Origin of the sequence: Glaciecola punicea ACAM 611, assembly GCF_000252165.1 — a bacterium.
Taxonomy (GTDB): Bacteria; Pseudomonadota; Gammaproteobacteria; order Enterobacterales; family Alteromonadaceae; genus Glaciecola; species Glaciecola punicea.
Genome location: NZ_BAET01000019.1, coordinates 57,672 through 145,231, shown reverse-complemented (window position 1 = coordinate 145,231; position 87,560 = coordinate 57,672). Strand labels below are relative to the sequence as shown.

Sequence of the window (87,560 nt, the reverse complement as noted above, 5' to 3'; positions counted from 1 at the left end):
AAACGGGATAAAAAACCGGAATAATGCTTTGTTTGTTATATATAGTGGATGCGATTTGAAATATTTTCGAACCAATACAGTAAGATTTTTTTCTGCTTGGATCTAGCGCTACCATTTGGTGTTCAAGTAAAGCATTAATAATACGATGACCACTGGCAGGAGGAATATTTACCTGTAAACAAATCTCAGATAAGGTTAAGGGATAGGCTGATTTAGCTAACAGATCTAGCATCAGTACAGAACTATCAACTGCTGGGGCTTTGGATTTTTCTTTGAGAGACGTCATATGCAATTAATTTTTATTTTATATATGGAATTTAATTCTATCCTATATTCTTATTAAAAAATACTCACTTAAGTAAATAAGAAGCTGAATAATATAGTTAAAAAACAAAAAAAAATAGGCCAAGCCAATCTTCTTAAAGTTTTCCCGCCTCATTTTTTAACTTAATTAAATTAAAATCACACCATTACCTATCATATATAAAATAGATAAATTCTATATATAGAATTTATATTTTAAATATAGAAAGGCATTGACAATTTTTTTTAACAAGACATAGAATGAAGAGATCTAAACTACCTAGGGCAATCACAATGAGAATTGAACAAAATTTCATTAATAATGAATTCGTAGGAACAACAGCCAACGATTTGATACAAGTTTATAATCCAGCGAACGGGGAAATTGTTGCACAGGTTCCGCTCGCAAGTTCAGAAGAAACCATACACGCTGTTACTTGCGCTGCGGAAGCTCAGCGGAAATGGCGTAAACTAACGAGTATCGAACGTGGTAACTATCTGCAACGTTTGGCGGATGCTTTATTGGTACGTCAAGCTGAAATAGGTGCAATATTAGCAAAAGAATCAGGTAAAAGCCTCGAAGATGCCACCAATGAAACGGTCTATGCTTCTGAGATTACCCGTTATCATGCTGAGTGGGCACGCCGTATTGAAGGTGAAATTATTCCTAGTGATACGCCGAATGAAAATTTGCTATTACAGCGCGAACCCATTGGTGTTGTGGCCGCATTGATCCCGTTTAATTTCCCTGTTTATACTTTGTTACGGAAAATAGCGCCAGCGCTCATCACCGGCAATACCGTGATTGTTCGTCCTAGTAATAACACTCCTTGTTCGGCCTTTGCCATTGCCAAAGCTATACAAGATGCAGGAATTCCTAAAGGTGTTGTTAATATTTTAGCCATGACACATGCCACTGCAGAGCTTTTATGTACTCACCCTAAAGTAGGCATGATTACCCTTACCGGCAGTGTTGGTGCGGGACGTAAAGTGTTGGAATACTCCCAAGTAAATATTGCTAAATCTTCCTTGGAGCTTGGTGGAAAGACACCAGCTATAGTCGAGGCTGATGCCGATTTAGAAAAAGCTGCAAAGGAGATAGTAGCATCCAGAACTAGCAATTGTGGTCAGCTTTGTACAGCCGTAGAGCGTGTTTATGTGCACGAAGATATTTACGATGAATTTGTCGGATTGCTGCGCCAAAACATGATCAACAGATCATTCGGAAATCGTATTGAAAATCCCGATTTTATGGGACCACTGATCAACGAAAATGCCCGTTTGAATATTCATCAAATGGTAGAAAGAGCAATTGATGATGGGGCCTCATTAGAAGTAGGTGGTTTTATTCCAGAAGGCCCTGGCCACTTCTACCCACCTACCTTGCTGACAAACTGTAGACAGGATATGGAAATTGTACAAGAAGAAATTTTCGGCCCAGTATTGCCCGTATTAAAATACAGCACAGCGGAAGAAGCATTAGCATTAGCTAACGATCATCAGTTTGGTCTATCTTCGGTGATTTATACAGAAAATTATCGTACGGCAATGAAAGTTGCCAATGAGATTGAAGCGGGTGAAGTTTATATTAATCGTACACCATCAGATCCTTACCAAGGCTATCATGCTGGATGGAAGCGCTCAGGTCTAGGTGGTGATGACGGCAAACATGGAATGCTTGAATTTACACAGACTCGATTGGTGGTATTGAAATATTAACGCTTAACTCTGTTATTCATTCCATAATCATATCACTCGGTCGGAGGTAATACATAATGGCCAATGCAACTTGCAGCAAGACTAAGATGATAGGAAGGAGAATAACAGCGCACAGCCAAGCGCGTATGCAATCAAATGTTAAACGTTATTTCCAACTTTTGTTACTTGTCTTGCTCATTGGCTTAATGACCTACGCGATACGCGGTATATATTGTGAAATTATTGGTGATTGTCATGTGCCAATTCATCTTACCGGTTTAGCTGTTGGAGTCATCTCTTTACTCGCTTATACCCCAGACATATTTCTTCCACAAATCAATAGTTATATCGCTACATACTATGAAGGTGTGACGGTATATCAACTTTATTTCGGCTATATCGCTGCTATGGGTTTCTTGGACGTTTTGGCGACCTTGAGGCTTAAGCGTATGTTAGTTATCAAAAAAGGGTAATATTATGAAAGTAGTTTCTTGTGAATCTCATGTTGTAGCAACCCCTCCCCCGCACCTTGGTGGGATGTACTGGATTTTTGTCTCAATAAGAACTGATTGTGGCATTGAAGGTATTGGTGAAATTTACGCCTCAACATTTCATCCTAATGTCATGCTTTTAGCGATTGACGATGTTTTTGACCGATATCTTAAGGGCTATGATCCCCATCATATTGAACGATTTTTTCGCGAAGCTTATTCTAGTGGTTTTACCCAGCGACCAGATCTTAGCATGATGGGAGTAGTTAGCGCATTAGAAATGGCTTGCTGGGACATTGTTGGTAAGGCCGCTAATAAACCAGTATATGAATTAATAGGAGGAAGAGTTCATGACAAACTCCGGACTTACACCTATTTATATCCTAAAAACAATGCAGGTGAATATGATTATGACAATATCGAGTTAGCTGTCGAATGTGCTCAAAAAAATATGGAGCAAGGATTCACCGCCCTAAAATTTGATCCCGTTGGTCCTTACACTGCATATAGTGGTCATCAACTGTCACTTGAAGCCCTTGATAAAGCTGCTACATTTTGCCAACGTATTCGTGAAACCGTTGGTAATAAATGCGATTTGTTGATCGGAACTCACGGACAAATGACCCCAGCCTCCGCCATTCGATTAGCAAAACGTTTAGAGCCTTTCGATCCATTATGGTTTGAAGAGCCTGTGCCTCCGGGCCAGTCAGAAGCAATGGCACAAGTGGCAGCAAAAACGAGCATTCCTGTTGCCACCGGTGAACGCCTGACCACCAAATATGAGTTTTTTGACTTACTCAAAAATGGCTCCGCCTCGATTATACAGATGAACTTAGGGCGTGTTGGTGGCATTTTAGAAGCGAAAAAAATTGCCAGCATTGCTGAAGTCTATTACGCACAAATTGCGCCTCATCTTTATAACGGTCCTGTTGGTGCTGCAGCAAGTATTCAACTCGCTACTGCAACACCTAATTTTCTTATTCAAGAAAGTATCATGACTTGGGATGGGTTTCATGCAGAAGTACTGCAAGAAAAAATTGATTGGCAAGACGGTTACATTATTCCATCTAAAAAGCCAGGTCTTGGTATTGAGTTAAATATGGATGTAGTAAGAGCTAATTCACCTTATACCGGAAAAGCATTACACCTATCAATGGCTTCAAAACCTTACGACTTCAAAGAACAGTCTAACGAAGATTGGAAGTTATCTACCAAAGAGAATAGCTAAAATGACTTATGATTTTATTATTGTTGGTGCAGGCTCCGCTGGCTGTGTTCTTGCTGATAGGCTCAGTGAGTCAGGACAACATAAAGTGCTGTTATTAGAGGCGGGTGGCAAAGACCGTCTACCGTGGATTAAATTACCAGTAGGGTTTGCTAAAACTTATTATCACCCTACCTATAATTATATGTACTACAGCGAAAAACAAGAAAATATGGATGGGCGTAAGATGTACGCTCCTCGTGGTAAAGGGCAAGGAGGGTCTGGTTCTATTAATGCAATGATCTATGTACGCGGACAGGCATCTGATTTTGACGATTGGGCGGCAGCGGGTAATAAAGGATGGTCCTATCAAGATGTATTACCTTACTTTAAGAAAATGGAAAAACATCCTCTTGGCGATACCGAATTTCATTCTGCTAAGGGAAAAATGGGTATTACACAAATGTCCCAGAGTGCCCATCCTCTTTGTGCGCATTATCTTAAAGCCAGCAAAGAACTAGGTTTTAAAATCAATGATGATTTTAATGGTGCTGAGTTTGAAGGTGCGGGCATTTACGAAGCTAATATACACAAGGGCTTTCGCGATTCTAGCAACACCGCTTATCTTAAACCCGCATTAAAACGGTCTAATTTGACTATATGGCATCACACTGTTACCGAAAAAGTTCTCTTTGATGTAAACAAACGTGCTTATGCATTGGAAATAAATAAAAATGGCGTAAATCAAACTTTAACTGTTAATAAAGAGATTATTTTAGCTGCTGGTGCTGTCGACTCGCCCAAGTTACTACAACTTTCCGGGGTGGCAGATGAAAAGCTATTAGATAAGCATAATATATCTGTAGTGCTGCACTCCCCTGCGGTAGGGAAAAACTTGCAAGACCACCTGTGTGTTAGCTATTACTACCGAGCCAATGTTAAAACGCTCAACGATGATTTAGGCTCGTTATGGGGGCAAACTAAAGCTGGTTTGCAATACGCTTTTAACCGTAGCGGCCCTTTAGCGATTAGCGTTAACCAGGGAGGAGGATTTTTTAAAGGCGGCGAAATGGAAGATTCACCAAATATTCAATTATATTTTAATCCAATGTCGTATGAAATACCGACGGATCCTAAGGCAACATTAGCCCCCGATCCTTATTCTGGTTTTTTGCTTGCTTTCAACTCTTGTCGCCCGAGTAGTAAAGGTACAATTGAACTGACGTCGAGTAACCCACTAGATGCACCATTAATTAACCCTAATTACTTATCGACTCAAAAAGACATCGAAGAAGTGTTGCAGGGGCACAAACTCATTCGTAAATTTATGCAAGCTCCTGCGCTTAAAGCGGTAACTGAAGAAGAAGTTAAACCGGGCGAAGAGGTTACTGATGAGGCAAGTTTGTTGAAGTATGTTCGTGAACAAGCAAGCTCTATTTATCATCTTTGTGGTACTTGTGCTATGGGGAATGAGCCAAAAAATTCGGTTGTTGATCATCGTCTACGTGTGCATGGTATTAAAGGCCTTCGCGTCGTAGATGCATCGATTTTCCCCAATATAACCTCTGGCAATATCAATGCACCTGTAATGATGGTTGCGGAAAAGGGAGCCGACATGATCCTAGAAGACAACCGTTCATGATTTTTTATAAGTAAGAAATATTAATCAATACACCAAAAAATATCAATTGTGCTGAAGTGATGTTTAACACTAATCTACCTATCTAGATAAATCTCAATATTCAAAATTTCGTTATGCATTGTGAATGAGCAATGCCGATAAAATATCACATAAACGAGTATATATATGTTAACTGAAACTATGACTAACGTAGCCCCAGAAAACTTATCACATGATGATTGGGTTAACTTGGCGGACAACCTGAAAATAGAAACTGAACTGTTTATCGATGGTTCTTGTGTTGCGGCTGCAAGTGGCGCAAGGTTTGAAACAATTAACCCTGCGACAGGAAAAGTGCTTGCATCTGTTGCTTGTGGGGGTGTTGAGGATATTAACCTTGCAGTGGCTGCAGCTAAAAGAGCTTGGGAAGACGGACGTTGGAAGAATCTGCCGACAAGAGAACGGATAACAATACTGCTACGTTTTGCTGATTTGGTTGAAACGCATGCTGCTGAACTTGCACTGTTGGAAAGTTTGGATATGGGTAAACCAATAACCGATGCGCTAACAATTGATTTGCCTGAAGTAGTGGTTTCTTTACGTTATTTTGCCGAGTGTATCGATAAGATTAACGGCGCAGTAACGAATACTGACAACAATGCCTTACATATGATACTCAGGGAACCTTTAGGTGTTGTCGGTGCTATTTCTGCTTGGAACTACCCTTTATTAATGGCTGTTTGGAAAGTAGCTCCAGCATTGGCTGCTGGTAACTGCGTTGTTTTAAAACCTTCTGAAAATGCTCCTTTAAGTTGTATCAAATTGGCTCAGTTATTTGTCAAAGCAGGCGGACCAGCAGGCGTTTTTAATGTAGTGAATGGTTATGGTCAAGAGGCTGGTAAAGCCTTGGCTTTGCATATGGATGTTGCAAAAATCAGTTTTACAGGTTCTACGGCAGTTGGTAAACAATTGATGATTTATGCTGCTCAGTCGAACTTGAAACGAGTGGCTTTAGAAACAGGTGGCAAAAGCCCACAAATTTTCATGTCTGATCTTGAAGACATAGACCGAGCTGTTGATTATGCTTTTGCAGGTATATTCGACAATGCAGGCCAAGTATGCAATGCCGGCTCGCGCTTGTTAGTGCATCGCGATATTTATGATGTCTTTATTGAAAAATTTACTCAAAGAAGCCAAGCAGTTTATCAACATGGTGAGCCTTTAAATCCAGCAACAACCTTGGGTCCTGTGGTTACACATTTACATCAAAAAAATGTTTTAGCAAAAATAGAGCAAGGTATTAAAGAAGGCGCAAAACTAGTTTTTGGTGGAAGAGCATCCTCTGCTTTTGAACAAGGTGCCTATGTTCAACCAACGCTACTAAGCAACGTTGAATCACACATGACTATTGCTCAGGACGAAATTTTTGGCCCTGTTGCTGTAGCTATTCGTTTTGATGATGAACAACATGCCCTTGCTATTGCTAATGATTCTATCTTTGGCCTAGCGGCGAGTGTTTGGACAGCTGATTTAAAAACGGCCCATCGAATGATTAAAGGGATTGAAGCGGGTGTTGTTTGGGTTAATTGTTTTGGGGACGGTGATATGACACAGCCCTTTGGTGGTTATAAACAATCTGGTAATACTCGTGATAAATCAATTGAATGCTTTATCGGCTATACACAAAGTAAATCGGCATGGATTAACTTAGATTAGAAGCAAAGCGTTTTGAAATCTTTCATGAGACACCTCATGATAAAAATGGACACAAAAAGAGCATTGAAGTGAAGGAGAGCTTTTCGCAAATAACACTGCGAATAGCTCAAAAATTAAAATAATGAAAAAAAAATAATAAAAATTAGAGGTATGATCGTGTTTAATAAAACCAAACTAGGCTGTGCAATTGGTGTTGCCATGGCTACAATTGTCAATTCACCGTTTGCTTTTGCAGACATTGAAACAGTGATGGTAACGGCTTCAAAGCGTATGGAAAGTGTGCAAGATGTGCCAATATCTGTTCAAGCTTTAAGTCAAGAGGCCTTAGAGCAATTGCGCGTATCAAAATTTGAAGATTACATTGAATTTCTACCTAGCGTAAGTGCCGGTGGGCGTGGACCGGGTCAATCTGAAGTTTATATCCGAGGCGTTGCCTTAGATGCAAATGGTATTATCGGAGCCGAGTTTTCACCTGCACCTAATGTTGGGTTTTATCTAGATGAACAAGCAATCAGCCTGGGTGGACGCAATCTTGATGTGTATATTACCGATGTTGAACGTTTAGAAGTATTAGCTGGTCCACAAGGCACACTATTTGGTGCGAGTGCTCAGGCTGGTGCGGTTAGAATTATTACCAATAAACCAGATACATCTGAATTTACAGCGGGTTTTGATCTTGATTATTCACAAACAAAAGGGGGAGATGACAGTGGCGCTGTGGAAGGTTTTGTCAATATCCCAATTATTGATGATGAATTAGCAGTTCGCTTCACCTATTTTAATGATCGCCAAGGCGGGTTTATTGATAATGTGCTAAATACATTTACAGTCAATCCTTCTGTCAATCCTAACCCTAATCCAGATTTTTTTAACAATGGTGATATTTCACAAGGTTTGGAAGATCAGTGGTTAGACGCAACCTTTACCGAGGTTGATAATAGTAAATTTGTTGAAGATGATTTTAATGATAGTAAATATGTTGGTGGACGTGTCGGCATTCAATGGGAAGTGAACGATGATTTGAGTGTATTAGTACAACATACTCATCAAAACTTAGATGTTGATGGTGTTTTTGATTATGACCCTACTTTGGGTGAACGTAACGTATCTCGATTCTCTAAAGACAGATTGGATGATGATTTTGATTTAACATCATGGTCAATAGAAGCGCGTATTGCAGAGCTAGACTTTGTATATACCGGTGGTTATTTGGACCGAGAAGTTCAGCAATCTATAGATTATATTGGTTATAATAACAGTGGTGGTTTTGCTTCTGATTATTATACTTGTACCTACGGGGTTGTTAGAAATTGTCTTGATCCTAATAAACGTTTTCTTGCAAATGTTACTAATACCCGTGAAACTCACGAATTTCGTGTAGTCACGTCATCTGAAAATCGTTTGAGTGCAGTCGTTGGCGTATTTTATGATGATCAAGAGATCACCCATGTTGGTGATTTTGATTATGCTGCAGCACCTGAACTTGGTTTTTTCCCAAACCGAGCGTTTCCTGATGCTACCGCAAATGATTCAGATTTTAAGGATGCTACCGTTACGTTTATCAATGATTTAACACGTAATGAAAAGCAGATTGCTATTTTCGGTGAAGTATATTTTGATATTACAGATGATTTAACATTAACGCTTGGAGCTCGATATTATGAGCTTGAAGCAACCTTTAAGGGATCATCTAGTTTTGCAACGACTAGCGCTTTTGGTGCGACAGAAGATGCCCCTAGCTATGGAAGAAACTATGATACTAGCTTAGCTGAGATTAGTCCTTTAAAGCAGGATGGTAGTATTGGTAAAGTGACACTAGATTATCATTTAAATAAAGATGTTTTATTTTACGGTACGTTTTCTCAAGGCTATCGCCCTGGTGGGTTTAATAGACTGTCTGGCCCAGCGACGAATACCAATAACTTACCTCAATTTGAAGGTTTTGTTGTACCTGCAACCTATGAAAGTGACGATTTAACCAACATGGAATTTGGTTGGAAAACAACCTTAGCTGATGGTAATTTACGATTTAATGGTGCTATTTATAAAATTGATTGGTCTGATATTCAAATCGCTGTTCTTGATAATACCAATATTAGCGGCCTAACGTTTACTAGTAATGTAGCTGATGCAGAAATTACTGGTGTAGAATTTGATTTAACTTGGGCAGCAAGTAATAACCTAACACTGTTTGGTGCTGTATCTTTTAATAATTCTGAAGTCACAAGCCTTAATAACGGTATTGATTTCACTCTTGCGCCTGTTGGTAGCCAACTGCCTTTAGCACCAGAGTTACAATATAGCTTACGTGCCCGATACGATATGACCGTGATGGGTGACATTGATGCTTACGGGCAATTAAGTGCACAATATTCTGACGAAAGTTTCAGTTCATTACAGTCAGATGTACGCGAATTACAATCGAGTTACGCTGTTGCACATGCATCAATTGGAGCTAATTATGAAGAATTTGGTGTTGAATTATATGTTGAAAATTTAACCGATGAACTGGTTGAAAAACATATAAATACCCAAGATGATATTAGACGAATAACGGTTAATCGTCCTCGTACTATTGGCCTACGTTTCTCTTACGACTTTTATTAATATTTAGAAAAAGTTACGTTGTTATGAGGCGATTTATTTTTAAATCGCCTTTTTGTTTGCCTAGCGAAGCTGGTAAATCCGTCAGGTTGAAAGAAACCTGAGTCCATGGCGCAATAGCACCAGTCCTCTGACAAGTTATGCCATGCCAAACAGCTGGTTCGACGAAATAGGATTATATCCCGTAGGCGAAGTGAAAACAGGTGTTCTTGCTTCTAATTACTAGAAATAGTAGATTGCATGAGCCTTATCGAGGTACGTATGTTCGGTTCTGCGAGAGGAATTAGGCATAAGCCTTACCCTACTCGATTATAATAATATGCAATGATATTGATATACAGAAATTGGAGCAAAATGTATGAGTGCCTACTTACCCTCAGACAATATAAGATCAGAAAAGATTATTGAACAAGCAAAGAATTTATTACAAAAGCAACAATACATTGAATCTATTGATTTGCTTAATGGCTTGCTAACGCAAGCGCCCGATAATGTAGACGCTTTATATATTGTTGCTGTTTGTCAACGATACTTAAATCAAAAAGATAAAGCGTTATCAGTATTAAAACAGCTTAAATCTTACCATCCAAATTATGCACGGGCTTTTCAAGAAGAAGGCCATAACTACCGTTCTACTGATTATTTTGCTGCTATAAGATCGTTTGAACAAGCGATATTACTCAACCCTACATTGATAGCAAGCTGGAAATCGTTAGCTGAATTACACAAGATTCAGGATAACAAGGTGGCATCGAATGAAGCTTATACACAATATGCATATTGGTCTAACATGCCAAAAGAGTTACTTAGTGTTAATAGCTTTTTGTGTGACGACAAGCTAGCTAAAGCAGAAGATCTCTGTCGATTCTTTTTGAAAAAACATCCCAAAAATGTAGAAGCTATGCGTTTGCTCGCTAGCATTGGTGTAAAACATAAAGTGCTCGATGATGCTGAGTTTTTGTTAGAGAGTTGCTTAACGTTTGAACCCAATTTTCATCAGGCACGCAGTGACTATGTTAATGTTTTACATAGAAGACAAAAGTATCAAAAAGCACTTGAACAAGCTGACATTTTGCGTAGGAGCGCTCCAAGTAATCTTCGCTATCAAATGATCTTTGCTAATGAAAATCAAGCGGTAGGTAATTTCGATAAAGCACTAGATGTTTATAAAACCTTATTAAATAAGATACCTGATGATTCGGGCGTGCTCATTATGCAAGGTCATGCTTATAAAACAATAGGCCAAACAGAAAATGCTATCATTGCTTATCGACAAGCTTGTATATCCAAAGAAAATTTTGGTGATGCATTTTGGAGTTTAGCAAACCTAAAAACTTATCATTTTACTGATGAAGAAATCGTTAAAATGCAAGCGCGTGAACAGGCAGAAGAAACACTATTTGAAGACCGATTTCATCTCTGTTTTGCTTTAGGTAAAGCGTTTGAGGATAGAGGATCTTATACGGATGCTTTTAGCTATTACGAACGTGGTAATGCGTTAAAGAAGAAACAACTAAATTATAGTGCGCAGCAAATAGCGTCGCAGTGCCAAGCGCAAATAGAGGTGTGTAAACCAGCGTTATTTAGAAATAAAGTGGCGCACAGTTGTCAAGCAGCCGATCCAATATTTATTGTCGGATTGCCACGTTCGGGATCGACCTTACTTGAGCAAATATTATCATCACATTCTCAAGTTGACGGCACGATGGAATTACCCAATATTATGGCTTTATCACATAGACTCAGTGGTCGACGTAGTATTAATGATACGAAGCGATACCCTAAAGTGCTAGAAGAACTTTCTGCTGAGCAATTGAAAAAATTTGGTGACGCTTTTATTAAAGATACACAGGTTCACCGTAAAGAAGCGCCTTACTTCATCGACAAAATGCCTAATAACTTCAGACATATAGGCCTTATTCATTTGATACTTCCTAATGCAAAAATTATTGATGCACGTCGTCATCCTCTAGCTTGCTGCTTTAGTGGTTTTAAGCAGTTATTTGCAGAAGGTCAAGAATTTAGTTATAGCCTGGAAGATATAGGTCACTATTATAATGATTATGTTCAATTGATGGACCACTGGGATTCGGTTTTACCAGGCAAAATACTCCGTGTGCAGTATGAAGACGTTGTTGCTGACTTAGAAATGCAAGTACGCAGACTTCTTGAGTTCTGTGGGTTGCCATTTGAGGAAAATTGTTTGAATTTTCATAAAACAAAACGTTCAGTGCGAACGGCAAGTTCAGAACAGGTGAGACAACCTATTTACAATAAAGGATTGGAACACTGGCAAAAATTTGAAGAATACCTAGAACCACTTAAGAATGTACTTAGAGTATAAGTTTAGTTCACATTTTAATGTTTAGAGCGTAAGCGTCCGACCAATTACATCTAGTCTAGCGTAACATTCCATGGCCTTAGACTTTTTGCGTTGCAATCCGGCTCGATAGATTTTTCTAGCACATGCATAAGATAATCGAAGGAAATAAGCCCATTTTCTTTCGCGGTTTATACCGAATATAAAACTATCCCAAATGCCCTAGCTCGACATGAATAAAACGTTGATGCAGCTTCTGCTTGGCCACGTTAGACCCTCTAAAGATATGATACAAAAATTAGTTCGTGTTTAAATTAAGCAGACGAGTCAGTAGTCATATCAATTACATTTACAAGTACTTGACCAAATTAGTAGGTTAAATACTTGACCATTTTGGTCGGGTATGGCAATATCACTGTTTTAAAAGCTAGGAAAATTATGAAGCTTACTTCAAAAGGTCGCTATGCGGTAACTGCTATGCTTGACGTAGCGCTACATTCAAAACATGGTCCTGTTTCACTAGCCGATATTTCTCAACGCCAAGACATATCTTTGTCTTATTTAGAACAGTTGTTTGCAAAGTTAAGGCGTTCTCAATTAGTCGGCAGTGTGCGTGGCCCCGGTGGCGGCTATGTGTTGACTAAAGAGCCAAGCCTTTTATCAGTTGGTGAAATTATAGGTGCGGTCAATGAAAATATCGATGCAACTAAATGCAGTGGTAAAGCGAACTGTTCAGGCGGCCAGCGTTGCTTAACGCATCACTTATGGGAGAGCCTAAGTGATCGTATTAGTGATTTTTTAAATGGTATTTCGCTCCACGAACTAATGCAACAACGTGATGTAAAAGAAGTAGTCGGGCGTCAAAACTGCTTTAAAACAACATCTAAAGAAACAAATATTGATGTGATTAACTCAGTATAATACTGGCGAATTACATTTATCGTAAATAATCAATAACAGCTAAAATCATCACTATTCGTGAGCGTATGAATCTTACAACTCAGTTACCGTAACAAACAGTAAAATGAAAGTGAAAAATAGGCAGTAATAGATAGCATATAATTTTAATCTAAGTAAAAGTGGGATCAAAATATGAGTGAACAGATCGAACAAGCATTGGACCGAAAGTACGAAGCCGGTTTTTATTCTCAAATTGAATCAGATACCTTCGAAACTGGTTTAGACGAGTCCGTTATTCGCCGCATCTCCGAAATGAAAAAAGAGCCGCAGTGGATGCTCGATTGGCGCTTAAAAGCTTATAAAACGTGGCTTAAAATGGATGAGCCTGACTGGGCTCACGTAAAGTATCCTAAAATAGATTTTCAAGCAATATCGTATTATTCTGCACCTAAAAGCATGGCTGATAAGCCTCAATCGCTTGACGAAGTTGACCCAGAGTTATTGCGTACCTATGAAAAATTAGGCATTCCCTTACACGAGCAAGAAATGTTAGCAGGCGTGGCAGTAGACATTGTTTTTGATTCGGTATCGGTAATTACTACGTTTAGAGCAAAGCTAGAAGAGTCTGGGGTTATTTTTTGTTCTATTTCAGAAGCGTTGCATAGGTTTCCTGACTTAGTGAAAAAATATCTTGGCTCAGTAGTGCCGCGCGCCGACAATTATTTTGCCGCATTAAACAGTGCAGTATTTACGGACGGCTCTTTTGTTTACATTCCTAAAGGGGTCAGATGCCCGATGGAATTGTCTACGTATTTTCGAATTAATGAAATGAACACGGGACAATTTGAGCGCACACTTATCATTGCTGAAGAGGGAAGCCACGTAAGCTATCTTGAAGGTTGTACTGCGCCTCAGCGTGATGAAAATCAGTTGCATGCTGCTGTTGTTGAATTAGTGGCACTTGATGATGCAGTCATTAAGTACTCTACGGTCCAAAACTGGTATCCAGGCGATGAAAATGGCAAAGGGGGTATATTTAATTTTGTGACCAAGCGCGGTATTTGTCATACCAATGCAAAAATATCATGGACGCAGGTTGAAACTGGCTCAGCGGTTACCTGGAAATACCCTAGTTGTATATTAAAAGGTGATAACAGTGTAGGGGAGTTTTATTCAGTAGCGCTTACCCGAGGTTATCAACAGGCTGACACCGGCACAAAAATGATACATTTAGGCAAGAACACACGTTCAACCATCATCGCAAAAGGGATATCAGCCGGAAACAGCAACAATACCTATCGCGGCTTGGTTAAAATGGGGCCAAAAGCAGACGGTGCGCGCAATTTCACCGAGTGTGATTCTTTGTTGATTGGAAACAAATGCGGTGCGCATACCTTTCCTTACATAGAAAGCCGCAATCCTAGCGCCATTGTCGAACACGAGGCAACGACCTCGAAAGTCAGTGACGAGCAATTGTTTTTATGCCGCCAGCGTGGATTAAATCCCGAAAAGGCCGTGTCGATGATTGTGAACGGATTTTGTAAAGAAGTATTCAAAGAGCTGCCGATGGAGTTTGCTGTCGAGGCAGGTAAATTGCTTGAAATTAGCTTAGAAGGGTCAGTTGGGTAATATGTTAAAAATTAATAATTTGCATGCAAGTGTAGAAGATAAAGTCATTTTGACGGGTTTGAATCTAGAAGTGAAGCCTGGTGAAGTTCATGCGATTATGGGACCAAACGGTGCTGGCAAAAGCACCTTAGGTTATGTATTGTCTGGACGCGATGGATACGAAGTTCAACAGGGTGATGTTAGCTTTAAAGGCGAAGATCTTTTTGAAATGGACATTGAAGAGCGTGCCAGTAATGGTTTGTTTTTAGCTTTTCAGTATCCGGTAGAAATTCCTGGCGTAAGCAATATGGAGTTTATGAAAGAGTCTGTTAATGCAACTCGCGAGCAACGTGGTGAAGAGCGGCTGTCGGCGACTGAATTTTTGAAGAAAGCCAAAGAAGCCTGCAACCAGGTCCAACTTCCTTTAGATTTCCTAAAGCGCGGCGTAAATGAAGGCTTTTCAGGCGGCGAAAAGAAGCGTAATGAAATCATGCAGATGATTTTGCTGCAACCTTCACTTTGTATTTTAGATGAATCTGATTCTGGTTTAGACGTCGATGCATTGCAAGTTGTCGCAAATGGCGTAAATAGCCAGCGCGATAGCACGCGTAGCTTTATTATTATCACGCACTATCAACGCCTACTAGACTACATCAAGCCTGATTTTGTGCATATTTTAGCAGACGGCAAAATTGTTAAAACTGGTGATGCATCACTTGCCCTTAGGATCGAAAAAGAAGGTTATGCTTTCTTAGGTAAAGAATATGAAGGAGCAAGCGCATGAGTCAATGGCTAACTCAGGTCATTGATGATGCAAAACGTGTCGACGATTTTTTGGCTCCTATGCGTCAGCAAGCCCTGTCTAAACTCCAAACGCAAGGTTGGCCGCATGCGCGCAGCGAAGAGTGGCGTCTTACACCACTAACTTCAATAAAAGAGCGTACGGTTGAGGCGAGTTCCGTTGCTGTCAATTACATTGTGCCGCAAATTAAAGGCCTAAACCCTATCGACTTGGTGTTTGTTGATGGTGTACTTGTGACTAATTTAAACGATATAAGGTTGCCCACTGGTTTAAGTGTTCATGCACTTAGTGATGCGCCAAGCGCCGCACAAACAAAAATCACGGCGCTATTTGGTCATGTTAAGCCTACTCGTCATGTATTCGGGTTAGTTAACGACGCCATTTGCCAGCAGGGTATTTATATTGAAGTTGACGAAAACTGCAGTATTGATACCCCACTACGTATCGTGAACCTTGCGACTAAAGACTGTGATGCACACACTCGTGCTTTAGTTAATTTGGGTAAAAACAGTCAGCTTAAAGTCATTGAGCATGGCAGCGGAAGCGCCGCTAGTTTTACGACCGCATTTGCTGAATATGCGATTGGTCAAGAAGCAAGACTTGAGCACTATCGCTTTGCTTTTTTTACTGGCGCAGCAAAACAGGTGGGCGGCAGTCATTTTAGTTTGCAAGACAAGGCTAATTTGAACAGCACACTTGTAGCTTATGGCAGTGAGCTGTCGCGATTAGACGTTGATATTATTCACGCTGGTGAGCACGCTAATGCCAAGATGAATGCTATTTATTTATTGGCTGAAGGTGAGTTCTTTGATTTGCATTCGACCATTGAGCACGCAATGCCAAATGGTACGACTGAAGAAAATGCAAGAGGTATTATTGGGGATCGCGCGCGTGCAGTGTTTAGTGGCCGCATTCATATTCACCGAGATGCTCAAAAGACCTTAGCTGAACTCAATAACCGGAATTTGCTGCTGTCGCGAAGAGCAATGATTAACACTAAACCAGAACTTGAGATTTATGCTGATGACGTTAAGTGCGCGCATGGCGCTACCGTTGCAGAAATAGAAGAACAGGCGCTGTACTATTTATTAAGTCGCGGAATTAAGCGCTCAAAAGCTTTGGTTATGCTGAATTTTGGCTTTATCCAAGAGTTGGTAAACGACATAGATAATGAGAATATTCGCACGTGGCTTTCACCAATGCTAAGTGAGCGTTTTGCCAGTATGGAGGTTAAATGAGTTTTGATGTAGCTGCTATTCGAGCGCAATTTCCACTATTACAGCGTGATGTTGGTGGTAAGCCTCTGGCTTATTTAGACAACGCTGCTACCACACAAAAGCCGCAGGCGGTGATTGATGCGCTTATTGATTTTTATACACAATGCAACGCAAACGTGCATCGTGGTGCGCACCATCTGTCTGATGAAGCGACGCGTCGGTATGAAAAATCGCGCGATATCATGGCACAGTTCCTTAATGCCCAGCATCGTGAAGAGGTCATTTGGACCAGTGGAACAACCGAGGCAATCAATTTGGTTGCCAATGGCGTTGGGCAATTATTCAAAGCAGGTGACGAGATTATTGTTACCGAACTTGAACACCACGCCAATTTAGTCACATGGCAGCAGGCGTGTAAACGCAGTGGCGCCACTTTAAAAATATGCCCTATTTTTGATACTGGCGAGTTAGATATAGATGCCTTTGATGCCTTATTGAGCGAAAATACACGATTAGTGGCGCTTCCTCACGTCTCAAATGCATTGGGTACAATTAATCCTATCGCGCATATATCGAAAAAAGCGAAGCAAAAAGGTGCATGGGTGCTGGTCGATGGCGCACAAGGCATAGCTCACGGTGACGTGGACGTGCAGGAAATTGGCTGTGATTTTTATGTGTTTTCAGGGCATAAATTGTTTGGCCCCACAGGAATAGGGGTGCTTTGGGGACGAAAAGAATTACTCGAAATATGGCCGGTGTGGCAAACCGGCGGCGAAATGATTAGTGATGTTAACTACCAAAATGCAACGTGGGGTGATTTACCTAATAGGCTTGAAGCAGGAACTCCTAACATTGCAGGCGTGATTGGTTTAGGCGCAGCGGTCACTTGGTTCTCAGCCCTCGATATGAAAGCAATGCAAGCTCATGAACAAGATTTATTAGAGTATGCAACAAATTGCGCCCATAAACTTGAAGGGATGCGTATAGTAGGAACCGCGCCTAATAAAATAGGCGTAATGAGCTTCCAATTAGATAATGCCCATCCAGCGGATATCGGGTTTATACTAGATAAACAAGGTGTGGCAATACGCACTGGCGACAACTGTGCACAACCTTTAATGAAAAGATTGGGTTTGCCGGGAACCGCACGCGCGTCTTTTTCTATTTATAATACTCGCAAAGATATTGACCAATTATTTGAGGCTTTAAAAAAAGCCAAACAAATGTTGGCTTAGGAGACACCATGACCGTTGAAACTTTTATACCTACTAAAAAAGTCATTTCGCTTACCGATAGCGCCATCCGCCATTTTGAAGGTAAGCAAAAAGCACAGCCACAGAAAATCATTCGGTTTTCTACCAAGCAAAGTGGCTGTAATGGCTACGCTTATGTTCTTGATCATGTTGATAAGGCACAAGAGAGCGACGAGCTGCTCAGATTTAGTGACTCTTTAGAAATAGCTATTGATGAAAAAGCCATAAAGTTGCTGCAAAACACCGAGATTGATTATGTGAAAGAAGGTGTAAATGGCATTATAAAATACAATAACCCGAATGCATTAAACGAATGCGGCTGCGGCGAAAGTTTTAACGTGGAGTAGCAAAGCATGTTTGGGAACAAAAAATAATGACCCAGAAAATGGTTGTCACAGAAAGTGACTGCAAAGCGCGCCTAGTGCCGGTAGGCACACCGGCGATTATTCCTGAGGGTGAGTTTGTGACTATTACGCAAGACCTTGGGGGTAACTACACGATTACATGGCGCGGTAATATGTATCGAATAGATGGTACCGACGCACATGCGATAGGCCGAAAGACCTTAGCGCTATCTTTTGACCCACGAAGTGATGGCAATATAGATAAAGACCAAGTTTGGGAGGCCCTTCAATCAGTATATGATCCAGAAATCCCTATTGATTTAGTGTCTCTGGGCCTTATTTATGATGTGAATATTGATAACGAAAACAGTTGCGTTAATATCGAGATGACATTAACAGCGCCTGCTTGTGGCATGGGCCCTGTGCTAGTGGGTGATGTTGAGTATCGCGTAGCAATGGTACCAAATGTGGATAGCGTAGCCGTCAATTTAGTGTTTGATCCGCCGTGGTCTCGGGAAATGATGAGTGAAGAAGCCCAATTAGAAGCGGGCGTATTTTTTTAAAACGATTTCAAAGATTTTGTATAGACCCAAGGAATATAAATGCAGTTACCAACTAGCACCGAAATCGTCGAAGACTTAGCGTTTTTTGATGATTGGGAGCAGCGCTATCAATACATTATCGATTTAGGTAAGCAAATTCCCGGCTTGAGCGCAGAGGCAAAAACATCTGAAAAGCTCGTTAAAGGCTGCCAAAGCAACGTATGGTTAGACTACCATCTGCATGATGCAAAGTTCCAGTTTGATGTTGACAGCGATGCAGTGATTGTACAAGGCTTACTAGTGCTAGTACTTAGTGCATACCATGATAAATCGGCCCACGAGATCCTAGACTTTGATATGGACGCATATTTTAAAGCCTTAGACTTAGAGAGACATATTACGCCAACCAGAGGTAATGGCTTACGCGCGATAGTAGGTAAAATTCGACAAATAGCGAGTGTGGTATAAACAAGACTGGTATCTAAACTTTTCTAGAATAACTTATCCTGCTCATTTTGATTATGCCGTTACCATTATTGGCCATAAACAAGATTATTATCAAAACTTGAATGGGGTAAACGCCAAACTGCTTACCCCTTCTTCAAGCAACCGTTATGTGCAGTGCAAAGACTCTTTTTTATGTGGCACTAAGCTTATTCAAATAAAGTACTAAGTGGGAAGCTTTTGTTAAACGCTAACACGTCACAAAGCGTTGTTTCGTTTGTAATATGATTACTTTCAATTTTTAGTATGGAAATAAAAGGTAGTCTAATTTTATGACTACCTTCATCTCCATCTAGAAACCACTTAATTGCAACATGTTGGCCATCTATTGCAATGTCCTCTAGCTGAGCAAAGGTCCTGGTAAGTTTGCTTGTTTTTGATAATACATATTCAAATAATAGGTCTCTATTTAGGTGGGTCTTGTGACCGGACAAATTAATAATGGCATTCTCACTATAAATTTTGTCTATATTACTCAATTGGTTTTGACCCCAAAGTGCCCACCAAGCGTCGAGTATTTCAGCCTTTTCAATATGCTTACCAACTAACATTGACGGCCATGCAATATCGTTTTGCAAGTGGTCTTGCTGATCGTAATCAGATATCATTAGGGGGTCTGATGCGGGCAAGCTAGCGCTGACTTGTTTGCGTTCATGTTGACTAGCAGTAGCCAATTGAACAGTATCAACGATTGCCTTTACTGATTTAATCATTAGATGATTGGTTTCTAGCCAAAACACGTAATTGATGGTGACTTTGTTATTTATTGGCTCGAAGGTCAGATGAATAATACAGTGATTGCCTTGCTCAATTGTATGATGATCTACTACAGTGCACTTTCCGGCAAAGCTTAACCAATGTGATAGAACAGTGTTTAGTTTTTCTGAACCGTAGAGTGTTGCGTTGTGTTGCGACCAATAAGCACTATGTAATAGCTTAGAGTTTAGGCCAGCTAAATCGCCTTTAGTAAATGCGTTAATAATTGAATCTAGCATTATTTTGCCCCGCTATTATCGTTTGTGCTATTAAAGTCTCTTATAAGATTCGCATAAGCAGCGACTTCATCAAATACCGTCCACTCTTGAGCAATCTTTCCGCTGACTAAGCGCAAATGCGATGCCGCCAATATAAAAAAGTTTTGTCCACAGTATGCAGACAGTTTTTTGTCCTTTGAAGAAAATGTGCCGGTTAAAGACCACCTTATTGCAATATCAACAACATCTGTTTCTTGTTCGAAGGGAACAGCACATACGTGGTCGCAGGTAGCTTGTGCGTCTGGACAGGAAGCTAACCATTGGATAATAGTTCCTTTGATACCAGGAATACCCACTGCTTGCCGGCCACCTGGCCATTGTAATTTTGCATTTATGTGATAAAAGACATTGGCTTTGCCAAAGTTTTTTTGATTAAACAGGGTATCAAGCCATTTGCTGCTAAATTCAAGGACCGCTTTATCGACAGGTGTTTTGTACTGATGTTCACTTTGCTGCTGTGCTCTTACTCGGCATATTTCAGCTTGGCGCCACTCTTCAAATTTTGGATGTGTAGGAATTTTTGCGAAATGTTCGCTAGCATCCAGCACTTCAATTCCTAATTGTTTGACCAAAAAACTGTTATCGCGGACTAACCATTCATATACAATCTTGTTTTCAAAGCAGACGCAATCTGCAATCGTAGTTACACGTCCAGTTTTGTGTGTAGCTTCACCAAATTCTGATAGCCCTTTGTTGGTCATGATGCTCGTAATTCTGTGTGAAGAGTAATACCCCTGATCGGGTCCAAGGTCCCGCCAAATTACATTTTCACCAATGAGCGAACGGTCTGGAAAAGCGCTAATAGTTTGCAATGTTCCTGTGACTACGCTTGATACGGCATCCGCATAAGCGCCCAAAGTATGCACGGGGCAATATTCCGCATAATAATTGTTGCATAAACCCACATTTTTTTGTTCCCATATTCGATGTGTTATACGAATAATGTAGTCGACAATATCAATAAACTCATTATCAAAGCCTTCTAAAGTTTGGCTTTTGGGAGCGGTCGGGTTTAATAACGCAGGCAAATTTTTCCAATATAGTTGTGTCACGTTGCTTTGTGGCAAAGGCATAATATTGTTAGTTAGCGCTGTTTTGTGATTCATAATTTATTACTTTCTCTACAAAAATAGTCGTTTGCCTAAGTTAACTTAAGCTGAGGTAAAGCTGATTAGAGGCTTGATTTCATGTCAGCAAAAATATCTAGTCCCATTTGCTTGCATATATGAATAATATCAATTCCTACCCAATTTTCTTTTAACAACTCACCGTCGCGTCGCCATATATCAATTACTCTTAATTCAAGCGTTTTGTTGGTAGGTGGTAATCCTAACCAGCCACCTCCTGAGTGCGTACCGTGCATATGTGGCCAGCCGCCAGTTGCCACATAATTGCCTTTTTTAACAATGCAGGCTTTGTGGTCTACCACACGGTCAGGAAAACTAAATACAAAGGGCCCTTGGTGATGATCGCGAAAACTCTTAATACCCTTCGTTGTGCCAATGCCCGCTGGCCCGAACCAAATAAAGTCTTCATGCCAATAATTATCAAGTTTCATACTCAACAATGACTTTCCGTCGAACTTACCTAGCTCGTCAAGCATGTTTAAAACCAACTGCTGGGATTTATCCGCTTCAGATTTATTGACTTCAATAGGCGATAATCCGTCCATTGTGGTGGGCGGCATAATCAGCCCGCTATGGCCCATACTTTTGCGCAATGGAAAAACACCCACTTGCTGCATTACATCTAAAAAATCGAAAATAATGTAATACTCGGCAATTTTATGTTCCGTTATTTTGACTAGTTCGGTAAAACGTAAATATAAGAGTTTACCGGTGGCCGGAATACCTAGTAAATCCTTTACGAAAACACCGCTAAAATATCCCGTCGCAGCAATCCAACGAGCGCCTTCATAATCACTGTCAAACTCAATGAATGCTTTACGTTCTAAGTGTTCAAAAGAACTTGTAAATAGTGGCCAATAGTCTTTTTCGATGGCCTCTATGCCCACTATTTGATCGATAGGATAAGAAGCATTTAGCACAATATTGTCATCTACTATAGTGCTAAGCGATTTGCCTGTTTCTAAACTGCGATAAAAATTATCAATAATTGAGTTCATGTACACATTACACCATATATTGGAAAGACCATAGGAACACAATGGTCAAAATAAAGAACGCAAACAACCAGTAGTTGATACGATCAACTCTACCTGGCACGCGATACCAGCCATTTTCTTTTTCATCTAAACCTTCTCGAGCAAACTTCAATTGCTGACCTTTGACAGTGTATTCAGACAGTTCGGTTTGCTTCCCGTCAATAATTCGACTGGCAATTAAGGTCATTACTATATTTGCTGAAGCGCCGATCAGGCAATACCATGGCCAGGCGATATCGGTACCTAAAGCCACCGCAGCCACCACCACAAAACCGGCGAATGTGCCCACTAATAGTCCATTTTCGGTTGCTTGCTTAAAGAAAAAGCCTAAGGCAAACATGCCTAACTGAGCGCCTACAAAATAGGACCCTACTTTACTTAGCACTTCTAAAATTGAGCCTGAACTGTGTAAGTGGTACATAATGGCAGGGAAGATAATTAGTAGTGCCCAAAATAAGGTGAATAAGCGAGTAGCCTTTAGGTAGTGAGCATTGGTTTCGTTTTTCCTAAAGTATTTTTTATAAAAATCAAGAGTTGAAATAGTGGATAGTGAATTAAACGCAGAATCGAGACTCGACATAGACGCAGCCATTACTGCTGCAGCAATAATTCCCATTAAACCAGGCATGCCATAGTCAGCGGCGAATTGCAGGATAATCGTATTGTCATTTTCAAATGTGCGGCCTTCGTAATAGGTGTAAAACAAAACACCTAAGACGATAAAGAAGAAATAAATAAAGAAAGCAGCAAAACCCATTAACAAGTAGGATTTTTTAGCATCGCCTATATTTTTTGCGGCAAGAGTGCGCTGAACCATCATCTGATTCGTTCCATATACTGTGGTGTGGTAGAGCGACATAGCAATTATCCCGCTCCAAACCGTAGTGGTAGCAGTGAAATCCCAATCAAAATTTAATGGGTCTAGTTTGCCTTCAGCCTTTAATTGCGTAAGTGAGTCAATTACCGATACATCAGCTTCAGTTACAAGGGCATAAAAGATGATGCCGGCACCTGCAAATAAAATGATCGACTGAATCACATCGGTCCATATAACAGCGGTAATCCCGCCTAGCACGGTATAAATAAGGGCGATGATCGTCACTATGAATATTGCTGCTATTACGTCTATTCCGGTTATAAAACTGAGTACAACAGAGGTGGCATACAAAACAGCTGCAGACGACATGGTTTGTGAAACTAACCAAATTGAAGAAATTAGTGCCCTTGCGCGTTTACCAAAGCGTTTTTCTTGATACTCATAAATAGACGCTACACCGGCATTATAAAAGAATGGGAAAAAGAAGATGATCACGGCCATTATAACTAGCGGATAATTAAGGTGTATCGCAATAACACTTATGCCGTCATTGTATGCCCAAGCCGGCGCGCCTAAGAAAGTCAGGGCGCTTACATAAGTGGCGACAACTGAAATACCGATTGCCCACCAGGGGGTGTTTTTTTGTCCTATATAAAAGTCTTGGTCGGTTTTTATTTTCTTCCCGATTACCAAACCCAATAGTATATTAGCAACAACATATACAATGAGGATACTCCAATTGAGGGCGCCGAATTCGTTCATAGTAAGGCCTCTAGGTGTTTTTTTTAGAATTATTATTTATATACCACAGGCATCATATTATTAATTGACTTCGAAGTCATTAGTAAATAAACTTTTTGTGTTAAACAAGGCAATTAGCCATTGGTTCAATACGATGTCAAGAACAGCTTCTATATTAAATCCACAAAAATAAAATCTACAGTCTTACTATTTATTTTGCTTGGTTTGTATAATTGCAATACAGCAGAGCTTATAAATAGTAGAAGGGATTTTAGTCAAGCTATTCAAAACGACATCGCACTTATTAAAGAGGTATTTAATGCAAACTGACCTAATAGAAAAACAACTTTACGAATGTAAACAAAAAATCAAAAATCTCAGCCAAGTTCAGTACAATTTTGAGCCTGATAAGGTACAGCAGTGTTTGTTAGATTTGTTTGCTACAAAAGCTAAAGTGCAGTTGTGTTTTCCTTTTGAAGATTTAAATGGAGCGGATGGTTTGTTCGCCGACGCTATAATGCCATTGTATCAATCAATGCCGAATATAGAGAGGCGAGATACAATTATTGTGTCGGGGATTACCGAAAATGGAAAGATTTGGGTTGGGTGCTGTGGCTATTACTGCGGTACATTTGAAAAGTCCTGGTTAGATATTCCAGCGACAGGTCATATAGCATCTTTAAGGTTTCATGAATTTTACCAATTTGAAGATAATAAGGTAACTGAGTACCAAGGCATTTGGGATATTCCTGAACTTATGTTGCAAGCTAATGCATGGCCACTAGCTCCCAGTCTTGGTCGAGAGTGGCAAGTGCCGGCGCCAGCAAGCTCAGACGGGATTGAGCGATCACGTTATGATAATGCGCAAACTCAGCAGACTAAACAAATTGTTAACGACATGTGTGGTGCACTTGGCAATTATGCCAGCGGTGGTGTAGAAGCGATGCAGCTAAATAAGTACTGGCATCCAAAATGTTCATGGTATGGTCCTTCAGGGATCGGCACAGGTCGTGGCATTAGCGGTTTTCGAGATTGGCATCAAATCCCATTTTTAAATGGCCTGCCAGATCGGGTTGGGGATCCTAGTAAGGGTCACCTATTTGCAGACAACAATTACGCTGCCTTTACAGCATGGCCGGGTATGTATATGACGGTAAGTGGTTCTGGGTGGCTTGGTATTGCCCCTTGCAATAAAAAAATTACCATGCGCAGTTTAGATTTTTGGCGCGTTGAAGGCCAGCTCATTCGTGAAAATTGGGTGTTAGTTGATTTGCTATCGGTATACGACCAAATAGGCGTAGACGTATTTGCTAGAATGCGGGAATTTAACAAAGCACGGTAATGTTTAAAAAACGGACAAAATGTAGATTTTACTTCGATGTCTGTAAGATAATGGAAAGCTTACTTTTCAATCACTTAGCTTGAAGTGCCCCTCGAATGTTAGACAAAACTTTCGAGGGGTTTTTTATGAGAAAATCAAAACATAATCTTCTTTTTATAATTCATCCTCTCTAGGGAGGTTGTGGAAGAGTTTAAGTGACAATGAAACCGATGGTTTGAGGCCACACAGGGAAGTCAGGCCCATTAAAATTAAAAGGCCTTACTCTGTGTACTGTACCCAGAATAAAACGTTGATAGCAACTTAGTTGAAGTGTCCACCTTAAAGGAGGCACTTCAATCCACGCTCTCTTTTTATTGCGATATTAGCGATTAGTAATGATATCTTAATTTCACACCGTAATTTCTAGGATGCAGATAACTGCCCTGTACTAAATTATTACCGCCAACATTCGTTCTAGCCAAGACCTCTTCGTCCTCAAGGTTTTCAGCAAACACTTCTAGTGAAAGGGTCTCATCAGTTGAGCGCCAAGTAATGCGCAGATCTGTCTTGGTATAGGAGTCTTGTAATTGACTTGCGTATGTTGATACGTCATCAGTATCATATTCCCCCGAATAGTAGAACTGTAAGTAAGGCGTTATTGTGCCTCTGTCGCCAAGATCAAACTCGTATCCTGCACCAAAGCTTAAGGTCATCTCTGGCGACCAAGGTGGGGTAATACCGTCCAGCACAAGTAGTCCGTTATTTACCTCAGCTTTTAGCGAGCCATCATTTAATTGGAAGGGGTTAGTCACACCAAAAGTGTCATATTCCGCATCCATCAAGGACAGTCCAGCATTGATAAACCAATTGTCTGCTGGCAACCAGTTAATTTCGGCTTCAAAACCAATAACGTCTGAAGACCCAGCATTTTCACTTACGGTTATTGCGGTAGACCCATCGCCCTCAGGGAATATCAAACGTTGGGTAACGAGGTCAGAAAACTCATTCATATAAAATGCAAAGTTCACCTGTAATGAGTTGTCTAAGAACCTGTTTTTCATGCCCACTTCCCATGCTTCTGACTCTTGCTGGTCAAATGAGCTCCCGTTACTGTTGAGACCTCCAGACAAAAACCCTGTAGAACCTGAGGCATAAAGCATGGAGTCATCGTTTAGATCGTAATTAAAGCCGATTTTCCAAGTGACAATATCAAAGGTTTCTGACCCAGACCTGTTTTGTGACACTGTATAATTAAATAAATCTATTGGACGTCCATTCAGACCAAACTCAGATACACCAGATAAGAAGCTACCATCGCTGGCTTTTGATGTACCGAAAGAGGTAGTGGTGTCTTTTTCTTCCTCGTTATATCTAATTCCCGCAATTAACGTTAAGGCATCGGAAACACTGTATTCCCCTTGGAAGAATAAACCCAAAGTAGTTACGTCAATTTCCTGAAAGTCGGTGTAGTCACTAAAGCTGCCATTTCCGAAGGGGTCGATTAACTCGGTACCATCAAACAAAGTAAAATCTCTACCTTGAGTATCGGTGAAGGTATCGAACGACGCGTTGGTTTGTGTTCTGAATTGGGAAAAACCAAAACCAATCTGGTCTTTTGAATAATAAGCGCCGGTGGTCCAAAACAGGTCACTCTCACTGTTGGAAGAAATCTGCAGTTCTTGCGTGACAGAATCAACCTCTTCGTCCCAATAATACACATAGCCAGGATTAGGGCTGAAGTCGCCATCGAAATCCAGCGCACTGCTAAAGTCTGTATAGGAAGAAATGGATTTCACGGTAATGCTGTTGAGGTCCCAGTTGAGCTCTAAGGTGATATTATCCTCTTGGTTATCACGATTGTTTTCTACGTCATAGCTGACCTCGTTAGGCCGACCGAAGGCTGAATCTGTGCCGGCTGAGCCTGGTGCAGGGTTGCCAGAATCCAAAGATTGTCCACGAAAATCGGTTATTCCATCCTGATTAACCGGAGCAGGTAAACCTTCTGCTGAGAATATACCCGGCGTTGTGCCTTTTTGATTGATAGAGGTGAATCTCAAGGTTGCATCAAAGGTTTCGCTTGGTTCCCAATAAGAGCTAAAGCGGTAGTTAAAACTGTCTTCTTGTCCAAGATCGCCAGCTGGCCCAATGTTTTTGATATAACCATCGCTGCGAAGAGTCTGTACCGCTACTCTTACCGCTAATTCATCAGTAATTGGCTGATTAATGAAGGTCTCAGTGCTTTGGCGATTAAATCGTTCGTAGCCAAGTTTGACTCCCATGTCAAAACCACTAAGCGATGCTTTATTAGTGGTTAGATTGACTGCACCGGCAAAGGTATTTCGTCCATAAAGAGTACCCTGAGGACCTTTTAGTACTTCTATACGAGCAACGTCAAAATACGCTTGTGACTGCTGTGACGCTCTAGGTCGGTAAACACCGTCGGCAAAGAAGCCTGCGATCGAAGAGTTATCCGCAAAGGTATTGTTAGAGTTAGCACCACGAATCGCAATTTTTGCATCTGACCCCACGAATCCGAAGGCAACTCCAGGCGTGATTAATTCGATACGGCTGATATCATCGATGCCATATCGCTGTATAGCTGCAGCGTTTAAGGCGGTTACTGAAATGCCAACATCCTGAAGGCTTTGCACGCGCTTTTGCGCGGTGACTTCGATGACTTCAAGGCCTACCTGATTGGTGGTTTCATTGGATTGTTCGTCTGACTCTTGAGCTACCGCCTGTTGGGCAAGCAGGGCGGTTAGTACAGCGGCACAAATTCGAGACCTTCTGTTATTTAAAATTACCATCATCTTTTTCCTTTTTATTATTAAATGTAAGCATTGTGAAACTTTCAGACGCTCGCTGACGCTAGCAACAAGTATTAGTGCTACAACGCTTTGTCGGACTGTGTATTTATTAGGCAGTGATTGTAGACTTCGAAGTCAAAATATGTCAAGCGCAGATTCAAGAATTGTTAACGCTAGTTAATTAATCCCGTCAGCTGGCAGATGCATAAAGATTAAGTTGGTCAAGCGCAGTACCTTGAAATGGAAGCTTGAGTTTCAATGTCATCTTTTATGTCATGTTCAATCCAAGCAGGGTGATAAAGACATGTGCAAGGTACTATTGGTAATTGTGCTACCATTTTTAAAAAAGCAGGCAGATGAAAAGGTTGACTTCGAAGTCTTTAAATATTCTTTATTATTTGTAATACCTTAATATAAAACTGATAAAATACCCCAATTAACACATTTTATTCAATTTTTTAACATATTTCCTATTGATTTAATGTTGAATTCGAAGTACTTTAAAATCCACAGTCATTATCGATTAAGGTTGATACAGTATTTGGCTGCGCGGGAATACAGTCAAATAAGAATTGCTTTAGGACGGAACTTATGAAAATAAAACTTAGCACATTAACTAAAACAACAGTTGCTCTAGCAGTCGCAAATGCTTTGATTTTTTCAAATGCATACGCACAAATGAATACAGAAAAAGAAAGTGAAATTGAAGTGATACAGGTAAGTGCAACCAAACGACTTACTAACATACAACAAGTGCCGCTAGCGGTTACTGCTATTAGCGGTAGCGAATTGGTAGACATGCAAATTAACGATGTCATGTCATTAGAAAAGGCCATTCCTGGCGTGACCGTAACCAGTTTTGGGAACAACCCGCAAATAATCTTACGCGGTGCAGGCAGCGCAGGTACCACCGATATCGCCGTTCCTATTTATCATAACAATATGTACTTACCTACCACCGGGCAGGCTTTAGCAGGTTATTTGGATATTGAACGAATAGAGGCATTACGCGGACCGCAAGGCACTTTATTTGGTCGCAACACCTTTGGTGGCTTAATTAATGTTATTACTAAAAAGCCTGACACTGAAGAGTTCGCATTCGGTGGCGCGGTAACGCTGGGTGATTTTGGCCTGATTAAAACCGAAGGTTTTGTAAATGTTCCGGTAAGTGACAACGTTGCTTTTCGAATAACCGCAGCCGATGAAAAACGCGATGGTTTCGTTGAAAATATTAATAATCCAAATGGCGACATAAAAGATTCTGATTACACCTATGTCCGTGGACAATTGTTGTTCACCCCAAGCGATACCTTCTCTATCAATTTGACCGCGTCGCATTGGAAAGATACGGGTAACGGCAGCTTAAATTATGGTTACAAACCGGGCGGTATTCCCATTGATAGAGACGATACTACCCGCATTAATGCAGCTGACGGATTTCTAGACCCGCGCTTTGGTGTTTATGAAGGCTGTGCCGATGGCTCACCTGACAGACCTGGGGGAAGAACTGTCTCTGGCGGTAACGTGTGTAACGGCGACCCATTCGCGACCATTGTACCCGGCGCAAGAACCATCGATTATGATTATACCCCTAATCGAGAGCTTGAAGAGACAGCGTTTTATGTCAATATTGACTGGGAAGTGGCCGATCACAGTGTAATGGTTAATGCTGCGGTATTTGACTATCAGTCACTTAACCTGATGGATGCAGATCTGTCTGGTTTAGCTTCTTGGGTAGATGGAAACTACAGCACAAGTAAATCAGAGCAACTTGATGTGACGGTTTCATCGTTATTTGATGGTCCACTACAGTATACTGTTGGTGTATATTATTTTGATAGCCAAGACCCAGAGAACACCTCAGCTTATCTTTTTGGTAGCTTAGTAGAATCTTACTCGGGTTATGCAGGTGCAACGCCAGAAACGCCATCTTGGGCATATTGGAATAGCGAAGGTCGTGGTGGTACTAAATCAACCGCTCTATATGGACAGGCCACCTATGCATTAAGTGAAAAATTGAATCTTACGGCGGGCATTCGTTATACTGAAGATGACCGAGAATCTCAAAGCGCCGATCCACTAAGTTTTGGTGACACTGCGGCTCGTTTAGGACCAGCATTACCAACTCGTACCTACGGAAGCCGTGAAGTAAAGCGAGGAAAAGACGACAATACTGACTATCGTTTAAGCGCAGATTATCACATCAACGATGATCTCATGGTATATGCAACGTATGCGACTGCTTATATTGCTGGATCTACAGATGTTGCTACTCAAAAGCTGCTCGCACCACAAACTAACAAAGCATTTGAAATAGGCGTGAAATCAACCTTACTAGACGGCTCATTGCGCTTAAATGCGGCGGCTTATAGCGGTAAGTTTGAAGGATTAACAACCACTGCTTTTATTGAACAAGGCACTACGGGTGTTGCGGTAGCAACACAAGTCCCTGGTGGCTCAATCCTATCACGCGGGTTTGAAATCGAAGGTTTTTGGGATGTAACAGATGTCCTAGTTGTTGATTTTGGTGTGTCGATTGATCTATCAGAGTATGACAAGTTTATTGTGGATGCCGGCAATCTTGTTTGGAACGGTGTGGCCCCAATTGGCTCAGAAACAATTAGTAACGCTATTGTGTATGTTGTTGATGGCGAAGATACGCCTTACACACCAGATATGACCATTGGTGTGGGTGTGTCTTACTTTTTCGATTTGGGTGACATGGGTACTATAAAACCGCATGTTTTCGCTTACTATAACTCAGGTTATATCAGTAACCGCGCGCCGGTATTTTTTGCTGACCAAGACGCCTATACTAAGATAGACCTTTCAGTTAAATGGGATTCTGTTGACGGTGATTATTCTGTGCAAGCTTACGTTAATAATGCTTCTGACGAGCTTATTAAAACCTACACTGAGATCTTTAGCCGCGCGAGGGTTGCATACGACTACAATTCTCCGCGTAACGTTGGTGTAAGATTTGCGTATAACTTCTAAGCTTTAAAGTTGTGCGAAGCTAGTATATATTGGCCTACGTTGTGTAGGCTTTTTTTTGACTGAATTTCCAATATAGCAAAAATAAATAAGTAAAAAGCCAAAGGAACGCTGTGAACCAACAAATCGCTAATCAATTACAACAAGGGTTTCAGTTACTACAAAATGAGCGCTTGCTTGATGCTCAGCAAGTCTTTGAAGATATTTTAAAAGTTGATCCCTTAAATGAGCATGGCTTAAATCTGCTAGGTGTTGTGTTTATTCAATTGCAACAAGCAGACCAAGCCATTCTTATGCTAGAAAAAGCCCTTACCGTTAACAATCAAGACACACAAACATATAACAACTTAGGGCTTGCATATAAAGAGTTGTATCAATTCAAAAAAGCGCAAGAAGCATTTAATTCGTCTTTAACCCTAAATCCTGAACAAGCCCAAACGCTTAATAATTTGGGCAATGTATTAGCAGCACAAGACCAGCATAAGCTGGCAGCCCTATCATTTGATGAAGCCCTTAAGTTAGATGCTAATTATCCAGAATGTTTATCGAATTTTGCACAATCATTAAAAGAACTTGGCAATTTAGATATTGCCTTAAAAGCAATTGATCAGGCCAACCATTTAGTGCCCAATAATAGTTATTTTTTAAATGTGAGAGGTGAAATCCAACTCGCGAAAGTCGACTATGAGAATGCCCGACAAACGTTTGAAAAATCGATTACAATAGATAACTACATGCCCGCGTGTATCAATTTATCTACGGCACTAAAACAACTTGGCCACTATGTAAAAGCAAAAGAATGCCTGCAGGCTGCAATCAAGCAAGAGCCAAACAACAGTGAAGCGCATAATCATCTTGGCGTATTGCAAGAACAGCTAGGTGACTTTGATGCCGCCGCTACAAGTTTTAGAATGGCGCTTAAACATACGCCTAATCATGCTAGTTCATTTTACCAGTTGGCTAAACTTAAGCATCAAATGTTAACGCTTACAGAAGTCGAAAAAATCGCTGAGCTGCTGGCTGATAACGCAACCCCAAGCATTTTTAGAGCGTCTTTACTGTTCGCATTAGGGGTATATTACGACAAGGAAAAGCAGTACACCTTAGCGATAAAAAACTATGCCAATGCGCAGCGTATAAAAGCAGAAAAATGTCCATATAATGCTAATTTAACAGAACAATATCGGGTATTGATGGAAACCGTAATGCCGGCAGTTTCTGGTGACGTATGTATGGCGCAAGTGCATCCCATTTTCATTATTGGTATGCCGCGTTCAGGCACCAGTCTCGCTGAACAAATTCTAGCATCTCATTCGCAAGTTTTTGGCGCAGGTGAACTCTCTTATATAAATGATTTGCTTAAAAAAGCAGAGCAAATTACCAATTCACCTTATCCTCATTGCTTAACTAAACTTAGCCAAGTGCAACTTACCGAACTTGGTGGCCAGTACAAGCGAAGAATGCTTGAAACCTTTGGCGAACATGCCTACTTTACCGACAAAAATCCGCTCAATTATAATTTTGTAGGATTTATCAAAGCTATTTTGCCCGATGCTAAGTTTGTATATTGCCAGCGTGATGCTGCAGATAATTGCCTATCTATTTTTAAATTACCCTTTGATGATAGTCAAGGTTACGCGCATGATTTAAATGCCCTTGGGCATTACTACCGTGAGCATGAGCGCCTCATGGCATTGTGGACAGGATTATATAACGAAGATATCATCACACTCATATATGAAGCGGTGGTTGACAACCAACCAAAGGAAACAGCTCGATTACTCGACTGTTTAGGTCTTGATTATGAACAAGCAACAGAACGTTTTTATCAAACACATCGCATAGTAATGACTCCAAGCGCTGAACAAGTAAGGCAGCCTATTTATAAAACAAGTATTAATAGCTGGCAAAAATATGGTGACGCGGTGCAGCCATTATTGCAAGCTCTTAAACAATATCGCTAAGGCTAATCTTCTCATGTAAACGTTTCTATGGTTACTGAGAAAACCACTCGATATCACGCGCTATTAGTTGATCAATACCCGCTTGTGTATAGCCTTCAGAAAACCACTTATGCTCGCTGATGGTCAATGAGTGAGTGTTACCTCTGTATTCAAAGCCAGCTATTTTCGAATTCATTGTTGTTAATGAAACGACTAACTGCTGATTCCAAAAAGGTGGAGAATAGTAGTCACGGTCTGAATAATGCAGGGCTAAGGGTTCACTTAAAAACTGCGGATAGTTAATAGCATCCATTTTAGCGTAAGCTTCTTTAATAAAAGTGGAGTGCTCAACCAGCACTTTCCCGGCAGTGTCGGTGGCGAGTGTGTAATAATCCACAGCTAGCTCGTTGGCTTTAAGTACTCCATACATTTGATCATACGTATTAATATAGGCTTGTTTTACTGAGCTTACCGACCAAGTTTGTTTTTGCCATGACCATGCACTTGAATCAACTGTGCCAATCCAATCTGGCGGATAAGGAAATTGAAAGTTAGCATTGATTTCACCTTTTCTGCCTATCGCACTTTTTGTCCAAGTGCCATCTCCCGACATAAATGCCTCAGGACTTGTCGCCATGCTGCCATAAAGGCCACCTTGAACTAGCCGCGGTAAAAAACAGCCAGAGAATATTGACGCTGAAGCGATGTTATTTCTAACCTTCGACTGCTCACCGGCAATTGCGAGCATGACTAGTGCAGAGTCGCCCCCTTGAGAATGCCCTGCTAAGACGATCTTATTTAAGTCGACTTTCAGCGGATCACGGTCAAATTCAACTGAGGCCAAACTATCTATACTATCAAGCGCATTGAGCATGTCGATTGCGTAAAATAAAGGGCTGATGTAACTGGCGTTATCCCAACGTTGCATGAATTCTATCCCTTGGGCCGCAATACCATTTACTGTGCCATGGCCACGCCAGCCTGGCGTAACGACTACGTAACCCTGCCTGGCTAGATTATCGATGTACTTGGCTTGACTGCCTTTTTGCTCAAGGAAGAAATTAAATGACGGTGCATTATCAATTCCGACCCAACCATGACTATAAATCAAAACAGGATAGCCGCTTGTAGGCGCAGGTTTTTGCGGAATATCGATACGTGCATAGTTGGTTAATCCGTCGCTTTGATAGCTGGACATGAAAGACGAATAGCCGCTACTATTGTTGTTTACGGCTATAAGTTTTACAAACTTACTGCCATATTGTCTTTTGCGCAAATGCGGTATGGATAAAACAGACAATTCTGGAATGTCTGGCGTTGTCCAATTCATGAGTGGTTTATTTTGATGATTTAAATGGTCACTTGAACAAGCAATTGATGAGCTTGATAGCAAAACAACTAGCATCGTTTTCATAAACCACACAATCTTACTCATAGCTTGCTTGCCTCATTATTGCGATTGCTTAGCTTGCTCGAATTTGGTTTGCAATTGTTTAGCGCCCGCCAGCATAAAACTGTGATCTGAGCCTAATAAAAAAAGTGAGACCCGCTGTTTAAGCCAATGATCCAACTCGTCTAAATTAGCAATAAACATACCGGTAGCAAGCTCATATTTATTAGCAACTTCAACAATCTTAGCGACTGTTTTTAGGACATTAGGCGCGTTCGGATCGGTTTCTCCTAGCGCAACTGTTAAATCCATTCTGCCAATAAATAAACAGTCAACGCCCTTTACTTGGCAAATAGCCTCTAGTTGGTCAAGCGCATCTATATCTTCTATTTGTGCGATTACCGCAGTATTTTTGGCGTTATGCGCAAGGTTCTGTTGCATGTTATTAGTCGTGTAACCGGCCATCCTTGTAGACCCTGCATAACCTCTGCCGTTATGACCGTAGTAACATTGTTTAACAATATGTTCTAACTGCTGAGCGCTTTTTACATGCGGTATAACAATGCCATCGGCACCTAAGTCTAAGGTGTTTAAAATAGTTTCGTGATGATCATTTGGGATGCGCACTAATACATGCTGCCCATTGGCCTTTGCTGCCAAAATGCAGGTGTCTAAATCGCGCCTGTCAAAAGGGGCATGTTCTGCATCAAGGCACAATGTTGCAAAGCCCAGCTTTGATAGTACTTCGGTATTATGAAAGTGGGGCGTTTTTATAAATGTCCCCAATAATGGCTGTTTGGTAGCTAACGCTTGTTTAAACTCATGCATAGTATTTGTTTACCCACTGGTTAATTAAATGTGCAATGCATGTAGGTGCTTGTAAAAGCGCAAAATGGCCGCAATCTGGCAATATATGCAATTCAGATTGTCTGGCTATTCTGGCCATTACTTGTTGGTGCTCGGGCGGACAAGATTGGTCGTTTTGCGCACCTACTATTAATAATGGTTTACTGAAATTTGTTAATATACTTAATGAATCAGGACGTTCAGCCAATACTTTCAACTGTGATTTAAGAGTGTCAGCGCCTAGCTGTGCAGCCATTTTTACAACTACTTCGCTTTCAGGACCGTTCGAATTGGAAAAGTAAAGGGGTAAATATTCTTGCTTGATAAGTGTTTCGATACCTTGGGTTTTAGCGATTTCTAAATGAGCATCGCGACCTGCTTTGCGCCCCGGCAAATCTGCGTGGCAATTGCTATTAAGAAGTACTATTCCAGCAAGTTGTTTAACATTCATGCGAATCAATTCCAACGCCACCATGCCTCCCATGGAAAATCCAATTGCAATAAATGAACGTTCTCCCACAGCGTGCATAACTTCAGCGGCCATGTCGTTTAAGTTATCGTGGTCATTAAACTCGATGGTTTTAGTTTCATAGGGTAATTTTTTTAGCAGTTGCGTAAAGACCTCACTGGTGCATAAAGTGCCAGGTATAAATACCATCAAAGGCTTACTTTTCATTCCTTGCCGGCCCTACCGTATTTCCCTCAATTAAAGCGCCAGACCATACACGAAGTTGCGGAGGGTTTTCAGGAGATGCTATTTGTTCAAGTAAAATATCAACCGCAGATTTAGTCATTTGCTCTACAGGCTGCTTAATCGTTGTGAGCTGGTAACTGTGCCAAAATACAGCATTTACGCCATCAAAACCGACTACCGATAAATCTTCTGGGACTCTTAAACCAAAGTTTTTCCTGGCTTCATCTATTACGCCTATTGCCATAGTGTCATTGCCGCAAATCACGGCGGTAGGTGGTGGATGTGATGCCATATACTCTGAAAATGCGTGACGTCCTGATTTATAGGTAAAATCGCCATATTGCACAGGTACATTTTTGTATCCTTTATTGGCAAGTGCTCTTATTGCCAGTTCACAGCGCTCTAGAGCAACATCAGATTCAGTAGGTCCAGAAATAACCAAGTAATTTTTGTGATCAAAGTTATCTAAAATATCAACTAATTCAAAAATACCTTGTTCATGGTTGCAACAAACAGAACTTGCCGAATGGCCAGCCACACGGCGGTTATAGAGTACAACTGGGATTTGATGTTTTTTAAATTTATTAATACTTTCATTGTCAAAATGGGCTGCGATTGCTATTACGCCATCCAATTGAAAAGTCCATATGTGCTCTAAAATATCATCTAAGCCTGCAGCGTCATCTAAGTTGAACAGTAGCACCCTTTCGTCTTTTTCAGATAAACGTTTGTTCAACAACGACAACACTTCCGGATAAATAAGGTTAACGCGGGAAGATAAAATTACCGCAACCATACCTGAACGCTTGGTAATAAGCATTCGGGCTATCGCATTAGGCTGATAACCGAGATCATTTGCCGTTGCTAAGACCTTTTCTCTGGTTTTTTTAGAAACACTTCGGCCCTTCTGAAATACTCTAGAAACGGCCGATTGAGAAACGCCAGCTATTTTAGCGACATCGTAGGATGTGACACGTTTAGTTTTTGTCAATATTATTTCTCGTATCGTCTGAGCCTTATGTCAGCTTGTTCCTTATGTCCAGCGAACCCTTCTAGCGCGCATAATCTTGAACAATAATTACCAACCACTACCGAGGCTTCTTCTGTAATATATTGGAAAGTGCATGTTTTGATGAACTTTCCAACCCATAGACCACCAGTATAGCGTGCTGCCTTTTTAGTTGGTAGTGTATGATTTGTTCCTATGCACTTATCGCCATAGGATACATTGGTTTCGGGTCCTAGAAACAAAGCACCAAAGTTTTGCATATTATCTTTGAAATAACCTACATTTTTGGTCATTACCTGAACATGTTCAGATGCAAGGTTGTTTGCAACGCTCAGCATTTCTTCGTAAGTATCGCACACAATTACCTCACCAAAGTCTCGCCAAGCTTGCCCGGCAACCTCACCAGTAGATAGTATTTTTAATTGCCGTTCAACTTCTTTCATCGTTTCTTTCGCGAGGGTTTCACTATTCGTTAGCAGTACTACCGGCGAAGTTGGACCATGCTCTGCTTGGCCTAATAAGTCTGCAGCACACAGCTCTCCATCTACACTGTCGTCAGCTATGATGAGTGTTTCAGTGGGCCCGGCAAATAAATCAATGCCAACACGCCCGAATAATTGACGCTTAGCTTCAGCGACAAAAGCATTACCTGGACCAACAATCATGTCGACAGGTGCAATTGTTTGGGTACCAATAGCCATTGCTGCAACTGCTTGTACTCCGCCAAAACAATAAATTTCATCAGCTCCAGCCATGTCCATAGCAACAACTATCGCTGCTGACGGTTTACCGTCAAAAGGAGGGGCACAGGCAATGACGCGTTTTACGCCCGCTACTTTTGCTGTTACTACACTCATATGCGCAGATGCAACCAGGGGATATTTGCCGCCGGGCACATAGCAACCAACCGACTCCATTGGAATATGTCTGTGCCCTAGGGTCACTCCTGGCAGCGTTTCTACTTCAACGTCTTTCATCGAGTCACGTTGGATTTGTGCAAAGTTTCTCACCTGCGTTTGAGCCCAGCGAATATCAGAAATAACTTGTTCATCAAGTTGAGCATAACAATCTGCTATTTCTTCTTTAGAAAGTCTAAATGACTTCGGAGTCCATTTATCGAACTTTTCTGAATACTCTCTTACCGCTTCGTCGCCATTATTTTCAATATTGCTAATAATATCTTCAACAATAGTCTGCACTTTTTTGTTCGACGCTACTTTCTCTTCTTGAGTAGGTCCTTTCTTTAAATACTTAATCATTTACGAGCTCCAAGGTATAATTTATAATGGATAAATCAAACAAATTCATTGCTATTAACATTATCTTACTTAATAATGACTTCGAATGCAAAATATACTTTAAGGTGAATTGATGTCTGGATTTAGCGCTGACTTATTAGTGGGGAAATCGATTTTAGTTACCGGCGCAGGAAAGGGCATAGGTCGAGCTTGCGCTATTTTGGCCGCTCAATGTGGGGCACGTGTAATTGCGGTTGCTAGAACGCGTGCAGACCTTGTTAGTCTGCGGCAATTAGCTGGTCAAAATATTGAAGTATGGGAAGAAGATGTTACTAACGAGTCATTTGTGCAACGCGTACGAGCATTGAAAGAATTACACGGTTTAATCAATAATGTAGGTACTAACCGCGTAGCGCCTATGCTTGAGCAAGCAGACCAAGACCTCGATGACGTGGTTGATATAAATATCAAGAGTATGTATCGAACAGCAAAAGCGGCCGCTGCTAAAATGACTGAGTCGGGTGGCGCCATTGTTAATATGTCGTCGCAAATGGGCTTTGTTGGCTCACCTAATCGCACACTATATTGTATGTCGAAGCATGCCGTTGAAGGGCTAAGCAAAGCGATGGCGGTTGAGTTGGCAGAAAAACACATTCGTGTGAATACCGTGGCACCCACATTTGTCCTCACTGAGCTGACTGAGCCCATGTTTAAAAATCCAGATTTTAAGAAATTTGTGTACGATATGATCCCCATGAAATCACTGGCCACCACAGATGATGTTGCGAATGCTTGTGTTTTTTTACTAAGCGACCTATCTGCAATGATTACTGGAACATGTATCAAAGTAGACGGTGGCTGGACCGCACGTTAGCCAATACTAAAAGGAAAAATAATGTCGTTACAAGAAAGAATGGTTCGTTATGATGACCTAAAGGCATGCATGACTGCCTTTATAGATACTCGTAGCCCAGGCTCAGATAAAAAAGAAAATTTTACGATAATCGGTCCTGGCGTGGCTGAAAACGCTGAACAACACGTTCATATTGGTATTCCCCATGGGTTTAACATTGGTGGGGCACGCCAACCTGCTGGATGCTTAAACTCGCAACATAGCCATCTAACCGAAGAAGTATTTCTTGTGCATACGGGCAGTTGGGACTTTATGTCTGGCGTAGAGGGAAAAGATGGACGCATTACATTGTTTGCTGGCGACGTCATTTCTATTCCAACAGGTATATTTAGAGGTTTTGAATGCCGTGAAGGTTTACTAAAAGGTGAGCATAAAGGCTTGGGATATCTGCATGCCGTATTAGGTAGCGATGACCCTGGGCGAGTGTTATGGGCTCCTGCAGTATTCGATTTAGCCAAAGTATATGGACTCGTATTGTTAGAAAATGGTTCTTTGATTGATACAAACAAAGGCGAAACAGTTCCCGATAATATTTCTCCCATGCCAGTCACATCGCAACAGCAGATTGCCGAACATCGCATAGTGAATAGTAAAGATTTGGTTGATATTGTTCTGCATAAAGAAGATTTCTTCTGGCAAGATGACACCTTATTGTCGCAATTTGACGGTGTTCAAGAAGCATCACTTGTTGGTCCTGCATCATCTAAAGAAGGGGTCAAGGCATCTAAACTCAGCTGGACCCATGGTTTTGTGATGCGCGCAGTAAAACTTAAATCTGACGCCATTATTGAAGCGCATACACGAGCAGAAGAAGAGGTTATTTTTGTACATAATGGCTGCTTGACTATAAAGATTGATGGTGAGGTTATTGTGCTAAACGAAGGCGATAACTTCAGTACACCAATGGGCTGTACTCGTTATTTTGAAAATAAAGGTAAAGACGATTGTATTGTTTACATAACGAGGCGAGGGGATGTGCCACAGGCTCCTACTTTTGTTTGAATATAGGATTGAAGTAACGCCGGCAGTTCTTAAGCTCTGCGAACATTTTTATGTTTTATAGAGCTTACTACTTCATGGGCGGTATGATGTAATCCGCCCATAGCGATTGCAGAAATTGCTAATGTGCACTTTGATATGGCTCTATGCGAGCTTTGTCAGCAGCGCCGGATCGTTACTAAAGACTGCATCTACCCCCATTTCTTTAAGTTTAATGAAAGCTGTCTCAACATTAACGGTGTAACTCCACACTTTAATATTGTGTAAATGTGCGTGCTCTACAAACTCAAGGTTAATCAAGTTAGCATCTATTGCTGCTATATCTACTTGCATATCAACCGCATACTGAGCCATTGTCGCCGGTAAATGCCCGATTAAAGCGCCAAACTTTATATACTGTTTAAGTTCTGTCCCTTTAATTAATGCCTGTAGTTGCGCTAGCAGTGGGTGATTAAAAGAGGATAAAACAACATCACCCTCATACTGTGTAACATAATGCGCTATTTGTTTGAGCAAGATATTTGGATTGCATATGTGCTTAAGCTCTAGGTTTAGCATGCATGTGCCTTTTACTAATTCAAAAAGCTCGGTAAGGATGGGTATTTTATGTTTGTTTTCTAGGCGTATCTGTGAAATGTCTCGAAGTGACAAGTCGGCAATATCTGCAGGTGTTTGCGCGAGTCTATCTAGCTGAAAATCGTGGAAAATAACAAATTGATCTTCTATTTGATGCAAATCCACTTCTATACCATACACCTCTATTTCTAAGGCTTTCTCAAATGCTAACATGGTATTTTCATGGTAGTGAGCACTGATACCTCTATGAGCGATGATGTCCATGTTTTCTCCAGTAGTCTATGTTTAAAATATTGATTTGATATTTTGGATGATAATGGCCTTAAGGCACAATGAACTTGACGCTAAGACCTGTAATTAAATTAAAAGCAAGCTGGCACGAAAGCTGCGCCAAATCATTTTATAGCGATAACCATGAATAGACAAAAACTATCTGCTAGTAGTCATGCTAGACATTAATCTTGCGTTTACACAACAGGTATATTCTAGCACTAAAACATGGTTGGGTTTGTGAGGCTAATTCATGCATAATACCCGCTTTTATTCTTTGCCGAAGCGCAATGAAGACTGTCTTTTAATTGCTTTAAACAATTGTTAGTTAGGGCACCCAACTATGTAAATTATCACAGCAATTGCGGCTATAATTGTAAGCTTTTGCTTACAATTTACGAAAAGTTTCTCAAATCAATAAAAGCTCAGCCCAACGAAAGCATTGTATAAAAAACACATAAATCATTTTATAAAACAGTTATAGTGCTGCGTAAATAAGGACTCACATAAATTGGCGGTATCATTGTCTTCTACATTACTAAAAAACTTTATTCATGGCCGCTATGTCGACAACAGCGATAATGCGTGTTTTGATATTATTAATCCGGCCACCGGAAACGTAATCTACGCCGCACAAACGGCCTGTGAAGCACTCCTAGAAGAGGCGCTTAAAAGTGCGCAGGAAGGCTTTAATACGTGGTCTAAAACCCCGCCTATTGAGCGCGCTCGAATTTTGCAACGCGCTAGCGTCATGCTCAGAGAGCGCAACGACGAACTCGCCAAAATTGAAGTGCTAGATACAGGAAAGCCTTGGCAAGAAGCAGTAGAGGTTGACGTGCAAACCGGTGCCGATGCCATTGAATATTTTGCTAATTTATGTCCCTCGATGATGGGCGAACAACAAAGCGTCGGCAATGACTTTTTTTATACCCGACACGAGCCATTAGGCGTGTGCTTGGGCATAGGTGCCTGGAATTATCCTTTGCAAATCGCTTGCTGGAAAGCGGCTGCAGCTTTGGCCGCTGGTAACAGCATGATATTTAAACCGTCTGAAGAAACCCCACGTACTGCCAGCCTATTGGCCGAAATATTCATAAAAGCCGGCGTACCTCCGGGTGTGTTTAATGTGGTCCACGGAGACGGCGCAGTTGGCAGTTATTTGGTTAAGCATCCAAAAATTGCCAAAGTATCCTTAACTGGCGAAGTCAGCACCGGTAAAAAAGTGATGGCCGCTGCGGCAGGCACGCTGAAAAATGTGACGATGGAGCTGGGTGGTAAATCGCCGTTAATTGTGTTTGAAGATGCCAATATTGACGAGGCTGTCACCGGCGCCATGCTGGCGAATTTTTATACCCAAGGTGAAGTGTGCACTCATGGCACTCGTGTGTTTGTGCACAAAAATTGCTATGAAGCGTTTATGACAAGTCTATTGGCGAGAACTCGCGACAATATTATTGTGGGGGACCCACTCAACCCAGCCACTAATATGGGTGCATTGATTAGTGAAAGTCACATGCAAAAAGTGCTGTCATATATTCAGTTAGGCAAAGATGAGGGCGCAACTCTCGCCTTTGGTGGTGAACGTGTGAAACCAGCGGGCTGTGAAAAGGGTTACTTTGTTGGACCCACCATTTTCACCGATTGCAGCGACGACATGAGCATTACCCGCGAAGAAATTTTTGGACCCGTCATGGCGGTGCTAAGCTTTGACTCTGAAGAAGACGTTATTCGACGTGCCAACGATACCATTTACGGTCTTGCCGCAGGTATTTTCTGCAATGATATACGCCGCGCCCACCGCGTAATTGCGCAACTGCAAGCGGGTATTTGTTGGATCAATGCCTATGGCAACTCACCGGTGGAAATGCCGGTTGGGGGCTACAAACAGTCTGGCATTGGTCGTGAAAATGGGGTTGAAGCATTCAAATCATATACGCAGACCAAATCAGTTTACGTGGGTATGGAAAAGCTTGAGGGGCCATTTTAATGGCAACAACTGACACTTTTGACTATATCATTGTGGGTGCCGGGTCGGCTGGGTGTGTGCTGGCGAATCGCTTGACCGAAGACCCTAATACCACGGTGTTGTTATTGGAAACTGGCGGCTCAGACCGCAGTATATTTATTCAAATGCCAACCGCGCTGTCTATTCCTATGAACAGCAAAAAATATGCGTGGCAATTTCACAGTCAACCAGAGCCTTTTTTAAATAACCGGGAAATGCACTGCCCGCGGGGAAAAGTCTTAGGCGGTTCTTCATCTATTAACGGTATGGTGTACGTGCGCGGGCATGCTCGCGACTTTGATGAATGGCAGGCCCATGGCGCAGATAACTGGGATTATCAGCATTGTTTACCGTACTTTAAAAAAGCCGAGGACTGGGCCTTTGACAGTGATGATTACCGCGGTAAAGGCGGATTGCTAGCAGTTAATAATGGTAACAACATGCAAAACCCTTTATACCAAGCTTTTGTTGATGCTGGAGTGGATGCTGGTTACCTTGCAACCGATGATTACAATGGTCATCAGCAAGAAGGCTTCGGTGCCATGCATATGACGGTGAAAAACGGGGTGCGCTGGTCAACGGCTAACGCCTATTTACGCCCAGCGATGCAGCGCGCTAATCTAACGGTTAGCACCGGGGTTCAAGTTAGTAAAGTCATGTTAAAAGACAAGCGAGCGGTAGGTGTTGAGTTCTTTAAAGGCAACAAAATAAGCCAAGCTTTAGCAAACAAAGAGGTTATATTGAGTGCGGGCCCAATTGGCTCTCCGCATATTTTACAATTATCGGGCATTGGTAATACTGATACACTCGTGGCTGCAGGCATTAGCCCGGAGCACGAACTGCCCGGCGTGGGAGAAAACCTTCAGGATCACCTAGAATTTTACTTCCAATACAAGTGCAAGCAGCCCATAACGCTAAACGGCAAGTTAGGGCCCTTCAGTAAACTCGCCATTGGAGTACGCTGGATATTATTTAAAACGGGCTTAGGCGCCACTAATCACTTTGAATCTTGTGGTTTTATTCGTTCGAAAAAAGGGCTTGAATGGCCAGACTTGCAATATCATTTTTTGCCTGCCGCCATGCGTTACGATGGAAAATCAGCTTTTGAGGGGCATGGTTTCCAGCTTCATATTGGCCACAATAAGCCCAAAAGCAGAGGTTCGATAAAAGTCCAAAATGCAGATCCGCATTGTCCTCCTCACATTCAATTTAATTATTTGCAACACCCCGACGACGTCGAAGCATTTCGCGCTTGCGTTAAGTTGTCGCGCGAAATAATCGCCCAACCCAGTATGGACCAGTATCGTGGAGACGAAATTCAACCCGGCGATAAAGTAATAAGCGATGCACAAATAGATGCCTTTGTGCGTGCAACCGTAGAAAGTGCTTATCACCCTTGCGGCACCTGCCGAATGGGCGCGGCCAACGACAACTTAGCGGTAGTGGATCCACAAATGCGTGTTAGGGGTTTACAAGGGCTTCGTGTTGTCGATTCGTCGGTATTTCCAACGGTACCTAACGGTAATCTCAATGCACCTACCATAATGGTTGCCGAACGTGCCGCTGATATTATTAAGCGACAAGTATTGCCTGCCAGTAATGCTACTGTTTATAGAGACCAGGAGTGGCAATCACGCCAGCGCAGCAGCCAAATGAAGCGGGGCCCGTCAGTATAACGGGCTCACTTATATGTGTTACCGATTAAGACTTTACCGAAACTGTTTACTTCGCTAAATTCACCAAGTAGCGCAATCGCCAGGCGGCAAAAGCACCGATAAAGCCCATCACGGCAATGCTGCCAAAATAAATACTATAACCGGCTTTACCGGGGTAAGCTTCAAATAAGTAGCCGCTGGCTAGTGGTAGGTAAATATCAGGCGAATATCCAACCAATGAAATAACGCCAATAGCCAAGCCCTTGATATTATTAGACACTTTACAACTTTCTAATGTTGACCAAAAGATCCCCCGAACCGCATATGTCAAAAAGCCGATAATTAATACAGTGCCTAATAACGCAACTGTGCCAACCCCAGCGGGCATAAACACTAAACCCCCAAGTGCTAATGAGGCTAAAATTAATAGACCCGCTAATACATGTTCTCGGTCAAAAAAATCACCAGCAAAGCCAGCAGCAGCAGCGCCAATAGGACGCATCCAAAGTTTAGCGACGGTAATAGAAGCAACAGTAACGGCGGTTAAACCATAAAAATTCTGCATATAAGCAGAAAAAGAATAAGTAGCCCAAAACAATTGATAACCCGTTAAAATACACAGTCCGCACAACCAAATTTTTTCTTGTTTAGCGATACTTTTTAAGTCGCTAATCCAATTGCGGGGTGCCTCGTCATTACTGGCCTCGTTGTTGAGTTCATGGTCATCTAACATAAAGTAGGAGATTGGCGCAAATAACAACATGGTTCCCACATACAGCCAAATGACTTTACGTAATGCTTCGGTGGTGTCTTGTCCAACATCGCTGGTATAATAAACGAAAATACCAACGGCAATTGAGGCTAAGGCAGCCTCAATTAAACCTCTGCCGCCATCCAAAATCCCAAAAAAACGCCCTTGCTCCTCTGGTTTAGCAAGTAAGGTGGTGGCTTTGATCAATGCCGACCAAAATGTTAAACCGGCGGCAATGCCCCAACCAGCAAAGATAAGCATTAAGGCATTGGCGCTGGGCATTGAGGCAAACCAAACACCCAAACCTCCTGCCAAAAATAAAGAAAAAGACATTAAAATACGAGGCGATACCCTATCTGCTAGCCAACCACTGGGTATATAGCTAATTAGGTAGATAAATCCCAGCATTGCGTAGTTTTGGCCAAGTTGTTTGGAGGTAATATCAAAAGCTTCTAAAATACTGACTTCAAAGTTTTGGCGTAAATAAATTAAAGGATAGATAATTCCTGCAACAATAACTAAAACAGCCAGTTTCAAATATCTTTTTTTGAGATCGTCTGATACGACTTTTGGCATTACATTTTCTGTTTGCGGCATATTTTTTTATAATTTTGATTTACTTATATACGCTATACTCTAACAGAAATACGATTGCTACATAGCAAATACCTTTCGACTCTGATATTGGCGACCTCAAAGGGATAGCCGAACATTCCACACTATTAGGCTTTATATATTGTAGTGAGACATAGCAAAGACTGATCACCAACGTGTTGGTCCCAAATAGCGTGTCAAACTGCCGTTTTATCTATATATTCGGTAATTTTTCAAATACTGTAGTATCCTATGTACGGAAGATTTCCGTAAAATTAAAGAATGGACCTACACAAAAGGTAATTATGAGGCCACTGTTGTATCAGAATCATTCTTTATAACGATCTGTCGTTAAGGGGCTAGAGATATTGCTGTTGATAAAGGCCTTTCACGGAAACTCGGAACATTTATATGCCTAGCATTAGTGTAAATTGATTAATTCGAAGAAAATAATAAATGAGGGTACACATGTATCAAACAAACCGACCTGTTAAAACTGTATTAACCGTGGCAATCGCGCTTGCCTTAAGCAATGGCGTGGTACAAGCTCAGGAAACGAGCCAAAACGAAGAAAAAGCAGCTGAGAGCCAACGCCAACTAGAAACAATAATAGTAACGTCAACTCGCCGTTCAGAAAGCCAGCAATCTGTGCCGCTCGCTGTGCAAGCAATAAGTGGATCAAAACTTCAACAACTCGGCATTGACAGCTTTGAAGATTACGTAGCAATGCTACCGGGAGTCAGCTCTGAAGGTCAAGGTCCGGGTAAACAGGAAACATATATCCGTGGAGTATCCGCAGGTCGCGCTGATGTAAGACTTGCCGGTATTGGAGGGGAGCCAAGTGTTGCCTTTTATCTTGACGAAACACCCATTACCACGCCTGGTCGTAATATTGATTTATTTGCAGTTGACCTACAACGAATTGAAGTGTTAAAAGGCCCTCAAGGTACATTATTTGGGGCCAGTTCCCAAGCAGGTACCGTGCGTCTTATCACCAACAAGCCAGATTTGAGCGACTTCAGAGCAGGTGGTGAAATAGGTATATCATCCACGAAGAGCGGTGGTATCAGCAATAAAACAGAGGGATTTGTCAATATTCCCATTGTTGAAGATACATTTGCGGTACGTATTGCCGGTTATAATTCTACTGATGCAGGCTTTATTGATAATCCCCTTGCCACGACTACTTTACCGCTAACAAACCCAGGATTAGGTGGCGATGTTCCCTCATCTCGCCAAGTAGTCAGTAATTCCACGCTTGCAAAAGATGATTATAACGAAGCGACACATCGTGGAATGAGACTAAGCGCATTTTGGGAAATAAATGACGACTGGGATGTATTGGTTCAGCACACAAGTCAACAACTTGATACAGAAGGCTCGTTTGAATATGACCCGTCAATTAGTAGCGACGACGACTTGAACGACACAACCTTTTCGCCAAGTGTAGGTGATGATGAGGTAAACCTCACCCAGTGGACCGTCAATGGCATGCTTAGCGGTCTTGAAGTGATCTATAACGGCTCATTCACAGATCGCACGTTCCAAGGTCAGACCGACTACACCGCTTACATAGAAGTCGGCCCTTTCGTGCCTTACTACATATGCACGTACCCAGGCTATGATGAATGCTTTAGTCCGGTGATGACCACAACTGAAAAGTTTGAGACCCAACGTACGGTTCACGAAATTCGTGTAGCAACCAGTGCTGAAAATCGTTTTAGAGCGATTGGTGGTGTGTTCTTTGATGACCAGAAACTCAACACTTTAACTGACTTCACCTATGCCGGTTCTATTGCAGCGGGTTTTTCACCGAACTTTCCAATACCAGGCGTTTTCACTAATACAGATGGCAGCGCTCGCCCTGCAGGCGTGACCTTCTTCAATGACTTCCAAACAGATCGTGAAGAGTTATCGATATTTGGTGAGTTAGCTTACGATGTTATAGATGATGTTACCCTTACCGTTGGGGCGCGTCGCTACGAAATTGATATAGGCTTGATGGGACAGTCGTCTAACGGTCAAAGAGCGTCTGGGCCCGAAGCAGCCAATGGCACAAATGTAGATGCAAGACTAGCGGGTTTGACTCCGGCAACCTTATCAGGCACCATTTTTAAAGGAAATGTACGTTGGCAAGTGAATGCTGATGCAATGTTCTATGGGACCTATTCTGAAGGCTTCAGAGGCGGCGGTTTCAACCGTGCAGCGGGGACTGGTGGCATTCCTGCTACCTTTGACACCGATGATGTTGTGAGTCTTGAATTTGGCTGGAAAACAAGTTGGTTAGATAATTCTTTGCGTTTTAACGGTGCTATATACAACGTTGACTTTAGTGATCTTCAGCAAGGCGTTCTCGATCTTTCTATCGCCAATACTTCATTCTTTGATAATGTTGGAACCGCCGAAATCAATGGTGCTGAATTTGAAATTGAGTGGGCCGCGAATGATTACCTAGATGTTTTTGGCTCATTTAGTTATATAGACTCTGAATTGACCGATATTCCCGATACGCTTGTGAATATTACACCTGTAGGGTCAAATTTGCCCTATGCACCAGAAAATGAAGGCCTTATTGGGGCACGTTTCTACCAAGAACTAGGCGATTTTTCGGTTGTCTACCAAGGTGTATTTAAGTGGACAGATTCACGCTTTAATAGTCTAGTGTCTGCTGATCGTGTCGAGTTGCCGTCTTATAATCAGCTTAACTTGTCAGCCACGTTTGGGAAAGAAGACTACAAAGCAACCTTCTTTATTGACAATGCCACCGATACCCTAGGGCAAGTTGCCGCGGGTTCGGCCGACAATGTGTTTAGGGTGTCGCCAACACGACCTCGCACTGTTGGTGTCAGATTGAGCTATGCTTATTAGTATTTTCAATGATTTTGAATCATTTTAAAGCATAAGCGGGTCGGCGATTAATAACGCCGACCCTTTTTATTTCTGGGCTTATCTATACAATAGTTACTGTATCCTGATATTTACCGAGACATTATTTTGCCAGACCAATTGAATAACGCCCTACCTGAACAGATTATTAAACAGTGTCAATTATTGATTAATAAAGGTCGCTTGAGCGAAGCGTCTAAAAATATTGATGATATGCTTACCAAAAACCCGGGACATATTGAAGGTATTTATTGTCTTTCCGTTTGCCAGCGTAAACAAGGTAAACATGCCCAAGCCATGGATAATCTTGCGCATATACTGTCAAAGATGCCCGAGCATGCTAGGGCGCATCAAGAGCAAGGTTTTATTCACAAGGCCTTGGGGGAAACCACTAAAGCCATAGTGGCGTTCGAAAAAGCGCTTGTCTTAAACCCGACATTATTCGGAAGTTGGCGCGTACTGGCCGATGAACCAAATTATTCAAAGCGCCAAGAAGCTAAGCAACATGTTGATTGGCTTGCCAGTTTGCCCCCGGCATTAGTGTCCGTATCGAGCCTCATATATCAAAAAAAATTACATCGTGCAGAAAAGCTCTGTCGTCACTTTCTCAAAGACAATCCCCATCAACCAGAAGCGATGCGCCTGCTAGCTGAGTTAGCCTCTAAGTTTCAAATTCTTGACGATGCTGAATTCTTATTAGCAAGCTGTCTGCAATTTGAGCCGACCTATAAAAGAGCCCGTTTGGACTATGTCCATGTTTTGCAAAAGCGGCAAAAATTTCATAAAGCATTAGAGCAAGCAAAAATTCTGCTAGATTCTGACCCTAATAACACGAATTTAAAAATTAGCCTTGGAAATGCCCAGCAGGCAACGGGAGACTTTTCATCGGCTGTTGGCACCTTCGAAAGTGTACTGCATGACAATCAGGACAACTATTCAGTACTCCTGACGCTGGGCCATGCCTTAAAAACGATGGGACGTGTTGAAGACGCTATTAAAACGTATCGCAAGAGCTATAGCATCAAACCCGATTTTGGAGATGCGTTTTGGAGTTTGGCAAATCTCAAAACGTATCGATTTTCTGCGGATGAACGCCTGCAAATGCGGGAGTATGAGGCAAGTTCAACAACCGCAATAATCGACAAAATCCACTTCTGCTTTGCCCTTGGCAAAGACCTCGAGGACAGCGAACACTTTGACGAAGCCTTCTCTTTTTACCATCGCGGCAACAAGCTGAAAAACGAGCAGGACCGATACGATAGTAAACCGATAGATATATCGCTTGATACCCAGGAAAATGATTTTGATGCGGCGTTTTTTGAACGTCATAAACAATCGGGTTGCTCCGCTCCCGACCCTATATTTATTGTAGGACTACCACGGGCGGGCTCTACACTTCTAGAGCAAATTTTGTCTTCACACTCACAGGTTGACGGAACCATGGAATTGGCCAATATCATCGGCTTGGCGCATCGCTTAAATGGTCGACAAGTAGCCCAAGATACTCCTCGTTATCCTGGCATTTTAAATAATATATCGGCCGACAATTTAACTAAAATGGGCGAGCTTTATATTGAAGAGACCCAGCATCATCGCCAAGGAGCCATATTTTTCATCGACAAGATGCCTAACAATTTCCGACATATTGCCCTTATACAGCTAATTCTGCCCAACGCCAAAATTATCGATGCAAGACGCAACGCTTTATCGTGTTGTTTTAGCGGTTTTAAACAGCTATTCGGCGAGGGTCAGCAGTTCTCTTATGATCTTGGTGATATTGGACATTATTACCGCAAATATGTTGAGATTATGGATCATTGGGACAAGGCATTACCGGGCAAAATTTTACGCGTGCAGTATGAAGATGTAGTAGCTGACTTGGAGATGCAAGTTAGGCGTATATTGGACTATTGCGGCCTTCCTTTTGAGCAGGCTTGTATTGATTTTCACAGCAACAAACGGGCGGTTCGCACACCAAGCTCAGAACAGGTTCGCCAACCCATTTATCAAAGTGGCCTTGAACAATGGCGCAATTATGAGCTGCATCTAGAGCCGCTGAAAAAAGCACTGAGCGAGTCTGGGTAAGCCCGCTAGGACTCTATCATCAAGCATATCGACTAAGTTGGGGGGCAGCTTATAAGCCTTTGGCAAACTATGTCGCCGTGCTAGTGTTGTTAAAATTTCCGCGCATTTCCTCTTCCAACCTCCATAGAACTGTTCAGGTCCTATAAAGACTTACAGACTTATTATTGCGATCTAGTCAATTTAATAAAATCCTATCCATATCGTTTACAATCACCACGATGCGGATATCTTGTCTATTGTTGAGTATGGCGTTAAGCAAGTTTGTTCGGTCATATCGGTGACAGCGAGCGTGTGAAGGGCGCCAAAGTTTTTACCGATATGACTGAAGAGGTTTTTGCAGAGCTTTCACAGTCTGTATTAGAGTTAAGTTTAAAGGAAAGTTGGGTGACTGCTGATCGCAGAGTTGGTAGTGGTCAATATTGGTTGTATGTTATTTTGGATGCTGCTGATTGTTAGTGGGCATGGTGTGTCATGTGAAATACAGTCCTTAGCTGAATGTTCCTGCGTCTTATAATATTGACATCAATGATGCGCATGTTTTATTCACAATGCCGATGACATTTTGAAGGGCAGTAACAAGGAATATTAAACTACCAAGAGTTACTCAAGCCTCACCTTAATCCAATTAATCTGTAAAATGATAAAATTGGATTAAAATAAGGGTCTTGATCTATTCCCATATATTAAGAATTTTTCGTTTCGCAAGTAAATTTAGATACTGTCATTTGTAGTAGGTTTTTCCCACTGCCATGAAACACGGCTTTTTTGTCTTTTACTTCGCAATGCGCTATGGCCATTACTTTAACGTTCTCAGGGAGTTGGCTGCAGTCATTCAGTTCATCGCTGAAAGACTGATAGGGATTACAGCTAGAATCAAAACCCATAGAAATCTCTGCATATGTTATCTCTAAACTATTACCGTCTGATTCGGTGATTTTTGGGTCAGTTAGTGTCTTACTTTTTGAAGATTGAATAGTGTCAACATCTCTTGGCGGTTGTGTCGATGCACAACCAGCTAATCCGACCGCAAACAAAACTGCAATTACTAGTGTTGATTTTCTTATCATTATTTTTCCTTTAGATAGAATAAATACTACATATTGATGCAAACCTGATGTATTAACCGAACGATTATCGCCAAAATAAATTTAACTTATTGAGTATAGGACAAATTAACGTTATGCACTACCCATTGTTACAGCTGTTTTTCAGGTTAGATTGCAATTTGCTAAAGGAGTTAAAAATGGCGACAGTCAAATTCTTACGTTTGTAGTCGTTGGTACTGAAACTTGGGGAGCTACATGCGGATGCTCATACATGAAATAATGTATTTCCTAGTATTGTGTATAGCAGAAACCCTACGTCCCAAAATTCAAAACTCGTCTGAGATGCTGGGCCGGTAACCGGCGAGTCAGGCTGATACTCCACGCATGATAAAGTAGATTACCTGCTAGTTATCAGATTGACTATTACTTTTGCTAACAAGATTAGGGTTATTTGTTCCTCGCTATGATGTTGTCACTTGTGCACTTAGATTACTGTTTGGCGCGAATACTCCCAACTAGCGGGTAATCTGAATCGAGTGAGGTTGAGTCTTGGCGGCACAATGAGGGCAGTAAGCTTGCCAATGAAGTCAATTGGGTATAAAAATACATGAGTGGTACCATCGCGATGTGGGGTATTCAACTCATAACGCACTTTTCCATGTTGCGTCATACTCAAAAGTTTCTCACTGATGGCTGGGCCGCTGATGTAGCGGCATAGGCGCTCTAATTTATCTGGCTCATCAGCGCAAGCAAGCAACTTCACACGAATGTGCGAGCATGAAGGGAAAACCTAGGCGTGTTAGTTAACTGACCACATTCACCCTCGATGCCCGAAGGTAAGGTTTGCATGGTAAACACTTTTTGACCTTGTTGTGGCCCCATGGCGATACGATAACTTACTTAAGGCGCATTGCAATAGACTATATTCATCATCTACTGGCAAGTTCAGGTAACTGTTTTTGCATATCGCGCACCACCAAACCGACTTTCTCTTAATGGCTGGCAATGCGTTGACGGATGGTGTGTACCAAGTAAACCATATGGTCATTTATAGGCGATTTGATGTGGGTAAACGTAGCGGTGCCCTTAGAATTTTCGTTAATAGCACCTTCAAAAAAGCATGTGAAAGTGGGTGTTTAGATTCTCAAGGCACTGCCAAAATACTGTATAAGCGTCACCGCCCCAGTCTTGGCTTGTTTATTTGAAAACCCTGCACGGCTGATTCACCTGTTCGTGTAGATATGGCCCGGTGAATAATACCCATTACCTTACTCAATTCACTTGGGTATCTAGCCAATAGCAATCGTAAAGGAATAGGCAGGCTCAAAACCCACTGACGAATTGGGTATTCCTACTCCGGTTACCGTTGTAAGCAGTGTCACAAACTTTATTCCATGCCGACAATTATTATCAGTATTTTGATTTTAGTTTCTTCGTTGATTTAACAAGCAGTGATTCCGCTGTCATCGATGCGCGAACGGCGTAGAGAGATTGCTATTTTGAGAGTCATAGGAGCGCGCCCTCGGGTTTTGTTTTCACTGATTATGACCGAGGCTTTATTGTTAGTGACGGCGTCTATCGTTACTGCCTTAGCTGTGCTCAATGTGAGCTTCTTCTTGCTCGCTGGATGGTTGGCAGCAAGCTACGGCTTGTTCATAGATGCAAACATATACACACTTAACACACTTATACTGTCTATTGTGGTGTTAGCATGTGCGGGGCTAATTACCTTATTCCCCGCTATTGATGCATATAAAACTGCATTGCACAGCAGTTTGTCATCAACTGGATAATCCTAAGTGCTTTTACATGTCGATTTTATTTTGTTAAATCGGCATTTTTACGCCTTGTGTCGACAAAATCGACCTTAAAATGAAATACCTTTATTGCCTCTCAATATTACTATTTTAGCAAGTTTGTTGGCTGTAATCTTTTTAAACAGTAAAGATATACAGTACATCTTGAAACAAGATAAGTAGAGGTCTAAGATGAGGTAGCCTCGTTACTCTCATATAAAATATCCACATAAGATAAAGTAAACATCAGCATCAATGATAGCAATTCACGCGACTAGCACTTTAGCCAAACGCACACTTTTGTTAGCCGCAGCCGCGATGGGTTTTGCGCAAACGGTGCGAGCAGTAAAATTAAAGCAACGGAGAAGAATAAGTGTTACGAATACGATTTTTTGGCAGCATACGAGAACAACTTCAGACATCTTCAATTGATGTAGAATACGCAGGCGAAGAAACCGTAAGTGATTTGATGGCTAAACTAATTGAAAAGGGAGAACGTTGGCTTATACTCGAAGAACAAGATGTTTTAGTCGCCGTGAATATGACCTTATGTGGCAAAGATGCCGTCATAAATAGTGGCGATGAGCTTGCCTTTTTTCCACCTGTAACAGGAGGCTAATGATGATTACCGTGCAGCAAGAAGATTTTGATCATGGCCGCGAATATGAGGCCCTGCGCGAGCTCGCCAATCGCGACGGCGCAATCGTCACATTCACCGGTCTGGTGAGGGATTTTAATAGCCAATGCTCAGTATCAAATGTTGTTATTGAGCACTATTCTGGTATGACCGAAAAGTATTTAATGCAAATTTGTAGCGACGCCAAAAAACGCTGGAACTTGGGTCAAGTGCGCATTATCCATCGAATTGGTACTCTTGAAGCGTTTGAACAAATTGTGTTTGTGGGTGTGAGTTCTAAACATCGACAAAATGCATTTGAAGCCGCTCAGTTTATTATGGATATTTTAAAAACCACCGCGCCTTTTTGGAAACAAGAAACCACTGCTAAGGGAACGCAGTGGGTAAAGCGCAAAGACAGCGACGAAGCAGCGGCAGCGAAATGGTCCGGCGCTTAGCGTCGTTGCTAACAAGAAATTTTACGCAAATACCCAAGCTATCAATGGTGCACTGGCGATAATATCTATTCGCTAATAATATGGTTGAATGGCTGTACCTGGACAGGTTCTCCCTTTAACACGTCCCCTGTGTCGCTTTCAAATACCGCGTAGCAGTTGCTTTTGCGAAAACACGACAGTACACCAGAGCTTTGTGAGCCACTAGGTTCGACGCTCACTACGCCAGCATCGTTAACGAAGTAGTGTGCTCGTTGATAATCGGTTCTCCCGGGACGCTTTTTAAAATCCCTTATGGCCACGCCTTGAAGTGTTACCGCAGTGAAACTCCGACTGCCCGCAAGATAAGCCAACGCAGGAGCCACTATTTTGTCAAAAGTTACGGCTGCCGAGACAGGATTGCCGGGTAAGCCAAAGAAAATACTATTTGAAAGCCTGCCAAATGCCAATGGTTTACCCGGTTTGATAGCGAGTTTCCAAAAATCTATACTGCCGTATTGCGCTAAAACTTCACGCGTGTAATCGGCTTCCCCTACCGACACGCCGCCGGTGGTAATTACGCAGTCAGCATATTGGTTAGCATGTTCAAACGCTGCTTGGATTTTGACTTTATTGTCGGCAATAATACCTAAATCTATTACCCTGGCCCCTAGTCTAGACAGCATTGCAATGAGCATTGGGCGGTTCGAATCAAATATTCTATCGTTGCGCTGAGCTTGCCCTGCTGCAAGCAGTTCGTCGCCGGTGGTAAAAACAGCCACACATAGCTGCCTATAAACATCCACCTCGTTAATGCCTAACGATGCTAGTAGTCCAATATCTACCGGATTTATGCGTGTTCCCGCCTGCAGTAAAGTCGCGCCTTGTTTTATATCGTAACCAGCACGGCGTATTGCGTCACCTTTTGTTACCGAGTGAAAGGTAATTTGCTTGCCGTCTACGCGTGCATTTTCTTGCATTACAACGGTGTCGGCTCCCTTGGGGATTTCAGCACCGGTCATTATGCGAACACATTCGCCTGCCTTTAGCTGCCCTTCAAATTTAGCACCCGCGAAGCTTTTGCCTACTTGACGTAAGGTTCCACAGGCTATAAAACTGTCATACTTCAGGGCATAACCGTCCATAGCCGAATTATCATAAGCGGGTACGTTTATAGGAGACACTATATCGTGTGCAATTATGCGGTCTAAGCACGCGTTAAGATCACATAGAACCACTTCACTGATAGGCGAAATGGCTTTTTGCATTAATTGTTTGGCGTAATGTATTGGCATTAAACCTGATGTATCACCGGTAGAATTCATTTTGTACACTCCATTACTGTAATGTACATTATACATTACCTTGGAAGCCTGTTGCATAGTCTAATAATGTGTTTTATTCTCTGCGTCTTATTTATATAGCACACCTATTGCACACCTATAGCAAGCTTATTGCGCCGCATATTACACGCTAGCATTTTACGTTAAGGAACAGATTTGCGTCATCTTTCAGACTATTTTAAAGGTATGGCAATGGGTGCAGCCGACGTTGTTCCCGGCGTTTCGGGCGGCACGATTGCCTTCATAACCGGCATACTTAATCCTCTTTTAGATGGTATTCGCGCAATTAAGCCTTCTTTGTTTGGCGTGATTAGGCGAGAAGGTTTTAAAGCCGCTTTTATGCATATAAACGGCCGGTTTTTATGCACCGTTCTTGCGGGGATTTTAACCAGTATTTTTACGTTTGCTAAGCTTATTTCTTGGCTGTTGACCAACCATCCTATCCCGCTGTGGTCATTCTTTTTCGGTCTCATCTTATTCTCAGTCATTCACATGCTAAAGCAGGTAAGCGCCTATAACTTGTCAAGAGTAGTGCTGTTTATCGCCGGCGTTATCTTTGCATGGTTCATCACCGTGCTAAACCCTGTTGAATTAGAAGTGAGTTATTTGAACTTCTTTATCGCTGGCTGCATAGCTATTTGCGCAATGATTCTGCCGGGTATTTCGGGTAGCTTTATTCTGCTGTTGTTAGGGCTTTACCCTGCGGTACTAGCTGCGGTAAGAGGGTTTGATGTATTGATGCTGGCTTGTTTTGCCATGGGCTGTGTTGTAGGGCTGTTGAGTTTTAGTCACGTGCTGTCGGCATTACTGCGTCGTTTTCACGATGAAACGCTGCTGTTTCTGACTGGCTTAATGCTGGGTACTTTGGGTATAATATGGCCTTGGAAAGAAGTACTGAGCTGGCGTGAGAACTCTCAAGGGGAGACGGTTCCTTTCGCCATGCAAAATCTTTCACCCATGCAGTTTGAGCAAGTAACAGGCCAGCCTTCTGAAATAGTGCCTGCGATTATGTGCCTGCTGGTTGGCATTGGACTAGTGTGGAGCTTGGAGAAGTTCGGCCAAAAGTCTCGGACTTAATAAACAAAAAATACGCGTAAGAGATGGGTTAATTTTGTAAAGGCTGTTGGAGCATAAAGGTGCCTTGTAGAAAGTCTTGTTAGACCTTAAATAATTGAGATACAGTATTAAAATAACATTCACAATTATGAAAAGGCCTTGCCATGACAGCATCATCTACCCTGCTTGACAGACTCTATTTTGGTGAAAGTCCACGCTGGCGAAAAGGCTAGGCTTTCACAATAAATCATGTCTGTTACAGGGCCAGTAGCTAAGCATTCATGAACTCAATCAATATTCACAGCGTAAAAGCGAAAACGAATATAAAATAAAGGTAAAATATGAAAGCTATTATTTTTGGAGGCATAGGGACGATAGCAAACACTTCTTATCTTCAACGAAAATCGTTTAATGCCGCATTTGAAAAACTGTCTATCAACTGGCATTGGGGTGAATTAGAGTATAAAGAATTGCTAGTACAATCTGGTGGTCAAGATCGTATCGAGCAATACAACAAAGTGCATAAGGGTTTGCCTAAAGATGTGACGTCAGTTGACATACACGCTTTAAAAACAAGCCTGTTTCATGAATTTATGAACAGTACTACGTTGCCTCTTCGCCCCGGCGTTCGATGGGTAATAGAGCAAGCAAAGCTAAACAATATGAAAATTGCTTTTGCCACGACCACCAGCGCCGAGAATATACGCAATTTGTTGAACAGCGCTGAATTAGATCCCGCTACATTTGACCTTATTTGTAATTCTACAGTGGTTGACAGGTATAAGCCTGATCCTGAGGTTTATGAATATTGTTTGAATACCCTGAAGCTGTTGGCCAGCAACTGTATGGCAATTGAAGACGCTAGTGCAGGCCTCGATGCGGCGGTAGCTGCCGGTATCAATTGTGTTGCTTTTCCAAACGAGTACACTGCCAGACATGACTACAGCAAAGCGATAGAAAAAGTGGAAAACTTAGAAAGAGCCGTGCACTTAAGGTCTTTTTTCACTACTTAAGAGCTGAGTTAGTGAATCAATAACAATACTCAATTAAATAGGTCAATACTTCAAGCTAAGATCAAGACGGCAGAGCCGCCATGTTGTCACGTTTATCCTTTTACAAAACCATCCCAAGCCTTCATATATTTTACGAAGGGCTCACTTAAGCCTTCTTTCGTTAAATAAGCTTCGCTTACCGGCAGCTTTATAGGTTCAAAAAGAGGGTTGTCCATAACAAGTTTAGGAAAGTCGTGATGTAAAATGGCTGAGCGGCCAATAGTCACAAAATCAACACCCGCGTCTAAAACAGCCTGCACGTCTTTGCCGGTGTTAATTTGGCCTGCGACCGTTAATTTTACATCCTTATAATCAATTTCAGTAAAGTGATTCAGCAGATCCTTATGCTGATGTTCTTTTTCTGCGGCTTGCTTAAAGGTATCCCACAGTGATAGGTCTAGAAAATCGATGTCGTGTTCATTTATGAGCAGCTTGCACACGGTTTTGACTTCGCTTAACTGCATGCCAAATCGTTCTGGTGATAAACGCACACCCAGCAAAAACTGACTCCCGCAGCTTGCGCGAATGCCGTGTACAATTTCAAAGAGTAGCCGTGCACGATTTCGCAAGCAGCCGCCGTACTCGTCGTCACGCGTATTTATTTCAGCGCTTAAAAACTGCGTTAAAATATAGCCGTGAGCGCCATGTACTTCCACGCCATCGTAGCCACTTTGCTGTGCGCGCTGGGCTGCGATAATGAAATCATCGCGTAGCTGATGCACTTCAGCTAATGACAGGGCGCGAGCATTATATTTTTCAATAGATGACGGGCACACAGGCTGTTGCTTAGTTGACGCTTCATTTGCACGCATACCGGCATGATGAAGCTGAATAATGGCCAAACTGTTATTGGCTTTAATGCTCATGGTTAAACGCCGATGACCTGCAATGTGTGCATCACTATATATACCTAACTGTCCCTCAAAGCCCTTGCCCACAAACTGCACGTGCGAGGCACAGGTCATGGTTAAGCCAAAGCCACCTTGTGCACGCATAGTTAACCAGCGGTACTCTTCCTGGGAAAGCGTTCCGTCGTCATTGCTTTGGGTGTTTGTTAGCGGCGCTAACATAAACCTATTAGACATAATAAGGCCGTTTTTGAAGGTCAGTGGAGCTGAAGATTGAGACATATAGTTCTTTTTTTGTTTAACACGTAGCGTGTTTATTAATAAGTTTCAATGTTAACGCTTAAGGCTGTAAATCACAAAGATAATAGTTTACTTTTAAAGCCCTGTTGTTAACCGAAGCGCAAATACGACGCATGTCGCATAATCGTAAATTGTTAATACTAAGCTAATTTAAAAAACTAAACTGCTAAAACTGAAAGATTATTAATTGTGGCTTAGAATTTGCGCTTTCAACCGACTATCCCAGTGGCGATAACAACATTTCTTATGAGCACTCTCGACAAAAGCCATATCAAGACATTTTGACAGTAAGTCAAGAGCATGAAAAAAGCGATGCAAAATCCTCAGACTCAATTACCTAATAGAAGAGGTATGCAAGCCCACCTGCACTGAGAGTATGAACGAAGCAAGCGCGCTAAGCAGCCGTTTATATTGCCGATAAACACTTATATGAAACTAAGAAAGCGGCAAAAACCAAGTCGTTCCCTGTGTCTATCAGCAACATATTGCTTATCAAAATAGGCTATCACAAAACAGAAGAGGGTTTGATTGCTTTTTCTTTCATTTAGCCATCTAAACGTCTATACTTCTATTTATCAATATTTACCTACGGACGTATCGTGGCCAAACCGCAACAATTTCCTTCTAGCTTACTTGAGCAACAGCTAGCAAAACGTATTTTACTGCTAGACGGTGCTATGGGAACCATGATCCAGGCATATGATTTTTCAGAAGAAGACTACAGAGGCGAGCGTTTTGCCAACTGGTCATGCGATGTCAAAGGCAACAACGACCTGTTGGTGCTAAGTCAGCCTCACATTATTAGCACAATCCACCGCGAATATTTGGCAGCAGGCGCGGATATTTTAGAAACCAATACCTTTAACGCCACCCGTATTGCCATGGCTGACTACGAGATGGAAAATTTAAGCCGTGAAATTAATGTTCAAGCGGCCAAAATAGCGCGCAAAGTCGCAGATGAATACACCGCGTTAAACCCCGACAAGCCACGTTTTGTTGCCGGCGTATTGGGTCCAACGAATAGAACCTGCTCAATTTCACCCGATGTAAACGACCCTGCTTTTAGAAACGTGACCTTTGACGAGCTAAAAGACGCTTACATTGAATCTATCTTAGCGCTGCTTGAGGGCGGCGCCGACATTATAATGATAGAAACTATTTTCGACACGCTAAACGCTAAAGCCGCAGTATTTGCTGTTGAACAAGTGTTTTCAGACTTAGGCAAACGCTACCCCGTGATGATTTCAGGCACCATTACCGACGCCTCAGGCAGAACTCTTTCAGGCCAAACCACCGAAGCCTTTTATAATTCACTGGCACATGCGAAGCCTATTTCATTTGGCCTTAACTGCGCGCTTGGGCCTAAAGAGCTGCGTCAATACGTTGAAGAGCTAAGCCGCATAAGCAGCTGCGCGGTGTCGGCTCACCCTAATGCTGGCCTGCCTAACGCGTTTGGTGGATACGATCTTGACGCCCAAGAAATGAATGAACATATTAAAGAGTGGGCGCAGTCTGGACTGCTAAACATTGTAGGCGGCTGTTGCGGTACCACACCAGAGCATATTCGCGTGATGGCTGAGGTACTCGCCAATATTCCCCCACGGATAATCAAAGACATCAAAGTAGCCTGTCGTTTATCAGGACTGGAAGCCTTAACTATAGACGCTAAGAGTTTATTTGTTAACGTAGGTGAGCGTACAAACGTGACAGGTTCAGCTTTGTTCAAAAAGCTCATTGTTGAAGAATTGTATGACGACGCCCTGTCGGTGGCTTTACAGCAGGTAGAAAACGGCGCGCAAATTATCGATATCAACATGGATGAAGGCATGTTGGACTCAAAAACCGCCATGCAGCGCTTTTTGAACATGATAGCGGGTGAGCCTGATATTGCCAAAGTCCCCATTATGATTGATTCGTCCAAATGGGACATATTGGAGGCGGGCCTAAAGTGTGTGCAGGGTAAAGGTATTGTCAACTCCATCAGCCTAAAAGAAGGCGAAGACAACTTCCGTGAGCAAGCCGAGCTTATTCGCCGCTATGGCGCTGCGGTGATCGTTATGGCGTTTGACGAAGTGGGTCAAGCCGATACCCGGGTGCGCAAATTTCAAATTTGCCAGCGCGCCTATAATATTCTCGTAGATGAACTTAACTTTCCGCCCCAGGATATTATATTCGACCCGAATATTTTTGCCGTGGCCACCGGCATTGAAGAACACAACAATTACGCGGTCGATTTTATTGAAGCGGTTGCCGATATTAAAAAGAACTTACCCCACGCCATGATCTCCGGCGGCGTGTCAAACGTGTCGTTTTCGTTTCGCGGTAACAACGCCGTGCGCGAGGCCATTCACGCCGTATTTCTGTACTACGCTATTAAAAACGGCATGGACATGGGCATTGTTAACGCCGGCCAGCTAGCTATATTAAAAGATGTGCCCGCCGATTTACGAAAAGCAGTAGAGCACGTGGTGCAAAATAGCGATGACGGCGCAACCGAAAGACTGCTAGACGTAGCGGCAAAATACAGCAGCACCGGCGGCGCAAAAAGCAGCGTTTTAGACTTAAGCTGGCGTGAATTAAGCACCCATAAACGTCTAGAGCATGCTTTAGTAAAAGGCATTAACGCCTTCATTATTGAAGACACCGAAGCTGCCCGACTCGAAGCCAAGATCCCCCTTCACGTTATTGAAGGCCCTTTAATGGACGGTATGAACATAGTGGGCGACCTATTTGGTGAAGGCCAGATGTTCTTGCCTCAGGTAGTTAAATCGGCGCGGGTAATGAAGCAGGCCGTGGCCCATTTGCAGCCATTTATTGAAGAGGGAAAAACCGAAATTACCGACAATGGCAAAGTGCTAATGGCCACTGTTAAAGGTGACGTACACGACATTGGTAAGAATATTGTAGGCGTGGTGCTGCAGTGCAATAACTTCGCCATTACCGATTTAGGCGTAATGGTTGCGTGTGAAAAAATACTCACTACCGCTCGCGAGCTTAAAGTAGACGTAATTGGTCTTTCGGGCTTAATCACGCCGTCTTTAGATGAAATGGTGCACATTGCCAAAGAAATGCAGCGTCAAGGCTTCACCATTCCCTTGTTAATTGGCGGCGCGACGACTTCAAAAGCGCATACCGCAGTAAAAATTCAGCCGCATTATAAGCATGGAGTGGTATATGTGCCCAACGCATCGCGCTCGGTGTCGGTGGTGCAAACCTTGCTAAATAGTGGCAAAGCTGAATTTTTAGCTAACATAGACAAAGAGTACGAAAAAGTGCGCGCCCGCCATTATGCGAAGGGTCCTCGTTCTACCCTAGTGAGTTTAGAAAAAGCACGCGCTAATGCCGTGCCGCTTAGCTTCGATAAATACGTGCCGGTAAAACCACAGAAACTTGGCGTGACTGTGCTTAACGATGTACCTTTAGACATTGTGCGTGAATATATAGACTGGACGCCGTTTTTCATGACTTGGCAGCTAAGCGGAAAGTATCCACGCATACTAGAACATGAGCTTATAGGCGAAGTTGCCACCGATTTGTTTAACGATGCCAACAAGATGCTAGACGAGATCATTGGCAATAAAAGCATTTGTGGGAAAGCTGTATTTGGTTTGTTCCCCGCCAATAGAGTGGGGGATGACATTGAAGTGTACCTTGATGAAAGCCGCACCAAAGTGAATAAAAAGCTGTGTCAGTTACGCCAGCAAAGTAAAAAACCCACGGGCCAGTTCAACCGTTGTTTAAGTGACTATATAGCGCATAAAAATGACGGTATCGAAGATTATATAGGCGCGTTTGCGGTATCTGCTGGCTTTGGTGGGGATGCACTCGTTGCCCAATATGACAAAGAAAACGATACCTACAACAGTATTTTATGTAAAGCGGTGACGGATCGTTTAGCCGAAGCGCTAGCAGAATACTTACATCAGCAAATTCGCATGGTGTATTGGGGTTACACTAAAGATGAAAAGCTTGATAACACCGCCCTCATTCGCGAATCTTACCAAGGTATTCGCCCCGCGCCTGGCTACCCGGCCTGTCCTGAACACACTGAAAAAGGCGTGCTGTGGGAACTACTAGACGTTGAAAATAACATTGGCATGACGCTCACTAGTAGCTTCGCCATGTGGCCCGGCGCAGCGGTAAGCGGCTGGTATTTCGCCCACCCTGAATCTAAATATTTTGCAGTGGCAAAGCTTACGCAAGATCAGGTGCACGACTATGCCAAGCGCAAAAACATGCATGTAAAAGAAGCTGAGCGTTGGCTGGCGGCGAATTTAGACTATGAGCCTGAGCAGGCTGAAACCGTCGTTCAGGCTGAACTGGCTGTTGTATAAGCTTTGATGAGACAACTAAGGCTTAAGCCGTTTTCAAACACACACGATAATTTTCATAATTTAACACAGAGAAAGTAGCCATGAAAGTAATAGAACACATAGACAAAGCGACCAACCCGCTGTTCAGTTTTGAAATTGTACCGCCGCCGCGCGGCAGCTCTATTCAAGATATTGTTGATGTGGTTGACATGCTAGCACCCTATAACCCGCCATGGATTGACGTTACCTCACATCCCTCAGGTGCATTTTACAACGAACAGGAAGACGGCTCAGTTACCCGCCGTATTTATAAGAAGCGCCCTGGTACTATTGGCATCTGCGGCGTTATTCAAAACCGCTTTAAAATTGATACCGTTACGCATCTTCTATGCAGAGGCTTTAGCAAAGAAGAAACCGAAGACGCGCTAATAGAGCTTAACTTTTTAGGCATTCACAATGTATTTGCGTTAAAGGGTGACGGGCCTAACTACAATAAAAAGATATCCGCCGGACGCACCACTAACCAATATGCCAGTGATCTGGTAAGTCAAATAGAGGATTTAAAGCAAGGGCGGTTTTTAGATAATATTAACGCTTGTTCACCACTTGACTTCAGCGTTGGCGTGGCCGGCTATCCTGAAAAGCATTTTGAAGCGCCCAATCTTAACAATGATATAGTGCACTTGAAAAACAAGATAAAAGCAGGCGCGGACTATATCACCACGCAAATGTTCTATGAAAACCAGCATTTTTTCAACTTTGTCGAAAAATGCCGTGCGGTGGACATTACTGTGCCTATTATTCCGGGTTTAAAAATAATTAGAACGGTTAAGCAACTGCAGTCAGTGCCGCGCCACTTTTACGTCAACTTTCCTGATGATTTTGTGAATGAGGTACTTGAAAACCCTGAGCATGTGGTTGAACTTGGGATTGCGCACGCGGTAAAGCAAACGCAAGAGTTACTGGATGCTGGACTGCCTGGGGTACACTTTTATGTGATGAATGATGCTAAGTCAGTGGCGAAGGTGATTGAGAAAGTGGGGTGGGGTAGGGTAGGCGCTTTTTAACCATGAAATTGGCGTTGCGTTCGAAAGTTCTATTCGTGAATACCATTAAGTTTATACTGCTATTTCAGAATATTTGTCGGTTTGTGGTGCCAATAAATCTGACCTCTTGGCCCCACGAAAAATGGCGGCTGGAAACAAGATAGTTTGTTAGTATTTATTCGTTACGACGGCACAAAAAGGAATAAAGGAGAACACATGCACTTGCATCATTATTACGCTAAGCAGTTAGCTGATTTATGCAGTCCAGTTAAGCCATCCCCCATGCTGGGTCCTCGCGTCGTACTAACAAATACTGCATTAGCGTCTGATATGGGAATAGACATAAATGCGCTACACTCAGACAATTTGATTAACCAGCTGTTTGACCCTCAGCACCCGATGGCATTTAACAGCGTCGCGCAAAAATACGGAGGGCATCAATTTGGTCAATGGAATCCGCAGTTAGGGGACGGCAGAGGCTTGCTGCTCGGTGAAATAAAAACACCGCGCGGCAAATTTTTGGACCTGCATCTAAAAGGCGCAGGCCTCACGCCTTATAGTCGACATGCCGACGGCAGAGCTGTTTTGCGCTCAACCATTCGTGAGTATTTAGCCAGTGAGGCACTTAACGCCTTGTCTATTCCGAGTTCCAGAGCATTGTGCTTAATTGCGACACAAGAGCGTGTTAAGCGCGATGGACTTGAGCTAGGCGCTATGATGATCCGCACTTGTAGCAGTCACATACGCTTTGGTCACTTTGAATATTTTCATCGTCATGGCGAAAAAAATCAGCTTGATAGACTCTTCGCGTTCTGTTTTGAACATCACTTTAGCGCATGTTTGAACGCCAACAATCCGCACCTAGCGATGTTAACTGAAATAATCGCTAGCACTGCCAACCTAGTGGCTAAATGGCAGGCCTATGGTTTCAATCATGGCGTCATGAATACCGACAACATGTCGATACACAGCATTACTTTTGACTATGGGCCGTACGCATTTTTAGACGACTTTATTCCCAACTATATTTGTAATCGCTCTGACCACAGTGGGCGCTATGCATTTGATCAGCAGCCGGTCATTGCGCTTTGGAACCTAAACGCTCTTGCTCATGCATTTTCTAAACATGTCGAGGTTGATGCTTTAAAAAACGCGCTTTCACAATTTGAACCAGTTTTTATTGCCTCATACCACGGACTTATGCATCAACGCTTTGGCTTTTTTGTGGAGCAAACTGCTCAAACCCAAGCCTGTATCGATGAATTTATGCAAATATTGAAAGACGAGTTTGCAGACTTACACGTTTCATTTAGACAATTAAGTGAGCAACTAGCGCACATTATGCAAAGCGATGGCTCACTTTTTGCCAACGGTTTTAAACAACTGCCGCGCCTACTGCAGTGGTGTAAGCAGTATCAAGGCACAATGAAGCATCAATTAGAGATCGCTAAACAGCATGAAGCGATTTATTTGAGTGAGATTAGTGATATTCAAAACCGCATGGTGAACATTAATCCGCTCACCGTGCTGCGCACTCATCATTTACAAAGCGCTATTGCAGCGGCAGAAAACGACGATTTTTCGGTGTGTGAATCTTTACTTGCCGCAGTAACGCACCCATTTGAGAAGCGCAGCGAGTGGTCTGTATTTGCCCAGCCGCCAAGCAAAAAGCAAAAGGGCATCGCGCTATCGTGCAGCAGCTAAACATGATGCAAGTAAACCTTAATGCGCGTCTTTATAAGCGCAAGCAGCATAATGCTTTCGACAATCACAACAGGGGTGGCAGAGCGCCATCCCTACTACAATATATCTGAATGCTTAGAAAAAGCCCATTGGATTGATATCGTAACTAACCAATAAGTTTTTCGTCTGCTGATAATGGTCTAGCATCATCTTGTGGTTTTCGCGGCCAATACCGGATTTTTTGTAGCCACCAAATGCAGCATGTGCCGGATATAAATGATAGCAGTTTGTCCATACGCGACCCGCTTGGATTTTACGGCCAACTCTATAAGAGCGATTCATGTCACGTGTCCATAAGCCGGCGCCTAAACCAAACTGACTATCGTTAGCAATTGCCAATGCTTCTTCTTCGGTTTTAAACGTAGTAACTGCTATAACCGGTCCAAAAATCTCTTCTTGGAAAACACGCATTGAGTTTTCGCCCTTAAGGATCGTAGGCTGAATGTAATACCCTGAGTCTAGGTCATCATTGATTAAGTGCTTTTCACCTCCAATAACCACTTCGGCTCCCTCTTTTTTACCAATATCAATGTATGACAAAACTTTTTCATATTGTTGACTAGATGCCTGTGCGCCAACCATGGTTTCAATATCAAGTGGATTACCACGCACAATCGCTTTAGTTTTGGCTATCACGCGTTCCATAAACGCATCATAAATGCTTTCTTGAACGAGGGCGCGTGACGGACAGGTACACACTTCACCTTGGTTAAAATACCCTAGAACAAAGCCTTCAGCACATTTATCAATAAAGGCATCTTCTTGACTCATAATGTCTTCAAAGAAAATATTCGGTGATTTACCGCCAAGCTCAACCGTTGAGGGGATTAAGTTTTCTGCTGCACATTTTAGAATATGCTCACCGACAGGGGTTGATCCTGTAAAGGCAATTTTGGCAATACGTGTAGAGGTTGCTAGTGCTTCACCGGCTTCTTTGCCAAAGCCATTAACGACGTTAAGCACACCTGGCGGCAACAAATCTTCGATTAGCTCAAGCATTATCAAAATGCTGACTGGCGTTTGCTCAGCGGGCTTCAATACCACACAGTTACCTGCAGCCAGTGCCGGCGCTAATTTCCAAGCCGCCATTAATAATGGGAAGTTCCAAGGAATAATTTGACCCACTACTCCCAGTGGCTCCTGAAAGTGATAAGCAACGGTAAGCGCATCTATTTCAGACATGGAGCCTTCTTGCGCACGGATACAGCCCGCAAAATAACGAAAGTGATCAACGAACAATGGTACGTCGGCATTTAAGGTTTCGCGCACGGCTTTACCATTATCCCAAGTTTCTGCAACGGCAAGCATTTCAAGATTGGCTTCAACCCGATCGGCAATCTTCAGCAGCATATTTGAACGCTCGGTCACTGATGTTCTGCCCCAGCTGTCGCAAGCAGCATGGGCGGCATCTAGTGCTAATTCTATGTCATGTGCGGTCGAGCGGGGAATTTCGCAAATATCACTGCCATTAACGGGCGATGTGTTGGTGAAATACTGGCCTTTAACAGGGGCGACCCATTTTCCGCCAATAAAATTAGCATACTTGGCTTTAAACGTTAATAAAGAGCCTTCACTCCCTGGATTTGCATATATCATAATTACCTCGCTTGTATGATTGAGTATAAGTCTGTAATAGTGTGTAAGCTAACAATAAGTGTTTATTTGAATACATCTTTTGGCGCTAGGTTTGAATGAACCTGTGCCTTTGGTAGGGGTTGAATTCGGATAAGCAGCACAAGGCACAATAAAGCAAATATACCCGCTATTGCAAATCCAACTTGCATCGCCGTAGGCAAAGTAATCAAATAGACCAAGCCAACAAGGCTTATATTTTTCGCTGCTTCTAATAAGGTACAGTAGGCTTTTCCGTCTAAGAATGCGCCTAGGCTGTAACTACTAAATACAATAAAACTAATTATAGTAAGCTGTTCCCAAAATACCAAAGCGTCGCCAGACAGCAATACAATTAAGCCAAGACCGACAATTATCGTGTACTGTAATATTGCGTAAAGTTTGGCCCTTAAACTTAGTGCAAAGTCATACTTTTTGAATTTGCTAAGATCTGTTTTTGCTAAGGGGTATTTGGCGTCTACATCGGCCGGTCTCCAGCCTGTTTTACGAAACCAGATGCTAATTTTATCTTGCCAGCGCTGCGCTCTGTAAGCGTCTCGGGTAAGCTGGGTATATACTTGCATATTTACCCACAGGGGGTTGAAGCTCTGTAGCGCTTTTCTAACGCCATAAATGGGCTTTTCATCATCAAGCTCTGCTTGGAAAGTGTTAAAAATGCGATCCCAAATAATGAAAACGCCGCCGTAGTTACGATCTAAGTAAATCTCATTTTGAGCGTGATGTACTCGATGGTTACTGGGCGTTACAAAGTAATTTTCGTACCAGCCGAGCTTGGGGATGTGGCGCGTATGCACCCAAAATTGGTAGATTAAGTTTAGTGAGCCCACACTTATTAATATTACCGGGTCTACACCAATGACGGCTAAGGGTAAATAAAATACCCAGCTTAAAATACTGCCGCTGGTTTGGCGCAGGGCCGTGGTTAAATTATATTCTTCGCTAGAATGGTGAACAACATGGGCAGCCCACAGCACATTAACTTCATGGCCTAAACGATGATTCCAATAATACAAAAAGTCGTAAGCGATAAATGCGAATACCCACACCCACCAATGATTTGGGAGCGTAAATACTTGAATATACTCAAACACCATGAGGTAAAGCGTGAAGGGAATAAATGCTTTAAGCAGGCCCGTCATTTGACTTAAAACACCAGAGCTTAAGCTATTGATCGCGTCGTTAACGCGGTAATAATCTGTTTTTAGCCATTTTTCAGCGACTAACTCAATGGTGATGAGTAAGAAGAAAATAGGAATAGCATATAGTATAAAATTCATGGGTTTCGCAAACTACTTACTTATTTACGTGAAATTAACCTTAGATTAACAAACATAATCCGTTTGGTCTAAGTATTAAATTAGCTAAATATTATTATCTTCGCCCGCTGCATCTAATCTTGGTAAATAGTTAAGCACACATAGTCGGCTTAAGGTAGCCAAACAAAGGCCAAATAAAAGATCAAACAAAAGACTAGACTATGAAGGCTTAGTAATGTCTTAAGCTGAAATGTAACATGGTCCAATGAAACGCAGCTATAATACTTCGTCTCCTTGCTCCAGCCCAAGAAAAGTATCGAGAGGCAGTAGCGTGTTGCCTTGATGAAAATAGTGGTCTATTCTTTAACGGTCGAAAATTAATAGAAGTTTAAGGTATTGCAAGCTTATGTCGAAAATGAAGCGTAGTTTCTGGCTGATAATTACAGGATCTTTACTGGGTGTATTAGCTGGCTGTACGCACAGTGACCCAACGTTGGCCGCCACACCAAAAAGCACCTTTGAAACGAAAGCCGCACCGCCCTTATTGCTTATTTCAATTGACGGCCTTCGCCATGACTATTTAGAAAAAACCGAACTGCCAAACCTTACACGGCTAGCCAATGGCGGTTTACGTGCTGACTCTTTACAGCACGTTTTCCCCACCAAAACCTTCGTAACACACTATTCATTGGTCACAGGCCTTCACGCCGATGGCACCGGTGTAGTGTCTAACAACATGTGGGATCCTGAGCGTAAAACACGATTTTCGCTGCGCAACGCAGACGCCGTAAGCGATGGTCGTTGGTATGACGGCGAGCCAATTTGGAACACGCTGGAAAAGACAGGCAAGCAGGCGGCTACCTATTTTTGGCCCGGTTCTGAGGCTGACATAGGCGGTATGCGGCCAACAATTTGGATGCCTTATGACGGTGATGCTTCGTATAATGAAAGAGTTGAGCAGGTATTGGCATGGCTCGATTTACCCGGTGAAGAACGACCAGAGTTTATTACCCTCTATTTTTCTGCGGTTGACAGTGCGGGCCATGAACACGGTCCCGATCATCCCGAAGTAATTTCTGCTTTAAAGGAAGTAGACACAGCGCTGGGCCTGCTAATTGAAGGCATCGAACAGCGCAGCTTGCTCAATAGCATGCATATACTAATAACGTCTGACCATGGCATGGAGACCGTTAATAAGAACCGTTACGTGCTGCTAGACGAATTAATTGACGTGCGTAAAATTAATATTTCTGATTGGAGTCCGGTGGCACAAATTTGGGCTACCGACGATGGTCTAACGGTAGATGAAATTTATACGGCGTTAAACAACGCGCATCCCAATCTGCAGGTTTATAAAAAAGCTGATGTGCCAGCACGCTACCACTTTAATAAGCATAAACGCATTGCTGATGTTATTGCAGAAGTCGATCTTGGCTGGATGATGTCGAGTAAAGCTCGATTCGACCTGATGAAGCCTGATTCATTGGGCGGTATGCACGGCTGGGACCCTGCATGGCACAGCATGCAAGGTATTTTTATCGCCCACGGGCCAGCCTTTGCGCCTGGGGCTCGCATGCCGGCGGTTCGCAGTATTGACCTGTATTCCTTAATGAGCGAACTAATGGACCTTGTGCCTGCCGTTAATGACGGTAGCCTTAGCGCGTTTGCGCCCGTTATTTATAATGCAGAACCCGCGGCAATTCGCAGCAGCAACTGGCGCTGTGACAATACCCGCCTAGTGCTGCGCGAAGGCCAAAGCCTTGCTAGTCTTGAGCACAATGGGCGAGTGTTCTCGCTACCCCTTACGCCGAGTGCTTCAGGTGTGCGCTATGAAGACACCAGCGTACTTTTTTGGTCTAAAGGCGACGAAACTCAAGTAGAAATTGACGGTGAAATACTCAGCAACTGCCATAATGTAAGTTAGTTAGGGCAAGGGTAAGTTACCTGCGCTTACTCTAAACGCGCCTTTATATTTAATATCGAATTTATTCATCTGACGAAAGGAATCTTTGCTTTTAAAACGTTTCTTTTAATAAATTCAGCATATCATCTACCGACAGTTTGGTAAGCGCTTCATTGCCCGACAGCAACTTATCCGCTAGGTCACGCTTGTGCTGGTGCAGTGCCACAATTTTTTCCTCAATCGTATTTTGAGTGATGAGCCTGTAAATAGTAACAGGACGTTTTTGCCCCATGCGGTGAGCCCTATCTGAAGCTTGGTTTTCTACCGCCGGGTTCCACCACGGATCCATATGGATAACATAGTCCGCAGCGGTTAAATTTAAACCTGAACCGCCCGCTTTTAAACTGATTAAAAACACATCACCTTCGCCATTTTGAAAAGCGTTTACATGCTTTTGCCGGTCTTTTTGTGGGGTAGAACCGTCTAAATACTGGTAGCTCAATCCTTTAGATTCAATATGCTGCTTTATCAGTTTTAAGTGCCCTACAAATTGGCTAAATATAAGCGCCTTGTGATTATTAAGTTTAAGCTCTGTGAGTAGTTCATCAAGTGCAGCTAGTTTTGCGCTGGGTATGTCGGTTTCAGCCATAACTAGTTTGGGATTACAGCAGGCCTGGCGAAGTTTGACTAACTCGGCCAGCATTCTTATTCGTTGTTCGCCGGGCTTGCTTGTTTGGCCACCTTGGCTAATATTGTCTATGGCATTCAGGCGCAGCGCTTCGTAAAAAGCCTGCTCTTTATCACTCATTTTAACGGGAATGTTAATTTCGGTGCGAGAAGGCAATTCTGTCAGTACCTGATTTTTCATACGGCGCAGCATAAATGGCTGAATAAGCGCCTTTAAACCTTGGCTAGCCTTGCGTGCTTCAAGCGGTTTTTCTTTTGCGTTTTCAATTGGCAGTGAAAACCGCGTGCCAAAGCGCTTAACATTGCCCAGTAAGCCGGGGTTGATAAAGCGAAAGAGGCTCCATAACTCGGTTAAATCATTCTCAATGGGCGTGCCGGTGGTAATCATTTTGAAGTCGCCTTTTAAGGCATATGCGGCTTTTGTGCGTTTGGCTAAGGGATTCTTAATGGCTTGGGCTTCATCAGCTATTATGGTGTGCCACTGCACTTCTTTGAGTATGTCACTTTCTCGCTGCAGCAGTCCGTAGCTTATTATCACGCAGTCAAATGGGCCAAGCTGGCTGAGTAATTCTTCACGTTGAAGCGTGGTGTTTGAATCAGCAAATAATCGGATATTTAAGGTGGGCGTAAACTTACACGCCTCTTGCTGCCAGTTAAAGCAAACAGAGGTGGGCGCAATCACTAAACTTGGCCCTTTGTTGGCGCGCGCTAGCAGAACCGCCAGCGCTTGAAGAGTTTTTCCTAAGCCCATGTCGTCGGCTAGACACGCACCTGCACCCCAATGCGCCAAGCGCGAGGCCCAGTCAAAGCCAACTAGCTGATAGTCGCGCAGCTGCGCTTGAAAAGTAGACGGGATTTTGGGCTTAATGGTGTTAGCTTCATGCATTTTTTTGCTTTGCTGATCCCATGCGTGAATGGTTTTCATGCGCATGCCGGCGGTTGCTTCCTCCATCTGCAGGCTGGCTAAAGGGTGAAATTTCCCGTTATCGGTAAGCTGGTTAATCTGTTCAAGCTTTTGGCGTAAATCGCTCGACAATGCAAGTACCTGCTGCGAATCAAGTTCAATAAAGCGCCCGTTACTGGTTTTTACCAGTTCAAGCAGTTTACGCAGGTCAATAACCATCTCATTGCTTACCTGCAGATCGCCGCTTATATCAAACCATTCGCTTTTTTTAGCCATTGAAAGCTGCAGATGAGAGCTGTCTAGCTTTTTTGAGAGGCTTATTTTTTTGCCTTTTGGCCAGCGCAACTGCAGCTCAAAGGTCTTGCCTAGGCTGGCCGCTTCTAATTCTTCTAAAGCACCTAGCGAGCTTTGTAGGTCATCTAGTAATAAAACGTTATCGGGCATATTTAAGAAGGCGGGGCAGGCCTGATCAAGCGCGTCCATTAGGCTTTCTTCGCGCAGCAGGTCGCGCTGGGTAGCAATGCGTTTGCCGTTTAATTCGGTGCTTAAGCTGGCACTGCCTGTCGCAGGTTTGAACGCCGGCCCGTCTTCGCCAAAGGGCATGACCACACAGGTAAACGCAAGGCCGCTTTGATTGGGTTGAATATTAACCACTAAATGTGGATCGCATGGGTGGGTTTCTAAGCCGGTGTCAAGCTCGCTAATATCTGATTGAATATTCAAAAATGGGGCAATAGCCGAAATACCGTCAAGTGCTTTTTGTTTAGCACTCATGGGTATAAGCAAGCCGCCTTCACCAATGATGTTTGCCACCTTAATGTGGTCGTTTGAAAACACCGTTAGTTGATATTGCGTGTCTGTAATTTGCTTAAAGTTATACGCAGGCTTGCCTTGGTAATTTTCATAGTCATCGATATCGTGCGACAAATCGGCAATGCTTAAGCAAAGCTGGTCGCCCTGCTGGCTAACCAAAAGCTCGGGTTCTTTTTGAATAATTTCAATGGGCAGGCTTAAATCGTCACTGGCATATAGGTTGTCTATACCCACCGCGGCCTTTAGCGCATATAAGCCTTGTAGTGAATATTCGGTTTTTGAATAATAGCCCCAGCCCTGATGTACGCTTATGGCTCTGCAAATTACTTTGTCGCTGTCGCTGAAGTAGTCAAATAAATCGACTTCTTTTTTCAAACGCTTTAATGAAATTATGCGGCCCTTACTCCAGCCATTTTTATTCAATTTCTGTTCGCGCGCCTGCAGGCCATTGCCGTAGCCTTTGGTCAGTTCCCAGATTAGGCGTACCGGTTTAGCTGGCGCCTCCTTTACTCTTGTCGAGCTGTTTTCTGTTTTTGGATTAAGCGCAATTAATGCATCTAAGGCTAAATCCCACTTTGATTTACTTTCAATGAGCGTTGTGAAGTCTACTAATCGCCCTATGCCAACAACTTTACTGTCGCTAAAACGTGCCCAAAGCTGCTCGCATATGTGCGCAAATAAAGGGTAATTAAGCTGCTCAAAATTATGCTTATACTGCAGTGCCATTTTTTTATGCTGAGCGTCTTTACTTTGATTACACCAAACCTGCGCGAGTAAATGATTAAGATAGCTAAGCTGATGAGAAAAGTAATCAGCGCTTTGCTCGATACACGCATATTTAATCGGTAGGTCGTATTCCCGCCCATTCATTAAGCACGCTATAGGTTTACCGATGCTCATGCCTAGGTGAGAGAAATCGCTGTTGACATTGCGATCGTTTTCCTCAAAATCAATTTGCGAAAGCGCCTTTGAAAAAAGGCTCGGATCGGTTCTATTTGCCTGCGTCATTAACGCTAGTTTGTAAAAATAACCAAGCAGTTCGTTCAGATATGGGTTTTTTCGTTTAGCCAGTTTGTTTTTAGCCGCTATTGCCTTTTCAAAATAATCCAGTGCCTGCTGGTTCTCTCCCTTCAAAAAGCAGTAAGCACCCTGTAGCTGAAAGCCATAGCTGCTTGCATCATCAAGGAGCGCAATGCGCTCAAAGTCTGCAAAGCGTAGTTGATACAAATATTGCTCGGCTAATAAATGATGGCAATCGGCGTTAAATGAGTCGCTAGTTTTATCAGGATGAGTGGCGCAAACCTGCTCTAATAACGATACAGGGTAGTCAAGGCGCTGGCCTTGTATTTGAAAGGTTCTGATAAGTGTGGCAAAGCTTTGATACTGCATTGTTTTAGGCAGTTGCAAAAAGCTGTCTAGCACAAAGGGCACAAACAACAGCTCTACTAGAATGAGATTGGTAGCGTGATCAATCTGCTGCGGGTTTTTATTAAACGCTAGGGCCGCGTTAAGCGCGTCGTTTTGTTTTAGAAAAAAAAGGTCGCGAATGTAGCGCTGTTCATTAGCTGTTTGATTGTGATGAATGTGGGCGTTTATCACTGGCGTAACATGCTCGCCCGCGTGTAAAACCTCTAACATTTTATCCGCTCCATTTAATTCAAGTAAACAGGGGAGTCTGTCAATTTCACTCATTAAGCGGTTGGTGAGTGTTCTATTTAGCTGTAAGCCCTCGTAGTCAGCGATTAATAGGCCAGTTTCACTCAAGCGGTCTTTGTCTGCTGCGGTTAGAATATAGTCTTTTTTTGACCCGGGTAAAAAGCCGGTATACACCAAGAAATCGGTGAGCTGGCGAAGCTTTGAAATACCAATATGCTTGTATATCACAGACAAAATGATCAAGAGACTCTGGTCTCGTTGATTCTGCTTTAAAAATATTTGGTACAAAGCCTCAATTTCTTGGCTAAGGTCTGGCTTTATTAAAGCAGCAAGCTTCATATAAGGGTTCTTTGTTCGGATTTTTTTCAATGAGCCGAAATTACCAAATATTGTGTGTGTTAACAATCATTGTGGCTCTTAATTAAAAAGATCTACATCTAAGATGCCCTTATTCTTGTTCCCTCGCTTTCTTTGAAAACACCTTTTCGACAAACACATAAAACATGGGAATAAAAAATATAGCGATGAAGGTGGCTGCAAACATGCCGCCCATTACCGTTATTCCTATCGCATTTTGGGATGCCGCGCCCGCTCCGCTTGAAATAGCCAGCGGTGTTACGCCTAAAATAAAGGCCATCGAGGTCATTAGAATAGGCCTAAAGCGCTGTTTAGCCGCAATAGATACTGACTCAATCAGCGGCGCACCTTGTTCGTAACGTTCTTTAGCAAACTCCACTATTAAAATAGAGTTTTTGGCAGCAAGCCCCACCGTAGTTAAAAACGCGACTTGTAAATATACGTCGTTGGGCAGCTTGAATACAAAAGCGGCTAGCACCGCGCCTAATATACCTAATGGCACCACCAATATTACCGCAAAGGGCACTGACCAGCTTTCATACAAAGCCGCTAGGCATAAAAATATGATTAAAATTGAAATAGCATAAAGCATAGGCGCTTGTGCACCTGCCTCTTTTTCTTCATAAGACAGCCCTGACCACTCTACCGCAAACCCGCCCTGCAGCTGACTAATGATGCTTTCGATTTCTGCAATCGCTTCCCCAGAAGAAACGCCTGGGGCTGGGTTACCCTGTATGTTTATGGAAGCAATACCATTAAAACGCTCAAGCTTGGGCGAGCCGAAAGACCACTGTGTGCTAGAAAAGGCGTTAAAGGCAACCATGTCGCCTTGCTTATTGCGCACATACCACTTGTCGAGGTCATCTGGGTTCATTCTATGCTGGGCATCGGCCTGCATGTAAACGCGTTTAATGCGCCCGTTATCTACAAAATCGTTTACGTAGCTAGAGCCCCATGCAATTTGCAATGCGCTATTAATCTCGCTTAAGGATACCCCGAGCGCTGAGGCTTTTTCGCTGTCTATATTTATTTTAAACTGCGGTACATCTGACAGTCCATTAGGACGCACACCTACAAGCTTTGGACTTTGTGCGGCCAATTCCAGCACTTGGTTACGCGCATTCATAAGAGCTTCATGGCCTAATCCCGATCTGTCGAGCAACTGCATGTCAAAGCCATTGGCGTTGCCTAACTCTCTTATTGGCGGGGGTAATATTGGAAACGCTTGGGCGTCTTGTATTTGTGAAAACGCACCATAGGCTTGGTCTCTTATGGCAAACGCGCTGGATGAATCGTCGCGTTCACTCCAGTCTTTTAACTGTACAAAACCTACTGCGGTATTTTGGGCTTGGCCTGCAAAACTAAAGCCTACCACGGAGAACATCCCCTCGGTGGCGTCGCTGTGGGTATCTAAAAAGAAGTCTTCTGCCTGCTCAACCGACTCTAGGGTGCGCTGCACGGTAGAACCAGGTGGCGTGGTGAGCAGCATTAACAGGCTGCCTTGGTCTTCGTTGGGCAAAAAAGCATTGGGCAAACGCATAAATATAATGACCATTACCGCTACTAGCACACCGTAAATAGCCATATAGCGTTTAACTCTTTGACTGATATGAGTAGCGGCTTTTTGATAGCCGTCGCGGCCTTTATTGAAATTACGATTAAACCAGCCAAAGAAGCCTTTGGTCTTGTCTTTTTCAGGGTCGTGCTTTTGTAGCAAGGTGGCGCACAAGGTAGGTGAAAGTATAATCGCCACTAATACTGAAAACACCATGGCCGACACAATCGTAATAGAAAACTGCCGATAAATAGCGCCTGCCGATCCGCTGAAAAATGCCATAGGGATAAATACGGTAGACAACACCACGGTTATTCCCACTAAAGCACTGGTAATTTGTTTCATCGATTTTATGGTCGCATCTTTGGGAGATAAACCTTCCTCTTCCATGATCCGCTCGACGTTTTCAACTACCACTATGGCATCGTCTACCAATAAGCCTATGGCCAGCACCATGGCAAACATAGTGAGTACGTTTATGCTAAAACCAAAAGCGAATAGCACCGCGAATGTGCCTAATAATACCACCGGCACCGCGATGGTTGGAATAAGCGTGGCGCGCCAGTTTTGCAAAAACAGCAGCATGACTAAAAACACTAGCACCACGGCTTCTATTAAAGTTTGCACGACCGACTTAATCGACAGCTCTATAAAGGGTGAGGAGTCTAGCGGGTAAACCACTTCTACACCGTCGGGAAGAGTGCTTCGCAGCTCATCTACTCGCGCTTTTACACGTTTTATTGTGTCTAGCGCGTTGGCCCCTGAGGCTAAACTCACCGCCATGCCTGAAGCAGGATTACGTTTATATCTTACCAGTACGTCGTACGATTCAGCGCCTAGCTCTACTCGCGCCACGTCACGCACACGCACCTGCGAACCGTCTGTATTCACTCGTAGCACGATGCTTTCAAAATCTTGCACCGTTTTTAAGCGCGACTGGGCCTGAATAGTGGCGTTAATTTGCTGACCTTGCACCGCCGGCATCCCGCCAAGCTGACCTGCCGAGACATCAGTATTTTGCACTTTAACCGCGTTTTGTACATCTACCGGGGTAAGATTAAAGCTGTATAATTTTGCAGGTTCAAGCCATATGCGCATAGAGCGCTGTGCGCCAAATACCCTGACGTTACCCACGCCGTCTACCCGTGAGACGGAATCTTTGAACTGAGATACTAGCAAATCACTTATATCATATTGGGTCACGTCTTCGTTGGTGGAGTACAAACCCACCACAAGTGCAAAGGTATCGTTTGATTTATTGACGCTAATACCTTGCTGCTGAACCTCTTGGGGCAGCAAAGAAATTATGCCCTGCACTTTGTTTTGTGTTTGCACCTGCGCAATGTCTATGTCGGTTCCTGGCGCAAATGTGAGGGTAATTAACATTGAGTTGTTGGCGCTGCTAGCCGAAAAGTAGCGTAAATTATCAATACCCGTTAAGCTTTGCTCTACCACCTGCGTGACCGAGTTTTGCACGGTCTCGGCCGAAGCACCCGGATAAAACGCGTTAATACTGACCGTAGGAGGCGCTACCTGCGGGTACTGCTCAATAGGCAAAGCGGTAATTGCTAAGATACCTGCAAGCATGGTAATGATTGCTAAAACCCATGCAAACACCGGACGTTGGATAAAAAAGTTAGCCATACAATATACTTCCTATTACTGATTAACGAGACGCGTTAGACGATTGCGCATTTATCCACGGCACTGTGTTCACCACCGCGCCGGGTTTTACTTTTTGATAACCCACCACAATAAGGGTTTGCCCTGCTTCAACGCCGTCATTTACCACGTAATTGCTATCAATAGTGCGAAGCGGCTCAATTTTGCGCATCTCAACAACTTGTTTATCATTCACAATATATACCGTGATCGAGCCGTCGGGCTGGCGAATAGTTGCGCGCTGGGGTACTAAAATGCCGTCAACTGTGCCGGTACTAATGCGGCCTTTAACAAACAGGCCCGGTAATAAAATACTGTCAGGATTTGGCACTATAGCGCGCAGCGTAATTGATCCGGTGCTTTCATCTACCATTACTTCTGAAAATTTCACTTCGCCTACATGTTTGTAAATACTACCTTTGGTTTCATCAACCACCACCGTTACTGGCAAAGAGGAATGTTTGCGCATTTCTTCGCGTAACTCTAATACTGCTCGGCCCGACTCCTGCATGTCAAGATACACCGGGTTTAGCTGGGTAATGGTGGCTAAAGGTTGGCTTTGGTTGGTGGTAACAAGGGCGCCCTCAGTTACGTAAGAGCGGCTAATTTGACCGTCGATAGGGGCATACACCTTGGTGTAGTCTACGTTTACTTTGGCAACGGCTATGTCGGCTTGGGCAACGCTAATAGCCGCTTGCGCTTGGGCAGTTTGCGCAATAACATCGTCGTATTCTTGCTGGCTAACGGCGTTACGCGATACTAAGTCTTTATACCGAGCTGACTTTGCTTTTATTGCTTTTAAATTCGCCTTTACGCTTTCTAAGTCAGCAAGAGCGCTGTTAAGACGCGCGGCAAAGCGAGCATCATCAATTTGATACAGCTGCTGTCCTTGTTTTACTTGCGCGCCTTCTTCAAACAGCCTTTTGGTAACAACGCCGTCTACTTGGGGACGAACCTGAGACTGCCTAAAGGGCGTTACTCTGCCTGGTAGCGTCATGCTAAATTCTACCGATTGGCTTGATAAAGTCATGACCGACACGGTGGCTGCTGGTACAGTGGAATTTGGCGTGGTGTTTGATGAGTCCTTACAAGCAGACACGGCAAGTAAAGTGGATAACAGTAAAAGACAAAAGCGTGTTAGTTTCATTCGTGCGGTACCCGTTAGGTAAAATTAAGCTGGACAAATACTGTTGCAAAGTATAGATTAAATATACATTCATGTATGTATGTTGTCAATCTAAGATTGTCGTTATGTCAGGTTTTTATAGTACTTTGGTTAAATAACGCCGCTTTTAAAAAGCTAACACAAACGGTTAATATTGAATCGAGGTTCAGCATGAACACGATGGAACCTGCAAAAAGCATCGCTTAATCCTAAAATATTTTATTCAATGAAGTATGGTGAAATCCAATAATGAGACGTACAAAAGCAGATTCAGAAATCACAAAACAAGCTATTTTAGACGCCGCAATTGAGGTGTTTGATGAATATGGCGTGGCCAAATCTTCGCTTGAAAAAATAGCCCAGCGTGCCAGTGTAACGCGCGGAGCCGTTTACTGGCATTTTGAGAACAAGCAGCAAATATTTGATGCGCTGCACGAGTGCCTGCATGCGCCTTTTATTCAAGCGATTCTTGAAGGGCTTACTCACGCTAGTAACGACCCCATTGGACAGCTTCAACACTTATGTGTTTCTTTGTTGGTCGATCTTCAGCGTGATGAGAAAAAAAGAAAGTTAGTGACTCTGTTTTTAATTAAATGTGACTATTCTGGCGAATTTGCTCACTCGCGGGAGCGCTACAATGAAGCTAAAAAACAAAAGGTAGCAGCTCTATCTCAATACTTTGAACGGGCAATTGAAAAAGGACAGCTTTCTTCAAGCGCCGATCCTAAAATGCTGACACTGGCGATAAGCGCTTTTCTACGCGGCATTGTTGAAGAGTATTTGGAAGCGCCCCACACTTATCCTATTGAAGAAAGAGCGCCCGCGCTAATGGCAATATTTTTTGGCAATGCTTATTTGCGGACGCCTTGTACATAAAACGAGCATTTCAGCAATGCCCGACAGCCGTTTTGCCTTTATTGTTTGCCAGCGCCTTGGGCCAATTCTTTTAGAAGCTCTCGGCGACTTGGTCGTTAATATTTTGGAAGTCAGTTATCAGCCTGAGCGTGAAGGCAACTATCATTTATAATCTACTAGTTTCAGAAAAACTTACAAAAAAGCACTAAAATTAACACTGCATTTTCAGCCAACACCCTAACTTTTTTAAGTTAGGGTGTTGGCTGCTTCTAGATTGTTTGTATACAAAATAAAAATCAGTTCTCGTATGATCCGAGTTTTCAATTAGCTTAGCTTTTGGTCACTTACCAAATCAGCGCACAGCCTGAGTGTCTGGGCCTTAAACAACACTTCAGCTATTCATTTGAATTCACTTTACACGCGTCATTATCAGAAAAAGCATCGGTAATGGCTAAATATAAATCAGCATGTCTTTTGATAATGGCTACTTGAAGTGTTTCAGACGCCAAGTGAACTTGTTCTAAATCGACTTTAGCTTCAAGTAAATCCTCAGACAGCTTGCCTATAGCATTTTCAAGCGTATAGGTAAGCTCGTGTACTTTTGTCATATCAGCAACGCTTATTTCGTCCTTTTGTATAATTTGCGCTAGTAGCTCGTTGTATCTAGAAATGTTGCACAAAGCAATAGCCATTGTGGGCGCTTTTAGACCAGGGAAATGATCATATTGGCGGTCATCTGATGCAAAACTTGCTGCACTAAGTGTTAAGCAAAATGCCGCGAAAATATTGACGATTGTTTTCATTTTATTTCCTTTAAAAATTATCAAATATGTGTTGTTAGGCTCTAAACGTTTTTAGTGCTCATAAAGTCAGATAGATGGTATTTAAACATTGGCCTACGAGGCTAATGTTTAATCTCTTTTTCAATTAGCCATAGTTGTTGGTTTGCTTGAGTTAAGCCCCAAATAACAGCAGCTTCACTGTTAAACCCATGTTCTACATAGTTTAGTTTTGACGATAAAATTAACACCAATTTACGCAAGCAATTAAGTCCTTCAAGAGTGTGATAGAGGCGTCATACTTGTAGTCTATATGCTTTGCTGCTGATATTAATGCCGTCGTAAATTTTCCTTAAATTATTATCTGCAAGATCTTAAGCAAAGCACCGCTCATGCAAGCGCTAATGGAACCTTGATCGACTTGAAGCGCTTCTACTCACAACTTTAGCAATAAACTTAATACCAAAATAACCAAGCACTACGATACTGAGCATGGCTAAATCAAACAAAAGATAGCATAAAAAAGATTCAAGCCATACTGGTTGGTAGGGTGATACATTCATCATAGCCTTCCTTTTTTCAATATAAGGTGGTTCGCTTGTGGCTCATTTTTTTACGCTGTTACGCTGTTACGCGTTTTGCAAATTTTTTTTGCGCGCCAAGCTTGGTCTAGGGGGGCTGGTTTCAGTTTATTTTCTGAGCCAGAGTTAGGCGCCGCCTGTTGTTTTTTGGGAGGTAAAAAATAGGCAGCTAGTGTATTAATCTTAGTCACAATTTGTTTGTACTGCTTAGTACCAACTAACTCAAAAATTATAGGCGTGAGCCGTTTTATCATCCTCAAGCAATGCCTGCGCCACTGTTGAGATAAAAGCGGATCGCACATGGTCTCTTCAAGCGTATTTATTATTCTAAAATATGTTTTCTTAGCTTCAGCAGCTGTTTTGCAGGTTTTTGCTGCTTGCATACCTAAGTTTACGTAGCAGTTAATAACACCAATTTGTTGATGAGCGCACTGCGTTCTTACTGCACGCTCGTAGCAATCGAGTTGATAGAGATACATGTTTACACCCTAATCTTAATGATAATAGTTATCATTAAGATTAGGGTGTATTTACTCTTTCGTCAAGCACATATTGTTAATTTTTAACATTTAACACAAAACAATTTAAGTGAGTCATTAGCTGTCTGCATGCGAGGGGTTTGACTTTTTGCTTCGTCAGCCAAATAAGCCGTAATGAATTCAGTTTAATTTGACGCTCCTCTAAGTGCCTTAAGGCGCGAAGCACCACCTCACTTGCTGAACCATAGGGACCTGTTACAATCTCACTTTTAATAAAGACATCTCAATGTTTGCCAAGACTTTGTGCCTATGTCGATGTATTACTAAATGTTTCGCTTGTTCACCTTTAAAGCCCTCCTGCTGTAAGCTTTAATGGATTAAGCAGTTCAAGTAGTTCCTGGCGCGAAAGATCGGTCATCTCTTGGGCTACATCAACCACAGGGCGATTCTCTTTATAGGCTTTTTTGGCAATTTCGGCTGCTTTAGCATAGCCAATTATGGGATTAAGCGCGGTCACTAAAATAGGGTTTCTATCGAGCGCTTCATTTAAATTATCTCGGTTCACGCTAAAGTCTAAAATAGCTTTGTCGGCTAGCATTAGCAGGCTATTGCTCATTAGCGAAATGCTCGACAGTAAATTATGCGCAATCATTGGCAGCATCACGTTCAGCTCAAAATTACCTGACTGTCCACCGATCGTTATTGCTGTATCGTTTCCGATTACCTGAGCACAGGCCATAGCGGACGCTTCTGGCACAACGGGGTTAACCTTACCCGGCATAATAGAGGAGCCAGGCTGTAGCACCGGCAGTGCTATTTCACCTAAACCGGCAAGTGGGCCCGAATTCATCCACCTAAGATCGTTGGATATTTTCATCAACGCAACGGCAATGGCTTTTAATACACCCGACACATTTACCGCGATGTCTTGCGAGCCTATTGCCGCAAAATAGTTTGGATTGGGTCTAAACAAAATGCCGGTTTGCTGACTTAAATTGTCACATAAGCGCTGAGCAAATTGCGGATGCGTATTAATACCGGTGCCAACCGCCGTGCCGCCAATCGCTAGCTGAAATAAGCTTGGCTGCAGTTGTTTAAGCATAGTGATTTGCTGTTTAAGCTGGGCTGACCAACCGCTGAGCATTTGTTCCATGGTAATAGGCATGGCGTCCATTAAATGCGTTCTGCCAGTTTTACATATACCTTCTAAAGAATTGGCTTTGCATTTTATGGTTTCTACCGTGTGTTCAAGCGCTGGCAGCAGTTGATGATGAATGGCTATGGCGGCGCTTACATGAATACAGCTAGGAATAACATCGTTGCTGCTCTGCCCAAAATTAACGTGATCGTTGGGATTTACCTTGCACGACAAGTTCTCATTTTGGTTAGCAAGCTGGCTTAATACTTCATTTGCATTCATATTGGTGCTGGTGCCAGATCCAGTTTGAAATACATCAACCGGAAAATGCTGCATTAAATCTGGCATTGCTAAGAGTTTGTTAGCGGCGCTGCTAATGGCGTCACCAATATCTTTGGGTATCAACTCTAAGTTTGCGTTGGTAAAAGCCGCACTTTGCTTAATGCGCAGTAAGGCGCGAATAAAGTGTTCAGGAAGCGTTAAATTGCTGACCGTAAAATTATTGATAGCACGCTGGGTTTGGGCCCCATATAGCGCGTTAATAGGGACTTCAAGTGGCCCCATGCTGTCTGATTCAATCCGCGTTTTATTACTGTGGTCTTCTGCATTATTTGTCGACTCATTGTTGGCGCTCATATCTTGATAATCCTATTACTTATACTAAGGGGTTTTAAGGAAATGCGGTGTATACTCAATTTTTGCCTTGTTGTGGGTGCCTTTGCATCCTAAACAACCTTAGTAGTTGGCGTCAATTGCTGAATGTTCTGTGCCTTATCCCCTGCTGAATCATCGCTTTGTATCTCAGGTGTACTGTCTGTTCTGGCGTGTTTAGTCAATATAACCATAGCATGACGTAGGCCATGATCTTTTGAGATTGGCTGACTAAAGGGAATAAAGCCCACATGCACGCTTTTATCTGCATTCGTTTCTTGGGCCGGGCAGGCGTAATGAAAACCGTGAGAAAAGCACGTTAGCATGGTCACACTGTCTTTGCTTATTGGCCGCTTTAGCTGCTTTGCAACAATCAGGGCGAGGGCATCGCCGTGATCTTCATGCATATGTTCAATAGCACCGGGCGCGCTGCTGGCTAAATCAAACATATGGCTTTGCCATTCGTCTTGACTAAACCAGTAAATTTCCCCAAAGCCGCCTATGTAGCGCACTCGCTGGGTGCTAATTATGTAAAAGCGAAAGTCGTGCGCTTCTACATAGGCTTTTGCTTGAGGAAAAACAGCCATATACTGCGCCTGTAATTCAGCGTTTACCGCGTCAACTTCGCTGGTACCTAAAATAGTAATACGCGCACTTGCTTGACTGTCGCTTTGCTGGTTATCATACACACACAAACTCACTTTATTGTGCTGCTTCATGTTACGCGAATGCTGAGCAATGTCTGAGGCATACACGATTAAATCGCCGCTTTGTGTCATTAAAAAAGGCATCACTGAGCCAAAAGGATAGCCTTGCATAGACAAACTATGGGTTGATAACACACCCGTATGCTGAGTGCGCATTAGCAAGGCGGCTTGGTGAATATGATAGCTTTTCTGACGCATGTTTTTATTCCTTTGGTTAGCGGGTTAAACAATAGACTCTCTCGGCGTGTTTATCAAATTTGCGTGAACTCTTATACGTGGTACATTTTATTTTCGTGTAAGGAATTCGCTTTATGTACAATTATCTGCCCGCTAGTATCAAAGCAATCATCTATATGTACTTTGGTAAATAGCTCGCTGCTGGCTCCTGTTGCTAGTACTTCGCCTAACCTAATATAGACTAAGTTAGTGGCTAAATTAGCCACGGCATTAATGTCATGATCTATAATAATAATGCAGCCACCCGCGCGCTGAAACGTTTTTAAGTGACCGTACAGCAGGCGTGTTTGTTTAATATCAAGCGCACTGGCGGGTTCATCTAGCAGCAAGCATTTATTATGCATGTTGTCGCTTTCATAGAGCTGTAGGTAAGCCCTTACAAATTCTATAAGTTGAAGTTCACCGCCAGAAAGCTGGGTTACATCGCGCATAAGTAGGTGCGTTACGTGAAACTGCTCACTAAGTTCAAGTACTATATTTTGCGACTGTTCGTCGGTTTCATTATATTGGAGCCGCGCAAGCTGTAAATATTCATAAACCAGCATACTAAAAAATCCCGCTTTTGCTTGGGCTATGTAGGCGCGTTTTTTACTCAGATCTTTAAGGAGGTGTTCATCTAAAGATAGGCCATCAAACTTTATTATGCCTTTATCCAAAGGATACTCACCGAGTAAACTCTTAAATAAAGTTGATTTGCCTGCACCGTTGGCGCCTAAAATAGCGGTAATGCTGTTACTCTCAAACACCAAGCTAACATCGTTTAGCAGGGTTTTTTGACCTGCCACTACAGTGACTGCAGATAAATTAAACATAGTTGAACTTCCTTTTTTCACGCACAATTAAGTAGAGAAAAAACGGCACACCCACCATAGAGGTTATAAGGCCAATCGGTATCTCGGCAGGAATAATAAGGGTGCGCGCGAGGGTGTCTGCTAAGGCCACTAATATCGCGCCAAACAATATGCTGGTGGGCAGCAATATGCGCAAATGTGCGCCAAATAACATTCGGCATATGTGCGGCACCACCAAGCCTACAAAGCCTACAATGCCTGTAAAACTTACGCAAACAGCCACAATAGCCGCCACTACCCACAGACTGGTAAGCTTAACCTTGCGTGTATTCACACCCTGATATTTAGCTTGTTTCTCGTTGCAGCTCATTAGCATAAGTGGGTGCCTAATTTGCCAAAAATAATACGCGCCTAGCACCACAGGAACAGTGGTAATACTTAGGCTAGTATAGTTAATGCCTGCATAGCTACCCATACTCCAAAAGGTTATTTGGCGCAGTGTGGCGTCATCTACTACGTATTGAATAAGGCCTAGCAGCGTCATTGCGCCTGCGTTAATTGCAACGCCTGCAAGTATTAATACCAGTGTATTCATGCCTTGTGCTGAATCGGCAATCTTTAGCAGTAGTATAAGCGAAAGAGTTGCGCCCACGAATGCGCTTAGCGGCACAAAATAGGTCATTGCTAAAGGAGGAAGCTGCACTACGCTCAACAGCGCTAGTGCAGCTCCTGCGCAAAGTGCTGCGCTTGATGATACGCCAATAAGTCCCGGGTCGGCCAATGGGTTTCGGCATATGGCTTGTAAAACTGCGCCACAAATAGCCAAGCCGGCGCCTGTTAGCATAGTCATTAAAATACGCGGAAGTCGAATGTCCCATAAAATAGTGTGCTGCAAAGGGCTGGCAGACCCGCTGCCTATCCACTGCCATATATTCACTTTAACCGCACCTGCGTTTAAAGCGATAAACGCCACGGCGAGTAAAACAGCGCAAAGCATCATTATGGTTGGCACATAGCCTTTTTGTTGAATGGCAATTTGCTTTTTGACTAACATTGAACTTGCGGTACGCGCTTTCATCAGCTTCTTTCACTTGTTTGCAGGTGCGTGGTAGTTATCATAGGTGTTTGCTTCTTTGCGCTTTTATGGTTCAACGATACTAGTGAACTGTGCTACTGCCTCAGGCAAACGCGGCGTAAGGCCTAAAAAGAGTAGGGCGTCTACAATGTGTAAATTACAGCCTTGCATAGACGCCCACTGCGCAAGCGCGGGCTGCTGACACATTTCTTGCGCGCTTAATCC

General features: G+C 42.7%; 67 protein-coding genes (1 of these 67 only partly in view). 37 read left to right on the top strand and 30 right to left on the bottom strand.

The features are described 5' to 3' along the window. Positions 1 to 286, bottom strand: a 286-nt coding sequence (locus GPUN_RS08740; protein WP_040520775.1) for a helix-turn-helix domain-containing protein, incomplete at its 3' end; no start/stop codon positions are given. A gap of 311 nt (positions 287 to 597) precedes the next feature. On the opposite strand from GPUN_RS08740, the gene aldA reads away from it, so the two are divergent. The 15 genes from aldA to GPUN_RS08665 all read left to right on the top strand — a co-directional run bounded on the left by aldA (position 598) and on the right by GPUN_RS08665 (position 19,091). Beyond that, positions 598 to 2,022, top strand: a complete 1,425-nt coding sequence (aldA, locus tag GPUN_RS08735) for an aldehyde dehydrogenase (protein ID WP_006005711.1) — start codon at positions 598 to 600, stop codon at positions 2,020 to 2,022. A gap of 56 nt (positions 2,023 to 2,078) precedes the next feature. Beyond that, the gene (locus GPUN_RS08730; RefSeq protein ID WP_040520738.1) at positions 2,079 to 2,474 is read left to right on the top strand and encodes a hypothetical protein; all 396 of its coding nucleotides are present in this window, start codon (positions 2,079 to 2,081) and stop codon (positions 2,472 to 2,474) included. A 4-nt stretch (positions 2,475 to 2,478) separates the two neighbouring features. Then, positions 2,479 to 3,720: a mandelate racemase/muconate lactonizing enzyme family protein gene (locus tag GPUN_RS08725; RefSeq protein WP_040520735.1), complete on the top strand. Its 1,242-nt coding sequence runs from the start codon at positions 2,479 to 2,481 to the stop codon at positions 3,718 to 3,720. Position 3,721: 1 nt separating this feature from the next. Continuing rightward, positions 3,722 to 5,338 (top strand): GMC family oxidoreductase, encoded by a 1,617-nt coding sequence (locus tag GPUN_RS08720; protein WP_006005707.1) that lies wholly within the window; start codon positions 3,722 to 3,724, stop codon positions 5,336 to 5,338. Between the two features lie 165 nt (positions 5,339 to 5,503). Then, positions 5,504 to 7,033, top strand: coding sequence for an aldehyde dehydrogenase family protein (locus GPUN_RS08715; protein ID WP_006005704.1), 1,530 nt, complete (start codon positions 5,504 to 5,506; stop codon positions 7,031 to 7,033). A gap of 156 nt (positions 7,034 to 7,189) precedes the next feature. Next, complete coding sequence (locus tag GPUN_RS08710) at positions 7,190 to 9,640, top strand: TonB-dependent receptor (RefSeq protein ID WP_202946224.1); 2,451 nt, start codon at positions 7,190 to 7,192, stop codon at positions 9,638 to 9,640. 355 nt (positions 9,641 to 9,995) lie between these two features. Beyond that, positions 9,996 to 11,981, top strand: coding sequence for a tetratricopeptide repeat-containing sulfotransferase family protein (locus GPUN_RS08705; protein ID WP_006005700.1), 1,986 nt, complete (start codon positions 9,996 to 9,998; stop codon positions 11,979 to 11,981). Positions 11,982 to 12,395: 414 nt separating this feature from the next. After that, complete coding sequence (gene iscR / locus GPUN_RS08700) at positions 12,396 to 12,878, top strand: Fe-S cluster assembly transcriptional regulator IscR (RefSeq protein ID WP_006005697.1); 483 nt, start codon at positions 12,396 to 12,398, stop codon at positions 12,876 to 12,878. 171 nt (positions 12,879 to 13,049) lie between these two features. Then, positions 13,050 to 14,486, top strand: a complete 1,437-nt coding sequence (gene sufB / locus GPUN_RS08695; protein ID WP_006005694.1) for a Fe-S cluster assembly protein SufB — start codon at positions 13,050 to 13,052, stop codon at positions 14,484 to 14,486. Position 14,487: 1 nt separating this feature from the next. Continuing rightward, positions 14,488 to 15,249, top strand: coding sequence for a Fe-S cluster assembly ATPase SufC (gene sufC / locus GPUN_RS08690; RefSeq protein ID WP_006005692.1), 762 nt, complete (start codon positions 14,488 to 14,490; stop codon positions 15,247 to 15,249). After that, positions 15,246 to 16,505 (top strand): Fe-S cluster assembly protein SufD, encoded by a 1,260-nt coding sequence (gene sufD, locus GPUN_RS08685; RefSeq protein WP_006005690.1) that lies wholly within the window; start codon positions 15,246 to 15,248, stop codon positions 16,503 to 16,505. Before sufC ends, sufD begins: the two co-directional genes overlap by 4 nt. Next, complete coding sequence (locus tag GPUN_RS08680; RefSeq protein WP_006005688.1) at positions 16,502 to 17,719, top strand: aminotransferase class V-fold PLP-dependent enzyme; 1,218 nt, start codon at positions 16,502 to 16,504, stop codon at positions 17,717 to 17,719. Before sufD ends, GPUN_RS08680 begins: the two co-directional genes overlap by 4 nt. 8 nt (positions 17,720 to 17,727) lie before the next feature. Beyond that, positions 17,728 to 18,084 carry a HesB/IscA family protein gene (locus GPUN_RS08675; RefSeq protein WP_006005685.1) on the top strand — a complete coding sequence of 119 codons (357 nt, stop codon included), beginning with the start codon at positions 17,728 to 17,730 and terminating at the stop codon, positions 18,082 to 18,084. Positions 18,085 to 18,110: 26 nt separating this feature from the next. Continuing rightward, positions 18,111 to 18,644 (top strand): putative Fe-S cluster assembly protein SufT, encoded by a 534-nt coding sequence (gene sufT / locus GPUN_RS08670; RefSeq protein WP_006005683.1) that lies wholly within the window; start codon positions 18,111 to 18,113, stop codon positions 18,642 to 18,644. A 39-nt stretch (positions 18,645 to 18,683) separates the two neighbouring features. After that, on the top strand, positions 18,684 to 19,091 hold the full coding sequence (locus tag GPUN_RS08665; protein WP_006005681.1) for a SufE family protein: 408 nt from the start codon (positions 18,684 to 18,686) through the stop codon (positions 19,089 to 19,091). Positions 19,092 to 19,276: 185 nt separating this feature from the next. On the opposite strand, the gene GPUN_RS08655 is transcribed toward GPUN_RS08665, so the two are convergent. The 4 genes from GPUN_RS08655 to GPUN_RS08640 all read right to left on the bottom strand — a co-directional run bounded on the left by GPUN_RS08655 (position 19,277) and on the right by GPUN_RS08640 (position 23,904). Beyond that, positions 19,277 to 20,122 carry a hypothetical protein gene (locus tag GPUN_RS08655; RefSeq protein ID WP_006005677.1) on the bottom strand — a complete coding sequence of 282 codons (846 nt, stop codon included), beginning with the start codon at positions 20,120 to 20,122 and terminating at the stop codon, positions 19,277 to 19,279. After that, positions 20,122 to 21,267 carry an ester cyclase gene (locus GPUN_RS08650; protein ID WP_006005675.1) on the bottom strand — a complete coding sequence of 382 codons (1,146 nt, stop codon included), beginning with the start codon at positions 21,265 to 21,267 and terminating at the stop codon, positions 20,122 to 20,124. Before GPUN_RS08650 ends, GPUN_RS08655 begins: the two co-directional genes overlap by 1 nt. A gap of 65 nt (positions 21,268 to 21,332) precedes the next feature. Then, a complete protein-coding gene (locus GPUN_RS08645) occupies positions 21,333 to 22,286 on the bottom strand; it encodes a nuclear transport factor 2 family protein (protein ID WP_006005673.1) in 954 nt (317 codons plus the stop codon). A 7-nt stretch (positions 22,287 to 22,293) separates the two neighbouring features. Further along, positions 22,294 to 23,904, bottom strand: coding sequence for a sodium:solute symporter family transporter (locus GPUN_RS08640; protein WP_006005671.1), 1,611 nt, complete (start codon positions 23,902 to 23,904; stop codon positions 22,294 to 22,296). A 298-nt stretch (positions 23,905 to 24,202) separates the two neighbouring features. On the opposite strand from GPUN_RS08640, the gene GPUN_RS08630 reads away from it, so the two are divergent. Then, positions 24,203 to 25,225 (top strand): ester cyclase, encoded by a 1,023-nt coding sequence (locus GPUN_RS08630; protein WP_006005668.1) that lies wholly within the window; start codon positions 24,203 to 24,205, stop codon positions 25,223 to 25,225. Positions 25,226 to 25,593: 368 nt separating this feature from the next. On the opposite strand, the gene GPUN_RS08625 is transcribed toward GPUN_RS08630, so the two are convergent. Further along, a complete protein-coding gene (locus GPUN_RS08625) occupies positions 25,594 to 28,014 on the bottom strand; it encodes a TonB-dependent receptor (protein ID WP_006005666.1) in 2,421 nt (806 codons plus the stop codon). A 588-nt stretch (positions 28,015 to 28,602) separates the two neighbouring features. Here GPUN_RS08625 and GPUN_RS08620 point away from each other — a divergent pair. Next, positions 28,603 to 31,008, top strand: a complete 2,406-nt coding sequence (locus tag GPUN_RS08620) for a TonB-dependent receptor (RefSeq protein ID WP_006005664.1) — start codon at positions 28,603 to 28,605, stop codon at positions 31,006 to 31,008. A gap of 110 nt (positions 31,009 to 31,118) precedes the next feature. Then, complete coding sequence (locus tag GPUN_RS08615) at positions 31,119 to 32,969, top strand: tetratricopeptide repeat-containing sulfotransferase family protein (protein WP_006005661.1); 1,851 nt, start codon at positions 31,119 to 31,121, stop codon at positions 32,967 to 32,969. A gap of 31 nt (positions 32,970 to 33,000) precedes the next feature. On the opposite strand, the gene GPUN_RS08610 is transcribed toward GPUN_RS08615, so the two are convergent. From GPUN_RS08610 to hisD, 5 genes are read right to left on the bottom strand one after another with little or no spacing between them, the layout of a single operon-like run. After that, positions 33,001 to 34,383: an alpha/beta hydrolase family protein gene (locus GPUN_RS08610; RefSeq protein ID WP_006005659.1), complete on the bottom strand. Its 1,383-nt coding sequence runs from the start codon at positions 34,381 to 34,383 to the stop codon at positions 33,001 to 33,003. Between the two features lie 15 nt (positions 34,384 to 34,398). Next, a complete protein-coding gene (locus tag GPUN_RS08605; RefSeq protein ID WP_006005658.1) occupies positions 34,399 to 35,166 on the bottom strand; it encodes an HpcH/HpaI aldolase family protein in 768 nt (255 codons plus the stop codon). Further along, the gene (locus tag GPUN_RS08600) at positions 35,159 to 35,860 is read right to left on the bottom strand and encodes an alpha/beta fold hydrolase (protein ID WP_006005656.1); all 702 of its coding nucleotides are present in this window, start codon (positions 35,858 to 35,860) and stop codon (positions 35,159 to 35,161) included. The genes GPUN_RS08605 and GPUN_RS08600 overlap by 8 nt, the downstream gene beginning before the upstream one ends. Further along, entirely contained in the window at positions 35,850 to 36,869 is a 1,020-nt protein-coding gene (locus tag GPUN_RS08595) for a LacI family DNA-binding transcriptional regulator (RefSeq protein WP_040520729.1), read from the bottom strand. The genes GPUN_RS08600 and GPUN_RS08595 overlap by 11 nt, the downstream gene beginning before the upstream one ends. A gap of 2 nt (positions 36,870 to 36,871) precedes the next feature. Beyond that, positions 36,872 to 38,146: a histidinol dehydrogenase gene (gene hisD, locus GPUN_RS08590; RefSeq protein ID WP_006005652.1), complete on the bottom strand. Its 1,275-nt coding sequence runs from the start codon at positions 38,144 to 38,146 to the stop codon at positions 36,872 to 36,874. A 112-nt stretch (positions 38,147 to 38,258) separates the two neighbouring features. On the opposite strand from hisD, the gene GPUN_RS08585 reads away from it, so the two are divergent. Beyond that, a complete protein-coding gene (locus tag GPUN_RS08585; protein ID WP_006005650.1) occupies positions 38,259 to 38,999 on the top strand; it encodes an SDR family NAD(P)-dependent oxidoreductase in 741 nt (246 codons plus the stop codon). A 21-nt stretch (positions 39,000 to 39,020) separates the two neighbouring features. Next, positions 39,021 to 40,040 carry a cupin domain-containing protein gene (locus tag GPUN_RS08580; protein WP_040520727.1) on the top strand — a complete coding sequence of 340 codons (1,020 nt, stop codon included), beginning with the start codon at positions 39,021 to 39,023 and terminating at the stop codon, positions 40,038 to 40,040. A gap of 141 nt (positions 40,041 to 40,181) precedes the next feature. Here the strand turns inward: GPUN_RS08580 and GPUN_RS08575 are convergent, their stop codons facing one another. Then, positions 40,182 to 40,877 (bottom strand): glycerophosphodiester phosphodiesterase, encoded by a 696-nt coding sequence (locus GPUN_RS08575; protein WP_006005646.1) that lies wholly within the window; start codon positions 40,875 to 40,877, stop codon positions 40,182 to 40,184. 529 nt (positions 40,878 to 41,406) lie between these two features. Between GPUN_RS08575 and betB the strand changes: the two genes are divergently transcribed. Then, a complete protein-coding gene (betB, locus tag GPUN_RS08570; protein ID WP_040520765.1) occupies positions 41,407 to 42,870 on the top strand; it encodes a betaine-aldehyde dehydrogenase in 1,464 nt (487 codons plus the stop codon). Next, a complete protein-coding gene (gene betA / locus GPUN_RS08565; protein WP_006005642.1) occupies positions 42,870 to 44,564 on the top strand; it encodes a choline dehydrogenase in 1,695 nt (564 codons plus the stop codon). Before betB ends, betA begins: the two co-directional genes overlap by 1 nt. Positions 44,565 to 44,610: 46 nt before the next feature. On the opposite strand, the gene GPUN_RS08560 is transcribed toward betA, so the two are convergent. Beyond that, positions 44,611 to 45,870 carry an MFS transporter gene (locus tag GPUN_RS08560; RefSeq protein WP_040520763.1) on the bottom strand — a complete coding sequence of 420 codons (1,260 nt, stop codon included), beginning with the start codon at positions 45,868 to 45,870 and terminating at the stop codon, positions 44,611 to 44,613. 486 nt (positions 45,871 to 46,356) lie between these two features. Between GPUN_RS08560 and GPUN_RS08555 the strand changes: the two genes are divergently transcribed. From GPUN_RS08555 to GPUN_RS08545, 3 genes are all read left to right on the top strand, one after another. Then, entirely contained in the window at positions 46,357 to 48,756 is a 2,400-nt protein-coding gene (locus GPUN_RS08555) for a TonB-dependent receptor (protein WP_006005638.1), read from the top strand. Positions 48,757 to 48,882: 126 nt separating this feature from the next. Beyond that, on the top strand, positions 48,883 to 50,859 hold the full coding sequence (locus tag GPUN_RS08550) for a tetratricopeptide repeat-containing sulfotransferase family protein (protein ID WP_006005635.1): 1,977 nt from the start codon (positions 48,883 to 48,885) through the stop codon (positions 50,857 to 50,859). A 261-nt stretch (positions 50,860 to 51,120) separates the two neighbouring features. Then, complete coding sequence (locus GPUN_RS08545) at positions 51,121 to 51,315, top strand: hypothetical protein (RefSeq protein WP_006005633.1); 195 nt, start codon at positions 51,121 to 51,123, stop codon at positions 51,313 to 51,315. A gap of 227 nt (positions 51,316 to 51,542) precedes the next feature. Here the strand turns inward: GPUN_RS08545 and GPUN_RS08540 are convergent, their stop codons facing one another. Beyond that, positions 51,543 to 51,926, bottom strand: a complete 384-nt coding sequence (locus GPUN_RS08540) for a hypothetical protein (protein WP_006005631.1) — start codon at positions 51,924 to 51,926, stop codon at positions 51,543 to 51,545. 463 nt (positions 51,927 to 52,389) lie between these two features. Further along, on the bottom strand, positions 52,390 to 52,668 hold the full coding sequence (locus tag GPUN_RS14650; protein WP_238528958.1) for a transposase: 279 nt from the start codon (positions 52,666 to 52,668) through the stop codon (positions 52,390 to 52,392). A 706-nt stretch (positions 52,669 to 53,374) separates the two neighbouring features. Between GPUN_RS14650 and GPUN_RS08530 the strand changes: the two genes are divergently transcribed. The 3 genes from GPUN_RS08530 (at position 53,375) to moaE (ending at position 54,775) form a co-directional block, all read left to right on the top strand. Continuing rightward, positions 53,375 to 53,698: an FtsX-like permease family protein gene (locus GPUN_RS08530; protein ID WP_081483934.1), complete on the top strand. Its 324-nt coding sequence runs from the start codon at positions 53,375 to 53,377 to the stop codon at positions 53,696 to 53,698. A gap of 376 nt (positions 53,699 to 54,074) precedes the next feature. Further along, positions 54,075 to 54,320, top strand: a complete 246-nt coding sequence (moaD, locus tag GPUN_RS08525) for a molybdopterin converting factor subunit 1 (protein WP_006005622.1) — start codon at positions 54,075 to 54,077, stop codon at positions 54,318 to 54,320. Between the two features lie 2 nt (positions 54,321 to 54,322). Beyond that, positions 54,323 to 54,775: a molybdopterin synthase catalytic subunit MoaE gene (moaE, locus tag GPUN_RS08520; RefSeq protein ID WP_006005620.1), complete on the top strand. Its 453-nt coding sequence runs from the start codon at positions 54,323 to 54,325 to the stop codon at positions 54,773 to 54,775. A 65-nt stretch (positions 54,776 to 54,840) separates the two neighbouring features. Here the strand turns inward: moaE and moeA are convergent, their stop codons facing one another. Next, positions 54,841 to 56,076: a molybdopterin molybdotransferase MoeA gene (moeA, locus tag GPUN_RS08515; protein ID WP_006005618.1), complete on the bottom strand. Its 1,236-nt coding sequence runs from the start codon at positions 56,074 to 56,076 to the stop codon at positions 54,841 to 54,843. 174 nt (positions 56,077 to 56,250) lie between these two features. On the opposite strand from moeA, the gene GPUN_RS08510 reads away from it, so the two are divergent. Continuing rightward, on the top strand, positions 56,251 to 57,171 hold the full coding sequence (locus tag GPUN_RS08510; protein ID WP_006005616.1) for a polyprenyl-phosphate transporter: 921 nt from the start codon (positions 56,251 to 56,253) through the stop codon (positions 57,169 to 57,171). A 320-nt stretch (positions 57,172 to 57,491) separates the two neighbouring features. After that, the gene (locus GPUN_RS08505) at positions 57,492 to 58,163 is read left to right on the top strand and encodes an HAD family hydrolase (protein ID WP_006005614.1); all 672 of its coding nucleotides are present in this window, start codon (positions 57,492 to 57,494) and stop codon (positions 58,161 to 58,163) included. 92 nt (positions 58,164 to 58,255) lie between these two features. On the opposite strand, the gene GPUN_RS08500 is transcribed toward GPUN_RS08505, so the two are convergent. Beyond that, positions 58,256 to 59,332: an NADH:flavin oxidoreductase gene (locus GPUN_RS08500; RefSeq protein ID WP_006005612.1), complete on the bottom strand. Its 1,077-nt coding sequence runs from the start codon at positions 59,330 to 59,332 to the stop codon at positions 58,256 to 58,258. A 617-nt stretch (positions 59,333 to 59,949) separates the two neighbouring features. Between GPUN_RS08500 and metH the strand changes: the two genes are divergently transcribed. The 3 genes from metH to GPUN_RS08485 all read left to right on the top strand — a co-directional run bounded on the left by metH (position 59,950) and on the right by GPUN_RS08485 (position 66,413). Next, positions 59,950 to 63,684 carry a methionine synthase gene (metH, locus tag GPUN_RS08495; RefSeq protein ID WP_006005610.1) on the top strand — a complete coding sequence of 1,245 codons (3,735 nt, stop codon included), beginning with the start codon at positions 59,950 to 59,952 and terminating at the stop codon, positions 63,682 to 63,684. A gap of 80 nt (positions 63,685 to 63,764) precedes the next feature. Beyond that, positions 63,765 to 64,730 carry a methylenetetrahydrofolate reductase gene (locus GPUN_RS08490; protein ID WP_006005608.1) on the top strand — a complete coding sequence of 322 codons (966 nt, stop codon included), beginning with the start codon at positions 63,765 to 63,767 and terminating at the stop codon, positions 64,728 to 64,730. A 195-nt stretch (positions 64,731 to 64,925) separates the two neighbouring features. Next, positions 64,926 to 66,413 carry a protein adenylyltransferase SelO gene (locus tag GPUN_RS08485; protein ID WP_006005607.1) on the top strand — a complete coding sequence of 496 codons (1,488 nt, stop codon included), beginning with the start codon at positions 64,926 to 64,928 and terminating at the stop codon, positions 66,411 to 66,413. Positions 66,414 to 66,527: 114 nt separating this feature from the next. On the opposite strand, the gene exaC is transcribed toward GPUN_RS08485, so the two are convergent. Both exaC and GPUN_RS08475 read right to left on the bottom strand, forming a co-directional pair. Beyond that, positions 66,528 to 68,048, bottom strand: a complete 1,521-nt coding sequence (gene exaC, locus GPUN_RS08480) for an acetaldehyde dehydrogenase ExaC (RefSeq protein ID WP_006005604.1) — start codon at positions 68,046 to 68,048, stop codon at positions 66,528 to 66,530. Positions 68,049 to 68,110: 62 nt separating this feature from the next. Beyond that, complete coding sequence (locus GPUN_RS08475) at positions 68,111 to 69,361, bottom strand: sterol desaturase family protein (protein ID WP_006005602.1); 1,251 nt, start codon at positions 69,359 to 69,361, stop codon at positions 68,111 to 68,113. A gap of 385 nt (positions 69,362 to 69,746) precedes the next feature. Here GPUN_RS08475 and GPUN_RS08470 point away from each other — a divergent pair, with 385 nt between their 5' ends. Then, positions 69,747 to 71,264 (top strand): alkaline phosphatase family protein, encoded by a 1,518-nt coding sequence (locus GPUN_RS08470; protein ID WP_006005600.1) that lies wholly within the window; start codon positions 69,747 to 69,749, stop codon positions 71,262 to 71,264. A gap of 91 nt (positions 71,265 to 71,355) precedes the next feature. Here GPUN_RS08470 and GPUN_RS08465 read toward each other — a convergent pair whose 3' ends face one another. The 3 genes from GPUN_RS08465 to GPUN_RS08455 form a co-directional block, all read right to left on the bottom strand. Further along, positions 71,356 to 75,642 (bottom strand): DEAD/DEAH box helicase, encoded by a 4,287-nt coding sequence (locus GPUN_RS08465; RefSeq protein WP_006005599.1) that lies wholly within the window; start codon positions 75,640 to 75,642, stop codon positions 71,356 to 71,358. A 109-nt stretch (positions 75,643 to 75,751) separates the two neighbouring features. After that, positions 75,752 to 78,859, bottom strand: coding sequence for an efflux RND transporter permease subunit (locus GPUN_RS08460; protein ID WP_006005598.1), 3,108 nt, complete (start codon positions 78,857 to 78,859; stop codon positions 75,752 to 75,754). Between the two features lie 22 nt (positions 78,860 to 78,881). After that, complete coding sequence (locus GPUN_RS08455; protein WP_006005594.1) at positions 78,882 to 79,874, bottom strand: efflux RND transporter periplasmic adaptor subunit; 993 nt, start codon at positions 79,872 to 79,874, stop codon at positions 78,882 to 78,884. On the opposite strand from GPUN_RS08455, the gene GPUN_RS14645 reads away from it, so the two are divergent. The 3 genes from GPUN_RS14645 to GPUN_RS14735 all read left to right on the top strand — a co-directional run bounded on the left by GPUN_RS14645 (position 79,873) and on the right by GPUN_RS14735 (position 81,069). Further along, a complete protein-coding gene (locus GPUN_RS14645; RefSeq protein ID WP_006005592.1) occupies positions 79,873 to 80,046 on the top strand; it encodes a hypothetical protein in 174 nt (57 codons plus the stop codon). The two genes, GPUN_RS08455 and GPUN_RS14645, sit on opposite strands and share 2 nt — an antisense overlap. Before the next feature lie 245 nt (positions 80,047 to 80,291). Next, entirely contained in the window at positions 80,292 to 80,918 is a 627-nt protein-coding gene (locus GPUN_RS08450; protein WP_006005590.1) for a TetR family transcriptional regulator, read from the top strand. A 16-nt stretch (positions 80,919 to 80,934) separates the two neighbouring features. Continuing rightward, positions 80,935 to 81,069 (top strand): hypothetical protein, encoded by a 135-nt coding sequence (locus GPUN_RS14735; protein WP_006005589.1) that lies wholly within the window; start codon positions 80,935 to 80,937, stop codon positions 81,067 to 81,069. Positions 81,070 to 81,292: 223 nt separating this feature from the next. Here GPUN_RS14735 and GPUN_RS08445 read toward each other — a convergent pair whose 3' ends face one another. From GPUN_RS08445 to GPUN_RS08415, 8 genes are all read right to left on the bottom strand, one after another. Beyond that, the gene (locus GPUN_RS08445) at positions 81,293 to 81,700 is read right to left on the bottom strand and encodes a DUF6746 family protein (protein ID WP_006005587.1); all 408 of its coding nucleotides are present in this window, start codon (positions 81,698 to 81,700) and stop codon (positions 81,293 to 81,295) included. Positions 81,701 to 82,289: 589 nt separating this feature from the next. Then, the gene (locus GPUN_RS13715) at positions 82,290 to 82,736 is read right to left on the bottom strand and encodes a hypothetical protein (RefSeq protein ID WP_006005582.1); all 447 of its coding nucleotides are present in this window, start codon (positions 82,734 to 82,736) and stop codon (positions 82,290 to 82,292) included. Positions 82,737 to 82,812: 76 nt separating this feature from the next. After that, positions 82,813 to 83,010 (bottom strand): type II toxin-antitoxin system ParD family antitoxin, encoded by a 198-nt coding sequence (locus GPUN_RS13965; RefSeq protein ID WP_081483933.1) that lies wholly within the window; start codon positions 83,008 to 83,010, stop codon positions 82,813 to 82,815. A gap of 72 nt (positions 83,011 to 83,082) precedes the next feature. Next, a complete protein-coding gene (locus GPUN_RS08435) occupies positions 83,083 to 84,510 on the bottom strand; it encodes a class II fumarate hydratase (RefSeq protein ID WP_006005578.1) in 1,428 nt (475 codons plus the stop codon). An 89-nt stretch (positions 84,511 to 84,599) separates the two neighbouring features. Next, positions 84,600 to 85,430 carry a HugZ family pyridoxamine 5'-phosphate oxidase gene (locus GPUN_RS08430; RefSeq protein ID WP_006005577.1) on the bottom strand — a complete coding sequence of 277 codons (831 nt, stop codon included), beginning with the start codon at positions 85,428 to 85,430 and terminating at the stop codon, positions 84,600 to 84,602. A gap of 71 nt (positions 85,431 to 85,501) precedes the next feature. Then, positions 85,502 to 86,281 carry an ABC transporter ATP-binding protein gene (locus GPUN_RS08425; RefSeq protein WP_006005575.1) on the bottom strand — a complete coding sequence of 260 codons (780 nt, stop codon included), beginning with the start codon at positions 86,279 to 86,281 and terminating at the stop codon, positions 85,502 to 85,504. Then, a complete protein-coding gene (locus tag GPUN_RS08420) occupies positions 86,274 to 87,338 on the bottom strand; it encodes a FecCD family ABC transporter permease (RefSeq protein WP_006005573.1) in 1,065 nt (354 codons plus the stop codon). Before GPUN_RS08420 ends, GPUN_RS08425 begins: the two co-directional genes overlap by 8 nt. Before the next feature lie 63 nt (positions 87,339 to 87,401). Continuing rightward, positions 87,402 to 87,560 carry the final stretch of a heme/hemin ABC transporter substrate-binding protein gene (locus GPUN_RS08415; protein WP_006005571.1) on the bottom strand. 714 nt of this gene lie beyond the right edge of the window, so only the last 159 of its 873 coding nucleotides appear in the window; the start codon falls outside the window, past its right edge — the gene reads right to left on this strand; its stop codon occupies positions 87,402 to 87,404.

Excerpts from the sequence above, each read along its gene's own strand:
- GPUN_RS08430 (WP_006005577.1), bottom strand. The coding sequence starts at position 85,430 with ATGCGTCAGAAAAGCTATCATATTCACCAAGCCGCCTTGCTAATGCGC.
- GPUN_RS08610 (WP_006005659.1), bottom strand. The coding sequence starts at position 34,383 with ATGAGTAAGATTGTGTGGTTTATGAAAACGATGCTAGTTGTTTTGCTA.
- GPUN_RS08460 (WP_006005598.1), bottom strand. The coding sequence starts at position 78,859 with ATGGCTAACTTTTTTATCCAACGTCCGGTGTTTGCATGGGTTTTAGCA.
- GPUN_RS08705 (WP_006005700.1), top strand. The coding sequence starts at position 9,996 with ATGAGTGCCTACTTACCCTCAGACAATATAAGATCAGAAAAGATTATT.
- aldA (WP_006005711.1), top strand. The coding sequence starts at position 598 with ATGAGAATTGAACAAAATTTCATTAATAATGAATTCGTAGGAACAACA.
- GPUN_RS08485 (WP_006005607.1), top strand. The coding sequence starts at position 64,926 with ATGCACTTGCATCATTATTACGCTAAGCAGTTAGCTGATTTATGCAGT.
- hisD (WP_006005652.1), bottom strand. The coding sequence starts at position 38,146 with ATGATTAAGTATTTAAAGAAAGGACCTACTCAAGAAGAGAAAGTAGCG.
- GPUN_RS08435 (WP_006005578.1), bottom strand. The coding sequence starts at position 84,510 with ATGAGCGCCAACAATGAGTCGACAAATAATGCAGAAGACCACAGTAAT.
- GPUN_RS08680 (WP_006005688.1), top strand. The coding sequence starts at position 16,502 with ATGAGTTTTGATGTAGCTGCTATTCGAGCGCAATTTCCACTATTACAG.
- GPUN_RS08655 (WP_006005677.1), bottom strand. The coding sequence starts at position 20,122 with ATGCTAGATTCAATTATTAACGCATTTACTAAAGGCGATTTAGCTGGC.
- exaC (WP_006005604.1), bottom strand. The coding sequence starts at position 68,048 with ATGATATATGCAAATCCAGGGAGTGAAGGCTCTTTATTAACGTTTAAA.
- GPUN_RS08560 (WP_040520763.1), bottom strand. The coding sequence starts at position 45,870 with ATGCCAAAAGTCGTATCAGACGATCTCAAAAAAAGATATTTGAAACTG.
- GPUN_RS08600 (WP_006005656.1), bottom strand. The coding sequence starts at position 35,860 with ATGAAAAGTAAGCCTTTGATGGTATTTATACCTGGCACTTTATGCACC.
- GPUN_RS08450 (WP_006005590.1), top strand. The coding sequence starts at position 80,292 with ATGAGACGTACAAAAGCAGATTCAGAAATCACAAAACAAGCTATTTTA.
- sufT (WP_006005683.1), top strand. The coding sequence starts at position 18,111 with ATGACCCAGAAAATGGTTGTCACAGAAAGTGACTGCAAAGCGCGCCTA.
- GPUN_RS13715 (WP_006005582.1), bottom strand. The coding sequence starts at position 82,736 with ATGTATCTCTATCAACTCGATTGCTACGAGCGTGCAGTAAGAACGCAG.
- GPUN_RS08720 (WP_006005707.1), top strand. The coding sequence starts at position 3,722 with ATGACTTATGATTTTATTATTGTTGGTGCAGGCTCCGCTGGCTGTGTT.
- GPUN_RS14645 (WP_006005592.1), top strand. The coding sequence starts at position 79,873 with ATGCTAAATTCTACCGATTGGCTTGATAAAGTCATGACCGACACGGTG.
- GPUN_RS08425 (WP_006005575.1), bottom strand. The coding sequence starts at position 86,281 with ATGTTTAATTTATCTGCAGTCACTGTAGTGGCAGGTCAAAAAACCCTG.
- GPUN_RS08505 (WP_006005614.1), top strand. The coding sequence starts at position 57,492 with ATGAAAGCTATTATTTTTGGAGGCATAGGGACGATAGCAAACACTTCT.
- GPUN_RS08475 (WP_006005602.1), bottom strand. The coding sequence starts at position 69,361 with ATGAATTTTATACTATATGCTATTCCTATTTTCTTCTTACTCATCACC.
- GPUN_RS08675 (WP_006005685.1), top strand. The coding sequence starts at position 17,728 with ATGACCGTTGAAACTTTTATACCTACTAAAAAAGTCATTTCGCTTACC.
- GPUN_RS08645 (WP_006005673.1), bottom strand. The coding sequence starts at position 22,286 with ATGAACTCAATTATTGATAATTTTTATCGCAGTTTAGAAACAGGCAAA.
- GPUN_RS08455 (WP_006005594.1), bottom strand. The coding sequence starts at position 79,874 with ATGACGCTACCAGGCAGAGTAACGCCCTTTAGGCAGTCTCAGGTTCGT.
- GPUN_RS08580 (WP_040520727.1), top strand. The coding sequence starts at position 39,021 with ATGTCGTTACAAGAAAGAATGGTTCGTTATGATGACCTAAAGGCATGC.
- GPUN_RS08555 (WP_006005638.1), top strand. The coding sequence starts at position 46,357 with ATGTATCAAACAAACCGACCTGTTAAAACTGTATTAACCGTGGCAATC.
- GPUN_RS08625 (WP_006005666.1), bottom strand. The coding sequence starts at position 28,014 with ATGATGGTAATTTTAAATAACAGAAGGTCTCGAATTTGTGCCGCTGTA.
- iscR (WP_006005697.1), top strand. The coding sequence starts at position 12,396 with ATGAAGCTTACTTCAAAAGGTCGCTATGCGGTAACTGCTATGCTTGAC.
- GPUN_RS08530 (WP_081483934.1), top strand. The coding sequence starts at position 53,375 with ATGCGCGAACGGCGTAGAGAGATTGCTATTTTGAGAGTCATAGGAGCG.
- GPUN_RS08730 (WP_040520738.1), top strand. The coding sequence starts at position 2,079 with ATGGCCAATGCAACTTGCAGCAAGACTAAGATGATAGGAAGGAGAATA.
- GPUN_RS08470 (WP_006005600.1), top strand. The coding sequence starts at position 69,747 with ATGTCGAAAATGAAGCGTAGTTTCTGGCTGATAATTACAGGATCTTTA.
- GPUN_RS08715 (WP_006005704.1), top strand. The coding sequence starts at position 5,504 with ATGTTAACTGAAACTATGACTAACGTAGCCCCAGAAAACTTATCACAT.
- GPUN_RS08725 (WP_040520735.1), top strand. The coding sequence starts at position 2,479 with ATGAAAGTAGTTTCTTGTGAATCTCATGTTGTAGCAACCCCTCCCCCG.
- GPUN_RS08420 (WP_006005573.1), bottom strand. The coding sequence starts at position 87,338 with ATGAAAGCGCGTACCGCAAGTTCAATGTTAGTCAAAAAGCAAATTGCC.
- GPUN_RS08640 (WP_006005671.1), bottom strand. The coding sequence starts at position 23,904 with ATGAACGAATTCGGCGCCCTCAATTGGAGTATCCTCATTGTATATGTT.
- GPUN_RS08585 (WP_006005650.1), top strand. The coding sequence starts at position 38,259 with ATGTCTGGATTTAGCGCTGACTTATTAGTGGGGAAATCGATTTTAGTT.
- betA (WP_006005642.1), top strand. The coding sequence starts at position 42,870 with ATGGCAACAACTGACACTTTTGACTATATCATTGTGGGTGCCGGGTCG.
- GPUN_RS08500 (WP_006005612.1), bottom strand. The coding sequence starts at position 59,332 with ATGTCTCAATCTTCAGCTCCACTGACCTTCAAAAACGGCCTTATTATG.
- sufB (WP_006005694.1), top strand. The coding sequence starts at position 13,050 with ATGAGTGAACAGATCGAACAAGCATTGGACCGAAAGTACGAAGCCGGT.
- GPUN_RS08445 (WP_006005587.1), bottom strand. The coding sequence starts at position 81,700 with ATGAAAACAATCGTCAATATTTTCGCGGCATTTTGCTTAACACTTAGT.
- sufC (WP_006005692.1), top strand. The coding sequence starts at position 14,488 with ATGTTAAAAATTAATAATTTGCATGCAAGTGTAGAAGATAAAGTCATT.
- GPUN_RS08630 (WP_006005668.1), top strand. The coding sequence starts at position 24,203 with ATGCAAACTGACCTAATAGAAAAACAACTTTACGAATGTAAACAAAAA.
- moeA (WP_006005618.1), bottom strand. The coding sequence starts at position 56,076 with ATGAATTCTACCGGTGATACATCAGGTTTAATGCCAATACATTACGCC.
- GPUN_RS08650 (WP_006005675.1), bottom strand. The coding sequence starts at position 21,267 with ATGAATCACAAAACAGCGCTAACTAACAATATTATGCCTTTGCCACAA.
- moaE (WP_006005620.1), top strand. The coding sequence starts at position 54,323 with ATGATTACCGTGCAGCAAGAAGATTTTGATCATGGCCGCGAATATGAG.
- GPUN_RS08540 (WP_006005631.1), bottom strand. The coding sequence starts at position 51,926 with ATGATAAGAAAATCAACACTAGTAATTGCAGTTTTGTTTGCGGTCGGA.
- GPUN_RS08665 (WP_006005681.1), top strand. The coding sequence starts at position 18,684 with ATGCAGTTACCAACTAGCACCGAAATCGTCGAAGACTTAGCGTTTTTT.
- GPUN_RS08575 (WP_006005646.1), bottom strand. The coding sequence starts at position 40,877 with ATGGACATCATCGCTCATAGAGGTATCAGTGCTCACTACCATGAAAAT.
- GPUN_RS08620 (WP_006005664.1), top strand. The coding sequence starts at position 28,603 with ATGAAAATAAAACTTAGCACATTAACTAAAACAACAGTTGCTCTAGCA.
- GPUN_RS08490 (WP_006005608.1), top strand. The coding sequence starts at position 63,765 with ATGAAAGTAATAGAACACATAGACAAAGCGACCAACCCGCTGTTCAGT.
- GPUN_RS08605 (WP_006005658.1), bottom strand. The coding sequence starts at position 35,166 with ATGCATGAGTTTAAACAAGCGTTAGCTACCAAACAGCCATTATTGGGG.
- GPUN_RS08465 (WP_006005599.1), bottom strand. The coding sequence starts at position 75,642 with ATGAAGCTTGCTGCTTTAATAAAGCCAGACCTTAGCCAAGAAATTGAG.
- GPUN_RS14735 (WP_006005589.1), top strand. The coding sequence starts at position 80,935 with ATGCCCGACAGCCGTTTTGCCTTTATTGTTTGCCAGCGCCTTGGGCCA.
- sufD (WP_006005690.1), top strand. The coding sequence starts at position 15,246 with ATGAGTCAATGGCTAACTCAGGTCATTGATGATGCAAAACGTGTCGAC.